Source organism: Pseudomonas sp. A-RE-19 (genome assembly GCF_019956555.1).
GTDB lineage: Bacteria > Pseudomonadota > Gammaproteobacteria > Pseudomonadales > Pseudomonadaceae > Aquipseudomonas.
The window spans coordinates 1-115,343 of the sequence record NZ_JAHBDQ010000015.1 but is presented as its reverse complement, the minus strand read 5'-3'; the positions used below and the strand labels follow the sequence as shown (position 1 = coordinate 115,343).

Annotated in this window: 84 protein-coding genes (1 of these 84 running past the window's edge); 48 read left to right on the top strand and 36 right to left on the bottom strand. The window is 59.9% G+C overall.

Features of this window, described 5'->3' with window-relative positions; all coding sequences use genetic code 11:
* Window positions 1-246, bottom strand: partial view of an Ldh family oxidoreductase gene (locus tag KGB14_RS12070; RefSeq protein ID WP_223486855.1) — the start only. The gene continues 795 nt to the left of window position 1, outside the view; 246 of the gene's 1,041 nt are visible here — the first part of the coding sequence; the start codon lies at window positions 244-246; its stop codon lies off the left edge, out of view.
* A gap of 228 nt (window positions 247-474) precedes the next feature.
* On the opposite strand from KGB14_RS12070, the gene KGB14_RS12065 reads away from it, so the two are divergent.
* On the top strand, window positions 475-5,325 hold the full coding sequence (locus KGB14_RS12065; RefSeq protein ID WP_223486853.1) for a dermonecrotic toxin domain-containing protein: 4,851 nt from the start codon (window positions 475-477) through the stop codon (window positions 5,323-5,325).
* 209 nt (window positions 5,326-5,534) lie between these two features.
* Entirely contained in the window at window positions 5,535-6,536 is a 1,002-nt protein-coding gene (locus KGB14_RS12060) for a FecR family protein (protein WP_223486851.1), read from the top strand.
* Between the two features lie 55 nt (window positions 6,537-6,591).
* Here KGB14_RS12060 and KGB14_RS12055 read toward each other — a convergent pair whose 3' ends face one another.
* Window positions 6,592-8,937 (bottom strand): acylase, encoded by a 2,346-nt coding sequence (locus KGB14_RS12055; protein ID WP_223486849.1) that lies wholly within the window; start codon window positions 8,935-8,937, stop codon window positions 6,592-6,594.
* Window positions 8,938-9,172: 235 nt separating this feature from the next.
* Between KGB14_RS12055 and KGB14_RS12050 the strand changes: the two genes are divergently transcribed.
* Entirely contained in the window at window positions 9,173-9,574 is a 402-nt protein-coding gene (locus tag KGB14_RS12050; protein ID WP_223486847.1) for a fe2+ zn2+ uptake regulation protein, read from the top strand.
* Here the strand turns inward: KGB14_RS12050 and KGB14_RS12045 are convergent.
* Together KGB14_RS12045 and KGB14_RS12040 are read right to left on the bottom strand one after the other, a co-directional pair.
* Window positions 9,564-9,752, bottom strand: a complete 189-nt coding sequence (locus KGB14_RS12045) for a hypothetical protein (protein WP_223486845.1) — start codon at window positions 9,750-9,752, stop codon at window positions 9,564-9,566. The genes KGB14_RS12050 and KGB14_RS12045 overlap by 11 nt on opposite strands.
* Window positions 9,753-9,845: 93 nt before the next feature.
* Window positions 9,846-9,995 carry a hypothetical protein gene (locus KGB14_RS12040; protein ID WP_223486857.1) on the bottom strand — a complete coding sequence of 50 codons (150 nt, stop codon included), beginning with the start codon at window positions 9,993-9,995 and terminating at the stop codon, window positions 9,846-9,848.
* 326 nt (window positions 9,996-10,321) lie between these two features.
* On the opposite strand from KGB14_RS12040, the gene KGB14_RS12035 reads away from it, so the two are divergent.
* From KGB14_RS12035 to KGB14_RS12015, 5 genes are all read left to right on the top strand, one after another.
* Window positions 10,322-11,563 (top strand): MFS transporter, encoded by a 1,242-nt coding sequence (locus KGB14_RS12035; protein WP_223486842.1) that lies wholly within the window; start codon window positions 10,322-10,324, stop codon window positions 11,561-11,563.
* Window positions 11,564-11,584: 21 nt separating this feature from the next.
* Window positions 11,585-12,715: an acyl-protein synthase gene (locus tag KGB14_RS12030; RefSeq protein ID WP_223486840.1), complete on the top strand. Its 1,131-nt coding sequence runs from the start codon at window positions 11,585-11,587 to the stop codon at window positions 12,713-12,715.
* Between the two features lies 1 nt (window position 12,716).
* Window positions 12,717-15,119, top strand: coding sequence for an acyl-CoA reductase (locus KGB14_RS12025; RefSeq protein WP_223486838.1), 2,403 nt, complete (start codon window positions 12,717-12,719; stop codon window positions 15,117-15,119).
* 64 nt (window positions 15,120-15,183) lie between these two features.
* Window positions 15,184-16,473 (top strand): AMP-binding protein, encoded by a 1,290-nt coding sequence (locus KGB14_RS12020; protein ID WP_223486836.1) that lies wholly within the window; start codon window positions 15,184-15,186, stop codon window positions 16,471-16,473.
* A complete protein-coding gene (locus KGB14_RS12015) occupies window positions 16,473-17,435 on the top strand; it encodes a GNAT family N-acetyltransferase (protein ID WP_223486834.1) in 963 nt (320 codons plus the stop codon). Before KGB14_RS12020 ends, KGB14_RS12015 begins: the two co-directional genes overlap by 1 nt.
* Here the strand turns inward: KGB14_RS12015 and KGB14_RS12010 are convergent.
* Window positions 17,424-18,350: a LysR family transcriptional regulator gene (locus KGB14_RS12010; protein ID WP_223486832.1), complete on the bottom strand. Its 927-nt coding sequence runs from the start codon at window positions 18,348-18,350 to the stop codon at window positions 17,424-17,426. The genes KGB14_RS12015 and KGB14_RS12010 overlap by 12 nt on opposite strands.
* Window positions 18,351-18,466: 116 nt before the next feature.
* Between KGB14_RS12010 and KGB14_RS12005 the strand changes: the two genes are divergently transcribed.
* Window positions 18,467-19,462, top strand: coding sequence for an aldo/keto reductase (locus KGB14_RS12005; RefSeq protein WP_223486830.1), 996 nt, complete (start codon window positions 18,467-18,469; stop codon window positions 19,460-19,462).
* Between the two features lie 48 nt (window positions 19,463-19,510).
* On the opposite strand, the gene KGB14_RS12000 is transcribed toward KGB14_RS12005, so the two are convergent.
* Window positions 19,511-20,038: a hypothetical protein gene (locus tag KGB14_RS12000; protein WP_223486828.1), complete on the bottom strand. Its 528-nt coding sequence runs from the start codon at window positions 20,036-20,038 to the stop codon at window positions 19,511-19,513.
* 500 nt (window positions 20,039-20,538) lie between these two features.
* On the opposite strand from KGB14_RS12000, the gene KGB14_RS11995 reads away from it, so the two are divergent.
* From KGB14_RS11995 to KGB14_RS11935, 13 genes are all read left to right on the top strand, one after another.
* Window positions 20,539-20,985, top strand: a complete 447-nt coding sequence (locus KGB14_RS11995; protein ID WP_223486826.1) for a DUF411 domain-containing protein — start codon at window positions 20,539-20,541, stop codon at window positions 20,983-20,985.
* The gene (locus KGB14_RS11990) at window positions 20,985-21,419 is read left to right on the top strand and encodes a YqaA family protein (RefSeq protein ID WP_223486824.1); all 435 of its coding nucleotides are present in this window, start codon (window positions 20,985-20,987) and stop codon (window positions 21,417-21,419) included. The genes KGB14_RS11995 and KGB14_RS11990 overlap by 1 nt, the downstream gene beginning before the upstream one ends.
* 119 nt (window positions 21,420-21,538) lie before the next feature.
* A complete protein-coding gene (locus KGB14_RS11985) occupies window positions 21,539-22,582 on the top strand; it encodes an alpha/beta fold hydrolase (protein WP_223486822.1) in 1,044 nt (347 codons plus the stop codon).
* A 13-nt stretch (window positions 22,583-22,595) separates the two neighbouring features.
* Window positions 22,596-23,549, top strand: a complete 954-nt coding sequence (locus KGB14_RS11980; protein ID WP_223486819.1) for a D-2-hydroxyacid dehydrogenase family protein — start codon at window positions 22,596-22,598, stop codon at window positions 23,547-23,549.
* Window positions 23,550-24,139: 590 nt separating this feature from the next.
* A complete protein-coding gene (gene glgA, locus KGB14_RS11975) occupies window positions 24,140-25,726 on the top strand; it encodes a glycogen synthase GlgA (RefSeq protein ID WP_223486817.1) in 1,587 nt (528 codons plus the stop codon).
* A 13-nt stretch (window positions 25,727-25,739) separates the two neighbouring features.
* Window positions 25,740-27,536: a malto-oligosyltrehalose trehalohydrolase gene (gene treZ, locus KGB14_RS11970; protein ID WP_223486815.1), complete on the top strand. Its 1,797-nt coding sequence runs from the start codon at window positions 25,740-25,742 to the stop codon at window positions 27,534-27,536.
* Window positions 27,533-29,611, top strand: a complete 2,079-nt coding sequence (gene malQ, locus KGB14_RS11965; protein WP_223486813.1) for a 4-alpha-glucanotransferase — start codon at window positions 27,533-27,535, stop codon at window positions 29,609-29,611. Before treZ ends, malQ begins: the two co-directional genes overlap by 4 nt.
* A complete protein-coding gene (locus KGB14_RS11960; protein WP_223486811.1) occupies window positions 29,608-32,397 on the top strand; it encodes a malto-oligosyltrehalose synthase in 2,790 nt (929 codons plus the stop codon). The genes malQ and KGB14_RS11960 overlap by 4 nt, the downstream gene beginning before the upstream one ends.
* Window positions 32,398-32,418: 21 nt before the next feature.
* Complete coding sequence (locus KGB14_RS11955; protein WP_223486809.1) at window positions 32,419-32,772, top strand: DUF2934 domain-containing protein; 354 nt, start codon at window positions 32,419-32,421, stop codon at window positions 32,770-32,772.
* A 100-nt stretch (window positions 32,773-32,872) separates the two neighbouring features.
* Window positions 32,873-35,032: a glycogen debranching protein GlgX gene (glgX, locus tag KGB14_RS11950; protein WP_223486806.1), complete on the top strand. Its 2,160-nt coding sequence runs from the start codon at window positions 32,873-32,875 to the stop codon at window positions 35,030-35,032.
* Between the two features lie 341 nt (window positions 35,033-35,373).
* Window positions 35,374-36,132, top strand: coding sequence for a PIG-L deacetylase family protein (locus tag KGB14_RS11945; protein WP_223486804.1), 759 nt, complete (start codon window positions 35,374-35,376; stop codon window positions 36,130-36,132).
* Window positions 36,133-36,349: 217 nt separating this feature from the next.
* Window positions 36,350-37,150 (top strand): endonuclease/exonuclease/phosphatase family protein, encoded by an 801-nt coding sequence (locus tag KGB14_RS11940; protein WP_223486801.1) that lies wholly within the window; start codon window positions 36,350-36,352, stop codon window positions 37,148-37,150.
* A gap of 428 nt (window positions 37,151-37,578) precedes the next feature.
* Window positions 37,579-38,646 carry an autotransporter outer membrane beta-barrel domain-containing protein gene (locus tag KGB14_RS11935; protein WP_223486799.1) on the top strand — a complete coding sequence of 356 codons (1,068 nt, stop codon included), beginning with the start codon at window positions 37,579-37,581 and terminating at the stop codon, window positions 38,644-38,646.
* Between the two features lie 133 nt (window positions 38,647-38,779).
* On the opposite strand, the gene glgB is transcribed toward KGB14_RS11935, so the two are convergent.
* The 3 genes from glgB to KGB14_RS11920 all read right to left on the bottom strand — a co-directional run bounded on the left by glgB (window position 38,780) and on the right by KGB14_RS11920 (window position 46,573).
* Window positions 38,780-41,011: a 1,4-alpha-glucan branching protein GlgB gene (gene glgB / locus KGB14_RS11930; protein WP_223486796.1), complete on the bottom strand. Its 2,232-nt coding sequence runs from the start codon at window positions 41,009-41,011 to the stop codon at window positions 38,780-38,782.
* 2 nt (window positions 41,012-41,013) lie between these two features.
* Window positions 41,014-44,355 (bottom strand): maltose alpha-D-glucosyltransferase, encoded by a 3,342-nt coding sequence (treS, locus tag KGB14_RS11925; protein WP_223486794.1) that lies wholly within the window; start codon window positions 44,353-44,355, stop codon window positions 41,014-41,016.
* Window positions 44,356-44,575: 220 nt separating this feature from the next.
* Window positions 44,576-46,573 carry an alpha-1,4-glucan--maltose-1-phosphate maltosyltransferase gene (locus tag KGB14_RS11920; protein ID WP_223486792.1) on the bottom strand — a complete coding sequence of 666 codons (1,998 nt, stop codon included), beginning with the start codon at window positions 46,571-46,573 and terminating at the stop codon, window positions 44,576-44,578.
* Window positions 46,574-46,803: 230 nt separating this feature from the next.
* On the opposite strand from KGB14_RS11920, the gene KGB14_RS11915 reads away from it, so the two are divergent.
* The 4 genes from KGB14_RS11915 (at window position 46,804) to mapR (ending at window position 50,490) form a co-directional block, all read left to right on the top strand.
* On the top strand, window positions 46,804-46,980 hold the full coding sequence (locus tag KGB14_RS11915) for a hypothetical protein (protein ID WP_223486790.1): 177 nt from the start codon (window positions 46,804-46,806) through the stop codon (window positions 46,978-46,980).
* A gap of 105 nt (window positions 46,981-47,085) precedes the next feature.
* Window positions 47,086-47,319: a DUF3203 family protein gene (locus KGB14_RS11910; RefSeq protein ID WP_223486788.1), complete on the top strand. Its 234-nt coding sequence runs from the start codon at window positions 47,086-47,088 to the stop codon at window positions 47,317-47,319.
* Window positions 47,320-47,514: 195 nt separating this feature from the next.
* Window positions 47,515-48,945 (top strand): cytochrome c oxidase accessory protein CcoG, encoded by a 1,431-nt coding sequence (gene ccoG / locus KGB14_RS11905; protein ID WP_223486786.1) that lies wholly within the window; start codon window positions 47,515-47,517, stop codon window positions 48,943-48,945.
* 135 nt (window positions 48,946-49,080) lie between these two features.
* Entirely contained in the window at window positions 49,081-50,490 is a 1,410-nt protein-coding gene (gene mapR, locus KGB14_RS11900; protein ID WP_223486784.1) for a GntR family transcriptional regulator MpaR, read from the top strand.
* Window positions 50,491-50,615: 125 nt separating this feature from the next.
* On the opposite strand, the gene KGB14_RS11895 is transcribed toward mapR, so the two are convergent.
* From KGB14_RS11895 to tpx, 7 genes are all read right to left on the bottom strand, one after another.
* On the bottom strand, window positions 50,616-51,362 hold the full coding sequence (locus tag KGB14_RS11895) for an SDR family oxidoreductase (RefSeq protein ID WP_223486782.1): 747 nt from the start codon (window positions 51,360-51,362) through the stop codon (window positions 50,616-50,618).
* Between the two features lie 114 nt (window positions 51,363-51,476).
* The gene (locus KGB14_RS11890; RefSeq protein ID WP_223486780.1) at window positions 51,477-53,558 is read right to left on the bottom strand and encodes a putative bifunctional diguanylate cyclase/phosphodiesterase; all 2,082 of its coding nucleotides are present in this window, start codon (window positions 53,556-53,558) and stop codon (window positions 51,477-51,479) included.
* 334 nt (window positions 53,559-53,892) lie between these two features.
* Window positions 53,893-55,374, bottom strand: a complete 1,482-nt coding sequence (locus KGB14_RS11885) for an efflux transporter outer membrane subunit (RefSeq protein WP_223486778.1) — start codon at window positions 55,372-55,374, stop codon at window positions 53,893-53,895.
* A complete protein-coding gene (locus KGB14_RS11880; RefSeq protein WP_223486776.1) occupies window positions 55,371-58,478 on the bottom strand; it encodes an efflux RND transporter permease subunit in 3,108 nt (1,035 codons plus the stop codon). The genes KGB14_RS11885 and KGB14_RS11880 overlap by 4 nt, the downstream gene beginning before the upstream one ends.
* Entirely contained in the window at window positions 58,475-61,579 is a 3,105-nt protein-coding gene (locus tag KGB14_RS11875) for an MdtB/MuxB family multidrug efflux RND transporter permease subunit (protein WP_223486774.1), read from the bottom strand. The genes KGB14_RS11880 and KGB14_RS11875 overlap by 4 nt, the downstream gene beginning before the upstream one ends.
* The gene (locus KGB14_RS11870; protein ID WP_223486772.1) at window positions 61,576-62,892 is read right to left on the bottom strand and encodes an MdtA/MuxA family multidrug efflux RND transporter periplasmic adaptor subunit; all 1,317 of its coding nucleotides are present in this window, start codon (window positions 62,890-62,892) and stop codon (window positions 61,576-61,578) included. Before KGB14_RS11870 ends, KGB14_RS11875 begins: the two co-directional genes overlap by 4 nt.
* 179 nt (window positions 62,893-63,071) lie before the next feature.
* Complete coding sequence (gene tpx / locus KGB14_RS11865; RefSeq protein ID WP_223486770.1) at window positions 63,072-63,572, bottom strand: thiol peroxidase; 501 nt, start codon at window positions 63,570-63,572, stop codon at window positions 63,072-63,074.
* 349 nt (window positions 63,573-63,921) lie between these two features.
* Between tpx and KGB14_RS11860 the strand changes: the two genes are divergently transcribed.
* On the top strand, window positions 63,922-64,347 hold the full coding sequence (locus KGB14_RS11860) for a YciI family protein (protein ID WP_223486768.1): 426 nt from the start codon (window positions 63,922-63,924) through the stop codon (window positions 64,345-64,347).
* A gap of 362 nt (window positions 64,348-64,709) precedes the next feature.
* Here KGB14_RS11860 and KGB14_RS11855 read toward each other — a convergent pair whose 3' ends face one another.
* The 3 genes from KGB14_RS11855 to KGB14_RS11845 all read right to left on the bottom strand — a co-directional run bounded on the left by KGB14_RS11855 (window position 64,710) and on the right by KGB14_RS11845 (window position 68,103).
* Entirely contained in the window at window positions 64,710-65,678 is a 969-nt protein-coding gene (locus KGB14_RS11855) for a hypothetical protein (protein WP_223486766.1), read from the bottom strand.
* Window positions 65,679-65,938: 260 nt separating this feature from the next.
* Window positions 65,939-66,433: a DUF934 domain-containing protein gene (locus tag KGB14_RS11850; protein WP_223486764.1), complete on the bottom strand. Its 495-nt coding sequence runs from the start codon at window positions 66,431-66,433 to the stop codon at window positions 65,939-65,941.
* On the bottom strand, window positions 66,430-68,103 hold the full coding sequence (locus KGB14_RS11845; RefSeq protein WP_223486762.1) for a nitrite/sulfite reductase: 1,674 nt from the start codon (window positions 68,101-68,103) through the stop codon (window positions 66,430-66,432). The genes KGB14_RS11850 and KGB14_RS11845 overlap by 4 nt, the downstream gene beginning before the upstream one ends.
* Before the next feature lie 429 nt (window positions 68,104-68,532).
* On the opposite strand from KGB14_RS11845, the gene ccoN reads away from it, so the two are divergent.
* Both ccoN and KGB14_RS11835 read left to right on the top strand, forming a co-directional pair.
* Window positions 68,533-69,960: a cytochrome-c oxidase, cbb3-type subunit I gene (gene ccoN / locus KGB14_RS11840; RefSeq protein WP_223486760.1), complete on the top strand. Its 1,428-nt coding sequence runs from the start codon at window positions 68,533-68,535 to the stop codon at window positions 69,958-69,960.
* A gap of 15 nt (window positions 69,961-69,975) precedes the next feature.
* A complete protein-coding gene (locus KGB14_RS11835) occupies window positions 69,976-70,197 on the top strand; it encodes a cbb3-type cytochrome c oxidase subunit 3 (protein WP_223486758.1) in 222 nt (73 codons plus the stop codon).
* A 177-nt stretch (window positions 70,198-70,374) separates the two neighbouring features.
* On the opposite strand, the gene KGB14_RS11830 is transcribed toward KGB14_RS11835, so the two are convergent.
* Together KGB14_RS11830 and KGB14_RS11825 are read right to left on the bottom strand one after the other, a co-directional pair.
* A complete protein-coding gene (locus KGB14_RS11830) occupies window positions 70,375-70,869 on the bottom strand; it encodes a hypothetical protein (protein ID WP_223486755.1) in 495 nt (164 codons plus the stop codon).
* Window positions 70,870-70,939: 70 nt separating this feature from the next.
* Complete coding sequence (locus tag KGB14_RS11825; RefSeq protein WP_223486753.1) at window positions 70,940-71,716, bottom strand: helix-turn-helix domain-containing protein; 777 nt, start codon at window positions 71,714-71,716, stop codon at window positions 70,940-70,942.
* 93 nt (window positions 71,717-71,809) lie between these two features.
* Here KGB14_RS11825 and KGB14_RS11820 point away from each other — a divergent pair, with 93 nt between their 5' ends.
* The gene (locus tag KGB14_RS11820) at window positions 71,810-72,502 is read left to right on the top strand and encodes an aspartate/glutamate racemase family protein (protein WP_223486751.1); all 693 of its coding nucleotides are present in this window, start codon (window positions 71,810-71,812) and stop codon (window positions 72,500-72,502) included.
* Between the two features lie 130 nt (window positions 72,503-72,632).
* Here the strand turns inward: KGB14_RS11820 and KGB14_RS11815 are convergent, their stop codons facing one another.
* Entirely contained in the window at window positions 72,633-73,157 is a 525-nt protein-coding gene (locus tag KGB14_RS11815; protein ID WP_223486749.1) for a GNAT family N-acetyltransferase, read from the bottom strand.
* Between the two features lie 279 nt (window positions 73,158-73,436).
* Here KGB14_RS11815 and KGB14_RS11810 point away from each other — a divergent pair, with 279 nt between their 5' ends.
* Window positions 73,437-73,586: a hypothetical protein gene (locus tag KGB14_RS11810; RefSeq protein WP_223486747.1), complete on the top strand. Its 150-nt coding sequence runs from the start codon at window positions 73,437-73,439 to the stop codon at window positions 73,584-73,586.
* Between the two features lie 126 nt (window positions 73,587-73,712).
* Here the strand turns inward: KGB14_RS11810 and KGB14_RS11805 are convergent, their stop codons facing one another.
* Complete coding sequence (locus tag KGB14_RS11805) at window positions 73,713-74,693, bottom strand: LysR family transcriptional regulator (protein ID WP_223486745.1); 981 nt, start codon at window positions 74,691-74,693, stop codon at window positions 73,713-73,715.
* 84 nt (window positions 74,694-74,777) lie between these two features.
* Window positions 74,778-75,218: a carboxymuconolactone decarboxylase family protein gene (locus tag KGB14_RS11800; RefSeq protein ID WP_223486743.1), complete on the bottom strand. Its 441-nt coding sequence runs from the start codon at window positions 75,216-75,218 to the stop codon at window positions 74,778-74,780.
* 205 nt (window positions 75,219-75,423) lie between these two features.
* Here KGB14_RS11800 and KGB14_RS11795 point away from each other — a divergent pair, with 205 nt between their 5' ends.
* The 3 genes from KGB14_RS11795 to KGB14_RS11785 all read left to right on the top strand — a co-directional run bounded on the left by KGB14_RS11795 (window position 75,424) and on the right by KGB14_RS11785 (window position 77,921).
* Complete coding sequence (locus tag KGB14_RS11795) at window positions 75,424-76,857, top strand: PLP-dependent aminotransferase family protein (protein WP_223486741.1); 1,434 nt, start codon at window positions 75,424-75,426, stop codon at window positions 76,855-76,857.
* A gap of 123 nt (window positions 76,858-76,980) precedes the next feature.
* Window positions 76,981-77,274: an antibiotic biosynthesis monooxygenase family protein gene (locus tag KGB14_RS11790; protein WP_223486739.1), complete on the top strand. Its 294-nt coding sequence runs from the start codon at window positions 76,981-76,983 to the stop codon at window positions 77,272-77,274.
* Between the two features lie 230 nt (window positions 77,275-77,504).
* Window positions 77,505-77,921 (top strand): cupin domain-containing protein, encoded by a 417-nt coding sequence (locus KGB14_RS11785; RefSeq protein WP_223486737.1) that lies wholly within the window; start codon window positions 77,505-77,507, stop codon window positions 77,919-77,921.
* 200 nt (window positions 77,922-78,121) lie between these two features.
* On the opposite strand, the gene KGB14_RS11780 is transcribed toward KGB14_RS11785, so the two are convergent.
* Window positions 78,122-83,029, bottom strand: a complete 4,908-nt coding sequence (locus tag KGB14_RS11780; RefSeq protein WP_223486735.1) for an NAD-glutamate dehydrogenase — start codon at window positions 83,027-83,029, stop codon at window positions 78,122-78,124.
* A gap of 504 nt (window positions 83,030-83,533) precedes the next feature.
* Between KGB14_RS11780 and KGB14_RS11775 the strand changes: the two genes are divergently transcribed.
* The 10 genes from KGB14_RS11775 (at window position 83,534) to KGB14_RS11730 (ending at window position 96,706) form a co-directional block, all read left to right on the top strand.
* A complete protein-coding gene (locus KGB14_RS11775) occupies window positions 83,534-83,887 on the top strand; it encodes a hypothetical protein (RefSeq protein ID WP_223486733.1) in 354 nt (117 codons plus the stop codon).
* A gap of 216 nt (window positions 83,888-84,103) precedes the next feature.
* Window positions 84,104-85,063, top strand: coding sequence for an AAA family ATPase (locus KGB14_RS11770; RefSeq protein WP_150640839.1), 960 nt, complete (start codon window positions 84,104-84,106; stop codon window positions 85,061-85,063).
* 5 nt (window positions 85,064-85,068) lie between these two features.
* Window positions 85,069-86,013, top strand: coding sequence for a DUF58 domain-containing protein (locus KGB14_RS11765; protein WP_223486731.1), 945 nt, complete (start codon window positions 85,069-85,071; stop codon window positions 86,011-86,013).
* Window positions 86,010-86,504, top strand: coding sequence for a DUF4381 domain-containing protein (locus KGB14_RS11760; protein ID WP_223486729.1), 495 nt, complete (start codon window positions 86,010-86,012; stop codon window positions 86,502-86,504). Before KGB14_RS11765 ends, KGB14_RS11760 begins: the two co-directional genes overlap by 4 nt.
* Window positions 86,497-87,576 carry a vWA domain-containing protein gene (locus KGB14_RS11755; RefSeq protein ID WP_223486726.1) on the top strand — a complete coding sequence of 360 codons (1,080 nt, stop codon included), beginning with the start codon at window positions 86,497-86,499 and terminating at the stop codon, window positions 87,574-87,576. The genes KGB14_RS11760 and KGB14_RS11755 overlap by 8 nt, the downstream gene beginning before the upstream one ends.
* The gene (locus KGB14_RS11750) at window positions 87,573-89,312 is read left to right on the top strand and encodes a tetratricopeptide repeat protein (protein ID WP_223486724.1); all 1,740 of its coding nucleotides are present in this window, start codon (window positions 87,573-87,575) and stop codon (window positions 89,310-89,312) included. Before KGB14_RS11755 ends, KGB14_RS11750 begins: the two co-directional genes overlap by 4 nt.
* On the top strand, window positions 89,309-90,961 hold the full coding sequence (locus tag KGB14_RS11745) for a BatD family protein (RefSeq protein WP_223486722.1): 1,653 nt from the start codon (window positions 89,309-89,311) through the stop codon (window positions 90,959-90,961). Before KGB14_RS11750 ends, KGB14_RS11745 begins: the two co-directional genes overlap by 4 nt.
* 269 nt (window positions 90,962-91,230) lie before the next feature.
* Window positions 91,231-92,475 carry an exonuclease SbcCD subunit D C-terminal domain-containing protein gene (locus tag KGB14_RS11740; RefSeq protein WP_223486719.1) on the top strand — a complete coding sequence of 415 codons (1,245 nt, stop codon included), beginning with the start codon at window positions 91,231-91,233 and terminating at the stop codon, window positions 92,473-92,475.
* Window positions 92,472-96,113: an AAA family ATPase gene (locus tag KGB14_RS11735; protein WP_223486717.1), complete on the top strand. Its 3,642-nt coding sequence runs from the start codon at window positions 92,472-92,474 to the stop codon at window positions 96,111-96,113. Before KGB14_RS11740 ends, KGB14_RS11735 begins: the two co-directional genes overlap by 4 nt.
* Entirely contained in the window at window positions 96,110-96,706 is a 597-nt protein-coding gene (locus KGB14_RS11730; protein ID WP_223486715.1) for a glutathione S-transferase, read from the top strand. The genes KGB14_RS11735 and KGB14_RS11730 overlap by 4 nt, the downstream gene beginning before the upstream one ends.
* Window positions 96,707-96,818: 112 nt before the next feature.
* Here the strand turns inward: KGB14_RS11730 and KGB14_RS11725 are convergent, their stop codons facing one another.
* From KGB14_RS11725 to KGB14_RS11690, 9 genes are all read right to left on the bottom strand, one after another.
* Window positions 96,819-97,076, bottom strand: coding sequence for a hypothetical protein (locus KGB14_RS11725; protein WP_223486713.1), 258 nt, complete (start codon window positions 97,074-97,076; stop codon window positions 96,819-96,821).
* Window positions 97,073-97,285, bottom strand: a complete 213-nt coding sequence (locus KGB14_RS11720; protein ID WP_223486712.1) for a hypothetical protein — start codon at window positions 97,283-97,285, stop codon at window positions 97,073-97,075. The genes KGB14_RS11725 and KGB14_RS11720 overlap by 4 nt, the downstream gene beginning before the upstream one ends.
* Window positions 97,286-97,400: 115 nt before the next feature.
* Window positions 97,401-97,526: a hypothetical protein gene (locus KGB14_RS28460; protein WP_263294585.1), complete on the bottom strand. Its 126-nt coding sequence runs from the start codon at window positions 97,524-97,526 to the stop codon at window positions 97,401-97,403.
* Window positions 97,527-97,732: 206 nt separating this feature from the next.
* Window positions 97,733-97,912: a hypothetical protein gene (locus tag KGB14_RS11715; RefSeq protein WP_007941320.1), complete on the bottom strand. Its 180-nt coding sequence runs from the start codon at window positions 97,910-97,912 to the stop codon at window positions 97,733-97,735.
* 155 nt (window positions 97,913-98,067) lie between these two features.
* Window positions 98,068-99,243, bottom strand: coding sequence for a lactonase family protein (locus KGB14_RS11710; RefSeq protein WP_223486709.1), 1,176 nt, complete (start codon window positions 99,241-99,243; stop codon window positions 98,068-98,070).
* Window positions 99,230-99,526, bottom strand: a complete 297-nt coding sequence (locus KGB14_RS11705) for a DUF5629 family protein (RefSeq protein WP_223486707.1) — start codon at window positions 99,524-99,526, stop codon at window positions 99,230-99,232. The genes KGB14_RS11710 and KGB14_RS11705 overlap by 14 nt, the downstream gene beginning before the upstream one ends.
* 176 nt (window positions 99,527-99,702) lie before the next feature.
* The gene (locus KGB14_RS11700; RefSeq protein WP_223486705.1) at window positions 99,703-101,283 is read right to left on the bottom strand and encodes an aldehyde dehydrogenase (NADP(+)); all 1,581 of its coding nucleotides are present in this window, start codon (window positions 101,281-101,283) and stop codon (window positions 99,703-99,705) included.
* Window positions 101,284-101,293: 10 nt separating this feature from the next.
* Window positions 101,294-102,286, bottom strand: coding sequence for an AraD1 family protein (araD1, locus tag KGB14_RS11695; protein ID WP_223486703.1), 993 nt, complete (start codon window positions 102,284-102,286; stop codon window positions 101,294-101,296).
* 152 nt (window positions 102,287-102,438) lie between these two features.
* The gene (locus tag KGB14_RS11690; RefSeq protein ID WP_223486701.1) at window positions 102,439-103,761 is read right to left on the bottom strand and encodes an MFS transporter; all 1,323 of its coding nucleotides are present in this window, start codon (window positions 103,759-103,761) and stop codon (window positions 102,439-102,441) included.
* A gap of 193 nt (window positions 103,762-103,954) precedes the next feature.
* Between KGB14_RS11690 and KGB14_RS11685 the strand changes: the two genes are divergently transcribed.
* From KGB14_RS11685 to KGB14_RS11670, 4 genes are all read left to right on the top strand, one after another.
* Window positions 103,955-105,691, top strand: coding sequence for an IlvD/Edd family dehydratase (locus KGB14_RS11685; RefSeq protein WP_223486699.1), 1,737 nt, complete (start codon window positions 103,955-103,957; stop codon window positions 105,689-105,691).
* A gap of 207 nt (window positions 105,692-105,898) precedes the next feature.
* Entirely contained in the window at window positions 105,899-106,615 is a 717-nt protein-coding gene (locus KGB14_RS11680; protein WP_223486697.1) for a FadR/GntR family transcriptional regulator, read from the top strand.
* A gap of 129 nt (window positions 106,616-106,744) precedes the next feature.
* The gene (locus KGB14_RS11675) at window positions 106,745-107,386 is read left to right on the top strand and encodes a hypothetical protein (RefSeq protein WP_223486695.1); all 642 of its coding nucleotides are present in this window, start codon (window positions 106,745-106,747) and stop codon (window positions 107,384-107,386) included.
* 33 nt (window positions 107,387-107,419) lie between these two features.
* The gene (locus tag KGB14_RS11670; protein ID WP_223486693.1) at window positions 107,420-111,562 is read left to right on the top strand and encodes a dermonecrotic toxin domain-containing protein; all 4,143 of its coding nucleotides are present in this window, start codon (window positions 107,420-107,422) and stop codon (window positions 111,560-111,562) included.
* A 59-nt stretch (window positions 111,563-111,621) separates the two neighbouring features.
* On the opposite strand, the gene KGB14_RS11665 is transcribed toward KGB14_RS11670, so the two are convergent.
* Window positions 111,622-114,006 carry an efflux RND transporter permease subunit gene (locus KGB14_RS11665; protein WP_223486691.1) on the bottom strand — a complete coding sequence of 795 codons (2,385 nt, stop codon included), beginning with the start codon at window positions 114,004-114,006 and terminating at the stop codon, window positions 111,622-111,624.
* A gap of 28 nt (window positions 114,007-114,034) precedes the next feature.
* Window positions 114,035-115,102: a WD40/YVTN/BNR-like repeat-containing protein gene (locus tag KGB14_RS11660; RefSeq protein WP_223486689.1), complete on the bottom strand. Its 1,068-nt coding sequence runs from the start codon at window positions 115,100-115,102 to the stop codon at window positions 114,035-114,037.
* Window positions 115,103-115,343 lie beyond the last annotated feature (241 nt).

Below are 115,343 nucleotides of genomic sequence, written 5' to 3'. Positions count from 1 at the left end.
GACCACCGGCACGGCCTGACCATTGACCCAACCGCTTTGCAGCGTCGACACATAACCGGGGATGCGAAATACACCGTGACTGTGAGCCCCGTCGCGCTCGGCACCGGCGCAGTTGAGGGCCAGGGTTCGGGCGACCTCGGCTGAGGTGCCGTGGCGCAGGAAGATCTGCTCGAGCAACGCCGTCAGCGCTTCGAAGGACAGGTTTTGCGAAACCGCAGTGGACACATGATCGTGTGGCGCAGACATCTGAAGCTCCAATTTTTTTATTAGATACGGGCAACAGGTCAAACAAAGTTGCAGGGCAACCGGAAAACACTCGTCGATTAAGCGCTGTTTTACCGGGCTCCTGTCAAGCCCTCGGCGCGGGGTCAGGGTCAAGCAATATGTACCGCACTCAGGCCTTCCATTGGCCCTAATGTTTTTCCTCGATCCAACGGCTGCAATTTCACGCCGCAGCCCATTAGAGGAAACGCCATGACATCTGCCACACAGCCCTATTTTTTCGACGAGGCGCATCGAGGGTCCCTTGCCAAGGAACTCGGTGTTCGCGAAAAAGCGCTGAACTTCACCCGCGATGACCTGAATTGGTTGAGCGGTGTGTATCTCCCCACCCACGCGGCTCGCATGGCTCAAAGCAGGCCCATGCAAGTCGACCGTCTGCTTCTGCGCCTGATCGGCGCAGCCGATATACCGTTGGCCGGGGCCTTTGCCATGAGCCTGCCCAACACTTCATCGGTGATGCTCTACACCCCGTGGAAGGGCCTGATCAAATTCGCCGACATGGCCAGCCTCATAAATGGACTCAAGCAATGGCTTGGACAGACCACCGGGCAACGAGAGTTGTTGCGTTACCTCTCCATCGGGCAGCGCGAGACCGTGTTGGCAACCACGGTGTCAGGCATTTCCACGAAAGAAATCGAAGGGGCAGTATTCCAGGATCAGGAACGGCTCATCCAACTCAATCAGGCACACAATCTCAAGGCGATGATCGATGAGCTGGTGAAGATACCGACACTCCAGTGGATGCTGGATGAAACGCTGAAAACGGCACTGGCCGGGCGCTTCCCCCGACTGGATCAGCGCCTGACTCGCCTGGAAAGCTTTACCCGCTCCAGCGTCGATAACATTGAACGCATCCATAAGCAGTCTTCGCTGTCATTGAGCGATGCCTTGCTGCACTACTATCAGACGAATCAGTGGCCACAGGGTGACTACAGGATTTTTTCCCATCCAGGTCATGGCATCAGCAGCGACGCGGACAACCAATTCTGGGAAAGAGCGATAACAGAGGGCGCAAAAAACCTTTCGCTTAGCCTTGGCAGCTTGCTCGAATCCTTCTGGAACACCCCCATCAGCAACGAACAAACACGCTCGGACTTTTTTTCCAGGTGCCTTTGCGACAGTTATCACACTGTACTTTTGCTCAAACGCCAGCGAGGTAATTTGTCGTCAAGCAAATACCTTGAGTTGATAACCGTCGGCCAGACCGGCATCAACGACTCATTGGCTTCGGACGGTGAACTGCGCATCGAAAAAGTTCGTGTCAGCGCACCTCATAAGCATTACGCGCAACTGGCCTGCTCCTTGATGATCACCAGCGCCGATACCCTGAGCTATTTGTATACCCCATCCAGAGGCATCGAAGGCACCTCTGACCGGGCAGAAATCAGGCGCATCGTGTTGGACATGCTGAAAAGCGAAGGTCGTGAAGACAATCTGCTTGATTTCATGTCCCTCGACGAACGTGACACATTCCTGTCATTGAATTCGAACGAGCGCACCATTGTCGGTGAGCCGATTGTCGGCGCGGTGTTCGAGCAACTGATGAAGGACATCCTCGGCAAGCAACTGACAAACCTGACTTATGCGCTGCGCCGCTACCAGGCAAGTGAAGGCATGCTCGACCCGCATGCCTTGCTGGACAAGGCGCTGGATATACGAGGATTGATCGATCATCGGCTGTTGGTCGCCGATGCCGGTGGACGATGGAGCACGCAGGTGGACCTGCGATGGAGTAAACAGTCGCAGCAACAACGGAACGCCCTGGCGGCCGCCGCGCATGCGGAGTCGGCCAGCGAACAACTGACGCTGTTCAGCGCCGCTGAACAGACACTCGAACGGCAACTTGCCAGTCACCCTGTCATCCCCACCACAACCCGCACGGTCGTTGAAGCACAAAATATCGTCGGCGGGTCTCTGGCGCAGTTGCAGTCCGGCTTCACTCGCACGCTGTCGGCGGCATTGCGCGGCGAGCTCCAACTACGGACATCCGCCGGCACACTGGGCGCTGTAGAACAGGCGATTATCAAAACAGTCCTCGACACTCCCGTAAGGCTCCAGCGCGTCGGACTGAACGGTTTTTTGCCCGATGTGTTTTCACTGGCTTTAAAGGCTGGCGACTCTGCGGACTTAATGAAACTGGCCAGCTGTTTTGTGCTGACTGAACGGGGCGGCCTGGACCCGACCCATTCGGGCAAGGCCATCTTATGGACGCCGACCCTGGGATTTGAAGCGCTCCCATCATTGACAGCCTTATTGAGCAGGCTCCAGAGACGCCTGCAAAACCACGACGAACGTTTCTCACTGTTGGAAAACCTGGGCCGTGGCGAACGAATGCTCAGCCATACATTTACCCTGGCGCCGCTGGAACCGATTCACGAAAACTTTCTCGACCACATTCAAAAAGAACAGGTACGACTGGATGCTGAATTCGTCGAAAAAGCACTTCACGACGCGCTTCCCGAAGCGACACGGTCCAGTCTTCTGAACCTCGTGTCGTTGCGCCAACCCATGACAGGGTTGCACCGGGCAATGGACATTGCCCGATCCCTGATCACTCGGCAAAAGCTTCCAGCATGGCTTGGCGAGGCGTCGATCGAAGATCAGGTACTGCACGCAGAACTGCTCCAGCAATACGTGCATAACGTCAACGACGACAAAGACTATCTGACTGGCATTCGCTCGCTGCAGCGCACGGCCCATCATGAACTCGAGAAGCAACTCAAGGCAGATACCTTCGATATTGACCCGGACAACGTCCAGGTACAGATCAGCCAGCCTTCGACGTCCATGACATCGACGCAAACCCTGACAGATTTCGCCCTGATTCACTTCCATGACCTGGAACAGGCCCGTTTCAAGCTGGTTTCACTGGATGCCACCACGATTCCCGAAGGAATGGACGAAAGCTATATCAAACGCCTGATCCGGAATTTGAACCTCGGCCAGCATCAGCAGACAGTATTGAAGGCCGCACTTGCCGACACCCACAGCTACGCCGCGACACGTAGAAAATCGTTCGCCGCACAGTTGCCATGGCAACTCATGCACTATGCCCACGCAGAAAAACTGCAGAAGCGCCTGAGCCAGAGCGGGTTCGATCTCATCCGACAGGTCATGGATATGCCCGACGCCATCGCCCGCGCCGCTGTGCGGGGGGCGGATGCGATTATCCGTCCCCTGCAACTCTTGGGTATCAAAAGCGGCGAAGCGATTCAGGTGCCGGGCACCTATCTGATCGGATCAAAACAGAACGTCACCGGCCCTCGGGTTCTGATCGCCCCCTACAGCCCCGAACATGGGGTAAAAGAATACGAAAATGAACAGCTGTTGCTGACTGAATTGAAGACGCCGGGGGCTTTACGCAACTGGGTTCTCGGCTGTCTGTCGCCATCCGATCGCACGCTCTGCGAAAGCAAATTGACCACCGCCAATGGCAAACCTGACGACGTGAGCCTGGGGCACACACCTGTCACGGGCAACCTGTTTACACAGTTGTTCAACGACAACGCCGCATTACTCGGCCGATTGCTGGGTTGTCAGTCTGATACCAACGCTCAGAGCGAATGGGCCGTCATCAAGCATGTATTGAGCGAGGATGTGCACCAGGCCTATACGTTCTTCATGGGCAAACTGGCGTACCCGATCACCGTATGGCGCAGTTACAAAGACATCAAACAATCCGCCGAAGACCTCCAGGTGCAACGATGGAAGCCGGCGATAAAGTCGTTCATCGGTGGCATAGCGCAACTTGCCATGCTGCGCCAAACGACAGAGGAGGAAGCGACCCCGTCTTCGGCCATCAACGCGTCAGCGCCGCAAGCAACTGACTTGCCACTTAAATGGCAAGACGTAGACATGACTGCTCCCGAACGCATTCGCTTGCGCCATCACGAGAGTACGGATGTAGACCTGAATTCAATGGCATTGAATCCGGCACTGGGCCTCTACACTCATCCGACGACAGAACAACACTTCGCCGCCGTTGGAGGCAACGTCTATCCCGTCAAACAACGTGGGGAGCGCTGGCGCATTGTCGGCGACAAGACCCAAGGCCCCTATCTGCGTCAGAACACGGCCAGGCAGTGGATTGCGGATACAGAAACGCAACGTCCTCGTTACGGAATGCTCAGGCGATTGCAGACGTTGATGACCGTAAGGCACGGCATGAACGTGGAAGCCGACGGCATGCCCGAAATCCGTCGGCTGTTCCCTGTAAAGGCCCGGTTGATTGATGAAGGTCTGGACATGGCAACCCACTATGCCTGGAACAGTATGCGCAACCTGCAATTACTCAAGGCTGCCGATGGCGTGGAGTCACCTGTCCACCGACTCATCAAGGAATTTATTGATGTGCCCGAGGTACTACCGGAGCATGTGTCGAGGCTTGAAAAAACGGTAGGTAAGATTTTTGTTGCCTTGCTGGACCCCACACTCAGGCAACCGAAATCCAGGCGTTTCGCCGTCGGAAGGCTGTTCGAAGGCAGGGACGGTACCTACGGCTTCGTTATTCCATCGGACGACAAACACAAAATCTACCTGGCCGAGAAGTACTTTCTTCCTCGTCTTGATCACTACCGCAATTATTTGTCTGACCCGTCTTTCCCGATCAGCGCTCACGCACGCGCAATTACGCTGCTCCATGAGCTATCGCACATCGTTTGCCGTACGGAAGATATTGCATACCTCGACTCCGTCAGGCCTTTTCCTGATCTGATCGAAACATCCAGCCCTCGTGCCAATGCGCTCAGAACCGCCCTTTCCACGGTTCAGAGCACAGCACTGTCGCGCCGATCAGACGAACTCTTCGCGGTCTTGAATGAAGAGACTGGCCTTTGGGAGGATTTTGGCCGAACGACCTATGAAAACACTGACAGCGCGCGCGCTCTGGTTTTGAAATTGACCGGTCAAACGACACTGCCCGATGCCCGCAGTCGCTTTATGAATGATTCGAAGATCAGATTGGCTGTGCAGTTAGGGAACGCTGACAGTGTTTCCTGGTTGATCAGTCATTTGGGGCGCCAACTGCATACAAGTACACCATGAACTCAGCGTTTTAAGCGGTGACAGGGCGCTGAAGCAGTACAGCGCCCCTTTGATCTTTTTTTCACTCCATCTATGGATACTGCCCGGCGACGCTCTGCTTTCAGGGCATTTGGGTGAAAAACAAGTTCACGGTTGATGGGCAATTGCCATGACGGTTGTTCTCGCCGACTTCCCCTCAAGGTTAGAATGCAGGAAATCAGGATGAGTCAATGACCGACCACTCTCTCTCGCAAGCCCAATACGACGCCATCACCGATGCCGCTGCGCACTGGTGCATGCGCTTGCACGCCGTTGACTGCACAGACGAAGAACGCCAGGCGTTCGAGCAATGGCGTGATGCTCATCCTCTGCACGCCTTCGAGTACGAAGCCATGCTGGAGATCTGGGACGTTGCGGGCGATTTGCCTCGCTCGGAATCCCCTGCGCCAGCTGTTCGGGTCAAACCGACAATGCCTTGGCGCACCGCCGGCATTGCTGCCACCGTCTGCGCCCTGGCGCTGCCCCTGGCGGCCTATACCGGATGGAACCTGGGCTGGCTGCCCAACGCCTACCAGCATTTCGAGGCAACCGACAATGTTCGTCAGGTCACGCTGAGCGACGGCAGCCAGGTGGAACTGAACCTGGGCAGTGAACTGACGTTCAGCAATTACAAGGATCAGCGGCGTGTCACGCTGAAAAAAGGCGAAGCCTTCTTCAACGTCAGTCACGACAGGCAGCACCCGTTTATCGTCAGGGCGGCCGATGGCAGGATTCGCGTCACCGGAACCCGCTTCAACGTCTGGATGTATGAAGACCAGGTACGCGTGAACCTGATCGAAGGCTCCGTGCTGGTGACCAGCAACGATGCCCTGCCCGGCGAGGGTTTACGTCTTGAACCTGCCATGCAGGCGCGTTACCGGCACGGCGACTTCACCCCGCAAATCAGCCAGACCTCTGTCAACGACCATTCGCTGGCCTGGCGCAGCGGCAAACTGGTGCTCGATGATCTGGCGCTGACCGACGCCCTGCCCCTGATCAACCGTTATTTGAATAAGCCTGTGATGGTCGCGGATCACAGCACCGGCTCGATTCGCCTCGGCGGTATCTACAACATCAAGGAACTCGACAACCTGGTGGCTTCACTGCCCAAGGTTCTACCGGTCTACCTGACCCGTAACAACGACGGTAATCCGGTCCTCAATTCGATTCCGCAACAAATCCCAAAAAGCTGAAAGCCGCCACCCTTGCGGGGTGCGGCCTTCATTTTTCACTCAAACGCTATAGCTGTTACTGCGCGGCGATTTTCCCCGTTTTTTCATCCTGCTCGCGAATCGTCTGAGCCTGGTACTGCGGATCGGACGTGATCTGCTGCTCGGTGAACGGCAACACTCTCAGCTGTTTCTTCGAAAAGGCTTGTGTCTGGTCTCGGGAGTACTTCGACGCAGGGTCACTGGACAACGAGAACGCCAGTAAGCCCTGGGCCTGCGGTCCCTTGTCATCGAAGGTCACCACCTGCAAATAACTGGTGCCACTGACGACTTCGCGCTTGCCATCGGTTCTCGGCACGCTTTGGATGGCGTTATACACACCCAGCGTACCCGGCCCTCCGTGGATCGGCGTTTGCTGCCCGCCACTGCTGACCACCTGGATATCGCCCCAACGGCTATCGGCCTTCAACCCAAGATTGTTTACCTGTTCGACCGAGGCCAGCATCGCCGCCCGAATCGCTTTGGCGACGTCTGGCCGCTCGATTGCCAGGCCACGCGGTGTGTGTTGCGGATCCTTCGGGTCGAACGCCACACGCCAGATGTCAGGGATTTGCTGTAACGCCACCATGACATTCTGAAAATGCACAAAGCCCAGTCCACTGTCCAGATTCACCCGGCGATCCCACGTCTTGAGGCTGGCACACAGTGGCATAAGCGTCGGTGCATCGGCGCCGAGGTCCGCAGCACAGTATTGCAGCAGGTCCGGCATCACCTGGGCGGCCTGATACACCTGATCGTCCATCACCATGTGTTGCAGGTCCGCCGCAGCGACAGGACCGGCCTTGCCCAAGGTGCCCAGACGCTCCAGCGCGAAGCGCGAACGCAACCCCAATGGCTGATTGTCCTGGCTGATCAACGGCGAGAAACCGGTGAGCGGTTGCGCCGGGTTGACCATCCACGCCGAATCGTTGGAATGCTGCACAAAGTCTTTGCGCAGCAATTGCGGCAATTTGTCTGCCGCAAAAATACCTTTTTGCGCCGCGCGCGGATCGATATCCCAGGCGCAAGCGCTGTTGGAGCCGTCAAGCAGGATCATCTGCAATCCAGCCCGCGGATCGCTGCACTTGGCCAGCTTGGCGGCACTGACGTTCGGCACCACCGACAGGTTCATGTAAAGCGTCTGCCCCTGATCGTCCACTGCCAGGGTATTGACCCACGGGATCCCCTGAATCTTGTGCACCGATGCCTGCAAATCCTTGAGGCTGGCGGCACGGTTCATCGCATACCACTGCTGCAAGACCCGGTCGTTATCCAGATTGGCATCGCGCAGGCTGTAGGCGAACTGGTTGTCCCAGTCCAGTTTTCCGGGCCATTGCACAATCGGGCCGAATTCCGAACTGTAGATCACATGGGAAATCTGCCGGGTCTGGCCATCGGGTTGCTTCACGTTAACCGCCAACGTCTGCTTTTTCATCGGCAAGGACTTGCCATCCAGCAGGTAACGGGTCGGATCCTTGGGATCAAGTTGCAGACGATACAGCGTGAAGTGCTTGGACGAATCCACCGTATGGGTCCATGCCAGGTGCTGGTTGAACCCAATATTGATCATGGGCAGACCGGGCAACGCGGCGCCCATGACATCCAGTTTGCCGGGAATGGTCAGGTGCATCTGATAGAAACGCATCCCGCCCACCCAGGGAAAGTGCGGATTGGCCAGCAACATCCCGCGGCCGTTGAACGAACGCTCGCTGCCGATCGCCACGGCGTTACTGCCGCGATCCAGAGCGAAGCGTTGCATGCGCGAAGCCGCAATCTGGAACGACGCCGGCTCGCCCGCCACATGGGCGACGGTTTTCGGCGGGGTAGCGCCGGCCACTGCCTCGGCAAACTGTCCCACCCCACCTTCGACCAGCAAGCGACGGGTCAACCTGACCAGGTCCTGCGCCGTAATTGCGCGCACCCATTCTCCCTGGCATTGCGGCGGCAAACCCTGCGCTCGACGTTCTGTCAGCGAACGGTTGTAACCCGCCACATAACCTTCGATGAGTTCACGGACTTCAGGCGTTTGCGCCTGCCAGAAAGCGGCAACCGCCTGGGGGGTATTCAGCCAGTTGAAAAACAGATCGCTGGCCAGATTGCCGCGCTCTTCGACCGTCAACAGGTCCGGACCAAAATACCGGGAGCGCTCGCCATTGACGGTGACAATCTCATTGGCCAGCAAACACAAATTGTCTTGGGCGTAGGCATAGCCAATACCGTAACCGAGCCCGCGCTCGTTTTCGGCACGGATATGCGGCACGCCAAAACTGGTACGACGAATCTCGGCCGTCGCCTGCTCTGGCTGGTTGCGCGCGTTTGCCGCAAGGCTTAGCCCCAGCAACACACCCGCAACGCTCAACCTGGTTAACTGCCTGGAAATATTCACGCTCGCTCCTGATCGAAAAGACGTATGACACGCAACGCGCCTCCCCTTGAAACGAAGCAAACCGCAAAAATTTAGGCCCTTTGGGGGCGTCCCCACGCCCGGCTCACGGGCCGATGACGTAACGGCGACAAATTTTCGACATGTGGGTCTTCATTATTTGCCCTGCTCGTTCGTCATTATTGAATGAGAGCACCCATCGCACTTTACTGATCAGGCTCTGAAAAGGAGTTTTTGCATGCACAACCCGCAACTGCCAACGGACGGTAGCCATGCGCCAAAGAGCACCATCATGGGCCCCGGCGCGTTCAATCAACAGGTCGAACGCCACGGCAACGAGCGGATCAGGTTTCTGCTCAAAAGCTTTGGCCTGCGAACCAGCCTGATTCGCCTGAAAGTCATCGACGCGTTGCTGACCGCGGCTAAAAGCGACCGCAGCCTGGGCGTGCGCGGCGTGCACAGCCACTTGCTGGACCTGGACATTCCCCTGTCCTTTCTCAGTGTCCGTGAAGTGTTGAAACGCTTGTGCAGTGAAGGCGTGATCACCCTCAATCCGGACAAAAGCTACAGCCTGCATCCACAAGCCGCCGCTGTCCTTTATAGCGAGCAATCCGGCCAGGAAGTGTCGCTCAAGGCTTGACCTTGCGACGCATCACGCCATTGATCACCACCACGACCACCGCCACGCCAATGGCGATGTACTGGAACAGTTTCTCTGTGATGATCCCTGCGTTCTGCAGCCAGGAAAGGCCGAACATGATCCCCAGTACCACCAGGGAGATCAGAATCGAGTATTTCAAACGTTGCGACTGGGTCATTGCGGGTTCCTGAACCAAAAAATGTATCCGGTTTGTATCCGATTGCATGCCAAGCCCCTACCGTTCTACCGGAATGAGAGGGCTCGAACGGGGTCACATGTTACAGCCGATGACGAGTTTTGACTTCATTGCGGCGATAACCATGAGGATTTTTAAATGTTTCGTCGAATCACACTGCTGATTCCCTTGCTTGCTCTCCTGACCCTGAGTGGCTGTATCGTTTTCCCCCATGATGGCTGGCATGGCGGCCACCATTACGACCGTGGCGGACCTGCGTATTATCAGCATCGATAACACTCGACTATTTTTTTGACGACTCAACAATCGACTATTCACTCAAAACCCAATAACTTTTCCTACAAGCCCAACACAAAATGCCTGCTCTATAGCGGGCATTTTTCGTATAGGACTGCCCTCTTCTTTTTCCCTGAATATCCAGCAATACACATAACGAAAAAAGTTGAAACATCCGGTTCCAACAACCCCGTAAAACAATCTCTGCATGACGGTTATTCTTGCTCCGCCCGCTACACATTCGCCGTTAAACTTTCGGCACCAACAGGAACGTCATGCGCAAACCTTTAATAGATATAAGTCCGCCTCGACTACTTGGATTTTGCCTTGCAATCACTCTTTTCGAACTTCTGACTTATATGGCCAGTGACATGATCATGCCGGCCATGTTGACCGTAACCCATCAACTGAATGCCCCTCCGAGCCATGTTCCTTACGCCTTCAATCTATATTTGGCAGGCGGCATTCTTTTGCAATGGCTTATCGGTCCGCTGTCCGATCACTTCGGTCGTCGCAAGATGCTGCTCATTGGTTGTGCAGTATTTGCCATTGCCTGTGCCGCAGCGTTCAACGTCCAGAGTATTTGGGCATTTAACGGCTTGCGGCTGATTCAAGGCATGGGGTTGGGATTTGTCATTGCAGTCAGCTATCCAGCCCTTCAAGAGGTTTTCTGCGAAGCCGACGCGGTAAAGATCATGGCATTGCTGGGGAACGTTGCACTGCTCTCCCCGCTGCTCGGTCCCTTGCTCGGCAGTCTGGTACTGGAATGGCTTTCCTGGCGGGAGCTGTTTTTACTCTTGGGTATCAGCGGCGTTATGGTCTGGCTCGGCCTTTATTGGTTCATGCCGGAAACCGTCGGCACCTTGCGTCAGGACGGTCAACGGCTGGCTGCAGTGCCCTTTGAATGGGGCGGCACGGTGCGCCGCTACGCCGCTTTGCTCACCAACACGCAATTCCTGCGCGCTACCGTCGCCTTGGGACTGATGAGCCTGCCGTTGATTGCCTGGATCGGGCTGGCGCCACTCTTGCTGATCCAGAACCAGGGGCTTTCCCCCTTGTACTACGGTCTGTGGCAAATCCCGGTATTTGCGGCAGTCATTCTCGGCAATCTGCTACTCAACCGATTGATTGCCAACACTGAATTGCCCCAACTGATCCGATACGCGCTCTGGCCGTTTTGCGGCGGCCTCCTTGCATTAATCCTCATCACTCTCACCGGTGCTTCGACGCTCCTGTTGGTCAGTTGCCTGTCGCTTTATGCCATTGGTCTGGGCATGAGCAACGCCGCGCTGTACCGGCTCGCACTGTTTTCCACCGACGACAGTAAAGGGCTGGTTTCAGCCGCGATCGGCATGATCTCCATCGCGGTCATGGGTGGTGGGGGTTCGATTATCGCTGCGCTGGGTGCCGGTGACAGCCTTGAAGCCTTCGCTCTGATGGCCGGTCTCATGGGACTGTTCTGCCTGGTGCCCTTGGGACTGTTTCTGCGCCGCTCTCACATCCAGCTTGCAGTCTGACACCCAACAGTAGGTCTTTTGATGATCCATCTACCCCATACCGATGCACTTTGTGCGTTAACGCAACCTTATTGCCTGGATTCCGTGCCGGAAGGCCTGTTCGATCAGGCCATGAGTGAAATCAGCTTGTTTCATTGCCACCACACACCGGGCTATGAACGCTGGCTGAACGCCAATGGTCTTGATGAAAAAGCCCTGGAGACGCTGGATGACTGGTCGAGGCTGCCGCCGATTTTCGCCAATTATTTCAAACGTCATTTGGTGTTCAGTCCCACAGGCGAAGGTGCGCTGGAGCTCACATCATCCGGTACCAGCGGCCAGAAGAGTCGCATGCGCTACGACCATCGCAGCATGACCGCGGCACAAGGCATGGTGAGCCACATTTTCCGGCACTACGGATGGGATACCCCGGACAGCCCCTGCAATTATCTGCTCCTGAGCTATGAACCCGAGGCGGCTATCACCTTGGGCACGGCCTACACCGATCAGTTTCTTTGCAGCTATGCCCCCGTCAACCGTGTCGTTTACGGCTTGCGCCTGACCGGAAAAGGCCACGAGTTCGACCTTTTGGGTGTGATTCGTGCCTTGCAGGAATTTGCCGACGAAGGATTGCCCGTTCGCATTCTCGGATTTCCAGCGTTCCTTTCCCATGCGCTTCAGTGCATGGAGGACACCCGGGTTGCCAATTTGCAGTTGCCTGCCCAGTCATTGGTGTTTTTGGGGGGAGGCTGGAAAACCCAGGCTGCACAGGAAATCCCCCTGAGTCAGTTATATGCCCGAATCAATCGGCAATTGGGCATCGACCTGTCCCGCTGTCGCGACGGTTATGGTGCCGTAGAGCATGCCGTGCCCTACATCCAGTGTGCCCACCATCATTTTCATGTACCGATCTACTCGAAGGTTTTCGTGCGCAACCCATCCGATTTCACTGTCCAGCCTTATGGCCAGCGTGGCTTGCTGGAATTCGTCTCGCCGTACATTTCGTCGAGCCCTGCCCATGCCGTGGTCATGGGCGATCTGGCAACATTGCACCCCGGCGCCAGTTGCGGATGCGGCCTGACGACCGATTGGTTCGAGCTCCATGGACGTGCCGGCACCTCCGCCAGTCGCAGCTGTGCCATGGCCGCTTCAGAACTGATCGGGAGGGCTTGATATGTACCTGATCAATGGCCAACTCCGCGACGACGTTTCCCTGGAAAGCGCCCTCGACCGCCTTCAAAAACAATTACCCCGGCTGCTGGCTGCGCCGATCGACAGTGCCATCGTCATCGAGTCCGCCGCACGGTTTTCAGCGCGGTTGCAGGCTCGCAGCCTGGATTTTCCTCTCGATGACGATCACTGTCAGGGGCTGATCGATTTTTGCCAGCGCAACAGCCTGGAGACAAAACTTGAGCGAGAGCTGGGTCTGCAACCGCGTTCACTACGGCGTATCGACTACCAACAGCCATGCTTCGAAAGCTGGCACCCGTTAGGGCTGGTGGTGCATATCACCCCGGGCAATGCGCCGTTGCTGGCGTTCTGCGCAATACTCGAAAGCCTGCTGGCCGGCAATATTAACTGGTTACGCCCCAGCTCCAGCGACGAGGGTTTGACTGCTCGGTTGTTGGCCGCCCTTGTGCAATGCGACAGCAGCGGCAGGCTGGCCGAATTCGTAGCGGTGCTGCCCGTTGGCACCTCACAGATAGCTCAACTTTGCGCCACGGCGGACGGAGTATCGGCCTGGGGTGGTGAAACAGCGCTCAAGGCGATCCGTCAGCAGATCCCTGCGGGATGCCGCTGGATCGATTGGGGGCACAAGATCAGCTTCGCTTATCTGTCACCTGAAGCGGCGAGCCCTTCGAGCCTCGATGCGTTGGCGGATGAAATCTGTCGACTGGATCAACAGGCGTGCTCCAGCCCTCAATGGGTGCTGGTAGACAGCAATGACCCGACAGTCCTGCGAGACCTGGGGGAGCGTCTCGCCGAAGCGTTCAAACGTCGCGCCTCCCACTGGCCAGCGCTGCTGCCGACAGATCAGGAAGCATCGGAAATCACTACGCGTACAGCCATGGCGCGATTGGATCAGTGTTTTACCGATCAGACCGGCCAGGTGTGGGATGGCGCCGGATGGCGTGTCATCTGGGAGCATCATCAGACGCTCGCGCCGTCGCCGCTGTTTCGGACAGTGCTGCTCAAGCCGGTCCCGCAGCACCTGATCGCCGAATCACTGTTGCCCTGGCGAACCGTCCTGCAAAGCTGCGCGCTGTTAGCCCCTCCGACAGAAACGCCCGCGCTCGTTCGTACATTGATCAACGCCGGTGTCAGCCGCATTGCACCTTGCGAGTCGATTCATGACGGCTATGCCGGTGAGCCCCACGATGGCGTCTACGCGCTGTCGCGCCTGAGTCGCCGCCTCTCGGTAAGTTTGCCCCCGGATGTCTTGACGGGCCGTGCAACGCTCGATCCGGTACCGCCTGCCCCCGACACAGCCCATGGCCCGATCATGGACAAAAACACCTTCATCACGCAACCGATCAGCCCCGCAGCACAACTGTACTTCCGCTCCGGCGGCAGCAGCGGGACCCCGGCCCTGGCCGGCTTCAGCTATCGCGACTTCCAGCGACAGATGCGCGCCGCGGCTGATGGCCTCTTCGCCGCCGGGCTCGATCCGTCACAGGACCGGGTGATGAACCTCTTTTACGGCGGCAACCTGTACGGTGGCTTTTTCAGTTTTTCGACCATTCTTGAACAGATGGACGTAGTGCATTTACCTATGGGTGCGCCCCAGGACGACGACTTCAGCGAAATCGCCCGACTGATCGTGGAGCAACGCGTCAACGTACTGATCGGCATGCCCAGCACACTGCATCGCCTGTTTCTCAATGAACAGGCCCGACTCCGCGCCTATGCCGGTATCGGCAAAGTGTTCCTTGGTGGCGAGCATCCGGGCGAGGCCAGTCGGCGCCTGATGGAAAGCTGCGGCGTGTCGACGATTCGCTCTGCCATCTACGGCTCTGTCGACGCTGGCCCTCTGGGACATGCCTGCCGAGCGACGGCGGACGGAGTGTTTCACTTGATGTGCGAAACGCAGCATCTGGAAATCGTCCATCTCGAACAGGATGTACCGGTGCAGGCCAATGAGATCGGTCGTCTGCTGTTTACGTCCCGCGCCCGACAAGGTCAGCACGTATACCGATATGACATCGGCGACACCGGTCGCTGGATACCCGGGGCCTGCGCCTGCGGACTGGAATCGCCGCGATTCGAACTGCTGCAGCGACATGGCAAATTAGTGCGGATTGCCACGGAGTTCATTTCGCCATCGGCGCTGGAACACATCGCGGGAGTCCCCATTCAAATTGTTCTGGACCACGCCACCACTGGGGTCGAACGAATGCACATTCGGGCGAACGCAGATACCGCCTGGGTACGCGAAAAACTACTGACCCATGAAGCATTGGCAAATGCGGTGGCCGCTGCACTTTTAATTGTGGAAGTTACAGCGTGCGCCGAACATGAGTTCATACGAAATAAACACAGCGGCAAAACCCCATTGATTATCGATCGAAGAATATAAAAACAAAACGTTTCAACGACCGTATTTTTTAAACCAAGACGCCTGATTTAAAAGAGGGGATTGCGTGAAATCTACTTATTCGCTCGAACAACTCGTGCCTTTTGTACGACAACATTCAAACTACTATAACGAGCACCTGAAACACCTGCCCACAACCAGTACTTCTTTAAAAGAGCTACCGCTAACCAACGTGTCCAACTATTGGGCCGGCAGCAACGATTTGAGTCACTGGCCGGTCCTCACCGGAAACGTCGATGATGCGCTGGTGTTTAAAACCGGAGGCTCAACCAGCCAGGGCAAACTTGCGGTGTACTCCTACGAGGAGTGGCACGCATTGGTCAGTACTTTCGGAGCCAGTATCTCATCTCAACTGAATAACGGAGACCGGGTCGCCAATCTGTTCTTTTCAGGGGATCTCTACGCCAGCTTTCTGTTTATCCACGACTCACTGGCCCATGTCGGGCGATCCATCAGCGAGTTTCCGTTTACCGGAAACGTCGAGCTGGACGTCCTGGCAGATGCCATTGCGCGATACCGGATCAACGTTCTGGCCGGAGTGCCGGCACAGCTACTGAAATTTGCGGCCTACCTGGCGCAGCATCAGCGTGTGTTGTGTGGCGTCGAGACACTACTGTATGGCGGCGAAAGCCTGTTTGCCCCACAGCTGGCCATTCTCGGCGAAGTGTTCCCGAACGCCCGTATCGCCTCTATTGGCTATGCCAGCGTAGACGCCGGACTCATAGGCGCCAGCGATCGCGACTGTGCATTGGGCGAGCATCGTATGTTCGAACAACAAACCCTGCTGGAAATCGTCGATGAATACACAGGTGAAGTCATTGAGGAATGCGATCGCATCGGAATGCTCGTGGTGACCAATCTGACACGTCGGCTCATGCCGCTGCTGCGTTACCCGGTAGGAGACCGTGCCTGTTGGTGTGAACCGGTCGGGACTCCAACGCGTAAATTCGCGCTCAAAGGCCGTAGCGCCCATAGCCAGCGGGTACGAGTAGGGGTGCTGTCGCTGTTTACCGAAGACGTACACGAGATCATTCGGCGTGTAGCTCACAGCGAGCAATGGCAATTGCTGATCGAACAGACCGGCCACAAGGATCTGTTGAGCGTGAAGTGGGTGCCCGACTCTCCATTACACACTGCGGAACCGATAGGCCAGGCACTGTTTGAAGCACTGGTTGCCCACTACCCTGTCATCGACGACCTGAGCCGCGAGGGTCTGCTGGAGTTGCGAGTCCTGCCGTGTGCAACGACTGATCTGAGACTTCACCCTCGCTCGGGCAAACAACTGAGGGTGCTGGACTTGCGCGTGTATGACGCTGCCGCGCTGGAGTCTGTGTGATGAGCCGATTGGTTTTTCGCCCTTACCGCCCCTCCGACGCAGGCGCCGTGAGCAGGTTGTTTCGCGAGGTCTATGGCGATCATTACGTTCAGCCGGATGTCTACCTGCCGAACATGATCAATCAGCACAATGCCGAGGGTTGCTGGCAATCGATGTTGGCGGTGGATGACGTGCGTGTTCTCGGGCACGCCGCACTGTGCCGCACTGTGCATTCGAATACTGCGGAGCTGGCGCTCAGCGTGGTGCATCCCGCTGCACAGGGGCAGAGCATCGCGACCCGTCTGGGCCGGGAGTTACTGATGCAATCAGGCTCACTGGGGCTGGAGAGCGTTTCGATCAAGCAAGTCACCCACCATCCCTACACGCAACGCATGGCCGAAAAAATCGGCTTCCACAGTACGGGCCTGCTACCCGATTATGTTCCTTCGCCATTCGCTGAGCCGCTACCGGAAACCATTGTGATGGGCTGTCACATGATCGACGGACACAGGCGTCCGCTCCCTGACATTCCCTGGCCCGACAGCTGCCGTGCGTTGATGCAGCATCTATGCTCGGTGTTCGGAACCCACCAGGACAATACGTCGCGCCCCGCGATAGCCTTGCAGATCAAGCAACACCAGCATCGGTTCGACATTGTCATTCAGCGTTTGAACAAGGATTTGCTTGAGCAACTCTGGCGACTGCCCAGGCACTGGCTGATCTCGGCACGACTCGAACTGTCCCGGCACTTCGTCCGCAACCTGCGCAACCTGTCAGCCCTGGGCTTCACCTTCACCGGACTGATGCCCACGGCCGGTGAAAATGGCTGGTACGCACTGTTTCATCGAGGCGTGCAAGTTCGATCCCTCAACCTGAACTGCGCACACATGCAACAGTTGCATGACAACTTGCAGCAGAGCGCCAACGCAACGAGAACACACCGCCGAGCCAATGACCCTATCGGCACCCGCTCAGCCGCGTGAGTCTTTTCTAAAAAAACCGTTAGTCGACTGCGCACAGAGATCCACCATCCAGTCGACGAACACCCGCACCCGCCGGGACAACTGGCGGTGAGGGGGATAGAGCGCCGTCAGCGGCATGCCCGGTGGTGGCACGTCCCTCAGGACCTCGACCAAACGCCCCTCCTTCAGCTGGCGGGCAACGTGATAATACGGGGTCTGGACCAAGCCATATCCCGCCTCGCACGCAGCCAGATAACCATCGGCGCTGTTGACCGAGACGTGCTTGGGCAGGTCGATCAACCGCAGCTGGTCATCGACGGCAAATTCCAGTCCGTAGCGTTTGCCAGTGCTATTGGAAAAATATTCCACCATCTGATGACCTTTCAGATCCTCCAGGCACAGCGGAGTCCCACGTCGCTGCAAGTATTCCGGGCTGGCACAGGTGACCTGGTCCAGCATGCCCAGCGGCCGCGCCACCAGTGAGTCGTCCAGGGTCGAGCCACCGCGCAACACGCAATCGACGCCTTCGCGAATCAGATCCACAGGCCGATCATTCAAACCGATCTCCAGTTCGATCAATGGATACCGGGTGGTGAACTGCGGCAATGCCGGGATCACGATCAAACGCCCCACTCCCGCGGGCATGTCCACTCGCAGCAGACCTTTGGGGTTGTGGCGAGCAGCGGAAAATACCGCTTCGGTTTCCTCCAGATCCGCCAGTAACTGCACGCAACGCGGGTAATAAGCCGCGCCATCGAGCGTCAGGCTGATATGCCGGGTGGTGCGTTGCAGCAGTTGCACACCCAGATGAGCCTCAAGTTGCTTGATCAGAATGGTCACCGAAGCCCGGGGCAATTGCAGGCTGTCCGCCGCTTTGGCAAAGCCGCCCAGTTCGACGATTCGGGTGAACACGCGCATGGCGTTAAAACGGTCCATTACTTTGGCTACCGGCTGATTATTTAGAAATTGCAAACAGTGATAGCAGTTTTAGCCGGTTTATCTTGTTTCTGTCGAGGTCAACAATGGGGCTCAATTCACAGGGAGCTGATTTCATGCAAACACGTCAACTAGGCAAGAACGGACCTCAGGTTTCAGCCATTGGTCTTGGCTGCATGGGCATGACCGATTTCTACACGACCGGCGTGGATACTCGCGAAGCCACCGCCACCCTGCACCGAGCGCTGGAACTGGGCATCAACCTGCTCGACACGGCAGACATGTACGGCCCACACACCAACGAAGAACTGATCGGCAAAGCCATTGCCGGCAAGCGTGACCAGGTGTTTGTGGCCAGCAAATTCGGCATTGTCCGCGACCCGTCCAACCCCGGCGCACGGGGCGTCAATGGTCGACCGGAATACATTCGCGACGCTATCGACGGCACCCTCAAGCGCCTTGGCGTGGAAACCCTGGATTTGTATTACCAGCACCGCATCGATCCACAGGTAGACATCGAGGAAACCGTCGGCGCCATGGCAGAACTGGTGAAGGCCGGCAAGGTGCGCTACCTGGGATTGAGTGAAGCATCGGTCGCCACACTGGAACGAGCGCACAAGGTTCATCCGATCAGCGCATTGCAAAGTGAGTATTCGTTGTGGAGCCGCGATCAGGAAGAAAATGGTTGCCTGGCCGCGTGCCGGCGCCTGGGAGTTGCCTTTGTCCCTTACAGCCCGTTGGGCCGGGGCTTTTTGACCGGGGCACTGAAAAGCCCGGACGACTTCGCGGCCGATGACTACCGTCGCTTCAGCCCGCGTTTTCAAGGGGAAAACTTCGCAAAAAACCTGTTACTGGTGCAGCAGGTGCAGGCCCTGGCGGCCGACAAGGGTGTGACAGCAGGCCAACTGGCGTTGGCGTGGGTCTTGGCCCAAGGGGATTATCTGATCCCGATTCCAGGCACCAAACAGCGTAAATACCTTGAAGAAAATGTGGCCGCACTGGACGTGAAACTGAGCCGCGAAGAGTTGCAGGCCCTGGAATCGATATTCCCGGCCAATGCCACAGCAGGCCTGCGTTATCCGGAGGAAGTCATGAAGTTGCTGGACCGATAGCAGGTGCATGGCCCGTTCGACGGTTGAGCGGGCCCGCGTCGCTGAACATCAGGCCTTGGCCTTGACGCCCTTGTCAGTGGGGGTCGTGCCATTGCCCTTACCGTAAGTTTGCAAGTTCTGCAGTACGTAGATCGCCGTCTTGTATTCCGGGATCAGGCCAGCGGCATACTTGTCACCCTTGATACTGTTGTTCTGGATAGTGTCCAGTTGCGTGGCGAAATACTCCAGCGCATTGAACTTCGCATCCGGGTCCTTCTGTACGCCAAACCGGTCAAACTTGTCACCGGCATTGAGTAAGGTCATCGACGTTATATCGGAGATCAAACCTTTGCCTCGCAAGAACGCACTGAGATTGCCCAGTTGCCTGGCAGAGACATTTTCCGGGTCGAAGCCCTTGATGTTCCTGTGCAGCTTCTGTTCATCCATTTTCGCGGTGTTCAGCGCATTGGGATTATTCCCCACCAGGGCCAGCATCTGCTTGACCCTGGCACTATGGCTGACAGGCTTGCCGCCGCCGGTATCCCTGACCAGTAAACCTGCCTTGCTTGTCCAGGCACCTGTGTAGCCGATAGTCATGACCGAGCTCCCGACTGCATGGCTGGATGCCGACCATCCAAAACAGGCAGACGTCCTTGTGAGGCGACCATAAAAGTTCCTTGTTTAACCGAGTTAAGTGCGGGCGAGTATCGATGCGCACACTAACGCCACCAACAAATATTTCCGTTTTTTACAATTCTTGTACATTTACGACACATACCACAAAGCGCCTTGTTTCATTGGCCTACATGAACTTTTCGATATTGGCGCAGCTAACTATTCAAGCTCTTATGTACGCCTTGGTTAGTTTGTTTGTATCAAGGGCGACACTTTCTGCTTCACGCCGCCCGTCGTTGCAGACGAATCTTGCACGATCCAAACCTGACAGCCTTGTAATCCCGCGCTCATTCGGCTGACAGCATTGATCTGCGATGATCGGGCTAACCGACCTTGTATAATTTCGAAACACTCGCGCAATGCCCAGTCGGAAAAAGAGGTCAAAATGCATCTTTTTTGCCGCAACCCGAGACGAGATTCCCATGCGAACCCACCTGCGTCTGGCCGCCCTGAGCGCCCTCTTTATCTCCTCCCTGACTCAGGCCGCCGACCTGATCCCCATCGAAGTTCACCGCGATGCCAATTGCGGTTGCTGCAAAAAATGGATCAGTCATCTGGAAGCCAACGGCTTCAAGGTTGAAGACCACGTCGAAGCCGACATGAGCGTATTCAAGCAGCAACACGGCGTGCCACCTCGCCTGGCGTCCTGCCACACGGCCGTGATCAACGGCAAATTCGTCGAAGGCCATGTGCCGGCCGATCAAGTACTGGCCTTGAGCAAGCGCGACGATCTGTTGGGGGTTGCCGCCCCTGGCATGCCCATGGGCTCGCCCGGCATGGAAATGGACGGCATGAGCGACGCCTATCAGGTGATCGGCCTGAAAAAGGATGGCACTGACGTCGTAGTGGCGGACTATCCCGGCCATTGATGTTCGGTGCCTTCATCGGGCTGTTTCTCGCGGCATTCGGTGCCGCGACGTTGCTGCCCTTGCAATCCGAAGCCGTGCTGGTGGGGCTGTTGCTCAGCGGACAGTACGGGCTCTGGTCATTGCTGGCGGTCGCAACGCTGGGCAACGTGTTGGGGTCGCTGCTGAACTGGTGGCTGGGACGCGGCATCGAACGGTTTCGTGAGCGACGCTGGTTTCCGGTCAGCCCACGCCATCTTCACCAGGCCCAAAAGCACTATCAGCGCTACGGTCATTGGTCCTTGCTACTGAGCTGGGTGCCCATCATCGGCGACCCAATGACGCTGGTGGCTGGCGTCATGCGCGAACCGCTGGGGCGTTTCCTGGTGATCGTGACGCTCGCCAAGGGCGCCCGCTATGGTGTGCTCGCCTTGGCTACGCTGGGCTGGATGGGCTGAACGATCATGCAGGGCCATTGCCCAGTGCCAGTCAGCTTGGCATTACGATCGTGGCCTATCTTTAATGTCACCCTAATCGTACCGGTCAAGCATCGGCAGATTTCCTGTGGAGTTCCCCCATGTCACCCACTTTTTCCCGCTGGTTACCGGGCCTGCTGCTGACGGCGGCACTACCGGTTCTCGCCCATGCCCAGGACCAGAACCCGGTCGAAACGCCGCAATACGGCGCGCAACTTCAGGGCTTTGAGTACCCCTATACGGTCAAGCATTTCGCTTTTGAGTCCCAGGGCAAATCCCTGCAAATGGGTTACATGGACGTCGCCGCTCATGGCAAGGCCAACGGGCGCAGCGTGGTGTTGATGCACGGCAAGAATTTCTGCGGCGCGACCTGGGACAGTACGATCAAAGCGCTGAGCGAGGCCGGTTACCGGGTCATCGCCCCGGACCAGATCGGCTTCTGCACCTCAAGCAAACCGGACCACTATCAATACAGTTTCCAGCAACTGGCGGCCAACACCCAGCAACTGCTCAAGGCCCTCGGCATCCAGAAAGCCTCCCTGCTCGGGCACTCCACCGGCGGCATGCTCGCCACCCGTTATGCCTTGCAATACCCCGATCAAGTCGAACAACTGGCGCTGGTCAATCCCATTGGCCTGGAAGACTGGAAAGCCCTCGGCGTACCGTATCTCACGGTTGATCAATGGTATGAGCGAGAGCTGAAAGTTACAGCCCAAGGTATCCGCGACTACCAACGCACCACCTATTACGATGGCCGCTGGAAGCCCGAGTATGACCGCTGGGTGAACATGTACGCAGGCCTGGCCAACGGACCGGGCAAAACAGCGGTGGCGTGGAACTCGGCGCTGATTTACGACATGATCTTCACCCAACCGGTGTACTACGAGTTCAAGGACCTGAAAGTGCCGACCCTGCTGCTGATCGGCACCTCCGACACCACGGCCATCAACAAGAACATCGCATCGCCCGAGGTCAAGGCGAAAATCGGCCATTACGACGTACTCGGCAAGCAAGTGGCGAAACTGATCCCACAGTCGACGCTCATCGAATTCCCGGGCCTTGGCCACGCGCCGCAGATGGAGGAACCGGCGAAATTCCATCAGGCATTACTCGGCTGGCTGAACAAAACCAATCCCCTTCGTTGATGAGGTAAAGCTGATGGCAGTGCAGATTGCGGTGATCGATGACTGGCAGGACGTGGCTCGCGACGTGGTGGACTGGTCGGTGCTGGACAGCATCGGCCAGGTGAGTTTTATCCATGACTACCCTGCCGACAACGAAACCCTGGCCGAACGTCTGGGCGCCTTCGAGGTGATCTGCGTGATGCGCGAGCGCACCCGGTTCGACGAAGACCTGCTGCGCCGCTTGCCCGCACTCAAATTGCTGGTCACCGGCGGCATGCGCAACGCCGCCCTGGACCTGAAAGCGGCCGCCGCCCTGGGCATTCAGGTGTGCGGCACCGACAGCTACAAACACGCCGCTCCCGAATTGACCTGGGCACTGATCATGGCCGCGACCCGCAACCTGGTGGCCGAAGCCAACGCCTTGCGCTCAGGTCTTTGGCAGCAAGGCCTGGGCGGCGACCTGCAGGGCAAGACCCTGGCGATTCTTGGTCTGGGCAGCATCGGTCAACGGGTCGCCCGGTTCGGTCAAGTGTTCGGCATGCGGGTGATTGCCTGGAGCGAAAACCTGACCGCCGAACGGGCCGCCGAAGTCGACGTCACCTATGTCAGCAAGCAGGAACTGTTCGAGCAGGCCGATGTGCTGTCGGTCCATCTGGTGCTTAGCGAACGCAGCCGAGCAATGGTGGATGCTCAGGCACTGGACTGGATGAAACCCACAGCATGGCTGGTCAATACCGCTCGCGGGCCGATTGTCGATGAGGCGGCGTTGATCAAGGCGTTGCAGAAAAAACGCCTGGCGGGCGCTGCGCTGGACGTGTTCGAGCACGAGCCGTTGCCCCGTCATCATCCCTTCAGAACATTGGACAATGTATTGGCCACGCCTCATGTCGGGTACGTCAGCCGGCAGAACTACCAATTGTTTTTTTCGCAGATGATCGAAGACATTCAAGCCTGGGCGGCCGGAGGCCCGATTCGGCTGCTGGGCTGAAACCGCGTTACCGTTCTTCGCGGGCAAGCCTCGCTCCTACAGGTTCGCATCGTTCGCACGATTCGCATGATTCCTGTAGGAGCGAGGCTTGCCCGCGAAGAGGCCCTCGAACCCACCACACCTCCCTAAACCTTACGCACCGCAATGGTGCAACTCACATCCCATCACGCCCGATATCGTGACTTCCCGGTCCCGATTTGACCCACTCCAAAAAAACAAACCTGCACTTCGTCGGTGCATCTCCCCCAAGGCCCCCCAGGTTTGTACCCTCTAGCAACCGATTGTCGAACAATTTCACCGGTTGGCCGACCCCGCTCTAAGTTCTGACCTAGACTGATTTTCGCGGAGTAAAACCGGCTGGTCATTCGGTGAAAAAAATCGAAACTTTTGGTCTTGGCCTCGGGTCAGCTTAAAAGTAGGGCCACAGCGACTGGTGCATTCCTTGCAACAGCCACTTCACCCATTCTGCTTCAGCGCATGGGCAGCACTTGCTCACCGATGCGTAGCGCGTTTGCGCCCGGCCACAGGATTTGGCCACGAACACCGTTTGTGCCAGGCCTAGAATTAGATCAACAACACGGGAGATTCATATGATCAGTGCGGCTTTAGATATTCAGGGAGAACGTGCTCATCAGCAGGTCGGGGAAACGAGCACCGTCGGTGTCCTCAGTGCCAAATCGGTCAACATGCCGATTCCCAAGACACTGGCACCGGTAGCCAGCCAGAATCCCAATAAAAAGAAAGTCCTGTTCGTGACCTCGGAGATTGCCGATCTGGTGAAGACCGGAGGTCTTGGCGACGTTTCCGCCGCGCTGCCGCGAGCCATGGCTCATCTGCACGATGTCCGGGTGCTCATCCCCGGTTATCCGCAAGTGTTGAACAGCGAAAACCCGATTCATATCATCGGTGAGCTGGGTGGGCACGCAGCGTTGCCGCCCTGCAAGATCGGGCGCATGGACATGCCCGACGGCCTGGTCATTTACGTGTTGATCTGCCCTGAACTGTACGAGCGCGAAGGTTCGCCTTACGGCGCCAACAACGGCCGCGACTGGCCGGACAACCATATTCGTTTCGCCCGGCTGGGCCTCGCAGCCGCCGATATCGCCGCCAACCTCGCCCAGATTCACTGGTGCCCGGACCTGGTGCACGCCCACGACTGGCCCGCCGGCCTGGCTCCTGCCTATATGCACTGGCGTGGCCAACGCACCCCGACCCTGTTCACCATCCACAACCTGGCATACCAGGGCGTCACCAGCCTCGGCTCGTGCCCGGAACTCGGCATTCCCATGCATGCCCTGCAACAGGAAGGCATGGAGTTTTACGGCAAGATGTCGTTCCTCAAGGCCGGCATGGCCTACTCGAGCCACATCACCACCGTCAGCGCCACCTATGCCCAGGAAATCACCACGCCGGCCTTCGGCTGTGGCCTCGATGGTTTTCTCGCCGCCAAGACCCAGCAAGGCCTGCTCAGCGGGATTCCCAATGGCATCGATGAAAGCTGGGACTCGGCCACCGATCCGCACCTGTTCCACCCGTTCGGTATCGGCGACTGGGACGGTAAAGCCGTCAACGCGGCGCACGTTCGCAAGCTGTTCGGTCTCGAAGACTCAGAAGGTCCGTTGTTCGCCGTGGTCTCGCGGCTGGTCTACCAGAAAGGCCTGGACCTGACCGAGGCGGTGGCCGAATACATTGTCGCCAACGGCGGCCAGATCGCGATCATCGGCCGTGGCGAGCCGGAAGAAGAACAAGCCATGCGTGAATTGGCATTGCGCTTTCCCGGACACGTCGGCGTGCGTATCGGCTTCAATGAAACCGATGCCCGCCGGATGTTCGCCGGCAGTGATTTCCTGCTGATGCCTTCGCGTTACGAACCCTGCGGCCTGAGCCAGATGTATGCCCAGCGTTTCGGTTCATTGCCGGTGGCGCGCAATACCGGCGGCCTGGCCGACACCATTGAAAATGGCGTGACCGGTTTCCTCTTTGACGAGTCCACGGTGGAAAGTTATCGCGAAGCCCTGAGCCGCGCGTTCAAGGTGTTCGCCTTCCCCGGCCTGCTCAACGCCATGCGTTGCCGGGCCATGGCAGCGCCCTTCAACTGGTGCAAGGCGGTCGAACCCTACGCCGAACTCTACGAACAACTGGTGGCTAAAGCGCTGGGAAAATCGAGCAGACAGTAAGAGGCTTTCAACGATGCCGTTACGGACCCTTGAGACCTGGCCCCACGGCGCAATCATGCTGGACGCAGAACACACGTGTTTTGCCTTGTGGGCGCCAGATGCGTTTTTCGTCAGTCTCGAACTGAAAGATGGGCAATCCCTGCCGCTGGTGCCTCAGGCCGATGGCTGGTTTGTGATCAAGACCCGCTGCCGCGCGGGGAGCTGTTACCGCTACAACATCGATGGCGAGATGGAGGTGCCGGACCCGGCCTCCCGCGCCCAGGCGGGCGATATCGACGGCTACAGCGTGGTGGTCGATCCCCTCGCCTATCAATGGCAACACAGCGCCTGGCAGGGTCGGCCATGGAATGAGGCGGTGATTTATGAGCTGCATGTCGGTGCACTCGGCGGTTTCAGTGAGGTCGAGCAGCATCTGGCGCGCCTGGTCGAACTGGGGATCACCGCCATCGAACTGATGCCGCTGGCGCAGTTCCCTGGCGAGCGCAACTGGGGCTATGACGGGGTTTTGCTTTACGCCCCTCAGGCCTCCTACGGCTCCCCCGAACAACTCAAACACCTGATCGACACCGCCCACGGTCATGGCCTGGCGGTCATTCTCGACGTGGTCTACAACCACTTCGGCCCGGACGGCAATTACCTGCATCGCTACGCCAAAGGCTTTTTCCGCGAAGACAAACACACCCCGTGGGGCGCGGCGATCGACTTCCGGCGGCGCGAGGTGCGCGACTTTTTTATCGACAATGCGCTGATGTGGCTGCAGGAGTATCACTTTGACGGCCTGCGCCTGGACGCGGTGCATGCCATCGAAGACCCGGATTTTCTTCAGGAGCTGGCGCAACGGGTTCGCCGGCAAATCGATCCGGCGCGGCACGTGTGGCTCATGGCGGAAAACGAGCACAACCAGGCCAGCCTGCTGGAGCAAGGTTACGACGCGCAGTGGAACGACGACGGCCATAACGCCCTGCACGTTCTACTGACCGGCGAAACCGACGCCTATTACGCCGACTATGCCAAGCAACCCACCGAACAGCTCGCCCGGTGCCTGAGCCAGGGTTTCGTGTTCCAGGGCCACATCACCCGCCACGGTACGCCCCGCGGTGAGTCCAGCGGTCACTTGCCGCCCACGGCCTTCGTGCTTTTCCTGCAGAACCACGACCAGATCGGCAACCGCGCCTTTGGCGAGCGCTTGCACCAACTGACCCCACCTGATGCCCTTTACGCCGCCACCGCGTTGCTGTTGTTGTCGCCGATGATCCCGCTGATGTTCATGGGCGACGAGTTCGCCGCCGAGCAACCGTTCCTGTTTTTCACCAGCCACCACGGTGAATTGGCGGAGTTGGTGCGCGAAGGTCGACGCAATGAGTTCGCCGCCTTCAGTGCCTTCGCCGACCCGCACAAACGCGAGCAGATTCCCGACCCGAACGCGACGCAGACCTTCGAGGCGTCGCGACCAAAACTGAGCTCCAGCCGGCAACCGCCGATTTACGACCTGTATCGCCGACTGCTGCAGATCCGCCATCAACACATCATCCCGCACCTGCCCGGCGCCCAGGCGCTGGGTGCGCAAGTACTGGCCGAAGGCGCGGTGACGGCGCGCTGGCGACTGGGCGATGGCAGTCAGTTGCGCATTGACCTGAACCTCAGCGACACGCCCGTGGTCCACACCCCACAGGCCGACGCGATGCTGCTGTTCGAACACCCGCCACAATCGGCCGGTCTGTTGGATCAGGGCACGCTTGCCCCGTATTGCGCGCTAGTCACCCTCACGGCCGCAGCCCCTTTGCTACCCCCGGACGGAGAGCGCCCATGAGTGATGCGCAACTGGAAATTCTGGCCAGCCGAGCAGGCCTGGCCGTCGACTGGATCGACGCCAATGGCCGTCCACAGAAAGTCACCCCGGCGGTGTTGCGCTCGGTGCTGGCCGGTCTTGGCCATCCCGCCAATACCGCCCAGGAGATCGACGCCAGCCTGCTGCAATTGCAGGAAGTGCAACAAACCCGGCACCTGCCACCGCTGCTGACCTGCGACGTGGGCGTCGGTCTGGATCTGGCCCACTACTTCGAACCGCATACCCCGTGTGAAATCCATCTCGAAGACGGCTCACGGCTCAACCTGAAGCTCGATGACGACGCCGTGTTGCCCGGGCTGGTGCCGGTGGGTTATCAGCACGTCAGCATCGACGATCAATCCTTCACCCTGGCGGTGGCACCCCAGCGGTGCTACAGCGTCGGCGATGCCGTTGACAGTCAAACCCCCCGGGCCTGGGGCCTGAGCGTGCAGTTGTATGCGCTGCGCCGCCCCGGCGATGGCGGTTTCGGCGATACCCAGGCCCTTGAAGACCTGGCCCGGGTGGCCGGCGAACGGGGCGCCGAAGCGTTGGCGATCAGCCCGCTGCATGCGATGTTCAGCGGCGATACCCAGCGTTACAGCCCTTACTCGCCATCCAGCCGTTTGTTCCTCAACAGCCTGTATGCGGCGCCCGGAGCGATTCTCGGTGAGCGTGCCCTGCGCACCGCGATTGACGCCACCGGCCTTGGTGCTGAGCTCAAGCACCTCGAAGCACTGCAACTGATCGACTGGCCCACCGCCGCCGACGCCAAACACCGCTTGCTCGAAGCCTTGTACGAAGGGTTCGTCCACGGCGAACATCCCTTGCATCCAGACTTCAGCAGCTTCCGTCACACCGGTGGCGAAGCGCTGGAAAATCATTGCCGCTTCGAAGCGATCCAGGAAGCCCGTGCGCAGCGCGGTGAAAGCCTCGACTGGCGCGAGTGGCCCGAAGAATGGCGTGACCCGCGCAGCACCGCTCTGGCGCATTTTGCCGAAGAAAATTCGACCCGCATCGGCTACTACGCGTTCTGCCAATGGCTGATTGCGCGCAGCCTGGAGCGCGCCCAGGCCGCCGCCCGTGGTGCCGGCATGGGCATCGGCCTGATCGCCGACCTGGCCGTGGGCGCCGACGGCGGCGGCAGCCAGGCCTGGAGTCGCCAGGACGAATTGCTCGCCTCACTGACCGTGGGTGCGCCACCCGACATCCTCAACCGCACCGGCCAGGGCTGGGGCATTTCCGCGTTCTCCCCCGAAGGCTTGGTGCGCAACGGCTTTCGCGCGTTCATCGAAATGCTGCGGGCCAACTTCGCCCACGCCGGCGGCCTGCGTATCGATCACGTCATGGGCTTGCAACGACTGTGGGTGATCCCCAATGACGCACCGCCCCGCGACGGTGCCTATCTCTATTACCCGGTAGACGATTTGCTGCGTTTGCTGACCCTCGAATCCCATCGGCATCAGGCCATCGTCCTCGGCGAAGACCTCGGCACCGTGCCCGAGGGCCTGCGGGAGAAACTCATCGCGCGCTCGATCCTCGGCATGCGCGTGCTGCTGTTCGAACAGGACAACGCTCACTTCAAGCCGATTCTCGACTGGCCGGACAATGCCCTGGCCACCACCAGCACCCATGACCTGCCGACGCTCAATGGCTGGTGGCATGGCCGCGATATCGATTGGAGCGCGCGCTTGAATCTGGTCGACGCCCCGGGTGAAATCGAATGGCGCCAACATCGCGAACGCGAGCGCGAAGGTTTGCGCCGGGTGCTGAGCCAGGACCCGCAGAATTTCCGCGAAGAGTCCCACGAAACCGATCAGGTGCTCGATGCCGCCATTCGCTTCCTCGGTCATACCCGCGCGCCGCTGGTATTGCTGCCAATGGAAGATGCCTTGGGTATCGAACAGCAGGCCAACCTGCCCGGCACCACCGACACCCACCCCAATTGGTCCCGCAGGCTACCCGGCGACAGCGAAGCCCTGCTCGATGACCCGGACGCTGCCCGGCGCCTGGAACTGCTCGCCTGTGCGCGACTTCAGGCGGCCGAGCGTGACCAATGAATCCACCGCTCATCCCACCGCTGCGGGCGACCCTGCGGCTGCAATTTCATAAAGACTTCACCCTGGATCAGGCGGTGCCGCTGGTGCCGTACTTCGCCAGCCTGGGCATCAGCCACATCTACGCCTCACCGCTGCTCGCCGCCCGCGCTGGCTCCATGCATGGCTACGACGTGGTTGACCCGACCACGGTCAACCCTGAGCTCGGCGGCGAAGCGGCATTGCGCCGTCTGGTCGATGCGTTGCGCAAACAGAACATGGGGCTGATCCTCGACGTCGTTTCCAACCATATGGCCGTCGGCGGTAGCGATAACCCCTGGTGGCTCGACTTGCTGGAGTGGGGGCGGCTGAGCCCTTACGGCGAGTTTTTCGACATTCAATGGCACTCACCCGACCCGCTGATGGAGGGCCAGTTGCTGCTGCCCTTTTTGGCCAGCGATTACGGCATCGCCTTGCAGGACGGCACCCTGCCCTTGCGTTTCGATGCCCGGCGCGGCGACTTTTATGTCGAGCACTATGAGCATCACTTCCCGATTTGCCCCACGAGCTACGGAGAACTGCTCAAGGCAGATGATCAACTGAATGCCGAGCAGGTCGAGCAGCTCAAATCCCTGGCAGACCGCTTCAGCACCTTGAGTTATCAGACTGACGCACACAGCCTGGCGATTCCGCTGAAAGCCGAGCTGCATGAACTGGCCAGCGATCCGGCGATTCTTCAGGCCATCGAGCACACGCTCGGCACCTACGACTCGCTCACCCCTGAGGGTTTTCAGTGCCTGCATAACCTGCTGGAACGCCAGAGTTATCGCCTGGCCAGCTGGCGTACCGCGGCGGACGACATCAACTGGCGGCGTTTTTTCGACATCAATGAACTGGGTGGCCTGCGCGTCGAACGCCCGGCGGTGTTCGAGGCGACCCATGCAAAAATCTTCGAGCTGGTGGCCGAAGGTCTGGTCGATGGACTGCGCATCGACCACATCGATGGCCTCGCCGATCCGCGCGGTTACTGCCGAAAATTGCGGCGCAGGGTCGATAGACTGGTACCGGATCGGCATTTGCCGATCTATGTCGAGAAGATCCTCGGCGAAGGCGAAACCCTGCGCCGCGACTGGTCCATCGATGGCAGCACCGGTTACGAATTCATGAACCAGTTGTCGTTGCTGCAACACGATCCCGAAGGCGCCCAGACCTTGGGTGAACTTTGGAGCCAGCACAGCGAACGACCCGCCGATTTCCGCCAGGAAGCACAACTGGCGCGCCAGCAGATTCTCAATGGCTCTTTGGCCGGGGATTTCGAAAGCGTCGCCCACGCCCTGTTGCAACTGGCCCGAGACGACTTGATGACCCGGGACCTGACCCTCGGCGCAATCCGTCGGGCCTTGCAGGAGTTGATCGTGCACTTCCCGGTGTACCGCACTTACATCAGCCCGTTGGGCCGCGCCGCCCAGGACGAAGTGTTTTTCCAGCAGGCCATGGACGGTGCAAGGCAAACCCTTGGCGAGGCCGACTGGCCGGTGCTCGACTGCCTGGCCGGCTGGCTCGGCGGCCAACCCTGGCGCAAGCACCCGGTGGGTCGCCCACGCAAACTGCTCAAGCATGCCTGCGTGCGCTTCCAGCAACTGACCTCACCGGCGGCGGCCAAGGCGGTGGAAGACACCGCGCTTTATCGCTCGGCGGTGCTGTTGTCGCGCAACGATGTCGGCTACAACACCGAGCAGTTCAGTGCGCCGGTTGCCGACTTCCATGCCGCCTGCGCCAATCGTCTCGCCGAGTTCCCCGACAACCTGCTGGCCACCGCGACCCACGACCACAAACGCGGCGAGGACACCCGCGCGCGTCTGGCGGTGTTGAGCGAGCGCAGCGCCTGGTACGCCGAACAGGTCGAACACTGGCGAACCCTGGCCGACGAATTGCGCACCGAACCCGGCGTGCCCTCGGCGGGCGACGAGCTGATTCTTTATCAAGCGATCCTCGGCAGCTGGCCGTTGCGCAATGACGATCAGGTGGCGCACGAGGACTACGCCAAACGCCTCTGGCAGTGGCAACAGAAAGCCCTGCGCGAAGCCAAGTTGCAAAGCAGCTGGAGCGCGCCAAACGAAGGGTATGAACAGGCAACCCATGGGTTTCTCGAACGCCTGCTCCTGAGCCCCGAAGGTCAGCCACTGCGCGCGGCCATCGGCGCAGCGGCCCAGCACATTGCCGCCCCGGGCGCACTCAACGGCCTGGCGCAAACCTTGCTGCGAATGACGGTGCCGGGGGTACCGGACCTCTATCAGGGCAACGACTTCTGGGACTTCACACTGGTCGATCCGGACAACCGCCGGCCGGTGGATTACGTCAGCCGTCAGCAGGCCATGCACAGGCCGTTGGACCTGCCCGAGCTGTTGGCGAACTGGCATGACGGGCGCATCAAGCAAACCCTGATCGCACGGGCGCTGAACTGGCGTGCCGAGCATGCCGGGCTGTTTCAAAAAGGGACTTATCAAGCCCTTGAAGTCGTCGGCAGCCAGGCTCACCGGGTGCTGGCGTTTGTCCGCGAATGGCAGGGAAAACGGGCTATCGTGATAGTGCCGATACGCTGTGCCGAACTGCTGGAAAACAGTGCCAAACCCCAGGTTCACGCCTCGCTGTGGGGCGATACGCGAGTCAAATTACCGTTTGCCGCCGCTGAAGAAAATCTGAAGGGACTTTTTTCAAGCGTCACAGTCACAAAACACAGGGAGCTGACGGTCAGCGCCGTGCTGGGGGATTTCCCGGTCAATCTCTTTATCCAAACGACCCAAGCTTGAGTTCAGTTCAGGAGTATTGCGATGAGTACCGACGATAAACGCATCCGCGAATTTGCCTATCAGATCTGGGAGTCCGAAGGAAAACCCGTGGGCCAGGAAACACGCCATTGGGAGATGGCCTGCAAACTGGCCGAAGCTGAAGCACTGGCGCCCGGCAAATCCCCGAAAGCCACCGGCAGCAAAACCGCTGCCAAATCCGCTGTCAAATCCGCCATCGGCAAGCCCGACGGCAAGGTTATCGATGGCAAAAGCACCGAGACCAAACCCAAAGCCAAATCCAAGGCCAAACCCGCTGCGGCTTCGACGGTGATTGCGCCTGGCGAAAAAAGCACCGCGAAAAAGCCTCGCGCTGCGCGTAAACCGCCTACGACCTGACGCTTTACAGCGTCGTCTCGTTTGACTTCGTGGCGAGCTTTTTCGCCACCGAGGGTGCGCTCGTCCTCGAAAAAAACCGAGCCCCAATGCAGGAGCATCTATGAGCAGTCCAAAGAAAGCCGCGCCCGAACCTCATGCCGAGGCCTCGCGAATCCGTGAAGGCCTGCCCTTCCCGCTCGGCGCGACCTGGGATGGCCTGGGGGTCAATTTCGCGCTGTTTTCAGCTCACGCGACCAAGGTCGAACTGTGCATCTTCGATGATGCCGGCGAGGTGGAACTCGAGCGTATCGAGTTGCCGGAATACACCGACGAGATCTTCCACGGCTACTTGCCCGACGCCCATCCAGGGTTGATCTACGGCTATCGCGTCTACGGTCCGTACGACCCGGCCAACGGTCATCGGTTTAACCCCAACAAACTGCTGATCGACCCCTATGCCAAACAACTGGTCGGCCGTTTGAAGTGGTCCGAAGCATTGTTCGGCTATACCATCGGCCACCCTGATGCCGACCTCAGTTTCGATAAACGCGACAGCGCCCCCTTCGTGCCCAAATGCAAAGTGATCGATCCGGCCCACACCTGGGGCCATGACCATCGGGTCAGCGTGCCGTGGGACAAAACGATCATTTATGAGACTCATGTACGCGGCTTCAGCATGCGTCACCCCTCCGTCCCCGAGAATCTGCGCGGCACCTTCGCCGGGTTGATGGTCGATGACGTGCTGGAACACATCCGCAAGCTCGGTGTGTCGACCGTGGAATTGCTGCCCATTCATGCCTTCGTCAATGACCAGCATTTGCTGCACAAAGGCATGACCAATTACTGGGGTTACAACAGCATCGCGTTCTTTGCCCCGGACCCGCGCTACCTGGCCAGCGGCAAGATTGCCGAGTTCAAGGAAATGGTCGCGCACCTGCACGATGCCAATCTGGAAGTGATCCTCGACGTGGTCTACAACCACACCGCCGAGGGCAACGAACAAGGGCCGACCCTGTCGATGCGCGGCATCGACAACGCCTCCTACTACCGCTTGATGCCCGATGACAAGCGCTACTACATCAACGACTCCGGGACCGGCAACACCCTGGACCTGAGTCACCCGTGCGTGCTGCAAATGGTCACCGACTCCCTGCGTTATTGGGCCACGGAAATGCACGTGGACGGTTTCCGCTTTGATTTGGCGACCATTCTCGGTCGCTACCACGACGGTTTCGACGAGCGTCACAGCTTTCTCGTGGCCTGCCGTCAGGACCCGGTGTTGCGCCAGGTGAAAATGATTTCCGAACCCTGGGACTGTGGCCCCGGCGGTTATCAAGTCGGGAATTTCCCACCGGGCTGGGTCGAATGGAACGACAAATTCCGCGATACCGTGCGCGCGTTCTGGAAAGGCGACGACGGCCAACTCGCCGACTTCGCCAGCCGCATGACCGCATCCGGTGAAATGTTCAACCAACGTGGACGGCGGCCCTATGCCTCGCTGAACTTCATCACCGCCCATGACGGCTTCACGCTCAACGACCTGGTGTCGTACAACGACAAGCACAACGAAGCCAACGACGAGAACAACCAGGACGGCAGCAACAACAACCTGTCCTGGAACCACGGTGTCGAAGGCCCCACCGACGATCCCGAGATCAATGCGCTGCGCCAGCGGCAAATGCGCAACTTCTTTGCCACGCTGCTGCTGTCCCAGGGCACGCCGATGCTGGTGGCCGGTGACGAATTCGCCCGCACCCAGGAAGGCAACAACAATGCCTACTGCCAGGACAGCGAGATTGGTTGGGTCAATTGGGACCTGAGCGACGACGGCAAGGCTTTGCTCAAGTTCGTCAAACGCCTGATCAAATTGCGCCTGGCCTATCCGATCCTGCGTCGCGGGCGCTTCCTGGTGGGCAATTACAACGAAGACATCGGCGTCAAGGACGTGACCTGGCTGGCCCCGGACGGCAGTGAAATGTCCACCGAACAATGGGAGGAAGGTCACGGTCGATGCCTGGGGATGCTGCTCGATGGTCGCGCCCAGGAAACCGGCATTCGCCGCAAGGGGGCCGACGCGACCTTGCTGCTGGTGGTCAACGCGCACCATGACATCGTCAATTTCCTGCTGCCGGAAGTCCCTGACGGCGGTTTCTGGACTTGCATGATCGACACCAACCAACCGTCGATTCGTGGCCAGGAACACTTCGAGTTCGGTCGCGAGTATTCGGTCACCGGCCGTTCGCTGTTGCTGTTCGAATTGCAACATGAGGAAGAAGAATGAAAGGAATGCCATCCATGTAGGAGCGAGGCTTGCCCGCGAAAGCGGTGTGTCAGTCGACATCATCATTGCTTGACACACCGCCTTCGCGGGCAAGCCTCGCTCCTACCGCCCGAGTCGACGGTTTTGCTGACCATTTGCGACACCCGACACAGCTCGGATCAAAAAAAACGCATCAGACCAAAGGCTGAGGCGACGAATAGCGTTCCATGAGCAATACTCTGCCGGCGGCAATCCAGGGTTCGGAGCGCTGCACAATGCTATCAATCCGCCTTCACGGGTCTGCCGGGCTTGCTTGTACAAGCATCGTGTACGACTGAGGGCAAGACAGAACAAGGACGCCCATGAGAACCGTTTCCATCAGCGAAAACAGCCTGCCCGCACAGATCTGGAACAGCGCCCCGCAACTGGACAACATCCCCGTCATCAACACCGAAACCCTGGTCCCGGCTGGTGCCCGCGCGGTGCTGATCGCGCCGCATCCCGGCGATGAAGTAGTGACTTGCGGCGGCCTGCTGCAACTGCTGTGTAGCCTCGGTCATCCTCTGCAATTGATCTCGATCACCGACGGCAGCGCCAGCCATCCGGGGTCGCGACAGTGGTCGGAGAAACGCCTGAGCGTGTTCCGCCCCCAGGAAAGCGTCGAAGCGTTGCGCCGGCTCGGGTTGCCGATGCACAGCCTGAAGTGGATTCGCGGCGGCTTCCCCGACAATGCCCTGGCCGAAAGCGAATCCGAACTGACCCAATTCATTGTCCGCTACCTGCGCCCCGGCGATGTGCTGTTCACCACCTGGCGCGAAGATGGCGACGTCGACCACGACGCGGTCGGTCGGGCCACTGCCAAGGCAGCCGCCCTGATCGGTGCAACGCTCAACGAGGTGCCGGTCTGGGCCTGGCATTGGCCGTTGCGCGATCAGGGGCTGATTCCCTGGCATCGCGCGCGCAAGGTTCGTCTCGACACCTGGACTGTTGCGCGCAAAAGCCACGCGACGTACGCCTATGCCAGCCAGCTCGACGGCGAACCCGCGATCGGCGTCGCCCCGTTGCTGCCTCGGGTGATTCTGGAGCGCATGCGGTTGCCGTATGAAATTGTGTTTGTCTGAGGCATTCGAGGAATGTCTTGGGCGAAGGCGCTTTTGTGGCGATGGAGCTTGCACCCGCCGGGGGCGCGAAGCAGCCCCCTATAGATCTACGACTGCTGCACAGCTGAACGGGAGCAAGCTCCCTCGCCACAAAAGCAACCTCGTCACACATCACGCTGAACTGCTTGCCCGTGTATCAGTCGCATAGAAACAGCAGCCCTGATTCAGAGGAGTGAACGTGACCAGAGATTCCGAACGGCAGCCCGTCGAATCAGCGCCATTGGACACGCCCTTGGCGATTCACCGACTGCGAGTGCTGACGGTCAACACCCATAAGGGCTTCACCGCCCTCAATCGACGTTTCATCCTCCCGGAACTGCGTGAAGCGGTACGCAGTACGTCGGCAGATCTGGTGTTTCTACAGGAAGTGGTCGGGGAGCACGACCGGCACTCCTCCCGTTACAACGAGTGGCCACAGACCTCGCAATACGAGTTTCTGGCCGACAGCATGTGGAGCGATTTCGCCTACGGGCGCAACGCGGTCTACCCTGATGGCCATCACGGCAATGCCCTGCTGTCGAAATACCCGATCCGCGAATTTCGCAACCTTGATGTCTCGATCACCGGCCCTGAGCGCCGCGGGCTGCTGCACTGTGTGCTGGATGTGCCGGGCCATCCCGAAGTTCATGCCATTTGCGTGCACTTGAGTCTTTTGGAAAGCCATCGACAACTTCAGCTCCAGCTGCTCTGCCTGTTGCTCGAATCGCTGCCCGACGATGCCCCGGTCATCATTGCCGGTGATTTCAACGACTGGCAGTTGCAAGGCAACGCCGCCCTCGCCCGGCGCCACTACCTGCATGAAGCCTTCGAACGTCACCATGGCCGACCGGCGAAAACTTACCCGGCGCGGTTTCCCCTGTTGCGTCTGGACCGAGTCTATCTGCGTAATGCCAGCAGTCATGAACCACGAATACTCGGCAACAAACCCTGGACGCATTTGTCGGACCATTTGCCCCTGTCGGTGGAAGTACGCCTGTAATACCGTCAATGGGCAGTCGCCAAGGACTGCCAACTCTGACAGAAAAAAATCACGGCAATGACCTGTCGCCCCTGCTCGCTGACGTTACACCGGCCATCCATCGAACAAGCCTGAGTCCTCTACCGAACAGGTCTGGGTCGCGCCTTTCATAATGATTTTTTGCACAAACAACGACTTATATACATGTCAAAAATCAGTCACTTACAAACACTAAAATAGCCATACCGCCTATCGGCCATTTTCTTGACGCAACGCCATCGGTCTTCTTAGCTAGTCCTTACTACCCCCGGAAATCCATCAGGGGCAAGCCTCCAGACACTCGTAAAATCGGGCGGGTCGGACCTTGCCTCAATCCATTCGGTCGCCCCTCATTCGGGGTAGGAGAGACGCCACAGCGAGAGACGCATGCGATTGCAAGGTAGACCCCCATGAACACATCTTTCACTTCACAAGAGATCAAAATCACTTTTTGCACTGTTACGAGTTCACTCCTGCTGTGCTCATCCATGGAGGTGCAGGCCTCGCCTGCCGAGGACGAAATGCCCCGCTGGTACCGCCAGGAACCGCTGACACTCACCTTGCCCACCGCCTCCACCACGTATTCCGGCCTTTTACGCGTCAACCCCGACTTACAAAGCTCACGCCTGACGATCGAAGCCGCCGCGCCTTCGGCCTGGGACCAAGTCTATGGGCGCACGTCGCGCCAGGCCCAAACCGACTATCTGGCCCAGGGCCTTTCTATCTCCGGTGCCAGCGAATTCAAAGGCCCGGCGCTCCTGACCGTACAAAGCGACAGCGGTCATACCCAACGGGTCGGGCTGATCGGTGGCACCGCTCAATTTCAGGGCAACGACAATGGCCTGCTGACCAGCCGCGCCCTCGCCGACCCCGGCAATGACACGCTCAACCTGCAAGGCCAGAGTCTTGGCGCTTACTGGAGCCTGACCGGGCCCCAAGGCTGGCACGTAGACTTGACGGCCAGCGGTGGCCGGGTCAACGGTTACAGTCGCAATGACCAGGGCGCGCGACAAACCGCCGAAGGCAGTGCGATGACGCTGTCGGTGGAAGGCGGTTTCCCGATTGGTCTGGGTAATAACTGGGTGGTCGAACCCCAAGCGCAGTTGATCAATCAACGCATCACGCTGGATACGCCCTATGCCGGCTCGGGTAACGCCTCCTCCAGTGATCTGACGTCCTGGAGTGGACGAGTCGGTGCACGCTTGAAGGGCAGTTACGATCTTAACGGCCTGCCGGTCGAACCCTATGTGCGGACCAACCTATGGCACACGGTGTACACCGGCAATACCGTGAGCCTGGATCAGGTCGACAAAATCAGCAGCAGCCGCAATTCATCGACGGTGGACGTGGGTCTGGGGCTGGTGGCCAGAGTGACGCCTTTGGTCAGCCTGTATGTCAGCGCCGATTACAGCAGTGTCGTGGATGACAATGATTTGAACGGGCTGATTGGTAGTCTTGGGGTGCGGATGCGGTGGTGAGTGCATGACTCAAGAAGCGCTTTGTTCGGTCTGGCTCCTTCGCGAGCAAGCCCGCTCCCACATTGGATTGTCGTCGTACACAAAACCAATGTGGGAGCGGGCTTGCTCGCGAATGAAGCGACGCGGTTTTCGATCAACCCTCCGGCCGCAGAATCAACACCGCCAACGGCGGCAGATTCAACACCAATGAAAGTGCCTGCCCATGGCTCGGTTCTTCTTCGGTGAACACCCCGCCGCCGTTGCCGTAATTGGACCCGGCATAGGTGTCGGCATCGCTGTTGATCAACTCGACCCAGCGCCCGGCAAACGGCACGCCGATGCGGTAGGACTCACGCGGCACCGGGGTAAAGTTGGCCACCACCAACACCGGCCGCCCGTCCTTGCTCCAGCGCAGCCAGGCGTAGACGCTGTTGACCGCATCGTCGCCGATCAACCACTGGAAGCCTTGCGGGGCATCGTCCTGATCGTGCAGCGCCGGCTCTTCGCGATACAACCGATTCAAGTCGCCGACCAGTCTGCGCACCCCTTGGTGTTCCGGGTATTGCAGTAAATACCAGTCCAGTTGCTGATCGTGATTCCACTCACGCCACTGGCCGAATTCGCAACCCATGAACAACAGTTTCTTGCCGGGATGCGTCCACATGAAACTCAGATACGCCCGCAGGTTGGCAAACTTCTGCCAGCGGTCGCCGGGCATCTTGTCGATCAGCGAGTGCTTGCCGTGGACCACTTCGTCGTGAGAAATCGGCAGGATGAAGCGCTCGGACCAGGCGTACACCAGGCCGAAACTCAACTCGTTGTGATGATGGGCGCGGTACACCGGGTCTTGCTGAATGTAATGCAGCGAATCGTGCATCCAGCCCATGTTCCACTTATAGGCAAAACCCAGGCCGCCCTGTTGCGTGCTCTGGCTGACACCCGGCCACGCGGTGGATTCTTCGGCAATCACCAGCGCACCCGGTGCCTCCAGGGCCACCACATCGTTGAGATGGCGGAGGAAATCGATAGCTTCCAGGTTCTCCCGACCGCCAAGACGGTTAGGCACCCATTCGCCGGCCTTGCGCGAGTAATCGCGATACAGCATCGACGCCACGGCGTCCACGCGCAGGCCATCAACGTGGAAATGCTTGAGCCAGTGCAGCGCCGACGCCAGCATGTAGCCGTGCACCTCGGTGCGGCCCAGGTTGTAGATCAGCGTGTCCCAGTCCTGATGAAAACCTTCCTGCGGGTTGCCGTATTCATACAACGCGGTGCCGTCGAACTGCGCCAGGCCGTGGGTATCGGTGGGGAAATGCGCCGGCACCCAATCGAGGATGACGCCGATCTCGGCCTGGTGACAGGCATTGACGAACGCGGCGAAGTCATCCGGCGTGCCGTAACGGGCGCTCGGGGCGAATTGCGACAGCAGTTGATAACCCCACGAGCCACCGAACGGATGCTCCATGATCGGCATCAGTTCGATGTGGGTGAAACCCAACTCCTTCACATAAGGAATCAGCCGCTCGGCCAACTCGGGCCAGCTGTACTGACGGGCGACCTCGCCCAGGTCATCCAGCTCGCATTGCCAGGAACCGGCGTGCAATTCGTAGATCGACAACGGTGCGCTGGTTCGCTGACGCTCGCCCCGCGACTGCATCCAGGCATGGTCCAGCCAGTCGACTTGCAACGGTGAGGCAACTTTCGACGCCGTGTCCGGTGGCATGGCGGTGGCGAGGGCCATCGGGTCGGCCTTGAGCGGCAAAATACCGTGGGCGCCGAGGATTTCGTATTTGTAGGCCTCCCCCGCTTGCAGGCGCGGAATGAACAGTTCCCAGACTCCCGTAGGATGGCGCAGGCGCATGGGATGCCGACGACCGTCCCAGACGTTGAAGTCGCCGACCACCGAGACCCTTCTCGCATTCGGCGCCCACACGGCAAAGCGCACGCCGTCGACGCCATCGACCGTCTTCAGTTGTGCGCCGAGACAACTGCTCAGATCCCGGTGATTACCTTCGGCGAACAGGTACAAGTCCATCTCGCCGAGTAACGGGCCAAAGCTGTAAGGATCCTCGGCGAGTTGCTCGCCGCCGGCCCAACGGGTTCGCAACAGATAGGGCCGGGCCCGCTCGAAGTGCCCGACGAACAGCCCCGGGGTTTGAGCAGCCTCAAGGCTGCCGAGTTCTTCCCCGGATTCCTTGTCTACCACCTGCACGCCCAAGGCGTCCGGCAGATAGGCCCGAATAAATTGCCCGCCAGCGCCATCGCCATGCGGGCCGAGAATTGCAAAGGGGTCTTGGTGCTCAGCGCGTACCAACGCTTCGATATCCCGCGCCTTGGGCAGCAGCGCCTGTTCAACGTGCCCCTGTTCCTTGTTCGAGAAACTCATGACTACTCTCCACCAAGATCGGAAAAGGGTTTAAGCCCACTCAATAATCCATATAAACCGTGCAACGGCACAGGCAACCAAGTGGGGCGATTTTCCGCCTCATAGGCCACCTCATAAGCCGCCTTCTCCAGCCCGAACAACGCCAGCGCGGCGTCATCGCCTTCAGGATCTTGCCATGCATGAGCAAGACTAGCTGCCGCCAGCCGATAAGCGTCGACAAATGATTGTCGCGCCTCTTTCAGGTAACGGTCAGTGACTCGTTGACGCGCCGCCCGGGCGTCAGCGGTGTTATCGACGTTCTGCACGTTGATGGCCATCGCCGCGGCATAATCGAACGAGCGCAACACGCCGCTGACATCTTTATAGGGACTGTGTTTGCCTCGACGCTCATACAGCGATCGCGCCGGTTCACCCTCGAAATCGATCAGATAGGCATCGCCCTTGATCACCAGCACCTGCCCCAGGTGCAAGTCACCATGGACGCGGATACGCAGGCCGCCAGCCGCCTTTTTACCCAGATCCTGGAGATGGCTGAGGATGGTTTTTTTGTTGTCCAGCAATCGATTGACCAAGGCCTGATCCGCAGCGTTCAGTTCAGTTTGATGCTGCTTGAGCAACGTCAGGGCATGTTCCAGTTGCGCCGCCACGTCCTTGGCCGAGGCCAGGGCATCTTTCTGGGTGGTGATCTGTGGGGCGAAGTCGGGGTTCGTGCTCGGTGCCGCCAGCACCTGATGCATTTCCCCCAGGCGCTGGCCGAGCATGCCGGCAAAATCCTTCAGCTCGCCGAGGGCGTTGTAGTGCTGCTCCTGTTCCGACACGGCATCAGCGAGTTCGTCGCGAAGCGCCCGTTCGAGGTTGTTCTGGGTCCACTCCCACGCGTCGCCCTGATTGCTCAGGTAGCCTTGGGCGATCATCAACAGCGTGTCCTCACCCGCCGCATCGCGACGAATCACCGAACCCAGCAACGGCGAAATGTGGCGGAAGCCGGCGTGGGTCAGGTATGCGCTCATTTCCAGTTCCGGATGCACGCCAGACGCGACCTTACGGATCAGTTTCAGCACCAGGCTGCTGCCGATCACCACCGAACTGTTGGATTGCTCGGCGGACAGATAACGCACTTCCGACTCGGCGGTGAGGCCGAGTCTGGCCAGTTCGTCGGTGGGCTCGAAGCGGATCTCGCCGCCGTCCGATGGCAACACCATGCCAGCCTGCATGCTCTGCAACACGGCATGAACAAAGCTATCCAGGCTGAAGGCATCGGTGATCAAACCGACCTGACGCCCGCGCCGGACCCTGGCCAGCGCCAATTGCTGCGGCAACGCCGCGCCGACCTGCTCCTCGGAGATGAAACCGAACGGCAACTGATAACGGCTGGTCTGGCCGCCGCTGGTGACGTCGATCTCACCCAGCAGCACCGGATGCTGCGGATCGCCAAAGCGCACGCCGTAAGCGAGATTGACGCTGTCGATGGTGCCGTCCTTGCCGGCGTACCAGCGGCGGTTCTGCAACCAGCTCGGCAGAATGCCTTGCTCCAGCGTGCCACGGGACGGCGCCTCAAGCAGTTCTTCCATGCGTTTCTTCAGCACCAGGGTGGTGAAGTCCGGCAGGCTTTGCGCCGGCTCCACGTGCCAGCTCGGCATTTGGTTTTCCGCCGCCAGCCCGAACCAATAGAAGCCGTAAGGCGCCAGCGTCAGCAGGAAATTCAACTGGCCGATGGGCGGGAACGCATTGCCGCCGAGCATCTCCACCGGAACCATGCCGACATAAGCCGACAAGTCCAGCTCCGCCGCTTGCGCGCTGCGGGACACGTTGGCCACGCACAGAATGATCTCGTGCTTGCCGTCCGGGCCGATGAATTCGCGGGTATAAGCCAGAATCCGTCGGTTGCTTGGCGAAAGCATCTTCAGCGTTCCGCGCCCGAAGGCCTTGGACTGCTTGCGCACCGCGAGCAGGCGCCGGTTCCAGTTCAACAACGAATGGGGGTCACCGGCCTGGGTTTCGACGTTAACCGACAGGTAGCCGTAGAGCGGGTCCATGATCGGCGGCAACACCAGGCTGGCCGGGTCGGCACGGGAGAACCCGCCATTGCGGTCGATGGACCATTGCATTGGCGTGCGCACACCGTCGCGGTCGCCGAGGTAGATGTTGTCGCCCATGCCGATTTCATCGCCGTAATACAGGGTCGGCGTGCCGGGCATCGACAGCAGCAGGCTGTTAAGCAACTCCACACGACGACGATCACGCTCCATCAACGGCGCCAGACGCCGGCGAATCCCCAGATTGATCCGCGCCCGACGGTCGGCGGCGTAGTAATTCCACAGGTAGTCACGCTCCCGGTCGGTGACCATTTCCAGGGTCAGCTCATCGTGGTTGCGCAGGAAAATCGCCCACTGGCAATTGGCAGGAATTTCCGGGGTCTGGCGCAGAATGTCGGTGATCGGGAAACGATCTTCCTGAGCCAGTGCCATGTACATGCGCGGCATCAACGGGAAGTGAAAAGCCATGTGGCATTCATCCCCGTTCAAGCCCTTGGCATCGGTTTCACCGAAGTACAGCTGCGTGTCTTCCGGCCATTGATTGGCTTCGGCCAGCAGCATGCGATCGGGGTAATTGGCGTCGATTTCGGCACGGATCTGCTTGAGGACGTCGTGGGTCTCGGGCAGGTTTTCGTTGTTGGTGCCGTCGCGCTCGATCAGGTACGGGATCGCGTCCAGCCGCAGACCGTCGATGCCCATGTCGAGCCAGTAACGCATCACCGACAGCACCGCTTTCATCACTTGCGGGTTGTCGAAATTCAGGTCCGGCTGGTGAGAATAGAAACGGTGCCAGAAGTACTGACCGGCCACCGGGTCCCAGGTCCAGTTGGATTTCTCGGTGTCGAGAAAAATGATGCGGGTACCGTCGTATTTCTGGTCGTCATCGGACCAGACATAGAAGTCGCGAGCCGCCGAACCGGGCTTGGCCTTGCGCGCGCGCTGGAACCACGCGTGCTGGTCCGAGGTGTGGTTGATGACCAGTTCGGTAATCACCCGCAGGCCGCGCTTATGGGCCTCGGCAATGAAACGCTTGGCATCGGCCATGGTGCCGTAGTCAGGGTGCACGCCACGGTATTCGGCGATGTCATAGCCATCGTCGCGTCGTGGCGAGGGGTAGAACGGCAACAGCCAGATGGTGTTGACGCCCAGATCGGCAATGTAATCGAGTTTGGCGATAAGGCCGGGAAAGTCGCCGATACCGTCATTGTTGGAGTCGAAAAAAGACTTAACGTGAACCTGGTAGATCACCGCATCCTTGTACCAGAGCGGGTCTTTGATAAAGGTGGCTGACCTGGGTTTCTTCGCCATTGGTAACTCCTGTTGAATTCAATAAAGCGCACCACCTATGCGGTATCTACACATATCTCAAACCTGGCGCCCCTCTGTAGGAGCTGCCGAAGGCTGCGATCTTTTGATCTTCTGCCATTTACGGTCCACCAAAAAATCAAAAGATCGCAGCCTTCGGCAGCTCCTACGGGATCATTTATCCGCCAGCAAAAGAGTGTCGTCACAGGAATGCGCGGCGCATTTAAGAAGTGCTGATCCTCCAAATCCCGAACGGCAGATGCCACGGCTCGATCCGCATGAACTGGTATTTGCCGTGCCAGGTCCAGCGGTGGCCGTTCATCAAGTCTTCGCCGTGGGTGATGGCATTGTCGGGCAGGCCCATTTCCCATAGCGGCAATTCGAAATTCGCTTCCTGGGCGTTATGCGGATCGAGGCTGACGGCCACCAAAATGAAATTGCTGCCATCGACGCTACGTTTACCGAAATACAGAATGTTGTCGTTCCAGGCGTTGTAGACCTTCAGCCCCAGATGCGTGTGCAACGCCGGGTTCTGCCGGCGGATGCGGTTGAGCTGGGCGATTTCGGCAATGATGTTGCCCGGCGCATTGAAGTCCCGTGGGCGGATTTCGTACTTCTCGGAATTGAGGTATTCCTCCCGGCCCGGCACCGGTGCCGCTTCACACAGTTCAAACCCCGAATACATGCCCCACAGGCCGGAGCCCATGGTCGCCAGCGCGGCACGGATCAGAAAACCCGGGCGCCCGGATTCATGCAGGAACGCCGGGTTGATGTCCGGCGTGTTGACGAAAAAATTCGGCCGGTAGCATTCACGCCACGGCGACTCGTTGAGTTCGGTGAAATAGGTCGCCAACTCGCTCTTGGTGTTGCGCCAGGTGAAATAGGTATAGCTCTGGGAATAACCGACCTTGCCCAGACGCGCCATCATCGCTGGCGTGGTAAAGGCTTCGGCCAGGAAGATCACCTCGGGGTATAGCGCCCGTACATCGGCGATCAGCCATTGCCAGAACGGCAATGGTTTGGTGTGAGGATTATCGACGCGAAACAGCTTCACGCCCTCTTTGACCCAGCCCACCACGATGTTCCGCAACTCGACCCACAAACCGGGAATCGCGTCCACGGCATAGAAATCGACGTTGACGATGTCCTGGTATTTCTTCGGTGGGTTCTCGGCGTATTTGATCGTGCCGTCCGGGCGCCAGTTGAACCAGCCCGGATGTTGCTTGAGCCACGGGTGGTCCTGGGAACACTGAATCGCAAAATCGAGGGCGATTTCCAGCCCATACTCGGCGGCGGCAGTGACCAACCGGCGAAAATCTTCTCGCGTGCCCAACTCCGAGTGAATCGCTTCATGCCCGCCCTCTTCACTGCCGATGGCGTAAGGGCTGCCCGGGTCGTCGGGGCCGGCAGTCAACGAATTGTTCGGGCCTTTGCGGTAGCTGCGGCCGATCGGGTGGATTGGCGTGAAGTACAAGACGTCGAAACCCATGTCCTGGATCATCGGCAGCCGCGAGTGCACATCGTTGAAGGTGCCGTGGCGGGCCGGGTCATCGGTGATCGAGCGCGGAAACAACTCATACCAACTGGCAAACTGCGCCAGCTCTCGCTCAACGTCCACCGGGTATTCCGGGCTCAGGCTCAGGTAAGGACGATGGTCGGCCTGGGCCATCAAGTCCGCGCTGCGTTGGTGCAGAAACAAGGCGACCTGCTCGGTTTCGAGCAGACTGGAGAGCTCATGATGCAACGCCGCCAGTTGCTCACTGAGGCGGCCTTCGGAGCGTTCAGCCGCCTGTTGGACGTGAGTGCGCCCTTCCTGCAATTCCAGGCTGACCGACATGCAGGCGCCGTGCTTTTTTTTCAGCTCATAACAAAAGCTTGCGTATTGATCGATCCACGCTTCGATACAGAACACATAGCGGCCCTGCTTCTTGACGCGGAACTGGCCCTGCCAGCCGTTATTACCCAGCTCGGCCATTACCTCGCTCTGCCAGGTTTCGTCGCCTTCGGCACGCCAACGTATGCGCACGGCCAGCTTGTCATGACCATCGGCAAACACTTTGCTGGTTACCACCACGTCCTGATCGAGCACGGCTTTAATGGCGAATTGCCCGCCATCGAGGATCGGCATGGTGTTTTCGATTACGATCCGCGGCAGCAGTAAGGCCTGCGACAGCGGTATATGAGGGTTGTAGCTCAGCTCTGTAGGTTTTTCAGCGGTCATCGAGCATCTCTCCTTAACGCCCCAAGGACGCTCTTGTGCCTGGTCGTCGTTCACGCGGAGCGGTCTGCCCCGACATGAACTCACCGACATGAACTCACTTAAGTTCCGAACAGCAGGCGCCGGTAAAAGTTCAGAGGGATTTGCCAAGCCTTTCCGGGAATCAAATTCCCCGTGTACGGGTCAACCAACTTAAGCACGACTCACGCCATCTGCCACTGGAGACTTTATCGATGAGCATTCCTGTCCCGGCCGAGACACCCGATCCGAACATCGACGAGCCGACGATTCCGCCAACACCACCGACCGAACCCGGCCCCGTCCCCGAGCAGGAGCCCCCAGGCACCACCCCGCCATCCCGGGAAGAACCGCCGAGCACCCAGCCGCCGGAGATCGCCAGCGCCAGTTAATGACTCGACAGAGGATGGACCGCATCCACCATTAATCGGTTACACAGAACGATGACCGGCGGATGTGTCCTAACACTTCAGAATCCGCAGAAAAAGGACACCTCCATGACTGTGCGCATCGAGAATCAGACCTGCATCTTCATCACCGAAAACGGCGAAGAAATCCGTCTTTGCCCCGACGTCACCATCATCACCGACGGGGAAAAATCCATGTCGGCGGTCGACCTTGACGGCCAGCGTATCTACATCACCGAAGCAGAAGCCGATGCATTGACCGTAGCAGGCGCAGTAGACGGTCGCCGGCATTTGAAGGCCACCAACAGTGATTCGGTGATTTGACTGACCCGCATCAACAAACACCGCAAGCGCCTGATGTAGGTGTTTGCGGCCAGCTGTCGCGAGTGCTTCAAGTTGTCGCAGGCGGACGCGACAGCCCCATCTGATCCGCTTTTTATTGCAATATCTGAGTCTGTTATGCAAACAGATCGCTGGTCATAGTGCTCCGGCCTGATGGAGGCTGATGAGCGAAAGACCATGAGCGATAGAATCCCCGTCCGAACCGTTGAAAACTCCTCATTTTTAAAAAGCAATGAGCCTTTGCGTCCAAAGATAAAGGCCAAGTCCAGCGACAACCTGATCCATACCCGCAGTTTCACGGGGGTGTTCCGCACCCTGCGCATGAGTGGCGCGGGGGTTCTGTTTCTGCTGTTCTTCGGCACGGTGTGGCTGAACTGGGGTGGCCGCCAGGCGGTGCTCTGGGACCTTTCCGAAAGCAAATTCCACATCTTCGGCGCGACCTTCTGGCCACAGGATTTCATCCTGCTCTCGGCGCTGCTGATCATCGCCGCGTTCGGCCTGTTTGCGATCACCGTGTTCGCCGGCAGAGTCTGGTGTGGTTATACCTGCCCGCAGAGTTCCTGGACCTGGATCTTCATGTGGTGCGAGAAGCTCACTGAAGGCGAGCGCAACCAGCGAATCAAGCTGCAGGCCGCGCCCTGGGGCCTGAACAAACTGATTCGCCGCTCGGCCAAACACACCCTGTGGCTGGCGATCAGCCTGCTCACCGGCCTGACCTTTGTCGGCTATTTCACGCCGATCCGGCCGCTGGCCGAAGAGCTGCTGACCTTGCAAATCGGCGGTGTCAGCCTGTTTTGGGTGCTGTTTTTCACCGGAGCCACTTACATCAATGCCGGTTGGCTGCGCGAAGCGGTGTGCATGCACATGTGCCCGTATGCACGGTTCCAGAGCGTAATGTTCGACAAGGACACCCTGACCATTTCCTACGACGTGGCCCGTGGCGAAAACCGTGGCCCGCGCAAACGTGACGTCAAACCCGCCGAAGCCGGTTTGGGCGATTGCATTGACTGCCAGTTGTGCGTGCAGGTCTGCCCGACCGGCATCGACATCCGTGACGGCTTGCAGATGGAATGCATCGGTTGTGCCGCGTGCATCGACGCCTGCGATTCGATCATGGACAAAATGGGCTATGCCCGTGGGCTGATCAGCTACACCTCGGAGCATGAATTGCAGGGCGGCAAGACCCACCTGCTACGCCCGCGCTTGATCGGTTACACCGCCGTGCTGCTGGTGATGGTCGGCGCCCTCGCCCTGGCGCTGGTGGAACGGCCAATGGTGTCGCTGGACGTGAGCAAGGACCGTGGCCTGTTCCGCGAAAACAGCGAAGGCCAGATCGAAAACATCTACAGCCTGAAGGTCATCAACAAGACCCAGCAACGTCAGGATTATCGATTGACGCTGGTCGATGGCGACGGCTTCCAGCTGCAGGGCAAGACCGAACTGAGCCTGGCCCCCGGAGAGATCGTCGACGTACCGGTATCGGTGGCGATGACCACGGAACGGCCGAGCAGCAGCTCGCAGACGATCAGTTTCAAGATTATCGACAGCGATGAACCGGCCATCTACAGCGTGGCCAAAAGCCGGTTTGTTGCGCCGATGAACCGTTGAGCCTTTAAGATGGCGAGCGCTTCGCGCTCATTCGCGGGCAAGCCACGCTCCTACAGTACGGTGGTGTGTAGGAGCGAGGCTTGCCCGCGAAGAAGCCACCCCGATTTTCCAGAATGCCCCCAACTCGAGCACTCGATGAAACGCTACGAAAAATTCGCCGAAGACATCGCTGAACTGATCCGCTCCGGCGTCCTCGGCCCCGGCCATCGGGTGCCGTCGGTGCGCTATGCCAGCCAGACTTACGGCGTGAGCCCGTCCACCGTGTTCCAGGCCTATTACCTGCTCGAACGTCGCGGTCTGATCCGCGCCCGGCCGCGCTCCGGCTACTTCGTCAACACGCACGCACCGAGCCCGTTCTCGGAGCCGGTGATCAGCAGCCAGGTCAACGAGTCCACCGAAGTCGATGTCAGCGAACTGGTGTTCTCGGTGCTGGATTCGATCAAAGACCCGACCACCGTGCCCTTCGGTTCGGCGTTCCCCAGCCCGACCCTGTTCCCGCTGCAACGGTTGTCCCGCTCACTGGCCAGTGCCGCCCGGGAGATGGACCCACGCATGGTCGTCACCGATATGTCACCGGGTAACCCGCAGCTGCGTCGGCAAATTGCCCTGCGCTACATGGTCGGCGGGCTGATGTTGCCCATGGAAGAATTGCTGATCACCAACGGCGCCCTCGAAGCCCTGAACCTGTGTTTGCAAGCGGTCACCGAGCCTGGCGATCTGGTGGCCATCGAAGCCCCGGCGTTCTACGCCAGCCTGCAAGTGCTGGAACGGCTGAAGCTCAAAGCGGTGGAAATTCCCGTCCACCCGCGAGACGGCATCGACCTCGGCGTACTCGCCCAAACCCTGGAACGGCATCCGATCAAGGCCTGTTGGTGCATGACCAGTTTCCAGAACCCCATGGGCGCGACCATGCCCGAGGCGAAGAAACAGGAACTGGTGGAGCTGTTGCGCAGCCACCAAGTGCCGCTGATCGAAGACGATGTCTACGCCGAGCTCTATTACGGGCAACAGGCGCCAAAACCGGCCAAGGCTTTCGACACCGAAGGACTGGTGATGCATTGCGGCTCGTTCGCCAAGAGCCTGGCCCCGGGCTACCGCATTGGCTGGGTTGCTGCCGGGCGTTATGCGCAGAAAATCGAACGCTTGAAGCTGATGACCTCACTCTGCGCCTCGATGCCCGCCCAGGCGGCGATTGCCGATTACCTGCAACACGGCGGCTACGACCGGCACCTGCGCAAACTGCGTTACGCCCTGGAAGAACAGCAAAGCGCCATGCTCGCCGCCATCGCCCGCTACTTTCCGGCGCAGACCCGCGTCAGCCAACCGGCCGGCGGTTACTTCCTGTGGCTGGAGCTACCACCGCAGATGGATTCGTTGAAGTTGTTTCAGATGGCGTTGGCGCAAGGGATCAGCATCGCGCCGGGGCCAATTTTTTCACCGACTCAGCGGTTCAGGAATTGTATTCGGCTGAATTATGGCAGCCCGTGGACTGAAGATTCGGAGAAGGCGATGGAGACGTTGGGGCGGATTGTCAGATCCTTTTAACAGCAAAAGATCGCAGCCTTCGGCAGCTCCTACATTGGAATCGTGTACACCCATGAATCATCGGGAGTACACAAATTCTGTAGGAGCTGCCGAAGGCTGCGATCTTTTGATCTTGCTTCTGATCTTTACCGCCCGCCGCCCAAATCAACAAAGGTCCCCGTCGCATAAGAAGCCTTGTCCGACAATAACCAGACAATCGCCTCCGCCACTTCATCCGGCCGCCCACCCCGAGCCATGGGAATCGCCGATTCCAGCTTGCTGACCCGGTCCGGATCGCCGCTCAATGCATGGAAATCGGTGTAGATGTAACCCGGTCGCACGGCGTTGACGCGAATACCCTCGCCCGCCACTTCCTTGGACAAACCGATGGTGAAGGTGTCCAGCGCACCTTTGGATGCGGCGTAGTCGACATATTCGCCGGGGGCGCCCAAGCGGGCAGCGACCGACGACACGTTGACGATACTGCCGCCCTGCCCGCCATGCTTGGGCGACATGCGCAAGATCGCATGTTTGGCGCAGAGGATCGGCGCCAGGACGTTGGTCTTGAGGATTTTCAGAATACGAAATTCAGACATTTCGTCGATCCGCGACTTTTGCCCGACAGTGCCGGCGTTGTTCACCAGCGCCGTGACCCGGCCCAACTCGGTGTCCACGCGATGGAACAGGCCGATCACTTCGTCTTCGATGCTGACGTCGGCGCGCACTGCAATGGCCTGAGCGCCGAGTGCGCGGACTTGCTCGAGCACACTGTGCGCCGCCCGTTCGTCGGACTGGTAGTTGATGCAGATCCGATAACCCTGCTCTGCGGCCAACAGAGCCGTGGCGGCACCGATTCCGCGGCTACCGCCGGTGATGACGATGACTTTGTCCATGCTGGCGTTCCCCCGTTTCAAGCGTAAGCAGTCGGGGCCAAGAATAACCGCCATTGCGCGGTTTTGCATGAACCTGCGTCAATTCCAATGACACAAACCTGTGGCGAGGGTCTATCAGCCCGCCGCCAGTCGCTCCCCACGATGAATGTCGACCATGAAGCGATCGGCCGGCAGTGGGTGCCCCAGCAGGTAACCCTGCAACGAGTCGCAACCGAGCTGGGTCAGGAAGTCTTGCTGGACATCGGTTTCCACCCCTTCGGCCACGATCCGCAAACCCAAGGCCTGGCCGAGGGCGACGATCGCCGAGACGATGGCCGCGTCATCGCTGTCGTGCTCCAGATCGCGGACGAACCCCCTGTCGATCTTCAATTCATTGGCCGGCAAACGCTTGAGGTACATCAAACTCGAGTAGCCGGTGCCGAAGTCATCGATGGAGAGGTCAACGCCCATTTCCGACAGTTCCTGCAGCACCGTCATGCTCGCATCAGCGTCGCTCATGGCAGTGGTTTCGGTGATCTCCAGGGTCAGGCTGTTGGCCGGCAAATGATGAGTGGCCAGGGCCTTGGCGACGCTTTGAACCAATCCCGCGTGGCAGAACTGCAAGGCCGAGAGGTTCACCGCGATGCGCCAGTTGGTGTAGCCGAGCACATACCACTCGCGCATCTGACGGCAGGCTTCGTTAAGCACCCACTCGCCAATCGGAATGATCAGCCCGGTCTTCTCCGCCAAGTCGATGAACGTGTCCGGCAGCAGCAGGCCCTGGGTCGGGTGCGCCCAGCGCAACAATGCCTCGGCCCCCACCGGTCGGCCATGGCTGGCGTCGAATTTGGGTTGGTAATAAAGACTGAACTGCTGTTGATCGAGGGCGGTGCGCAAGTCTTGCAGTAATTGCAGTTGTTTGCGCGCGTTGCTGTTCATCGACACGTCGAAGAAGCTGTAGCCGTTTTTCCCGGCGCCTTTGGCGTGGTACATCGCGGCATCAGCATTCATCAACAACTCTTCGGCGGTCTGCCCGTTGCCCGGATAGAGCGCGATGCCGACGCTGGCGGAGATCTGCAAGTCATGTTCCGCGACCCGGAACGAGCGCGCGATCAGCCCCACCTGACGCGCCGCCAGGTTCAGCGCGTCGTTCTGTTCGGTGAGCCGCACCAGCAGCACAAATTCATCGCCACCGATCCGCGCCAGGGTGTCCTGGCTGCGTAAATCCTCGCGCAGGCGAAGCGCGACTTCACGCAGCAACTGATCGCCCATGTGGTGACCGAAGGCATCGTTGACCGGTTTGAAGCCGTCCAGATCAATGAACATCAACGCGAAACAGCCACCCTGCTCCTGCACCTTCGACATCGCCTGATCGATACGGTCGGCCAGCAACACTCGGTTCGGCAAACCGGTCAGGGTGTCGTGCAACGCCAGTTGGGTGAGTTCGCGATTGGCCTCGGTCAGCGAGTGAGCCAGGTCCGCGGTGCGAGCCTCCAGGCGTGCATCGAGGATCGAGGTCAGCAAGGCAATGCTCAACACCGCCAGGGTGGTGATCAGCACCAGGTTGTCCAGGCCATCGCCACTCAGGCCGCTGCTGGCCGCACCGCAGAAACTGCCGTCGGCAAAGCGCGCCGCGGCCATGCCTGTGTAGTGCATGCCGACGATGGCGATGCCCATGATCACCGCCGCACCGCCGCGAATCAGGCGAACATATGGCGTGTGCTGGCGCAGGCGGAAAGAAATCCATAACGCCGCGCCCGAAGCGCCGACGGCGATCAGCAGCGACGCACCAAACAGGGTCGGGTCGTAATCAATGCCCGGTTGCATGCGCATGGCGGCCATGCCGGTGTAGTGCATGGCACTGATGCCAGCACCCATGACCAGCGCGCCAAACGCCAATTGCCAGACCGGCAGTTTCGGTTGGCTGACCAGCCACAACGCAAAACCGCAGGACAGAACCGCAATCAATAGGGACAGCGCCGTAAGACTCGCGTCGTAGCCCAGATTGATCGGCAATTTGAACGCGAGCATGCCGATGAAATGCATCGACCACACGCCAATCCCCATCGCAAAAGCGCCGCCCGCCGTCCATAAATGCACCGCCCGGCCCTTGGCCGTGGCAATGCGTCCGGTGAGGTCGAGCGCGGTATAAGAGGCCAGTATCGCCACACACAGCGATATGAAAACCAGCGTAAGGGAATAACTACCGATGAGCATGGGACTTCTCGCGACCGTCCCCGCCGTACTGTTTTCGTTCTCGGGGGACAAAGCCGGCGATTGTACTGATTCCGCGGACGAACGCACTCACAAAGTAATCAAAAGGCCATCAAGATGATGAAACATTTGAGTGATCGCTGCCCTGTGGCGAGGGGGCTTGCCCTGATGCCGGTAAGTCAAGGCGCATAACCTGTGGGAGCGTGGCTTGCCCGCGAAGAATTCACTGCGGTTTTTCAGGTATTACGCGTCATCGTTCTTCGCGGGCAAGCCACGCTCCCACAGGATTTTCGTCGCCTGGGCTTACCGGCATTAGCTCCCCTCATCAAAGGTTGCGTTATTGCTTGTCGCTCACCTGAAGCTGCCCGTCCCACCCGCCGCCCAGCGCGGCAATCAATTGCACGCTGGCGATCAAGCGGCTCTGCAACAAGCTCAGCACGTTGCGTTCATTGCTCAACGCCGTGGCCTGAACCACTACCACCCCCAGATAGGCAATCACTCCGGCCTTGTACTGATTCTGGGTCAAACGCAGGGATTCGCGCGCGGCATCCAGTGCTTCCTGGCGCACCTTGGCTTCGTCTTCCAGCACCTTGAGCTGCACCAAATAGTTTTCCACTTCACGCAAGCCATCGAGCACGGTCTGGCGGTACTTGGCGACGGTCTCATCATAGGCCGCTTCACTGCGATCGACTTCCGCCGAGCGCTGCCCGCCGTCGAACAGGGTCATGGCCAGTTGCGGCCCCATCGACCAGAAGCGGTTCGGCACGCTGATCCAGTTGGCATAGGTGCTGCTGCTATAGCCGCCGTTCATGCTCAGGGTCAGGTCCGGGTAGTAGGCAGCCTTGGCCACGCCGATGTTGGCGTTGGCGGCCATCACCGAGCGTTCGGCGGAGGCGATGTCCGGGCGGCGTTCCAGCAACTGCGAAGGCAGGCTCAGCGGAATCTGCGGCAATGCCGGGATGTCTTGGGTTTCAGCCAGGCTGAACTCGGCCGGTGGCAGACCAATCAGCACGGCGATGGCGTTCTCGAACTGCGCGCGCTGCCAGATCAGGTCGACCATTTCCGCCTGGGTGGTTTTGAGCTGAGTGGTGGCCTGGGCCACCGCGTCCTTGCCGGAGACTCCGGCGCGGTACTGGTTTTCGGTCATGGTCAGTGAGCGTTGATAGGCCTCGACCGTCGCTTCCAGCAGGCGCTTCTGTTCGTCGATCACCCGCAGTTGCAGATAGTTCTGCACCAGTTCCGATTGCTGGCTCAGGCGCATCGCCGCCAGGTCGGCAAAGCTCGCCTGTGCGTTGGCGGTGTCGGCTTCCAGACCCCGGCGCAATTTGCCCCAGATGTCCGCTTCCCAGCTGACCCCGGCCTGCGCCGTGTAGGTATCGCGAATACCGCTGGAGGAACTGCTCAGGCTCGAACTGCTGCTACCGGTGCCCTGGCTGGAGCGGTTCTTCCCGACGGTCAGGTCCACCGTCGGGAAAAACGCTCCCCGGGCACTGCGCACCAAGGCTTGAGCCTGACGGTACTGGGCTTCGGACTGGGCGACGGTCTGGTTGGCGCTGTTGAGTTTTTCGATCAGGCCATTGAGCTGCCGGTCGCCATACAGTTCCCACCAGGCACCGCGCGCCAGAGCGTCGCTGGGGTTGGCCTGGCGCCAGCCGGCTGCCTCTTTGTACTGCACCGGCGCGGCGGTTGGCGGGCGCTGGTAATCCGGGCCGATGGCGCAGGCACTGAGCATCGCCACGCACAGCGACAGGCTCAGCAAACGCGAGCCTCGGGCCGTGATCAGCGGTGCAGTCAGGTGGATAAGCGAACGGTCAGTCATAGCGGAGTTTCCAGAGCAGCATCGGTACGCACCCCACGCCAGTGGTTGAAGCGATGGCGCAGTTTGTCGAGATAGAGGTAAACCACCGGGGTGGTGTAAAGAGTCAGCACCTGGCTGAAGACCAGCCCGCCGATGATGGTCAGGCCCAGCGGCTGGCGCATTTCCGCCCCTTCGGCCCGGCTCAGCAACAACGGCAAGGCGCCGAGGATTGCCGCCAGGGTAGTCATCAGAATCGGTCGCAGCCGTTGCAGACAGGCGCTACGGATCGACTCCAGTGGCTCCAGGCCCTGGTTTCGTTCCAGTTGCAGCGCCAGATCGATCATCAGAATGGCGTTTTTCTTCACCACACCGATCAGCAGGAACAGCCCGAGCAAGGAGATCAGGCTGAATTCACCGCCCAGCACATAGATCGACAGCAACGCCCCTACGCCGGCCGATGGCAAGGTCGAGAGAATGGTCAGCGGGTGGATGTAGCTTTCATACAGCACGCCCAGCACCAGATACACCGCCACCAGCGCGCCGAGAATCATCCACGGCTGGCTTTTTTGAGTGGCGGCAAACGCATCAGCGGTACCGGCCATTTTCGCGATCACGTCTTCCGGCAGGCCGACTTTGGCAATCGCCCGCTCGATGGCGGCGGAGCCCTGCTCCACCGTCACGCCCTCGGCCATGTCGAAAGCGATGCTTTCCGAAGCGAACTGGCCTTCGTGGCTGACCCGGTCGCCTTCCAGGCTGTTTTCATAGTGAGCGATGGTCGACAGCGGAATCCGCGCGCCGTCGGCGGTGATCACCTGCACCTGCTTGAGCGTGCTTGGATCCTGAGCGTATTTCGGGTTGACCTCCATCACCACCTGATACTGGTTGAGGCTGTCGTAGATCGTTGAAATCTGTCGCTGGCTGTAAGCGTTGTTCAGCACCGCCGTGACCATGTTCATGTCCACGCCCAGTCGCTTGGCCTGATCGCGATCGACGATCAGGGTCACTTGCCGGGCGCCACGGCCTTCGCGTGCGTCAATTGCCGTCAGTTCCGGCAATGCCTTGAGAGCGGCAACGACTTTCGGATACCACTCGCGTAACGCACCGAGATCGCCGCTTTGCAGGATGTAGGAATACTGCGAGGTGGTCTGCTCGCGACCGCCGCCAAATTGCAGGTCTTGATCCGCCATCAGCATCAGCTGCGCACCGGGCACTTTGGGCATTTCCTTGCGCAGGCGTTCGATGACTTTCTGCGCGGACAGGTTGCGTTCCTTGATGGGCTTGAGCCGCACCAGCATGAAGGCGTTGTTGGTGCCGTTGTTGCCGCCGATGAACCCGGCGACGCTTTGCACCGCCTCGTCCTTCAATACCGCACGGCGGAAGATTTCCATCTTCGGCTGCATCACGCTGAACGACAGCCCGTCGTCGCCGCGCACGAAACCGATCAACTGGCCGGTGTCTTGCTGCGGCATGAAGGTTTTCGGCACCACCACGTACAGCGCGACGTTGACGCCGATGGTCACGATCAGGCTGAGCAAGGTCAGCCGACGGTGGCGCAGCACCCAGTCGAGGCTGGTGGCGTATTTGCCGACCATCCACTCGTTGGTCCGCTGGCTCCAGCGTTGCAGGCGGTTTTCCTGCCCCGGCGTATGCGGCTTGAGCCAACGGGCACAGAGCATCGGCGTCAACGTCAGCGACACCAGCAACGACACCACGATGGCGGCCGCCAGGGTGATGGAAAACTCGCGGAACAGGCTTTCGATGATCCCGCCCATGAACAGGATCGACAGGAACACCGCCACCAGCGAGACGTTCATCGACAGCAGCGTGAAGCCGACTTCCTGCGCCCCGAGGTACGCGGCCTTCATCGGCGGCACGCCCTTGTCGATGTGCCGGGAAATGTTCTCCAGCACCACGATGGCGTCGTCCACCACCAGCCCGGTGGCCAGGATCAGCGCCATCAGCGACAGGTTGTTCAGGGAAAAACCGTACACATACATCACCGCAAACGTGCCCACCAGCGACACCGGCACCGCCAGGGTCGGAATCAGCGAGGCGCGGAAGTTACCGAGGAACAGGAACACCACCAGAATCACCAGCGCCACGGCAATCAGCAGGGTCATTTCCGCTTCGTGCAGGGTGGCCTTGATCACTGGCGAACGGTCCATGGCCAGGTTGAGCTTGACGCTGGCTGGCAGCACAGCCTGCAATGCCGGGAGCTGAGCCTTGATCTCGTTGACCGTCTCGATGATGTTGGCGCCGGCCTGCCGGTTGATCACCAGCAACACCGCTGCGTCGTTATTGAAAAAGCCGCTGTTGTAGCGGTCCTCGACGCCATCGCTGACCTTGGCCACATCCTTCAGACGCAGGGCTGCGCCGTCCGTGTAGTGAATGATCAGCGACTCGTAATCCTTGGCTTTTTCCAGTTGATCGTTGGCCTGAACCTGCCACAGCCGCTGGTCATCTTCGACCGACCCCTTGGGCCGGCGCACGTTGGCGTTGGCGATGATGTTGCGCACATCGTCCAGGGCCACGCCGTACTGGTTCAGCGCCTGAGGCTCGAGCTCGATGCGCACCGCCGGCAACGAACTGCCGCCGATCTGCACTTCACCCACGCCCTGCACCTGCGACAGGCTCTGGGACAGAATGGTCGAGGCCAAATCATAGAGCTGGCCTTTTTCCAGCACATCCGAGGTCAGTGACAGCACCATGATCGGCGCCTGGGACGGGTTGACCTTCTTGTAGGTCGGCATGCTGCGCATCCCGCTGGGCAGCAAGTTGCGCGAGGCGTTGATCGCCGCCTGCACTTCTCGCGCCGCGCCGTTGATGTCGCGGTCCAGATCGAACTGCAGAATCACTCGCGTCGAACCCTGGCTGGAACGGCTGCTCATGGTGTTGACCCCGGCGATGGCACCGAAGGAACGCTCAAGCGGCGTGGCCACGGTCGAGGCCATGACCTCCGGGCTCGCACCGGGCAGGCTCGCCTGAACCACGATCACCGGGAAATCCATCTGCGGCAGCGGCGATACCGGCAACAGGCCGAAGCTCACGCCGCCCAGCAGCATGATCGCCAGGCTCAGCAACATCGTCGCGACCGGGCGTTTGATGAAGGGTCTGGACAGGTTCATGGCTGTTCTACCGGTTCCACGGATTTGGACTTACCGCTCCAGCGCCGTCCGAGGCGATCGAAGTACAAGTAGATGACGGGCGTGGTGAACAGCGTCAGCACCTGACTCACCAGCAAGCCACCGACCATTACCAGACCCAGAGGCTGGCGCAATTCCGCCCCGGAACCGGTGGCCAGCATCAACGGCACCGCGCCGAACAACGCGGCCAGGGTGGTCATCAGAATCGGCCGGAAGCGCAGCAGCGCTGCCTGATAGATCGCGGTTTGCGGGTCCATGCCCTGGTTACGTTCAGCCTCGAGGGCGAAGTCGATCATCATGATCGCGTTCTTTTTCACGATACCGATCAGCAGGATGATGCCGATGATCGCGATCATGCCCAGGTCATTGCCGCTCAACAGCAACGCCAGCAAGGCGCCGACCGCCGCCGAGGGCAAGGTCGAGAGAATGGTGATCGGGTGAATGTAGCTCTCGTAGAGCACGCCGAGCACGATGTACATGGTCACCACCGCCGCCAGAATCAACAGCAAGGTGCTCGACAGTGACGCCTGGAACGCTTCGGCCGCGCCCTGGAACTGGGTTTGCACGCCGATCGGCATGCCGATGTCTTTCTGCACCTGATCGATGATCTGCACCGCATGCCCCAGTGCCACGCCGGGCGCGAGGTTGAACGACATCATCACCGCCGGGAACTGGCCGATGTGGGTGATCGCCAGTTGCGCCTGACGCTCCTCGACATGCGCCAGGCTGGACAGGCGCACCTGACCGCCATCGGTGGTCTTGACGTGAATCTGGTTCAGCGCTTCCGGGCCGATCTTCTCGCCGGCCTGCGATTGCAACACCACGCGGTATTGGCTGGCCTGAGTGTAAATGGTGGAAATCTGCCGCTGACCGAAGGCGTCGTACAGCGCGTCGGTGATGTTTGACACCGATACGCCGACCCGCGACGCCGCATCGCGGTCGATCACCAGATACACCTGCAAACCCTTGTCCTGCAAGTCGCTGGCGACATCGGTCAGCTCCGGCCGTTGGGCCAGGGCTTCCACCAGACGCCCGCTCCACAGGCTGAGCAACTCGGAATCCGGCGAGGACATGCTGAACTGGTACTGCGTACGGCTGACCCGATCCTCGATGGTCAGGTCCTGCACCGGCTGCATGAACAGACGAATGCCCACCAATTTGTCGAGTTCCGGTTGCAGACGCGCGATCACTTCGGTGGCGCTCAGGTCGCGATGGCTGTGGGATTTGAGGTTGATCAGCAGGCGGCCGCTGTTCAGTGTCGAGTTGTCGCCGTCGACCCCGATGTAGGACGACAGGCTCTCGACCGCCGGATCGGCGAGGATCACCTTGGCCAGTTCCTGCTGGCGCTCGCTCATCGCCGCGAAGGAAATCGACTGTGGCGCCTCGGAAATCCCCTGGATCACCCCGGTGTCCTGCACCGGAAAGAAGCCCTTGGGCACCACCATGTACAGGAACACGGTCAGCGCCAATGTGCCGATGGCCACCATCAGGGTCAGCGGTTGGTGCTTGAGAACCCACTTTAACTTGCGCCCGTAAGCCGCGATCATCCAATCAATTGTTGCCCCACTGGAACGGTAGAACCGCCCTTGCTCTGCTTCCTTGGGTTCACGCTTGAGCAGACGCGCGCACATCATCGGCGTCAGGGTCAGGGAGACGACAAGGGAAATCAGGATCGCCACCGCCAGGGTGATCGCGAACTCGCGGAACAGGCGCCCCACCACGTCCGCCATGAACAGCAGCGGAATCAATACGGCGATCAGCGACAGCGTCAGGGAAATCAGGGTGAAACCAATCTGCTTGGCGCCCTTGAGCGCCGCTTGCAACGGGCTGTCACCCTCTTCGATGAAGCGGGAAATGTTCTCCAGCATGACGATCGCATCGTCCACCACAAAACCGGTGGCGATGGTCAGCGCCATCAGGGTCAGGTTGTTGACCGAGAACCCTGCGAGGTACATCACGCCGAAGGTGCCGATCAACGACAGCGGCACGGCCACCGACGGAATGATCGTGGCGCTGGCTCGCCGCAGGAACAGGAACGTGACCATCACCACCAGGGCGATGGCGATCAGCAGTTCGTGTTGCACGTCGGTGACCGAGGCGCGGATGGTCTGGGTGCGGTCGGTGAGCACCGTGACATCGAGCCCGGCCGGCAGGTTGTCGGTGATGCTCGGCAGCAAGGCCTTGATCCGGTCGACCACTTCGATGACGTTGGCGCCGGGTTGGCGCTGGATGTTCAGCAGCACGGCCTGGTTTTCATTGGCCCACGCCGCCAGGCGTTCGTTCTCGGCGCCGTCGACGATCTCTGCCACGTCCTTGAGCCGCAACGGCGCGCCGTTTTTGTAAGCGAGGATCAGGTTGGCGTAGTCCTTGGGGGAAGTCAGCTGGTCGTTGGCGTCGAGCATCGACACCCGGGTCGGGCCGTCGAAGTTGCCCTTGGGCTGATTGACGTTGGAGGCGCCGATCAAGGTGCGCACGTCAGACAGGTTCAGGCCGTTGGCCGCCAGGGCCTCGGGGTTGACCTTGATGCGCACCGCCTGACGCTGGCCGCCGGCAATGCTGACCATGCCAACGCCGCTGATCTGGGCGATTTTCTGCGCCATGCGGGTGTCGACCAAATCATTGAGTTTGGGCAACAGCATGGTTTTGGAGGTAATGGCCAGGGTCAGCACCGGGGTGTCCGCCGGGTTGACCTTGTTGTACACCGGCGGTGCCGGCAGGTCCTTGGGCAGCAAATTGGTCGCGGCGTTGATCGCGGCTTGCACCTGCTGCTCGGCGACATCCATGTTGATGTCGAGGCTGAACCGCAGGGTCAGCACCGAGGCGCCGCCGGAACTGGTGGACGCCATCTGGGTCAGGCTGGGCATCTGCCCGAACTGACGCTCCAGCGGCGCGGTCACGGCGCTGGTCATGACATCCGGGCTGGCGCCGGGATAAAGCGTCATGACGCGAATGGTCGGGTAGTCGACCTGGGGCAACGCCGACACCGGCAGCAGCCGATAGGCGATCACGCCGGCCAGAATAATGGCCAGCATGCTCAGGGTCGTGGCGACCGGGCGAAGGATGAACAGCCGCGAAATGTTCATGCGCCGCCCTTTTTCGCCTTGTCGGTGGCCGCCGGCTCAGTCGGGGTCGCCGCCGACTTGCCTTGCAGGTGTTCGGTCGGGGTGGTCGGTACATCCTTGCTGTCGTTGACGACTTCCACTTCGCTGCCTTCTTTCAGGCGGTCAGTGCCTTCCAGGACCACCCGATCACCGACGGCCAGGCCTTCGGTGATCACGGTGTTTTCACCGTCACTGGCGCCGACTTTCAACTGACGGATCGTGACCTTCTTGTCGCCGTCCAGGGCATAGGCGAACGTGCCATTGGTGCCGAACTGGATCGCTGCCGAAGGCGCAAGCACCACGTCTTTGAGGGTATCGGCCAGCAGGTGGACGTTGACGAACTGATTCGGGAACAGCGCTTGATCACGGTTCTCGTAGCGGGCCTTGAATTTCAGGGTGCCGGTGGTGACATCGATCTGGTTGTCCAGGCTCTGCAACACGCCAGTGGCCTGCAATTTGGTGTCGCCACGATCCCAGGCTTCGGCGGGCAGTTTGGCGCCGGTACGATAACGGGCCAGCACGGTTTCCAGGCTGTTTTCCGGCAAGGTGAACGCCACGCTGATCGGTTGGGTCTGGGTGATGATGACCAGCGCGGTGGTGTCGTTGGCCGCGACAAGGTTGCCAACGTCCAGCTGGCGCAGGCCCACGCGCCCGGCGATCGGCGCGCGGATTTTGGTGAATTCCAGATTGAGCTTGGCGTCGTTGACCGCCGCCTGATTGGTCTTGACCGTGCCCTGATACTGGTCGACCAGCGCTTCGGCGGTGTCCAGGGTTTGCTTGGCGATACTGTCTTCGCGGTACAGGCCGCGATAGCGCTCGACATCGACCTGGGCGTTTTTCAGCAGTGCCTGATTCTGCAGCAAGGTGCCTTCGGCCTGGAGCAAGGCGTTCTGGTAAGGACGCGGGTCGATCTCGGCCAGCAGGTCGCCCGCCTTGACCATTTGCCCTTCTTCGAAATAAACCTTGACCAGTTCGCCACCGACGCGGCTGCGCACATTGATGGTGTTCAGCGCCGTGACCGTGCCCAGCGCCTTGTAATACAGCGGGAAATCGCCTTTGACCGCAGGCGCCACGCGCACCGGAACCGGCCCGGTCGCCCCGCCGAACCCCGGACGCATCCCCCCCGACCGCCCGGTGTGCCCGGCCACGGCTTTCGGCCCTGCGCCCTCCTTCGGGCCGCTGCCTGCAGGCCAGAATTTCCAGCACAGGCCAGCGATGGCCAACAGGACCAGCAGGCCGAACAGCCAGCGACGAGGATTGCGGGAAGCGGAGGATTGCATGGAATGATCAACCATTGGGCGCGTGAGCTTCTTTCTACGGGAGGCTGAACGATAAGCACTGGCGGGTATTAAGCAAAGCGCCTTTACCGGCAATTTACCTTTGGCTTACGTAACAGGAGATTTATCTAAGACACTGAAGCACAAATGAAAACGGCCTGGACAGGGCCAGGCCGTTAACAATTGTAAAACTTCGCTTATTTCAGTACGGCGAGCGCTGCGTCGTAGTTCGGCTCTTCAGCGATTTCCTTGACCAGTTCGCTATGCAGAACCTTGTCGTTTTCGTCCAGAACCACGACGGCACGGGCGGTCAGGCCTTTGAGTGGGCCATCGGCAATCGCCACGCCGTAGTTCTCGATGAACTCGGCACCGCGCAGGGTCGACAGGTTCTGCACGTTTTCCAGGCCTTCAGCGCCGCAGAAACGAGCCTGGGCGAACGGCAGGTCAGCGGAGATGCACAGCACGACGGTGTTGGCGACATCATTGGCCTGGGCGTTGAACTTGCGCACGGAGGTGGCGCAGGTCGGGGTGTCGATGCTTGGGAAGATGTTCAGCACTTTGCGCTTGCCGGCGAAGCTCGCCAGGGTCACGTCGGACAGATTGCCGGCAACCAGGGAAAAGGCTGGCGCCTGGGAACCGGCTTGTGGCAGTTGGCCGTTGACTTGAACCGGGTTGCCTTTAAGAGTGACTTGAGCCATGAACGGAGTCCTTCTGAACGTTGATGTAGAGATTTTGACGAGGCCAAAGTTAACCACGAAATGGTCTGGCGACCTATGCCCAGATACAAATTGTGATAGGTCGTCGCACAAAACTGGATACAAACGCTTCAACAAAACTTGCTAACACTGCATAAGCCCGTGGGAGCGGGCTTGCTCGCGAAGGGAGCTTCGCCACAAAAGCAAGATCAAAAGATCACAGCCTTCGGCAGCGCCTGCAGGGATACGGGGCACCAGAAGGTTCTTGGCGATTGCGTTTAGTCGTGTTGTCGATTTAGCCCATGGCCATTCGACTAGACAGTGAGTCATTCAAATCCAGTGGAGAACTGCCATGCGATTCATGATCATTGTGAAAGCCAGCCCGGATTCCGAGGCCGGTGTGATGCCCAGCGAAGAACTGATGACCGCGATGGGCAATTTCAACGAGGAACTGGCCAAGGCCGGCATCCTTATCGATTGCGACGGCCTGCAGCCCAGCAGCAAAGGCGCCCGCGTGCGTTTCTCGGGAGACCAGCGCACGGTGATCGACGGCCCGTTTATTGAAACCAAGGAACTGATCGCCGGCTATTGGCTGTGGCAGGTGAAGTCGAAAGAGGAAGCGATCGAGTGGGTCAAGCGCTGCCCCAACCCGATGCCGGGTACAGAGGCCGAGATCGAGATTCGCCAGGTGTTCGAGGCCGAAGACTTCGGTGCCGAGTTCACACCGCAGTTGCGCGAGCAGGAAGAGCGAGTGCGTGCGCAGGCGAAGAAGCACTGAAGCACTGAAGCACACCTGATGCACCTGATGCACCTGATGTATCGTAGGAGCTGCCGAAGGCTGCGATCTTTTGATCTTGCTCTTTCCGAGCCCGCCAAAAGCAAGATCAAAAGATCGCAGCCTTCGGCAGCTCCTACACGGGGTACCGGGATTGCGGAGGATTTAGTGGTATCGGGAGGCCGCTTTCGCGAGCAGGCTCGCTCCCACATTTGATCTCTGGCGTACACAAAATCTGTGATCGAAACAGAATCAATGTGGGAGCGAGCCTGCTCGCGAAGAAGCCCTCAGCCGCGCCGCATTACTTTGCCCGCGAAGACATCAGCTCAAACAACACAAAACCTCATCTGGATAACCCTGGTCAATCACCAGGAAGATCCGCTTTTCGCCGCCAACTCCCGCCGACTATTGGCCCGCATCGCCTTGATCAACGACACCGTGCCCACGAGGATGATCACGGCGGCGAACAGGAAGTCGATGGTGTACAGCTGGAAGTCATTCAACGGCCCCACCAGAAACACCCGGATCGCACCAATACTCACCAGCGTCGCGAGAAAATCGATGCCCGGCTCATCGCGATAGAACACGTGCATCAGCGGCAGACACATCACCAGCAACAACAGCAGCACAATCACCTTGAACGAGCCCTTGCGCTCGACGCTGAACGCGCACTCGTTGGCGCCGTAAGGCTTGTAGTCTTCCTCGCTGATCAACGAATTTTTCTCGTTGATGTACTCGACACGGTTGTACTTCTGGGTCGGCGTAAAGGTGTTCGACATCTCCATGCCGGTGGTAATGTGCCTGAACTTCAGGTCAATGCGCTCATTGCCTTTGAGGATGTACAGCACCGGCTTGTAGCCGTAGCGATAGGAGTCGAAGGGAAAGTCCGTCGCCCGCCCCTGGACATCGATGGGTCTGGACTCAAGTTCCGCGTAGGCACTTTTGTTGGTCGAAGACAGGTTACGGCTCAGGGGTTTGATCTTGACCTGTTCCATGAGAATCGGCGCAATGCCGTAGGACCACTGCATGGGCTCCATGCGCAGCCGCAGCTCGTTGCGGCCCAGGTCATAACGATCAAAGGTTCGTTCGGAGACGATGACCGCGCCCGAGAGCATGAACTCGCCGTGAACGTTGTTGGTGATGCGCAGCGACAGTCGATCCTTGCCCAACCCACCGGTATCGCTGGCCGGCGGCGTGCCACACCAGGCGTAGCTGCTGAACGTCTCCCCGAGCTGGCCGTTACGGTTCTCTTTGAACACGTAAAAATAACTGCCCCACAGGGCCGCCATCAGCAGCAACGCAAAAAGCCCTAAAATTTTCTTGCCCGCGCTCAAACCAGACTCCTTTCTTTGCTGACTCCTTATGAGGCGCGGACTCTACCAAAATGCCATCATTGGCCCAAGCAAAAGATCGCAGCCTTTGTAGGAGCTGCCGAAGGCTGCGATCTTTTGATCTTGTCGTTGCAACTGACGCCGAAGATCAAAAGATCGCAGGCTTCGCCAGCTCCTACGCCGACCGTGTACACCCGTGATTCTGCGGCGTACGCAACCTCCGTAGGAGCTGCCGAAGGCTGCGATCTTTGATCTTGATGTTCCTACCGCCGCCGAAACAACGGCCGCGGCTCGATCACCGAGCGGCCATACAACACGCTCATCCCGGCCAGTCCCTTGAGCGCATCTTCAGCAGATTTGTCTTCGCGCACGGCAAAACTGTCGAAACCGCATTGGCGCATGTGGCTGAGTTGATCGCGCAGCACATCGCCAATCGCGCGTAATTCGCCTTGCCAACCGAAACGCGTACGCAACAGATAGGCCTGGCTGTAGGCACGTCCGTCGCGAAAACTCGGGAAATCCAGGGCAATCAGCGGCAGGTCGGGAAACCATGGGGCCAGGTTTGTCACTTCGTCGTTGGGAGCCAGCCAGACGCCTTCGAGCGCTGATGTCCTGTCGGCATTCAACGCCAGCCACTGGGGTAACGGCAGTATCAGCGGTCCGGCCGGCAACTGCTCCGTTGTTTCACGAATCAGCTGCCACGGGTCGTCGCGCACCCACTCGGCGCCGCCGTCTTGCAAACGCAGCAGATTGTTCATGCCGACACCTCCAGCATTTTCGGGTAAACCCGCTCCTTGAAGGGCTCCAGACCGATGCGTGCCAAGGTATCGACGAACAGTTCCTCACTCTCCCGGTAGCGAACGAATGTGCCAATGATCTGTTCAATGACATCAGGCACTTCGGCGGCGCTGAAGGACGGGCCGATGACTTTGCCCAACGCGCTGTTCTTGCCCTGGGCGCCGCCGAGGGTGATCTGGTACCACTCACTGCCGTTTTTATCGACGCCAAGAATGCCGATGTTGCCGATGTGGTGATGGCCGCAGGCGTTCATGCAGCCAGAGATGTTCAGGCTGATATCGCCCAGGTCATGCAGGTAATCCAGATTCTCGAAGCGCACCTGAATCGCTTGCGCGATGGGGATTGATTTGGCGTTGGCCAGCGCGCAGAAATCACCGCCCGGGCAAGCGATGATGTCGGTCAGCAAGCCGATATTGGCGCACCCCAGGCCTTGCTCGCAGGCCAGGCACCACAGGGGATAAAGGTCCGTCTTGGGCACGTCCGGCAAGACGATGTTCTGTTCATGGGCAATGCGGATTTCGCCGAAACCAAACTGCTCGGACCACTGGGCCACCGCTTCCATTTGCTCGGCCGTGACATCCCCCGGTGGCGCGGCGATGCCCGGTTTGGTCGACAGCACCACGCTGGCGTAACCCTGCACCTTGTGCGGTTGAACGTTGCGCGCCACCCAACGGGCGAACGCCGGATTCTCGGCCAGGCGTGTGCCGAAGCCCAGATCGGTGCCCGCCAGTGAACGGTAATCGGGTGGCACAAAGGCACTGGCGACACGCTCATACTCAACGTCGGTCAACTGCGCCGGGCCGTCCTTGAGGTGCTGCCACTCCTCCTCCACTTCCTTGGCGAACGCTTCGATACCCAAGGCCTTGACCAGAATCTTGATCCGCGCCTTGTACTTGTTATCGCGCCGTCCGTGACGGTTATAGACCCGCAACACCGCTTCGACGTAGGACAGCAGGTGCTGCCACGGCAAGCCTTCGCGGATCTGCAAACCGAGGATCGGTGTGCGCCCCAAGCCGCCGCCAACGATCACCCGCAAGAGCATTTGTCCGCTGTCATCGCGATAAAGATAAAGGCCGATGTCATGCATCATGATGGCCGCGCGGTCCTGTTTCGCCGAGCAGATGGCGATCTTGAATTTGCGCGGCAGGAACAGGAACTCCGGGTTGATGGTCGACCATTGCCGCAGGATCTCCGCCAGCGGGCGCGGGTCCATCAGTTCGTCCGCAGCGACCCCGGCAAAGGCTTCGGTGGTGATGTTGCGCACGCAATTGCCGGAAGTCTGGATGGCGTGCATTTCCACCTGGGCCAGGCGTTCGAGGATGTCCGGCACCTGGGCCAGTTCGATCCAGTTGAACTGCATGTTCTGCCGGGTGGTGAAGTGGCCGTAACCCCGATCGTAGTCCCGCGCAATGCTCGCCAGAATGCGCATTTGTTTCGCGCTCAGCGTGCCGTAGGGAATTGCCACGCGCAGCATGTAGGCATGCTTTTGCATGTACAGGCCGTTCTGCAAACGCAGGGGCAGGAACTCTTCTTCGCTCAATTCCCCGGCCATGAAACGTTCGACCTGATCGTGAAACTGCGCAACACGCTCGAACACCAGGGCCCGGTCATAGTCGTCGTACTGATACATGTAGCTGCCTCATCAGGATTATCGGGCTCTGCGGCTAATGCCAGTCAGTCAAGGATTTGAATACCGCAATCCATGTGGGAGCGAGCCTGCTCGCGATGGCGGTTACGCATTCAACACATGTGCTGCTTGTCAGTCCGCTATCGCGAGCAGGCTCGCTCCCACAAGGTCTGCGCCTAAACTGATCGGCATCAGGCTCTGCGGCTCGCTCTTGGGGTGCAACTATGCGGCAGCAGCGCAGCACGTTACAGATTCAGCTAAACACTAAAAAACCGTATCAGCACGCAGCGTATGGCCGCAGGCCCGCATCGCAGCTGATCCGCATAAACTCGGTTTTTCTGAGTCTGTTTTGTTTGCGGCAGGGTTTCTACAGTTCATGGCATGCCAGACCGGGTGGCCTGGCAAGACTTTGCAACCGTGGAAGAACTGACCATGAGCACAGCAACAATCGGACAGGCCTATAACTACAAGGTCGTTCGCCAATTCGTCGTGGCAACCATTGTCTGGGGTGTCGTCGGGATGGCGATGGGGGTATGGATCGCCTCGCAGCTGGTATGGCCCGAGATGAACCTCAACCTGCCGTGGACCACCTTCGGCCGCTTGCGCCCGCTGCACACCAGCCTGGTGATTTTCGGCTTTGCCGGCAGCGCGCAATTCGCCGCCAGTTACTACGCAGTGCAACGCACCTGCCAGGTGCGGTTGTACTCTGACAAGCTCGCCGCGTTCACCTTCTGGGGCTGGCAATCGGTGATCGTGGTGATGCTGATTACTCTGCCGCTGGGCTACACCACCACCAAGGAATACGCCGAGATCGAATTCTCCGGCGCGGTGTGGATGACGGTGGTCTGGGTCGCTTACGCCATCGTGTTTTTCACCACCGTGGTGCAACGCAAAACCAGGCACATCTACGTCGGCAACTGGTTTTTCGGTGCGTTCATCGTGGTGATCGCCATGCTGCACGTGGTCAATCACCTGTCGATTCCGGTGGACTGGTTCAAGTCGTATCCGGTGTACTCCGGGGCCACCGACGCCATGGTGCAATGGTGGTACGGGCATAACGCCGTAGGCTTCTTCCTGACCACCGGCTTCCTCGGGATGATGTATTACTTCGTGCCGAAACAGGTCGGGCGGCCGGTGTATTCCTATCGCTTGTCGATCGTGCACTTCTGGGCGCTGATCACCCTGTACATCTGGGCCGGCCCGCACCACTTGCACTACACCGCGCTGCCGGACTGGGCGCAGTCGCTGGGCATGGCGATGTCGCTGATTTTGCTGGCGCCGAGCTGGGGCGGGATGATCAACGGCATGATGACGTTGTCGGGCGCCTGGCATAAGTTGCGCACCGACCCGATCCTGCGTTTTCTGGTGCTGTCACTGGCGTTCTACGGCATGTCGACTTTCGAAGGGCCGATGATGGCGATCAAAACGGTGAACGCCCTCTCCCACTACACCGACTGGACCATCGGCCACGTTCATGCCGGGGCGCTTGGTTGGGTGGCGATGATCACGTTTGGCGCCATCTACCACATGGTCCCGAAAGTCTTCGGCCGCGAGCAGATGTACAGCACGCCGCTGATCAACCTGCACTTCTGGCTTGCGACCATCGGCACCGTGCTGTACATCGCCTCGATGTGGGTCAACGGCATCACCCAGGGTTTGATGTGGCGCGCGATCAACGATGACGGCACGCTGACCTACTCGTTCGTCGAAGCCTTGCAGGCCAGTCATCCGGGGTTTGTGGTGCGTTTCGCCGGTGGGGTTTTCTTCCTCAGCGGCATGTTGCTGATGGCCTACAACACCTGGCGCACGGTGCGGGTTTCGAGCGTCGAGATGGCCGAACTTGAAGCGCAGATTGCCTGAGGCAAGGAGCCTGACATGATTGAGATGGCGTTGAATCTATTAGGTGTTTTGGGGCTTTGGCTGGCGGTTGAATACTGCCTGAAACACCAGACCGCCGAGAGCCTGGATGATGCCAGTCTGATTCCGTTCGCCGATGACCCCGAAGTGGCGCGGCGGGTGGAATTGGCCACGGGCAAAACCGTGAAAGCGGTGGCACCGGAAGAGGTGAAGCCGGGTTGGGGCAACCTCGAAATCTGAGGCACACCCAAACCACTGTGGGAGCTGCAGTGAATACATCATTTGCGAACGCCGCAAATCAATGTGGGAGCGAGCCTGCTCGCGAAAGCGGAGGATCAGTGAACATAAATGCTGATTGCTAAACCGCCATCGCGAGCAGGCTCGCTCCCACAGGGGAATGTGCAATATTCAGAGCATTCAGCCGCGCTCGCGGGGAATCAAACTCTGCAGTTGCTGCGCCAGGAAGTTCGCATCGAAGGCAAAGGTATCCGGGTCTTTCAAACCATTGGTCTTGCGCCACTGCCAATTGCTGGAGGGCGGCAGGCATACCAGCGAAATGCTGCCATAACGCGCGGCGGTCAAGCCCATCACCACCAGGGAAATCTGCCCGCCCGCGCCCATCACGTCCGGCACGAACTCCACCGGTTTCCCGGCGATGACGATACTCAGTTTTTCGGTCTTGAAGGTCGACGTCTCGAGCGGCACGTTTGGCCCGGATGCGACATACGCCTCGCGACTCACCTCCAGCAGGTTCGGCGCCTGAACCGGTTCCAGCCACTGCTGGATCTGATCGAACAACTCACCAATACGCGTCGCCCACACGACCGATTGCGACTCAAACAGTTGCTTCTTGTGCGCTTCGCTTTCTGCGTAGTGGCGAAGCATCTCACCCAGTTGCTGTACGTCGTCCATTGCGGTGTTCCTTTGGTTGAAGCGGTGCTGCGGACTTTGAGCATGGCAGATGCGCGCCACAGGCGTACGACTAAAAGCGTGAACGGTATTGGCAAGGAGTCATGCCCAGGTGTTTGCGAAAGACACTGCCCATGTGGGACTGATGGGCGAAACCGGCATCGAATGCGATACCGGCCAAGGGCAGATCAGTACATTCGATCATCCATCGTGCGGCCTGAAGCCGAACTTCAACCAGGTAAGCGTGCGGTGTCATGCCGATGGCCCGGGTAAAATCGCGCAGAAAGCGCAGCTCGTTTTGCCCATAGGAGGCGGCCAATTGTTCCAGCGTCAGCGGTTGCTGGAACTGCTCGGTGATCTGCTCCATGACGCGGGCGAAAGCCTTGGGCGTGGCACGCTGCCCTGTATCGGTTTGCGAATTCGCGACCCCAACCAGAGCCACCGCACATTGCTCAAGCGCCAGCACATCGGGTTGCGTGACGAACAACTGACGCCGTACCTCTCGCGCCAGGGTCAGCGCCCGTCGATTGCCGCAAGACTGCACGCGGTGGGCAACGGAGGGTAACTGTTCGCTGGCGAACTGCTCGTCCAGGCGCATCAGCAGATACTCACCACCAGTGGCTGATTCGGAAAACACTTCCACGCCGATCGGCGTGTAAGCCATCACACCCGCAAAGGTATCAAAATCTGTCCGTCGGTCAGAATCGATCGCATGCACGCCTCGCTGACGTTCCAGCGTCACCCCAAGGGTTTGCGACTGTGCCGGATCGCGCGCGCTGTACGCCGCACGGGGCAAGAGTTGCAGACAGATTTTGCCGCCCGCAAGGCGCTGGCTCAGCACACTGGGCATGTGAAATTTCCTGATAGATCGCCATGAAGACTCACGGGATACTCTCGAATAAAGACCGCTCTCGCAAGGGCTTGCCATTTACAGGAGTACGACATGCGCACCATCGGCCTTATCGGCGGCATGAGCTGGGAGTCCAGCGCCGAGTATTACCGCCTCATCAACCAGCAGGTACGCGATCGCCTCGGGCCGTTGCGTTCGGCGAAATTGCTGATGTACAGCGTCGACTTCGGCCCTGTCGAACAGGCCCAGCATGCCGGGCGCTGGGACGATGCGGCGGCGATTCTGGTGGATGCGGCCCAGCGTCTGGAAGCTGGCGGCGCCGAGTGCGTGGTGCTGTGTACCAACACCATGCACAAGGTGGCCGGGCAGATTCAGGCCGCGATCGATATTCCGTTCCTGCACATTGCCGACCCGACCGCTCAGGCGGCATTGGACGCCGGTGCGCTGCGGGTGGGTTTGCTGGGCACCGCGTTCACCATGGAGCAGGATTTTCTCAAGGAGCGTCTGACGGCCAAGGGCCTGACGGTGCTGGTGCCGGAGGTCGAGGACCGTCAGGCTGTGCACCGGATCATCTATGACGAGTTGTGCGTCGGGGTGATCAGCGAGGCGTCACGCCAGGTCTATCAACGGGTGATCGAATCGCTGACCGAACGCGGCGCCCAGGCGATCATCCTCGGCTGTACCGAAATCGGCTTGCTGATCAAACCCGAGCACAGCGCCCTGCCCTTGCTCGACACCACCGAACTGCATGCGCAGGCGGCAGTGGCGTTCGCGTTGGGCGACTGACTCGCGCAGAACCTGTAGGAGCGAGGCTTGCCCGCGAAGAACGATGACGCGTAATACCTGAAAAACCGCGTTGCGTTCTTCGCGGGCAAGCCTCGCTCCCACAGGATATTCGTCGCTCAAATTTCTTCACTTACCGGCATTGGGCCTCGAGCGTACGACGCAGGCGCGCCATGCTCAGGGTATCGACCAGTCGACCGTCACGCACCGCGTAATCGCGAAACAGGCCTTCGGTCTCGAAGCCGAATTTCTGGTACAGACCAATGGCCGCTTCGTTGTCGGCGTACACCGAAAGTTCGACCCGTTGCAGGTTCATCCAGTTGTCGGCGACGTCGAGCACCGCCGCCAGTAGTTTCGAACCGACGCCCTTGCCCTGCCATGCAACAGCGACACCCATGCCAAGGCTGCCGGCATGGCTGCGGCGGATTCGCGAGAACTGCTCAAGGCCAATGTTGCCAATGACCGATCCCTGATGCAGCGCCACCAGTTTCACAGCCCGCTCGTTGTCCGCCATCAGGCGTTGGCGCCAGACCTCGGTGGACTGAAACGGCATTTGCAGCACCTGGCGGGCCACGGCCGGGTCGTTGTAGAGCGCGGTGACGCCCTCGATGTGGGATTCGTTGAAGCGTTCGAGTGTAATGACGGAGTCGGCGGGCATGAATGTTTCGTCCTTGATGCGTGCATGGCTGCTTACTCTATAACGGTGCAATCCCATGTGGCGAGGAGGCTTGTCCCTCCTCCAGGGAAAATCAAAAGATCGCAGCCTCTGCAGGCGCTGCCGAAGGCTGCGAAGCGCAGCGCCAACCACCTGCTAGAGTGAAAAGCATACCAATCGACCATCCAGCACCGAGTCGTGCACCGCCACCTGGACTTTCGACTTGAGAAGCGACGTTATTGGCTGGACTGAATGTCACCTTCGGAAAATGAGGAAATTTCTATGAAAGGTTTGCTTCGCGCCGCAGCATTCAGCCTGATGGCGCTTTTCGCCAGTTGTGGTGTCGGTGCCCAGACGCTGCACAGTCATGCAGCGCCGCCTGCCTCCACCGCCGCACCGGCCGATATCCAAGGGCATAGCCAAAGAGATTGATCGTGCCCATGCTCTACGCAGAGCGTGCGAACAGGCTTGCTCGTGAAGGCGACCTGTACAGTCGACATCGATGTCGAATGTGATGGCCCCATCGCGAACAGGCTCGCTTCCACGTTTGAGCAGTGGTTACCCTTCAAACCACTCCCGCCGCTCATTGAAGGTGTTGTGGATCAACTCGACGATCCCCTGCACCTCGGCCTCATTCCGGGAGTCGGCATTGACCGCCATCCACACCTGGCGTTGCATCGGTTGCTTGAAGAGCCCGGGCAATGCCACCAATCCCCGGTCGAACTGGCTCATGTAGTGCGGCAGCAAACCGATGCAGGCGCTGCAACGGATCATCTCCAGCATCAGCTCATAGGAATGCAACTGCACCACCCCTGCCAGGCGCTGCTCGACCAGACTGTTCCACGGCCCAAGGGAGGCGACATGGCGGTCGTGCTGCCATTGCACCAGCATGAAATCAGCCAGGTCTCCCACGCTGTCCGGCCGCGCCGCGACCCGTGAATACCGTTTGGCGATGTGCGGCAGATAGTCCAGCCGTGCCAGACGCTGGGGCTCACTGATGGCGAAACTGGGGCCTGGCAATGGCGAATCGGTGCCGGCCAGCCACACCACCACATCGGCGCTGATTGCTCGCAGCGCCAGTTCGCTGTCCAGGGAAATGATGTCCAGGCGCACACTGGCATTGCGTCGCAGCAGCGAAACCAGATCGCGGCCGAGGATATCGTGCAGGATCGATTCGGCCACGGCCAGGCGAATCAGGGGCTGTTCGATCACGGGCAAGTCGCGTTCACGGGCCAGGGCCATCAGCTGCGCCTGAAGCTGCAAGCCGTCACGACTGAGGGCGAAGCCATTGCCCGAATGGCTGAACAGCGAACACTGCAATTGCGCTTCAAGTTGCGCCAATTGTTTACGCAACTGGGTCGACTTGATATTAAGGCTGCGGGCCGCTTGCATGAAACAACCGCAACGGGCACTGACGCTGAAAGACTGCACCAGCACCGGATCGATGCCGGCTACCCGCGAGTGCAGGGATTCGCGTTGTTCTACGGGCCAGCGGTACTTGGCCATCCCCTGGCGCGAGGTAGATTCCATGAATGACATTGATGACTCCCTGTCGATCTGTCCTTGAGCGTTTATCCTGCTGGCTGTTCATGAACCTGATGTGACAATCGGGCAAAAATTGAATCAACCGCTGGGCGTTTGCCGAAAGCTCACCGCCAGGCGATTCCAGCTGTTGATGGTGCTGACGGCCATTGTCAGGTCGACCAGTTCACCTTCGCTGAACTGCTCCCGGGCCAGGACATAAACGTCGTCTGGCACGTGGCTTTCCGAGAGCAGGGTTACCGCTTCGGTCCAGGCCAGGGCGGCCCGCTCCCGAGGGTTGAAGCAGCTGCTGTCGCGCCAGACCACGATTGCGTACAGCCGGCGATCGGTCTCACCGAAGCGGCGCGCGTCCACCGAGTGCATATCAGTGCAGAAGGCGCAGCCATTGAGCTGCGAGGCGCGGATTCTGATCAGGTTCAGCAAGGCCGGTTCGATGCTCAGGTCGCGGGTCAAGGCCTCCATGGCGATCATGGCTTTCATCGCTTTGGGTGATGCGCTGTAGTAATCCAGGCGGGAGTTCATGGGGCGACCTCATGGAGCGGATAGGTGACTCCAAGGTAGAGGCTGGCCCATGGGCATCACAGGTCCAATTCATCGAAAAAACCATGGACCGCCCGGCAGAAGGCCAATTGATGGCTTTTCATCCACGCAACTTCTACGCAGCGGTTCATGCGGGTAATCTGGCGCGACGCACAGTCGCCTCAACCGCCCCAGGAGCCCCGCCGGTATGGAACTTCATGTTGTCATCAACGGCCGCAAGGACCTGGCAGGCCAGTTGTACCGGCAACTGCGCGACGCCATTGAGTCCGGCCGTCTGGCTGCCGGAGCGCAGTTGCCGCCGAGCCGCTTGCTGGCCGAGCAACTGGGGATTTCGCGCAAGACCATTTCCGACACGTATGCGCAACTGACCTACGAGAACTTCCTCACCGGGGTGATCGGCAAAGGCACTTACGTCAATGCCCGGGCAGCGAAAATCGTCCGCAAGCAAAGCCATTCGGAGCTGGCCAGCTTTGAAGTCATCGAACGCTGGCGCAACCTGCCAACATTCTTGCGCCACCCGACGCTGGAAGGCTCGTTGCGTTACGATTTCATCGGTGGCGCCACCAGCAAAGGCCAGTTTCCACAGGACGATTGGCGCCGCTGCACCTCCCATGCCTTGCGTCAAATTGCCGGTTCCAAAGGTTTCTATAGCCTGCCCGAAGGCCTGCCGGCGCTGCGCAATGCAATCGCACAGCACATCGCGTTTTCGCGCGGGGTCAATTGTCAGGACGAAGACGTGGTGGTGTGCAACGGCGCGCAGCAGGCGCTGGACCTGATTTCCCGGGTGCTGACCCAACCGGGCAGCCTCGTCGCCATGGAAGACCCCGGTTACCCGCCGGCACGCCTGCTGTTCGGGACTCACGGCGCGACAGTGGTCGGCGTGCCGGTGGACGCGCAAGGCATTCAAGTGGAGCTCATTCCCGATGGCACCCGGCTGATTTACGTCACCCCGTCCCACCAGTTCCCGCTGGGCATGCCAATGAGCCAGCCCCGCCGGGAAGCCCTGCTCGCCAGGGCATATGAGCTGGGGGCGATCATCATCGAGGACGACTACGACAGCGAATTCCGCTACGAAGGCCGGCCCACCGACTCGCTGCAAAGCCTGGATGAGCGCGGCATCGTCGCCTACGTCGGCACCTTCTCGAAGACCCTGTTGCCGGAACTGCGGCTGGGGTATGCGATTTTGCCGCCGGCCATTCTCGAAGCAGTGATCCGCGCCAAGCAGCTCACCGACCTGCATACCTCCACCCTGCCCCAATGGGCGCTGGCCAAGTTCATCGCCGAGGGCTGCCTGCTCAAGCACATCCGGCGCTGCCATACGATTTACGCCGGGCGCCGTGAGCGGATCCTGGCGCGCATGGCGGGTGACCTTTCGCCGTGGTTTGAAGCAGTCCCGACCACGGCCGGGTTCCACATGGCGGTGCTGTGTAAGGTGCCGGTCGATATTCCATTGGTGATCGAACTGGCCAAAAAAGTCGAAGTGGGGCTCTATGCCCTGGACAGCTTTTTTTACCAGCAAGCGCCGCGGGCCGGGCTTTTCCTGGGATTCGGCGCGATCGAAACCCTGGACATCGACATCGCCCTGGACCGTTTGCGGGACATTTTGCAGCAGGTCAGCTGACGGATTGGTCTGTGGCTTTATCCGGCGATTGGCTATTGGCGGCCTGGGGGGGCAGGCCTATCCTGAATGGGCGTTATCCCTCAATGAGCAGGATTCGTCCGGCCTGATTCAGGAGTGTGAGCAATGTCCAACGAAGTGATCAACACCGTAAAGGTGCAGGCCGCCGCCGGCCGCTCGGATGAACTGGGTAAGCAACTGCAAAAGATTGTCGAAACCCTGCGTGAACTGCCAGGCTGTGATTCCTATATGGTCGACCGTTGCCCCGAGGACGACACCCGCTGGACGGTCAGCGCCCGCTGGCAATCGGAAGCGGCCATGCAATCGCACTTCAACTGCCCCGAAGTACAAGGCTTTATCGGCCTGATCGACAGCCGACTGGCCAATGCCGTCGATTTCAATAGTTTTCCAATCGTTTAAAAACAAGATCAAAAGATCGCAGCCTTCGGCAGCTCCTACAGAATTTGTGTCCGCCCGATGTTTCACCGGTGTACGCAATTCCCCCGTAGGAGCTGCGGAACGCTGCGATCTTTTGATTTTGACCTGCTTGATTGGTCCCCTCACCTTCCCGAAAATTGGCCGTTTGATTGCCCGATAGCGCGGCTTACTGTGGCCCCTGACAACTCACCACCTCAGGTAATCAACCATGAATGCGCTTCGTTTTTTTTGCTGCCCCTCTCATCGCCCTGACGCTTGGCATTTCAACCTCGGCATTCGCCAACGACACCGCAGCCCCTTCAGAAAAAGTCACCGTTTTGCAGGACCAGATGCTGAAAAACGCACCCGGCAAAAAAGCGTTGATGATCGAAGTCGATTACCAACCGGGCCAATCGTCCATCGCCCATAAACATCAAGGCACGGCCATGGCTTACGTGCTTTCGGGGGAGATTGTTTCTCAAGTCAAAGGTGAAAAAGCGGTCACCTACAAGGCCGGCGAGTTCTGGTACGAACCGGCCGGATCGGAACATCTGGTCTCGAAAAACGCCAGCGCCACCCAACCCGCCAAGCTGCTGGTGTTCATGGTGTTGGCCCCGGATGAGAAAGTGCTGATTCCTTTGGAGAACTGATCGCTGTCAAAAAGTCTCGGTGCGGCTGATGGCCTCTTCGCGGGCAAGCCTCGCTCCTACAGGGTTAGCGGCAAGTGAACGACACCTGCCATGTAGGAGCGAGGCTTGCCCGCGAAGAGGCCCGAGCAGACACCACAAAACCTTCAGACAAAAAAAAGCCCCATCTCTTTCGAGACGGGGCTTTTTCATTCAACGCCTGATCAGGCAGCCGGCTCCAGTTCGGCGCTGGCAGTGACAGTCGCAGCGGCAGGCACCACCGCTTGACCGCTCAACGCCAGGTCCAGCAGTTCGCGGTTGGCGACCGCATACATGGCGTAGTCAGTGCCGCTGGCGGCACGGATTTCCACCAGCATGGCGCGCCAGCGTTCGATCATGCCTTCGTGCTCTTCCATCCACAGCGCCAGGCGTGTTTCCACGTCCTGGGTGCCGTCGCCCTGTTGCAGGACCGAGATGGTGATCGCACGTTGTTGCCAGTCGACGTCATCACGGAACGCTTCACGGGCCAGGGCCTGCCAGTTGTTTTCAACCGGTAGAGCGCTGATCTGTTGCAGGTACCAGGTGATGTCCAGCGCGCTGCCCACGGCGAAGTAGGCCTTGGCCACGTCCGCTGCGTTCTGGCCGGTCACATCCGAAGCTTCGATGATCGGCAGCAAGGTGTACAGGTGAGTGGTGCCTGCAACCATACGCGCCAGCAACTCAGGTACGCCAGCAGCGACGTAAGCCTGATAGCGGGTCTGCCAGCCTTCGCGAGTCGGGCCTTCCAGCAGTTCGTCGAGCTTGAGGCCCAACGCCGCCAGGTGCGGACCGAAGTGCGCGACGTCACGGGCAGCGTTCTGCTCGTTGCGACGGCTGCGCAGGAACCAGCGCGTGGCACGGCGGCCCAGACGCATCAGCTCATCCATCAGCTCCAGTTGTACGTCGGCCGACACCTGGTAATCCAGGGCTTCGATCTGACGGAACCAGTGCGGGAGGTGGAAGATGTCACGCACGATCACATAAGCACCGGCCACGTTCGCCGGGCTCATGCCGGTCGACTCTTTGAGTCGTTGAACGAAGGTGATGCCCATGTGGTTCACCAGATCGTTGGCGATCTGGGTGCTGACGATTTCACGCTTCAGACGGTGACGGCGCATGGCGGCGGAGAACTTGCTGACCAGCGTCGGCGGGAAAGCAGTTTCCATGTCGCGGGTCAGGTAGTCGTCGTCCGGCACCAGGGAGTTGAGCAGCGCTTCCTTGAGGTCGATCTTGCTGTAGGAGATCAGCACCGACAGCTCGGCACGGGTCAGGCCATGGCCCGCCGCGACGCGCTCGTTGATCGCCTCTTCAGCCGGCAGGAACTCGATGGCGCGGTCCAGCTTGCCACGGCCTTCCAGATCGTTCATCAGACGCTTGTATTCAGCGATCCGCGGCAAAGCACGGCGAGCCGCCAGGGACAGAGCCTGAGTCTGCTTGTAGTTGTTGCCGAGCACCAGGTTACCGACTTCGTCGGTCATGCTCGCCAGCAACTGGTTACGTTGCTTGTCGGTCATGTCACCGGCGTGCACGACTTCGTTCAGCAGGATCTTGATGTTCACTTCGTGGTCGGAGCAATCCACACCACCGGCGTTGTCGATGAAGTCGGTGTTGGAACCGCCGCCATTGAGGCCGAATTCGACACGACCCAGCTGAGTCATACCGAGGTTACCGCCCTCGCCCACCACTTTGCAGCGTAGTTCGTTGCCGTTCACGCGCAGTGCATCGTTGGCCTTGTCGCCGACATCGGCGTGGCTTTCGGTGCTGGCTTTCACGTAGGTACCGATACCGCCGTTCCACAGCAGATCCACCGGTGCCTTGAGCAAGGCATTCAGCAGTTCGGTCGGGGTCAGTTTGTCAGTCTGAATGTCGAAGCGCTCTTTCATCTGCGGGGAAATCGCGATGCTTTTTGCGCTGCGCGAAAAGATCCCGCCGCCTTCGGACATGATGCTGGTGTCGTAATCCGACCAGGCCGAACGTGGCAAGTCGAACAGACGCTGACGCTCGGCGAAGCTGTTGGCAGGCTCCGGATTCGGGTCGATGAAGATGTGCAGGTGGTTGAACGCTGCGACCAGTTGCAGCTTGTCGGACATCAGCAAGCCGTTACCGAACACGTCACCGGCCATGTCGCCGACGCCCACCACGGTGATGCTGTCTTCCTGAACATTGATGCCGCGTTCACGGAAGTGACGTTGTACGCCGACCCACGCGCCCTTGGCGGTGATGCCCATTTTCTTGTGGTCGTAACCGGCCGAGCCGCCGGACGCAAAGGCGTCGCCGAGCCAGAAGCCGTAATCGATGGCGATGCCGTTGGCGATGTCGGAGAAGGTCGCAGTGCCCTTGTCCGCCGCCACTACCAGGTACGGGTCATCGTCGTCATGACGCACGACGTTGGCCGGCGGTACCAGCGCGCCGTCTTTCAGGTTGTCGGTGATGTCCAACAGGCCCGAGATGAAGATGCGGTAGCAGGCGATGCCCTCGGCCGCGATCTCGTCACGGCTGCCGCCCAGTGGCAGGCGACGCGGCAGGAAGCCGCCCTTCGCACCCACCGGTACGATGACCGAGTTCTTCACTTGCTGGGCTTTTACCAGGCCCAGGACTTCAGTACGGAAGTCTTCTTCACGGTCGGACCAGCGCAGACCACCACGCGCCACGTTGCCGAAGCGCAGGTGCACGCCTTCAACGCGTGGCGAGTAAACGAAGATTTCGAACTTCGGAACCGGCTTCGGCAGCTCTGGAATCTGGTGCGGGTTGAACTTGAAGCTGAAGTAGGACTTGTTCTGACCGTTGGCGTCGGTCTGATAGAAGTTGGTCCGCAGGGTTGCTTTGATCAGGTCCAGGTAACGACGCAGGATGCGGTCTTCGTTCAGCACCTGAACATCGTCCAGTGCCGCCAGAATCGCGTGTTCCAGGCGTTGCTGCTTGTCTTCCAGATCGTCAGTACCAAGCTTGCGCGCCAGGTAGAAACGGGTCTTGAACAACCGGGTCAACTCGCGAGCGATGTCGGTGTGGTTGTTCAGGGTGCTGGCGATGTAACCCAGGTCGAAGCCCAGACGGATCTGCTTCATGTAACGAGCGTAGGCACGCAGCAGCGCCACGTCGCGCCATGGCAGGCCGGCGGTCAGCACCAGACGGTTGAACGCATCGTTCTCGGCATCGCCACGCACGATGTGGACGAAAGCGTCCTGCAAGGTGTCGTTGAGCTGCTGGATGTCGAGTTCCAGGCCTTCGGCGGCGGTGAATGCGAAGTCGTGAATCCAGAATTCGCGGCCATTGTTGTGACGCAGGCGATACGGGAACTCACCCAGCACGCGCAGGCCAAGGTTTTCCAGGATCGGCAAGACATCGGACAACGCCAGCGGGGTGTCGGCGTGATACAGCTTGCAGTGCAGCATGCGCTGACCGGACACCTGGGCCAGCGGCTGATAGAAGCTCATGACCAGCGGATTTTTTTCGCTCAGGCTCAACAGGTGCTGCATGTCGACCACAGCCGAGTGGGCTGCGAAACGCTCGCGGTAACCGGCCGGGAAGCCTTTCGGGAAGTCGGCCAGCACGTTGGTGCCCTGGGCTTCGCCGAAGCTCTCGACCACCAGGCTCGCGTAGTCGTCCTGCCAGCTGCGGCAGGCCTGCACCACTTCTTTTTCCAGCAGAACCGGGTCGATGTCCAGACGGTTCTTCGGATCGACCCGCAGAATCAGTTGCACACGGGCCAGCACGGACTCGGAGAAGAAGGTCCAGAACTCGCAGTCCGAGGCTTTCAGGCGATCCATCAGCACTTGCTGGATCTTCTGGCGCACTTCGGTGGAATAGATATCGCGCGGCACGTAAGCCAGGCAGTAGCAGAAACGGCCGTACGGGTCTTTGCGCAGGAACACGCGGATCTTGTTGCGTTCCTGGATCTGCACGATCGACATCACGGTGGTGAACAGCTCGTCCACCGGAGTCTGGAACAAGTCGTCGCGAGGCAACACTTCAAGGACCTGAGCCAGTTCCTTGCCCAAGTGAGCCTTGGCCTGGAAGCCCGAACGCTGTTCGATGATCTCGACCTTGCGACGGATGTAAGGAATGACCCGCACGCTTTCGCCATACACCGACGAGGTGTACAGGCCCATGAAGCGGCATTCCTTGATGACCTTGCCATTGGCATCGATCTGGCGGATCGACACGTAATCCGGGTACGCCGGACGATGAACACGGCTTGGGTGCGCAGCCTTGGCAAACGACAGCGGCGTCGGTTCGCGCAGGTAGTTGACGGCGTAATCTTCGATGCGCAGGTCATCGACGGTCAGGCCGGCGCGCAGCAGTTTGGTCAGGCCGAGGAACGAGCTCTGGTCATATTCGATGTGACCGCCGTTCTGATCCTCGCCCACCACGAACTCTTCGTAGCCCAGGAAGGTGAAGTGGTTGCCCACCAGCCATTCCAGGAAGCTCTTGATTTCGTATTTTTCGTTGGTGTCGATGACGAACTTGCTGTTGTCGATGCCTTCGATCAGTTCCTGGACCTTGGCTTTCATCGGTTCAAAATCGGCGACCGCGACGCGGACTTCACCGAGAACCTGCTCCAGCTCTTTCATCAGGACATTGAGTTCGGCCGTGTTGGCGCAACGGTCGATTTCCAGGTACATCAGCGACTCTTGCAGAATGTCGTCGCCCTGGGTGCCTTTAGGCAGGATTTCCAGCAGCTCGCCCTTGCTGCCGCGACGCACGCTCAGCACAGTGGTTTGCAAGGTATGGATGCTATAGCCGCGACGGTTCAGCTCGGTGCGCACCGAGTCCACCAGAAACGGCAGATCGTGGTGCAGCACTTCGACCGCGGTGTGGGTCGACTGCCAACCGTGGCGTTCGTAGTCAGGGTTATAGACGCGCACTTGCGGATGCGCGTGATCGAAGCGCTCAAGCAGGCGCCACGCAGAAAGGGTGCAGCCGGCGAGGTCGGACAGCCGACGCTGGGTCAGCTCGTCCAGGGAAATAATGCCGAAGAATTGTTCAGAGAACAGCGCCACTTGTGGCAGTGCCTGTTCACTGATGTGCTGCGCCAGTGCCGCTTGCAGTTGATGCTGGAAGTCGGCTTTGCTGGCTGCGGTGAAGAACGCCATCTGTGGTACTCCGCTTGGGCTTGTTATTGATGGAAGCGTCGCGTGCAAACCCCTTTCGGGGCAATCCCGTCATCCTGTTCCTGATTCTCGGGCAGAGGAAACAGAATGACAGGTGGGTGAAGCTGGACGAGACACTCAGGTCACATTCACCTTCCATTGAATGGGCATCTGCAAAAACGACTGCCGGGGCAACAGGCAATGCCTTTACGGGTGCTCATCCGTTGCGCAGCTTAACGAGTGCGGCAAGGGCCGTGCTTGCAGCGCTGCGACATATTCGGTCATAGGCACGTAACTCGCGGCATATACCTTGAACAACACTAGCAGCCGTGTAGCAAAACGGGCGCTTTAAGCCCGGCTTTACGGTACATGCGTGCCAAAAATGACTGAGGATGCTTCGGCTGTTCACAATACATCCTCAGACACTCAGGCGAGCAGAAATTCCCCGGGGCTGGCAGAATTGCCCTTTGTTCGTCTTCACAATGCTCGTCGAGCCAGGAATACCCCATGCAAATGACCACAGCCCTCTTGATCGTCAACCCGTGCGATGACGAAGAAGACAACATGGCCATGCTCGCCTGCCATAGCGAGCAGGGCGAGATGTTCCTGATGACCCGCTACCCGGACGAGGACGCGCTGGACATTACCCTGGACGGCGAACCATCGACCCTGGACGGAGTGAAAATCACCCTAAGCCCTACCCGTCTATTGATCGAAATTGCTGCCGGTGACGCTGATGCACTTAATGGCGATGATTCTTTGGAAATCATTCACAGTACCGATGCCAGCGACCTGGCTGAGGTGGAAGAAACTTTGCAGAACATCCTTAAAGGTACCGGCACCTATATAAGCCAGCTCTAAGCCTCGGAATCTCGGGTGCCTGAGCCTGCTCGCGATGAGGCCAGCCAGATCACCACCCTGTCCCTCGCCTACAAACTTCCAACAATTTTGCCCATCATTTCCCGCACTTTGCACAAAATGCCGTTAGTCGCCGCCCCCTGCGATGGATTAAAGTAACGCCCCCAGCCCTGGCGTTATTTGAACGTCTTCGGTCACCCTTTCCAGGAACAGTCATCGATGGAACATCGTGAAGCGCTGCTCGCGCTGCGAACCTTTCTTTCAACGCAGATTCTCGGCCAGGAAAAACTCATCGAGCGCTTGCTCATTGCCTTGCTCGCCGACGGCCACATGCTGGTCGAGGGCGCCCCGGGGCTGGCCAAGACCAAGGCCATCAAAGAGCTCGCCGAAGGCATCGAAGCACAGTTCCACCGCATCCAGTTCACCCCCGACCTGCTGCCGGCCGACATCACCGGCACGGAAATCTATCGGCCGGAAACCGGCAGCTTCGTGTTCCAGCAAGGCCCGATCTTCCACAACCTGGTGCTGGCGGATGAAATCAACCGTGCGCCGGCCAAGGTTCAGTCGGCCCTGCTCGAAGCCATGGGCGAACGCCAGGTCAGCGTCGGGCGCAGCACTTACGAGCTGTCGCCGCTGTTTCTGGTCATGGCCACGCAAAACCCCATCGAGCAGGAAGGCACCTACCCGCTGCCCGAAGCCCAGCTCGACCGTTTTCTGATGCATGTAAAAATCGGCTTCCCCGACGCCGCCGTCGAACGCCGGATTCTGCAACAGGCCCGTGGCGAAGCGCTGCACGGTGAAACCAAACCCGAACGCCGGGTCAGCCAGCAGGCGATCTTCGCCGCGCGCAAGGAAATTCTCGGCTTGTACATGGCCGATGCCGTGGAGGAATACCTGGTGCAACTGGTCATGGCCACGCGCACGCCGGCCAAATTCGACCCGGAGATGGCCGAATGGATTGCCTATGGCGCCAGCCCGCGCGGTTCCATCGCCCTGGACCGTTGTGCCCGGGCCCACGCCTGGCTAGCCGGTCGCGACTTCGTCAGCCCGGAAGACATTCAGGCAGTGCTGTTCGATGTGTTGCGCCACCGCATCATTCTTTCCTTTGAAGCCGAAGCCGCTGGCATCGACCAGGACCGGGTGGTCCAGCGGATTCTCGACGTCGTAGCCGTCGCTTGACCCCGATGAACGCCCTCCTGCCGCCCGAGCCGGGCATCCGCATCAGCCTCGCCGAGCTGATCGAGATGCGCCATCGCGTGCGCGAAGTGCAGCTGTTTTCCACGCCGAGCCAGCGTAGCCCGCTGATCGGCCTGCACCACTCCAAACTGCGCGGACGCGGGGTGGACTTCGATCAGGTGCGGGTCTATCAGGCCGGCGATGACGTGCGAAGCATTGACTGGCGCGTCACCGCCCGGACCCAGGAGCCGCACACCAAGCTGTTTCATGAAGAACGCGAACGTCCGATTTTCATCATGGTCGAACAGAGCCGTCGGCTGTATTTCGGCTCGGGGCTGATGTTCAAGTCGGTGCTTGCTGCCCAGGCGGCGAGCCTGATTGGCTGGGCGGCGCTGGGTCATAACGACCGGGTCGGCGGGTTGGTGTTCGGTGACAACGAGCACTACGAGATCAAGCCGCGACGCAGTAAACAGAGCCTGCTGCAATTGCTCAACCGGCTGGTGCGGGTCAATCAGTCGCTGCACACCGAAAGCGAGCCGGACCGTGACGCGTTCGGTATTGCCCTGCGCCGCGCCCGGGAAGTGCTGCGCCCCGGCAGCCTGGTGATTGTGATCTGCGACGAACGCGCCTTGTCCGACGGTGCCGAGCAGCAGTTGAGCCTGTTGTCGCGCCATTGCGACCTGTTGCTGCTGCCCGTATCCGATCCGCTGGACCACGCCCTGCCCGCCGCCGGCCTGCTTCGTTTTGCCGAACGAGGGGCGCAACTGGAAATCGACACGTTGAATTTCGACTTGCGCCAGGCCTATCGCGCACAAGCGGAAGCACGGATCGCCCGCTGGGAGCTGCTGGCGCAGAAGCTGCGGGTGTTGCTGATGCCGTTGAGCACCCAAAGCGAAATGGTCGAGCAATTGCGCGAATACTTGAACCCACAGCGTCCGGGGAAAGGTCGATGAGCAGCCTCGATCAACTGCAACCGCTGATTTCCCCGCCACCGATCGGCTTCTGGCCGCCGGCTCCGGGCTGGTGGCTGCTGCTATTGTTGCTGCCATTGATTGGTTTCGGCCTGTGGCAGTTGCGCCGTTTCATTCCGAACAAGCAGCCCGTCGTCCGCGCCGAACAACCGCTGGACCCGGTGCGTCTCGCGGCCCTGGCCGAACTCGCCCTGATGCCCAAACCCTACGACGGCGCCCCGGCCGGTGCCTGGTTGCAGCAACTCAACGGTTTGCTCAAACGCCTGTGCCGCAACCATTACCCTTACAGCCAGAGCCATACCCTGAACGGGCGCAAATGGCTGGCATTCCTCGATAACCGCTGCCCGGCCGCCGGCCTTACGCGCTGGATGGTGCTGGTGGAAGGCGCCTACAAACCCGAATGCAAACTCGACGACAAGGCCATCGCCGGCCTGACCCAGGCCGTCGACACCTGGATTCGCAAACATGTTTGAGTTCGCCTGGCCGTGGATCTTCGCCCTGCTGCCCCTGCCCTGGCTGATGCGGGTGCTGCTACCAGTGGCCGACAGCGGCGAACCGGCGCTCAAAGTCAGCTTCCTCAGCGACCTCGAAGGCCTCGCTCGCCGTCGCGCCCGAGCGAATCTGCCGGCCTGGCGCCAGCAAGCTCCGTTCATCCTGCTGTGGCTGTTGCTGCTGATCGCCGCGGCGCGCCCGCAATGGCTAGGCGAGCCCCTGCCAGTGGCCGCCAGTGGCCGCGATCTGCTGGTGGCGGTGGACGTGTCCGGCTCAATGGATTTTCCCGACATGCAGTGGCAGGACGAAGACGTCAGCCGACTGTCGCTGGTACAGCATCTGCTCGGTGATTTTCTTGAAAGTCGCGACGGCGACCGGGTCGGGTTGATCCTGTTCGGCAGCCAGGCCTATTTGCAAGCGCCACTGACTTTCGACCGGCACACCGTACGGGTGTGGCTCGACGAAGCGCGGATCGGCATCGCCGGCAAGAACACCGCCATCGGCGACGCCATCGGCCTGGCCCTCAAGCGCCTGCGTCAACGCCCGGCACAAAGCCGCGTGCTGATTCTGGTCACCGATGGCGCCAACAACGGCGGCGAAATCGACCCATTGACCGCCGCACGACTGGCGGCCAACGAAGGCGTGAAAATTTACCCGGTCGGTATCGGTGCCAACCCGGAAGAAAGCAGCACGCTCGGTTTTCTCGGGATCAACCCAAGCCTGGACCTCGACGAACCTGCCTTGAAGGCCATCGCCCAAGCGACCGGCGGCCAGTACTTCCGCGCCCACGATGGCCAGGAACTACAGGCGATCAAGGAAACCCTCGACAAACTGGAGCCGGTCACCCAACAACCCACCCAGGCCCGCCCGGCCCAGGCGTTGTATCACTGGCCGTTGGCAATGGCGCTGCTGTTGAGCATGTTGCTGGTGATCCGTGAACGCTGGCCGCATAACCCGCTGCAAAGACTGTTTACCAAGGAGCTGTTTCTGCAAACGCAACTGCCCGATTGGCGTCAGCGACTCAAACGCCTGCGCCTGCGGAGGCGTCGATGATCGCGCTCTGGCCGCACTGGTTCCGCCCTTGGTGGCTGCTGTTGTTGCCGTTGCTGGGCTGGTTGCTCTGGCAACTCTGGCACCGGCAGAAGCGCGCTGGCCGCTGGCAAATGATTCTGCCGCCAGCCTTCCATGCCGCATTGCTCAGTGGTGGCAGCGGCCAAGAGAGCAAACTGCCGTGGGTTGCCCTGGGCCTGGCCTGGGTACTGACCGTGCTGGCCCTGCTGGGGCCAGGTTGGCAACGAGTCGAACAAACCAGTCAGAAACCCGCCGACCCGCTGGTGGTATTGCTTGAGCTGACCCCGGAAATGCTCGCCACCGACGTTACGCCGAACAGGCTGGAACAGGCCCGGCGCAAACTGCTCGACCTGCTGCAAAGCCGCAGCGACGCCCAGACTGCAATCGTCGTCTACGCCGGCAGCGCTCACACCTTGGTGCCGCTGTCGGATGACCTGTCGACCAGCCGCAACCTGCTGGATGCACTCAAGCCATCGCTGATGCCCCAAGAGGGTCATCGTGCCGATCTGGCGGTGACCAAGGCACTGGCATTGCTGGATCAGGGCGCCCTCGGCCAGGGTCGGATCCTGCTGATCGGTTCGTCGCTGACGGAACAGGAGCGCCAAGGGATTCGTCGAGCGCTGGACGACAAGTCCACAGCATTTCTGATGCTCGGTATCGGCAGCGCCGAAGGTGCGCCGGTCGCGCAGGACGATGGCAGTTTCCTCAAGGACGATCAGGGTGCAATTCTGGTACCGCGTCTGGACGGCCCCAGCCTGAAGGCCTTTGCCAACGGTCTGGGTGGACGTTACCGCCAGGCACGCCTGGACGATGCCGACCTGCGCGGCCTTGGCCTGCTCGACGGTCCACGGGATCTGCGCAACGATGGCCAGACGTTGCGCCTCGACACTTGGGCCGATCAGGGTTACTGGCTGCTGCTGCCCCTGTTATTGCTGGCCGCCTGTGCCGGGCGCCGCGGCTGGCTGTTCTGCCTGCCGCTGCTGTTCCTGCTGCCGCAACCGAGTTACGCCTTCGAATTCGAAGACCTGTGGCTGCGCCCCGATCAGCAGGGCCTGCACTTGCTCAAACAAAAGCGCCCGGCCGAGGCGGCGCAGCATTTTGAAGATGCTCAATGGCAAGGCGTGGCACTTTATGAAGCCGGCGACTACAGTGGCGCCGCTCAGCGGTTTGCCGAAAGCAATGACGCCTACGCCCACTACAATCGTGGCAACGCCCTGGCCAAAAGCGGTGAGCTGGAAGCGGCGCTGGATGCTTACGAACAAGCGCTGGAACGTCAACCGGACCTGCGCCCGGCCCTGACCAACAAGGCACTGGTGGAAAGTCTGCTGAAACAGAAGGCCTCGGCGCCGCCCGTCGAGCCAGACAAAAACGCAGGTGATGAAGCCGAAACCACCACGCAAGAACCGCCGCCGGGCAGTGCCACCCAGCCGTCGAGCAACGGTGAACCGAAAACCGACGCCCAACAGACCACCCCGGACACCGAACAGCCGCCCACAACGCCACCGCAACCGGGCGCCAATGAAGTCCCGGGCAGCGAGTTGGGGGATGAACAAAGCACCACGCCACCGCAGCGCCCGGCCAGCGACATGATCGAAGGCGAACAGCGCCAGGCGCTGGAGCAATGGCTGCGCAAGATCCCGGATGACCCCGGCGAACTGCTCAGACGCAAATTCTGGTACGAACAGCAACAACATCAGGATCAGGAAAAAACTCGATGACCCGCTTCACCGCCTTCTTGCTCGCACTGCTGCCCGCCCTGTTGCTCTGCACCGTTCAGGCCCAGGCCGCGGAGCTGGTCGCCAGTGTCGATCGCAGCCGCCTGAATTCCGGCGAGACGGTCGAACTGATCCTGGAATCCAGTGACGTGACCCAGTTCGGCAAACCCGACCTGACCCCGCTCGAGCCGCTGTTCGAAGTGCGCGGCACCCGCCAGGTCAACCAACTGAACACCCTCAATGGCGACACTCAAGCGACCACCCGCTGGATCATCACCCTGCTGCCCCGGCAAAACGGCAGCGTGGTGATTCCGTCGCTGCAACTGGGCGATGCCCAGAGCCAACCGATTACCGTGCAGGTGATCGAAAGCGAAACCCAAGACCGCAGCAACACACTGGCACCGGTGTTCATCGAAGCCAGCCTCGACCAGAACAGCGTCTATGTGCAGGCTCAGGCGATCCTGACCCTGCGCATTTACCATTCGGTGTCGCTGTACGACGACAGCAGCCTGACCCCGTTACAGATTCCCGATGCGCGCATCGAACAGCTGGGCGAGTCGCGTACCTACGAAAAGGTCATCAACGGTTTACGCCATGGCGTGATCGAAATGCGCTACGCGATCTACCCGCAGCACAGCGGCGAATTGACCATTCCAGCGCAGATGTTCAGCGCCACGCTGGTCGATACCCAGCCGTCCCAGGACGCAACACCCCAAGGGCAAAAAGCGGGCAAGCTGATGCGCGTCAGCTCCGCCGAGATCCCGCTGACGGTCAAGGCCAAACCCGCCACTTATCCCGTCGATGCTCCCTGGCTGCCGGCCCGCAGCCTGAGCCTGAGCGAAAGCTGGAGCCCGGAACCGGATCACGTGGAGGTCGGCGACTCGCTGACCCGCAGCCTGACCTTGAACGCCGAAGGCCTCGCCAGCTCCCAGCTGCCCCCATTGCCCGCCACCGAGATCAACGGCCTGCGGCGCTACCCGGACCAACCGGTGCTGGGCAACCAGAACAGCGAACGCGGCTTGATCGGCAGTCGCGAGGACCGTGAAGCCCTGGTGCCGACCCGCACTGGCGCCATTGACTTGCCGAGCGTTGAAGTGGTCTGGTGGAACACCTTCGAGGATCACCTGGAACACAGCAGCCTGCCGGCCCGCACGCTGCAAGTGGCAAGCAATCCGAGCCTGATCGTCGACACCCCGGCGGGCAGCCCGCAAGTCATGTCCGGCACCAACAGCGAAGCCCTCCGGTGGTGGAAACTCAGCACCGTGATCCTGGCCTGCACCACCCTGCTGGGCTTTGGTCTCTGGTGGCGCGCCCGTTCGCAACCGGCAATCCTGCGTGCCGCGCAAACCGGCCCGAGCCCACGCACCCTGCTCGACGACCTCAAACGTGCCTGTCAGGCCAACGACCCTCAGGCGACCCGCCAGGCCCTGGACGCCTGGGCCCGGCAACAGCCCGAAACCCTGGCCGACATGGCCGCGCGTTTTGTGCCGCTCTCCGATGCACTGGACGGCCTGAACGGCGCGCTTTACAGCGAAACCGGCCAATACTGGCAGGGCGAAGAACTCTGGCGCGCGATTCGCGCGATCCCGACGGCCGAAGGGGTTCAAGACCTGGTCGGTGATACTGGGTTGCCGCCGCTTTATCCCAAATAGAATCAAAAGATCGTCCGAACGCGGCCCGAGCCTTCGGCAGCTCCTACAGGTGCGTGTTCTCCGCAAAAATCGTGGCGAATATCAATGTAGGAGCTGCCGAAGGCTGCGATCTTTTGATCTTCCGGCGCCTTCAAGGGCGCCAAAAGATCGCAGCCTGCGGCAGCTCCTACACGGACCGTGTTCCTCTGCACATTTGCCAGTAAACTCCCCCCTCTTTAGCCGCCAACATTTTCCTCGCGGCCATCACCTTATTTCCTACGGAGTACGCCTTGCGTCTGTTTCACACCTCCGACTGGCACCTTGGGCAGAACCTGCATGGCCAGGACCGCGATTTCGAGCACGGCTGCTTCCTCGACTGGCTGCTGCGCCAGCTGAAGCTGGACCAGCCCGATGTGCTGCTGATCGCCGGCGATATCTTTGACACGGTCAACCCGCCGGTCAAAGCCCAGGAACGCCTCTACGATTTCATCGTCAGCGCCCACGAACAGCAGCCGCTGCTGACCATCGTGATGATCGCCGGCAACCACGACTCCGGCTCGCGGATCGAACTGCCCGCGCCGTTGATGCGGCGCTTGCGCACTCACGCCCTCGGTCGTGTGCTGTGGCTCGATGACGGCCAACTGGATGCCGAACGGCTGTTGCTGCCGTTGCCTGATGCCAGCGGCGAAATTGCCGCCTGGTGCCTGGCGCTGCCATTCCTGCGCCCGGCCGAAGTGACCGGCGCGCATTTGGGCGATAACTACTTGCGCGGCATCGGTCAGGTTCACGAATGGCTGATTGAAGCGGCCAACGCCAAGCGCAAGCCAGGCCAGGCACTGATCGCCATCAGCCATGCGCACATGGCTGGCGGTTCGGTTTCGGAAGATTCCGAGCGCAGCCTGATCATCGGCAACGCCGAAGCCCTGCCCGCCAGCCTGTTCGGGCCGAGCATCAGTTACGTCGCCCTCGGGCATTTGCACAAACCGCAGAAGGTCAACGGTGAAGAGCGCATCCGCTATTGCGGCTCGCCGATTCCGTTGTCGTTCTCCGAGATCAATTACCAACATCAGATCCTCGACATTCAGCTTGATGGCGAAACATTGGTCAGCGTCGAACCGCGCCTGATTCCGCGCGCCGTCCATTTGCAACGCCTCGGTTCGGCACCGCTGGCGGAGATCCTGCTGCAACTGGCCGACCTGCCCAACATCGACCTGCTGGCCGATATCCAGCGTCAGCCATGGCTGGAAGTGCGGGTCCGTCTCGACGAACCGCAACCGGACCTGCGCCATCAAGTGGAAACCGCCCTGCAAGGCAAGGCCGTGCGGCTGGTACGGATAGCGGCTGAATATGCCGGCAACGGCGGCCGCGAGGGTGTCGATGACGGCGCTGCCTTGATCGAACTGGATCAACTCACACCGCAGGAACTGTTCAGCCGCGCCTGGCAGGACAACTACGGCAGCGAGGTAGACGAGCAAACGCTCAAGGACTTCGCCGAGCTGTTGCAAGACGTGCAGATGGAGAGCGAACAGCCGTGAAAATTCTCGCGATCCGCCTGAAAAACCTCGCCTCCCTGGCCGGTCCGTTCGAAATCGACTTCACCGCTGAGCCCTTGGCGAGTGCCGGCTTGTTCGCGATTACCGGGCCGACCGGTGCCGGCAAAAGCACGCTGCTCGACGCCCTGTGCCTGGCGCTGTTTGGCGCCGTGCCGCGCCTGAACAACACCGGACGCGATGCCAAGGTCCCGGACGCCGATGGCGAAATCGGCACCGGCGACCCGCGCACCCTGCTGCGCCGTGGTACCGGCGAAGGTTATGCCGAAGTGGATTTCGTCGGTATCGACGGTCGCCGCTATCGCGCTCGCTGGGAAGCCAACCGTGCCAGGGAAAAGGCCGGCGGCAAGCTGCAAGCCAGTCGCCAGAGCCTGCGCGACATCGATCAGGATCAACTGCTGGCCAGCCAGAAAGGCGAATACAAAGCACAGCTCGAAGCCGCGCTGGGCCTGAACTTCGAACAGTTCACCCGCGCCGTCATGCTGGCTCAGAGCGAGTTCAGCGCCTTCCTCAAGGCAGACGATAACGACCGCAGCGAACTGCTGGAAAAGCTCACCGACACCGCGCTCTACACCCGTCTCGGTCGTCGCGCTTTCGACAAGACCAAAGAAGCTCGCGAAGCCCACAAACTGTTGCAGGATCAGGCCACCGGGGTCACGCCGCTGTCGCCGGAAGCCCGGGCCGAACTGAATGAGCGCTTCAACGACGCTCAACAGCAACTCAAGACCCAGCAAGCGCAGCTCAAACAGCTGGAGTTGCAACACACCTGGCTCAAGGAACTGCGCCAGGTGCAGGACGCGCAACAGAGCGCCACCGAGCAACTGCACTCCGCCCAGCAACACTGGAACAGCCTGGCCGGCGAGCGCTTGAAGCTGACCCGTCTGGAACAACTGGCTCCGCAACGGCATCAGTTCGCACGCAAGACCGAACTCACTGCCCAGCTCACGCCGCTGGCGGCGCAGATTCAGCAGCACACGCAACAACAAAGCGAGCTGGCTGATCGACAGACTCAACTCGAACAAAGCCTGAGCTCCGCCCAAACGGCGCTGACCCAAGCGCAAAGCCAACACACCGCCAGCGCTCCACTGCTGCGCCAGGCCTTCGAAGAGCAAAGCACCCTCGCCCGCCTGGTCAAGGATGCCAGCCTCAGTGCCGACCTCAAGCAGCAGGCGGAACAGGCCTGCACTCAGGGTCAGGGCACGATTCAGGGTTTGCTCGACCAGCAGAAGCAGGTCGCCGAACGGTTGCAGCGGATTGCCGGAGAGCTTGAACAAAGCACCCATCTGGCGCCGTTGAGCGATGCCTGGAACGCCTACCGCGATCGCCTGCAACAACTGATGCTGATCGGTAATCGCCTGAACAAGGGCCAGGCCGAACTGGCCGCCCTGGAGCAAAGCGCCGCCCGCGCCGCCGAGGAACTGGCCACCCAGCGCCAAAGCCTTGAGGTGCTGTACAAAGAGGCCGGTGCCGAGCCTGAAGCGGTGGCCGAGCAGATTCAGATCCTCGGCAGCCTGCTACAGGACAACCGCAAGCAATTGCGAGCCTTTGAAGAGTTGACGCGACTGTGGGCCAGCCAGAAGGAACTGGACAAGCGCGGTGCCGAGCTGCAGCAGCGGCAACTCGCCGCTCAGCAAGACCGCGATCGTCTGACCCAGGACGGCGTGAAGACCAAGGCCGAGCTGACCGTCGCCGAACAGACCCTGACCGTCACCCGCGAACTGCTGGAGCGTCAACGTCTGGCGCGCAGTGCCAGCGTCGAAGAACTGCGTGCGCAGTTGCAGGACGATCAGCCATGCCCGGTTTGTGGCAGCCCGGACCATCCTTATCATCAGCCCGAAGCCTTGCTGCAAAGCCTTGGCCGGCATGATGAAAGCGAACAGGCCAACGCTCAGAAAGCCGTCGACCTGCTCAAGGACAAACTCACCGATCTGCGCGCTGAAGTCGGTGGTTTGATTGCCCAGCAAAAGGAATTGCTGCAACAGCAGGAACAACTCGCGACCCAGCAACAAGGCCTCACGCCGAGCCTGGAAGCGCACCCACTGTCCGCTCAACTGCTGGCCCAGGACGCAAGCAAACGCGATACCTGGCTGACGCAACAAAGCAGTCAGTTGAACCAGAGCATCACCCAGGACGAACAACGGCAAACCGCCCTGCTCACCCTGCAACAGGATGCCGCGCGCCTGGCGCAACAACTGCGCAGCGCCGAAGCGGCGAATCAACAGGCAACACAACACCTGCTCAACCAGCAACGCGAGTTGAGCAGCGATCGCCAGCGCCTGGACGAAGAACTGACGGCGTTCAGCACCCTGCTACCCGCCGAGACGCTGGAGGCCTTGCGCAACGAACCTGCTGCAACCTTCATGCAGCTCGACCGGCAGATCGCCCAGCGTCTGGAACAACTCGACCAGCAGCGCGATGAACTCGGCGAACAGCAACAACGCCAGCAGACGCTGGACAAAGAACAGTACCAACAGCAGACCCGCATACAGCAACTGGACGCCGCGCAGCAGCAGTTCGCGGCGCTGGCCGGTCAGCAACAGGCTTGCCAGGAAAAACTGACTCAACTGCTGGGCGAACATGCCAGCGCCGAACAGTGGCAGCAGCAACTGGATCACGCCGTCGAGCAGGCGCGCACTGCCGAAGCGACCGCCAATCAGGAACTGCAAAGCGTGCGCACGGGGTTGGTGCAACTGGCCGCCGAACTCAAGGCTCAACAGGAACGTGCACAAGCCCTGGAAAGCGAAGACCGCGAGTTGAGCAACAAGATCGCCGACTGGCGCGCACAACATCCAGAGCTGGACGACGGTGGACTGGAAGATCTGTTGAGCGTCGACGACCAACAGGTCAGTGAACTGCGTCAACGATTGCAGCAGAGCGAAAAAGCCATCGAGCAAGCCAAGGTGCTGTTGCAGGAGCGCGATCAGCGCTTGCTCGATCATCAGGCGCAGCACAACGGCAATCTCGATGCAGAACAACTGGCCATGACGCTGGCCGAACTGCAAACCCTGTTCGCCGTCAGCGAACACCGCTGCGCCGAATTGCGCGCCGAACAGGCTGAGGATCAACGTCGGCAGAATGCCAATCAGGCGCTGGCTCAGCAGATCGCCGACGCCTACACCGAATACCAGCGCTGGGCGCGCCTGAATGCGCTGATCGGTTCGGCCACCGGCGACACCTTCCGCAAAATCGCCCAGGCCTACAACCTCGACCTGCTGGTGCATCACGCCAACGTCCAGTTGCGACAACTGGTGCGACGCTATCGCCTGAAACGGGGCGGCAGCATGCTCGGATTATTGGTGATGGACACCGAGATGGGCGACGAACTGCGCTCGGTGCATTCGCTGTCCGGCGGCGAGACATTCCTGGTGTCGTTGGCGTTGGCGCTCGGTTTGGCGTCGATGGCTTCGAGCACGCTGAAAATCGAATCGCTGTTCATCGACGAAGGCTTCGGCAGCCTCGACCCGGAATCCCTGCAACTGGCCATGGACGCCCTCGACGGTTTGCAAGCGCAGGGCCGCAAAGTTGCGGTGATTTCCCATGTGCAGGAAATGCATGAACGGATTCCGGTGCAGATTCAGGTCCGCCGCCAAGGCAACGGCCTGAGTACCCTGGAGGTGAAATGAATACGCTGTATTCGTTCCGTCGCTGCCCCTATGCCATGCGCGCACGCATGGCCCTGCGGTATTCAGGGGTGGAGGTGAATATCGTCGAGGTCAGCCTCAAGGCCAAACCTGCCGAAATGCTCGCACTGTCGAGCAAAGGCACGGTGCCAGTGCTGAGTGTGGACGGCCGGGTGATCGATGAAAGCCTGGACATCATGCGCTGGGCACTGGCGCAGAACGACCCGCAGGACTGGTTGTTCAAGGATGACCCGCAAGGACAGCAACGCAGCACCGCATTGATCGAAGAGAACGATCAAGTGTTCAAGGTGCACCTGAATCGCTACAAGTACGCCGAGCGTTATCCCGAGCAGCCGATGACGTTTTACCGATCAGAGGGCGAGGTGTTCTTGCGCAAGCTCGATGAATTACTGAAGGGCCGCGACTACTTGCTGGCCGGGCATCCGAGCCTGGCAGATATCGCCGTGATGCCGTTCGTACGACAATTCGCCCACGTGGATCGCGAGTGGTTCGAGCAGACGCCTTATGTGCGATTGCAGGCGTGGTTGCAGCGCTTCATCGAGTCAGATCTGTTCACATCAATAATGAAGAAATAACCGAGCCCCTGTAGGAGCGAGGCTTGCCCGCGAAGAATCCACCGCGGTGTTCAAATAAACCGCGTCATCGTTCTTCGCGGGCAAGCCTCGCTCCTACAAGGGGGGTGGGGATTCAGGTCAATACCGAGCACATTCCCAACGCCGAGCAATCCACCTGGAACGGCCCGAAGAATTCGCCATTGGACTTGATCGGCGGATTACCCACCAGCAACCCCAAGGCCTTGGCAGTCTGAATGTTGTGGGCGATGTTATGGTTGCATTCGATGGCCCGTGCCACCGACCCCGCCGAGCCCTGCCCTATCCCAAGCAAGGAAGCGCCATTGGTCATGAATGCCAGAAAGGCGATGACCCAGAGTCTGTGTCCTTTCATGCCCCCACCACTCCCGCCACGTCGGCGTGATCGACCACTACGTTCTGGGCGTGGTGCTCGAATTGAATGGCGGGATAAGCGACCTGGATCGGTGCTTGAAGGCTGTGTTGCGATTGAGCCGAAAGGCTGACGACCAACACCATGGCCATGTAAAGGCCGATGGCCAGGTAGGCGCCGTGTTTGGCAGAAGTAATGATTGCGCTGGCCATGGTGTTCTCCGTGGGCATGTTTCAGTGCCCACAGAATCGATCAAAAAACCGAAGATAACTAGCGACCTTTATGCATAGTAGCTATCAGTTTTATTGATCATGAACCCAGCGTGTTTCAGCCTTCGATAAAACTCATCAAGCGTTCGCGGGCCGCCTCGGGCTCGCTGGGAACGGGCTGGGCAGCCGACAGAATCGGGGTTGAATAGAGAAACAGGAGAACCACTGCCAGACGCATCGCCATGCTGTCGATCCTTTTAGGGAAGGAGTCAAAAAATCAGCGTCAAATTTAGACGCATGGCCATGTGATATCAAGCAATACATTGATAGCAATATGATGCTGTCGTAAACGCGTTATGCAGGAGCGACATCACTTCGGGGCTTCTCGACGCCTTACAGCTCGATCGGCAAGTGACTTCGCTCCTGCATAAAAGGTGCAGGGTTCAGATTTCAGTGTTGAGCTTTGTGATCCAGCGCGGCGTAGAAGTTAGCGCTCTGTTGCAGGTATTTCTGGGTGTAGCTTTGGGTGTGGGATTTTTTGTCGCTGATTTCAACGTTGGCGCTGGCTGGCAGTGCAACAGTGGCAGAGATAGCAGAAGCGGCGATGACGGAGAAGAGATTGAAGTTCATGGCGGTGTTCCTCGATTCAGTTGGCTTGCTTGCCCGGTTGGGCCGTGAAGCAAACTTAACTCCCGAGGGTCGACGCCTTGAAATGCTTTGTAGCATTAGCCGATATCAGTCTCATTAATAGAAGGTTGCAGGCCCCATCAACCGGGGCCTGCGGCCTATTGACGCACCAGAAACTTGAGATCGCTGGGGGCATCCATCGGCAGTTTTTGCACGGTTTTTCCCAACAGACCGGTCTTGGCATCGCGCTCGACGACGACAATCTGGTTGCTCTTCTGGTTGGCAATCAGCACGAATTTGCCACTGGGGTCGAGGCTGAACTCGCGCGGGTGATCACCGTCCACGGAGCGGCGTTGAAGCTCCCTCAGGTGACCGGTGGCCGGGTCGATGGCGAACACCAGCAGCTGATTGGCGGTGCCACGGTTGCTGACGTACAGGAACTTGCCATCGGCCGAAGCATGAAGCCCAGCCGCAGCCTTGCCCGATGTGGGCAGACCCGCCGCCAGATCGACCAACTGGGTTTGCTCAAGCTTGCCGTCCCGGTAATCGAACACCGCGACCTGCGCGCTCATTTCCATGGTCAGCCAGGCGTGCTTGCCATCGGCGCTGAACAGCAAGTGTCGCGGCCCGCTGCCCGGTGGCAACTGGACGGATGCGGGGTTGGCAGCGGTCAACGGCAGTTCCGGGTTGGCCTTGGGATCGAAGCGGTAGACAAAGATCTTGTCCGCCCCCAGATCGTTGGAAAACACGTATCGGCCATCCGGCGATGAAACCACCGAATGCACGTGCGCCGACTTCTGCCGCTCGGGGTTGACCCGGCTGGACGGATGACTGCTCATCTGCACGACAGGTTTTAGCTTGCCATCGGTGCCCACCGGTAACACCGCCAAGGTGCCGCCCGGGTCTTCAGCCACCGAGTAGTTGCTGACAAACAAATGGCTGGCATCACCGCTGAGGCTCGAATGCGTCGGTTCGTTGCCCAGGGTTTGAACCTGATTGATCAGACTCAGTTCATGGGTCTTGGGGTCGATCGCATAACTGCTGACACGCCCTACCGGATCGGCCTGGCCCGGGCCGTTTTCGTTGACCGCAAACAGACGATGTTGATCCTTGGACACGGTCAGCCAGGACGGGTTAGCGCTCTTCAGCACTTGCAGAGGTTTGGCGTCGATCTGCCCGGTGCGGCTGTCGAAATTCAGGCGATAAATCCCCTGGCTCTGGCCGGCGGTGTATGACCCTACCAGCAACTCGTAATTGTCGGCCGGGGCCGCTTGCACGCCCATCGCGCCTACGCTGCCGGCCATCAACAGCGGCCAGAAGTTACGCATCCTCATTCGTTTCGTCCTCGTCGTCACCACCGCCAAACGCAGTCGTGCACACCAACCGGTGCTCGCCGGAATCTCCGGTGATCAGCCAGCTTTGCAGAGTGGCGTCGAAGGTCGCGGCCTGGGTCTGTGCCGGGGTGAACTCCCAGTGCTTGGCCGCACGGCCGTCCATGCATTCGATGTGCAGGTTATCGTCTTCATCGAGGGAAAATTCGAAGGCGTGCAGCCCGTCGATTTCCAGCATGTAGCAGTGTTCAAGGGCTTCGATCAAGGTGTTGGTTACGGCAGTCATGGCAGTCAATCTTTGAATGGGAAAGAGGCAATGATAGCTCATGCACTAAAGGATCGTTCCACTCGCCCCCTGTGGGAGCGAGCCTGCTCGCGATGATGGCAGCACATCCAACATCAAGGTGACTGCCAGACCGCTATCGCGAGCAGGCTCGCTCCCACAGGGAACGCGTTCAATCGTTAGAGAGCATCGCGCGACGGCTTGCCATCGACCAGGCGCTGAATGCGCAGCGGATTGCCATTCTTCAGCGCTTCCGGCAGCAGGCTGTCGGGGTAGTTCTGGAAGCACACCGGGCGCAGGAAACGGTCGATGGCCAGGGTGCCCACCGAGGTGCCGCGCGCATCGGAAGTTGCCGGGTACGGCCCGCCATGGACCATCGCATCGCAGACTTCCACGCCGGTCGGATAGCCGTTGAGCAGGATCCGTCCGACCTTCTGCTCCAGCAATGCCGTCAGCTCGCCGAACTGTTCGAAGTCCGTTGGCTCACCGATGATCGTTGCCGTCAGCTGCCCATGCAGGCCGTTCAACGCGGCACTGAGTTGCGCCTGACCCGCCACTTCGACGAACACCGTGGTCGGGCCGAACACTTCTTCTTGCAGCACTTCATCGCCATCGAGCAACAGGCTCACATCGGCCTTGAACAGTTGTGGCTGCGCCTGATTACCTTGTTGCGAACTGCCCGCCAGATGCTCGATTTTCGGATGAGCAAGCAGCTTCTGCAGGCCTTTGCCATAGCTGCTCAAGGTGCCGGCGTTGAGCATGGTTTGCGCCGGCTGATCGCCGATCAGCCCGGCCACCTGCTGCACGAATGCGCTGAACTGCGGCGAACGAATGCCGATCACCAATCCCGGATTGGTACAGAACTGACCACAACCCTGAACCACCGAAGCCGTGAGGTCACGGGCGACACTTTCAGCACGCGCTTGCAGCGCGTGAGGCAACACGATCACCGGGTTAATGCTCGACATCTCGGCAAACACCGGAATCGGCTGCGCCCGTGCCGCGGCCATGTCACACAGCGCCCGACCACCCTTCAGTGAACCGGTAAAACCGACCGCCTGAATCGCCGGGTGCCTGACCAGCGCTTCACCCACCCCGCCGCCGTAGATCATGTTGAACACACCGGCGGGCATGGCGGTTTTCTCGGCGGCGCGGATCACGGCGTCGGCCACCCATTCAGCGGTGGCCATGTGACCGCTGTGGGCCTTGAACACCACCGGGCAGCCGGCGGCCAAGGCGGACGCGGTGTCGCCGCCCGCCGTGGAAAACGCCAACGGAAAGTTGCTCGCGCCAAACACCGCAACCGGCCCGACACCGATGCGGTACTGACGCAGATCCGGACGCGGCAATGGCGTACGTTCAGGCAGCGCGCGATCAATCCGTGCCCCATAGAAATCACCGCGCCGCAGCACCTTGGCGAACAGACGCATCTGGCCGCTGGTGCGACCACGCTCGCCTTGAATCCGCGCCGCTGGCAATGCGGTTTCGCGGCAGACCACGGCGACAAAGTCGTCGCCCAATGCGTCCAGCTCATCGGCAATCGCATCGAGAAATTGCGCACGTCGTTCGGCGCTCAGGCTGCGATAGGCCGGGTAAGCAGCGGCGGCGGTCTTCGCGACGGCGTCGACTTCTTCAGAAGTGGCTTGATAGAAATCGTGGGGCAAGGCCTCGCCAGTGCTGGCGTCGACGCTCTGGAGTTTGACGTTGCCGGTAGCGCTACGCTGACCGCCAATGTAGTTGTGACCAAGAATCCGGGTCATGGGTGTCTCCTTAAAGTGTGCCGACGGTGCCGGGTTCGAACGCCGCTTCAACGGGCTCAATGCCATTGATCAATGGCGCGCCGAACTCGGCCTGACTGATCTCGAACACATCACCCGGTCGGGTGCGGATGCCGTCAGCGAAAGACAGGGTCGCGGTGCCGAAGAAGTGAATGTGCACGTCGCCGGGGCGCAGGAACTGGCTGTACTTGAAATGGTGATACTCGAGGTTTTCCAGGCTGTGGCACATGTTCGCTTCGCCACTGAGGAACTCGTTCTGCCACAGCACTTCACCGTCACGCAGGATGCGGCTGGTGCCGGCCAGATGCCGGGGCAATTCGCCGACCCGAAGCTCCGGGCCATAGCTGCAACTGCGCAATTTCGAATGGGCCAGATAGAGGTAATTCTTGCGCTCCATCACGTGATCGGAGAACTCGTTGCCCACGGCGAAACCAAGGCGATACGGTTTGCCGTCGTGGCCGATCACATAGAGGCCGCTGAGTTCGGGTTCTTCCCCGGCATCGTCGGCAAACGGCGGCAGCGGGAACGGCTTGCCCGGACGCACGACAATGCTGCCATCGCCCTTGTAGAACCATTCTGGTTGCACGCCGGCCTGGCCGGTCGCGGGCTTACCGCCCTCCACGCCCCACTTGAAGATGCGCATGGTGTCGGTCATGGCGGTTTCGTCGCCGACCTGCTGATGCATTTTGTCCCGGGCCGAGGCACTGCCCAAGTGCGTCAGGCCGGTGCCGCTGACCAGCATGTGCGCCGGGTCCGGGTGATCCAGCGGCGGCAGGATTTGCAGATTGGCCAGCAGCGCTGAATAGTCGTGGCTGGTGCCCAGGCCCAAGGTTTTGACCTGCTGCTCAAGATTGACCCCCGCTTCGATCGCCGCCAGCGCCAGATCCCGCACTGAGCGCGCATCCTGCACTTCGCGCACCAGACCGTCCTTGACCACGCCGACGCGGCGCTCGCCGTTACTCAATTCGAACTGAACTAAACGCATGATTTTCTCCTGTTAACGCAGAACTTCAAAACAACGCAGGCCCAATGTGGGAGCGGGCTTGCTCGCGAAGAGGCCGTCACATTCAGCATCACCGGTGACTGACACGACGCCTTCGCGAGCAGGCTCGCTCCCACATTTGAATCGTGTTGACCTCAGGTGCGGGTAGCCCCACGCGCACTGGCCGCAAATTCATCGGCCGGCAGCACGTGCTTACGCTCCAGCAGCCGATAAACCACACCCGTCAGGACCAGGCCGAACACCATCACGCACGACAGGAAATACAGCCCCGAGGCCAGATTGCCGGTGTATTCCTTCAACGCACCGATCACGAACGGACCGATGTAGCCGCCGAGGTTGCCCACCGAATTGATCAACGCGATCCCCGCCGCCGCACTGGCACCGGCAAAGAAGCGACCCGGCAAGGTCCAGAACACCGCCGTGCAGGAAAACAGCGCGAACGCCACCAGGCACAGCGCCGCCAATTGCAGCACCGGCACCGACAGCCAGGCGCTGAGGAACAGACCGATGGCGCCCAACACATACAGCACCGCCAGATGGCCATAGCGATCATTCAAACGGTCGGAACTGCGCGGAATGATCAGCAAACCGATGATCCCGAAGATGTACGGTACCGACGACACGAACCCGGTCACCAGGTCAGTGCCACCGAACTGCTTGATCAATGTCGGCAACCACAAACCGAGACCGTAGATGCTCAGCGTCACCGGCAGATAGAACAACGCCAGCAGCAACACGCGTTTGTCTTTCAGCGCATGCAGCGGATTGCCATGGCGGGTCTGGCCGTATTGTTCCAGGTCCTTTTTCAGTTCACCGGTCAGCCAGTCTTTCTCGGCCTGGTCCATCCATTTCACCTGTTGCGGGCCGTCCGGCAGGTAACGCAGCACCGGCCAGGTCAGCAGGATCGCTGGCGTACCGATGACGATGAACAGCCACTGCCAACCGTGCAGCCCAAGCATGCCGTCCATGCCCAGCAAGCCGCCGGACACCGGGCCGGTGATCATCATCGCGATCGGTTGGGAAAGGATGAACAGCCCGAGAATCTTGCCGCGATGGCGAATCGGGAACCATTGGGTGATGTAGTACAGAACGCCCGGGAAGAACCCGGCTTCGGCCGCGCCGAGCAGAAAGCGCATCACATAGAAGCTGTGCGGCCCCTGGACGAACGCCATGCCAATGGTGATGGCGCCCCAGGTGACCATGATCCGCGCGAACCAGCGCCGGGCGCCGAAGCGGTCGAGCATCAGGTTGCTCGGGATTTCCAGCAGGAAGTAGCCAATGAAGAACAGCCCGGCACCCAGCCCGTAGGCCGCGTCACCGATTCCGATGTCGGCGCCCATGTGCAGTTTGGCGAACCCCACGGCGGAGCGATCCACATAGGCGATCAGGTACAGAAGGATCAGGAAGGGAATCAGTTTCAGCGTGATGCGACGAATAAGCCGCAGTTCCTGGCTCATGAGTTCGGTCTCCGATTGTTGTTGTTATAGAACCTCGGGGGACGCCTCTCACGGAAAACCGTCAGGGCCATCCCTCCGTTGAAATCGACTATATAGTAATACTATTTAATCAACAACACTTCCAAACAGCCGAAATTGCGCCTATGTTACGCCGTAGCTCGAACAATATAGTCATACAATAAGAGAACCGATCATGTCTGATAAGAAACCCACCCTGCGCTCCGCCCAATGGTTTGGCACCGCCGACAAGAACGGCTTCATGTACCGCAGCTGGATGAAGAATCAGGGCATCGCCGACCACCAGTTCCATGGCAAGCCGATCATCGGCATCTGCAACACCTGGTCGGAACTGACCCCGTGCAACGCGCATTTCCGGCAGATTGCCGAGCACGTCAAACGCGGGGTGATCGAAGCGGGCGGCTTCCCGGTGGAATTCCCGGTGTTCTCCAATGGCGAATCGAACCTGCGCCCCACCGCCATGCTCACCCGCAACCTGGCGAGCATGGACGTCGAAGAAGCCATTCGCGGTAACCCGATCGATGGCGTGGTGCTGCTCACCGGTTGCGACAAAACCACTCCAGCATTGCTGATGGGCGCGGCCAGTTGCGACGTGCCGGCAATCGTCGTCACCGGCGGGCCGATGCTTAATGGCAAGCACAAAGGTCAGGACATCGGCTCGGGCACGGTGGTCTGGCAGCTCAGTGAACAGGTCAAGGCGGGCACCATCACCCTCGATGATTTCCTCGCGGCCGAGGGCGGCATGTCACGCTCGGCCGGCACCTGCAACACCATGGGCACGGCCTCGACCATGGCCTGCATGGCCGAAGCACTCGGCACTTCCCTGCCCCACAACGCGGCGATTCCAGCGGTCGATGCTCGCCGTTATGTGCTCGCTCACATGTCCGGCATGCGCGCAGTGGAGATGGTGCGCGAAGATTTGAAACTGTCGAAAATCCTCACCAAGGAAGCCTTCGAAAACGCCATCCGGGTGAACGCCGCCATCGGCGGTTCGACCAACGCGGTGATCCACCTGAAGGCCATCGCCGGGCGCATCGGTGTCGAGCTGGACCTGGATGACTGGACCCGCATCGGTCGCGGCATGCCGACCATCGTCGATCTGCAACCGTCCGGGCGCTTCCTGATGGAAGAGTTCTACTACGCCGGCGGCTTGCCCGCGGTGCTGCGTCGTCTTGGCGAAGCCAACCTGATTCCGAACCCGAATGCCCTCACCGTCAACGGCAAAACCCTCGGTGAGAACACCAAGGACGCGCCGATCTACGGCCAGGACGAAGTGATCCGCACCCTCGACAATCCGATCCGCGCCGACGGCGGCATCTGTGTGTTGCGCGGCAATCTGGCGCCACTGGGCGCGGTACTCAAACCTTCCGCCGCGAGTGCCGAATTGATGCAACACCGTGGCCGTGCGGTGGTATTCGAAAACTTCGACATGTACAAGGCGCGGATCAATGACCCGGAACTGGACGTGGATGCCAACTCGATTCTGGTGATGAAAAACTGCGGTCCGAAGGGTTACCCGGGCATGGCCGAAGTCGGCAACATGGGGTTGCCAGCCAAGCTGCTAGCCCAGGGCGTGACCGACATGGTGCGGATTTCCGATGCACGCATGAGCGGCACCGCTTACGGCACTGTTGTTCTGCATGTTGCGCCGGAAGCTGCGGCCGGCGGACCGTTGGCGACAGTGAAGGAAGGCGACTGGATCGAGCTTGATTGCGCCAGCGGGCGATTGCACCTGGACATTCCGGATGCGGAACTGGCAGCGCGCATGGCGGATCTGCAGCCACCACAGCAATTGATCGTGGGCGGTTATCGTCAGTTGTACATCGATCATGTGCTGCAGGCGGATCAGGGTTGCGACTTCGACTTCCTCGTCGGTTGCCGAGGGGCCGAGGTGCCGCGTCATTCTCACTGACACCATCAAACTAATATGGGAGCGGGCTTGTTCGCGAAGAGGCCATCACATTCAACATTGATGTTGACTGATAGTCCGCCTTCGCGAGCAAGCCCGCTCCCACATTTAATCCCCGTATGCCTCAGGACTGTGCTTGCTCTGGCGACCGTCCTCGCCGCGCCTGCTATCATGCTCGGCACCCCATCGCACAGGATCGCGCCGTTCCCCATGGATTACCGCAAACCCTCCGACCGCAAAAGCATGCACTCGCGCATCGTCCAGGAACTGGGCATGCAGATTGTCTCGGGACGTTTCAAACCAGACGACAAACTGCCCGCCGAAGCCCTGTTGTGCGAGGAATACGCGGTCAGCCGGCCGGTGCTGCGCGAAGCCACTCGCGTATTGGTAGCCAAGGGCCTGGTGTATTCCCGTCCGCGGGTCGGCACGGTGGTCAAGCAGCGCAAGGAATGGCACATGCTTGACCCGGACGTGCTGCACTGGCTGATGCAAAGCAGCCCGCAAAACGAATTCTTTGATCTGCTGACCAGCGTGCGCAGCATCATCGAGCCGGCCGCCGCCGCCCTGGCGGCGCAGTTCGCCACCGATGCCGACATCGCCTCCATCAATGAAGCCTACCAGCGCATGGAAGCCGCACCGACCCCCGAGGCCTTGTTGCAGCCGGACCTGGACTTCCACAGCCGCATCGCCGACGCCACCCATAACGACCTGCTCGCCAACCTGTGCAACATGCTGTCGGTGGCCATCGCCGAAGCCCTCAAGCATTCCAACCAGCGGCCCAACCTGCACGAACTGGCCTTGCCCCGACACAAGGCAATCCTCACGGCCATCGAAAACCGTGACGCCCTCGGTGCCCGCCACGCGACGCTGGTGCAGCTCGACGATGCCCGCAGTGCCTTGAGCAGCGTCCTGGGTCAAACCTTGTAACCACATGCCATCACCGGCTGGCACGTCGGCGGTGACAGAATGCGATTTCCTGACGGGGCCTGAAGGATTCCGGCCTCCAGGACCAAGCGCCATGACGGCGCCGGTCCCTAACACGATAAGGATTTCGTCATGCCCGACCCCAATACCCCCGTATCCCATGCCTTCAGCGAACTGCCCGCCCGAGCGGTGCAAAAGCGATTTGCCCAGCGTCCAACATTATCGTTCGTGCTCGCCAGTGCCTTGCGCGAAAGGTTGGCCGAGCACTACCCCGGCCTGGATGTCGATCCGATCCGGATCAAACTGGCTTCCCCCGAATCGTCGGGTGGCTGGACATTCGAGCTGCTGATCCATGTGTTCATCAAACAATTGTTGACCCCCTCCCCACCCGACTTTACCCTCCGCGATTCCCGGCCCTTCTTTCTGACTCAGGCACTGCCCTCGCGCCTCGACACCCCCGTTGCGCCCCATGTAGATATGCAGGTCGTCGCCCGGATCATTGCCGAGCTGCCCCTGACGCTATACATCGATTTCCAGCAAGCCTTGGCCGACTTCTGGAACCAGGCCGACGAAAGCGGCATCAACCACTGGCAGTGGCTCGCGGGCGTCCTCAACAACCAGCTCAAGGTGGCCTCACTGCTACCCTCCAGCCTGAGGGAAGAACAGCGCCAAATATTGTCACAGGTCGCTGCATGGCCGGATCGGGTCGAGCGCATGGCCCAGACAGGCGTCGTCTACGCCTGGTTCCTGGAAACCACGCTCGGCCAGGACTAGCGTGAAATACGCCGGCTGGGGCCGGAAATACTGTTGGCACAGGGCAAAAACGTCTTGCTGTGCCACGTGGATGGGCGTGTTGAAGCGTTCGACTCTCTGGACGACTTCAGCCTCGACTGGGGCCGGAAGATGCGACAGCAGTTTCTTGTAGAGCGCATCAATTGGAAACGCTATGAACCTGACGGCAATCTCTTCGAGCTACAGGCCGGCCTGATTTTCAACAGCCAGCTCGATGACCTGGAAGCGTTCAAGGCCGACACCGCCCATGACCTTGAGGACCTGGAGCGACACCTGGATGTCCTCACCGATCCATCGATCCTGTTTGCGCAAGCCCCCCAGAGTCACGATGCGCCGCTCAAGCAGTTGCATTCACAATTGCCGGACTGGCTGCAACACGCCTCGGCCACCGATCGTTTTGCCTACCGTCAGCATCTGCTGGACCTGGCCGAAGTCGTCGCACAAAGCCAGGATCGCACGTTCAACGAAGGGCTGGACGATATCCGGACCTTCAGCCGCCACGCTTTGCGGGCACGGATGCAGGCCGATCATGGCGAGGCGGCCGACTACGATCCTGACGATCTCGAGCTGGATTTTGCCGTCGCCGCCGGTTATCCGGGCGGCGCCGGTTTCATTGAGCATGTGCGCATGTCACTGACCGACCTGGCCCTGAAGAACCTGGTCGGCAAACCCAATGGCCGGATGAGCGTTTCCCATAAACGTGGCCTGGCATTGCCGGCCTGGCTTGACGAAGACTATCTGCTAGGCAGCAAGGGGCTGATACAACGGGTCGATATCGGCAAGGTCTACCCCGAAAAAATCAAGGACCTGCTGCTCTCCGGCTCCCCGGACGCCCAACGTCGGGCCCTGTTGTATACCCGCCAGCTTCGAGTGCAACTGCCCATGCGGGCACTGGAATGCAAGATTCGCAAGCAATCCGGCATTACGGCCAAGGGTTACCGCTACGTGGCCGCCCTGATGGGTGAAACCCCGGCCGACCGAAAAGTCGACGAGCAAGACATCGTCCTTCGCCCCCTGGCATTCCACCGCAAGCCCGGTGCGGAGCCGGACGTGGTCGACGACATGTTTGTGATCGAGCCGAAAAACCTGTTGGCCGGGCCACACGTTCTCTATCGTCCTCAGTACAGCGAGTCCTTGATCGAATTCCCCTCTCGCAGTGCCCTGCTCGACGCCATCGCACAGGCCGGCGACCTGCAGGACAGCGTCCTGACCTGGTTGCCGGAACGTGCGCGCAGTGTTTATGCCAACAATGGATTCAACGAACCCCACATTCTTCATTTCCACCTGGGAGATGAATTCGACCGATTGCCCAAACCGGCGCCAGCGACCCTGGCCGGCGACGAGGGTGCCGACGTGTTGTTTCAATCGCTGCGTGAAGGAAAGATTCTCTCTGCGTTGTTCGGCAGCAATGCCAATGCCCTTGTAGACCTGGCCAACCGCGAGTCGATATCCAACGTGGAAAGCCGCTGGGAGATCCTGCTCAAGGGCGCCGGGCTGCTATTCAATGTCGTACTGTTACCACTGGTTCGCGGGCCGTTAATGCTTGCCGGCTGGATGCTGGTGTTGATCGACGGCCTCGAAAAGGATCTCAGCGGGCTAACCAGCCCCGATCCCGAAACCCGTGAACTGGCCCTGATCGATTTGCTCCTCAATACCGCGATGGTACTGCTGCATGTGACACCGGCTGCCGGCACCCCAGAGCATCCTCTGCCCCGACCGACCCCCGACGAAACCGCGCTCTCGCTGGTGCCTTGGCGCCTGGCGCCACATCGGCCGGAACCTGCCACCCTGCAGATCAGACTCGGGACGGTGTCCCTGCCAGGCGAACCGGTGGGTGGCGGCCATACGCCGCTGGATTTCATCAGTTCCATCGCCAGCCCCAAAGCCACCGACAAGCTGCTTGACGCATTGCTCAATGTTCATGTGCCATGGCCCGAGAAGCTGCCGCCAGCGGTCACAAGCGGTCCGTTCAAAGGCCTGTACAACATCGACGGTGCCTGGCATGCGAGCACCGGGGGCTTGCTATTCCAGGTCAGTATCGTGCCCGGGTTCGGCGAGGTGTATTTGATCGATCCTTCGCACCCCGATCATCCCGGCTTCAAGCTCACCAGCGATGGTCAGGGCCACTGGCGACTGGATCGCGGGTTGAAGCTGGAGGGCGGAGGTCCGAAAAACCGGCGCCAAGCCAAACTGGAGGAGATTCAACGCCAGCTGGACGAAATCAAGCGCAACAAACCGGCGCTGGAGCAGCAACTGGAGCGTCAAATGGAACAATCGGCGCGGGCACGGGCGGGGTTGGACGAGACCGTCAGCCAGTTCGAGAGCACCTCGCTGGAACTGGAAGCCGCATGGGAAGCTCTGGATGAAGCCCAAGAGCAGGAATATCAAGCCGCAGCGGTACGACACCAACAGGCGGTCAAGGCATTCGCCGACACCAATCGAGCAGGCAACATCCAGTGCGAACTGCTCATTCGGATCACCGAGCGCGTTGAACAGACCACCCACGAGCTGATGGACATCAGCCGTAAAAGCCAACCACTGGAGCTCGCTGTCGACCACCTCAGACGACAGGTTGACCTGTTATGCGGTGTCGCCGCCAGTTACATCTATGGGCTGCGTTTCGGACTGGAAGTGGAAAAGCCGACCGTGACACCTCAAGGCGAGCCGATCAAAGTACTGTTCGCCCGCGAGGCGTCCGAACTCGAAGAAGGTATCCCCACGGGTTATCAGGAAGCGGTCGAGCTGTTCAAGTCCCGACTGGAGAACAAGGAACGCAGCATCGATCTGGTCGGGAGACTGGACCGGCTATACAGCGAACTGGATCAGTTTCCAGCGGGTCGCGCCGAACACGAACGGTTGGCACAACTGACAGATAGGCCCCAGGTAAGCGACAGGATGAATGCCGTCATCAGCAGCCTGGAAATGCTCCGCGGGCTGACCCTCGATCGCGGCAAACCCATGAGCGCCCAAGAGCAATACCTGTCTGACCTGCAACTGTCCGACTTGAAAAACGAAGTCACCATTTCCTATATGAACCTGCGTAACACCGAAGGCTTCACCCTGGCCGAGCGTCAGCAGGTACTGTCGACCGTTATAGACCGCTACAAACTGTCACTCGGTGCCTGCCAGGACTTACTGGACACGGGGTCAAGCCCCGACCGGATCGACTACCAGCGTCGTTTTGTCGCGCGCATCAACGAAGTGATCGCCAATGCAGAAGCCGAAATGGCCGAGCTGATCCGCTCCGAGGCAGAGGTTCCTGCGGTGCAGGAGGTCGCAAAACCTCAACGAAAGCGTTCGCCGACCAAACGGGTATTCAAGACTCGTAACAAAGGCACGCTGGTGGGCGATCAGGTCCCTGCCCCAGAGGGGGAAACAGGCGACTTCATTGAAATCCGCAACCCGAGCAATGATCAGGTAGTGGCTACGTTCCACAAACATCCTGGAGAAGACGTCTTCGTAGAGTGCGTGACTTTGCCGCCCACGAAACCGAAACCTGTCGCATCGGCCCCATCGCGCTCGCTGGCCACGCTCAGGAAAGACAGCCAGGCATTGATCGCCAGGCGGGTAGATATCGAGGGTTCAATCCGCTTCCAACAGAGAAAACTCAACGACCCGACACAGCTTGAAAACCTTGAGCCACGGGACTGGGACAACATGTTGACGGGCCACGGTGAAAAACTCACGGCCCTGGCCCGGGAAGCCGAAGAACTCAATAACCCTGATGCCGCGGCGCTGGGCAAGACCCTGCGTGATGAGGCTGCGCAGACTGTCGCGCTGGCACGTCGATACTGCGCCGAAGGCTACAAGAAGCAACGGCCCCAGGCTCAGAAAATTGATTATCTGTGGCGTCATGGCTTCGTTGATATCAACCTCGTGACCCGGCTGAAGAAACTCGCCACCGGTGACTACCTGACCGAATACTCGATACGGGAAAAGAACAGCCCGAATGTCTTGTGGTATGCACATTTTCACTACCCGACCCTTGATACGCCTCGGGCTGCCTATAGCTTTGCCCATATCAAGATCCCGACGCAGCGCTTCCTGACCTACAAGGATCTGCTCAAACAAGCCGGGACTGACAACCCCACCGTGATCAATCTGAAAAAATCCGTCATCGAACCGCCGCTGGATGAAAAGCTGTTTCTAAAACTTTGACCTGACGCACATAAAAGAGCCGCAGCTCAGGCTGCGGCTCTTTTGGCTCAAGCGATGAATCAGTGAGCAAACAACGAGTTGCCCTTCTGCCCCGCCAACTTCTCTGGTTTGATCAGGAAGCGTGCCAGCGCTGGCAGCAGCCACAACGCGCCGAACATGTTCCAGAGCAGCATGAAGGTCAGCATCAGGCCCATGTCGGCCTGAAACTTGATCGCCGAGAAGATCCAGGTGCACACACCGATCGCCAGGCACAAACCGGTGAACAGCACGGCTTTGCCTGTGGATTTCAGCGTCTGATAGTACGCCTCTTGCAGCGGCAGACCGGCACGCAGGAAGCTTTCCAGACGGCTGTAGATGTAGATTCCGTAGTCCACGCCAATCCCCACCCCGAGCGCCACCACCGGCAAGGTCGCCACTTTCACGCCGATGCCCATGAACGCCATCAACGCATTGCCCAGTACCGAGGTCAGTACCAGCGGCAGCACGATGCACAAGGTCGCCGCCCAGGAACGGAAGGTGATCATGCACATGGTTGCGACACAGATGTACACCAAGACCAGAATCGTCAGTTCGGAGCGCTTGATCACCTCGTTGGTGGCCGCCTCGATCCCGGCGTTACCGGCGGCCAAAATGAATTCCAGCCCTTCCTTGTTGTTCTCTTTGGCGAAGTCCTGCACCGCATGCACAGCACGATCCAGGGTTTCGGCCTTGTGGTCGTTGAGGAACACCAGCACCGGTGCCAGAGAGCAATTGTTGTTGTACAGGCCGTCGGCACGGGCGATGGAGTTGTTCAGCACGTCCGGGTTGCGCGACAGGGTTTCCCATTTCAGGTTGCCCTCGTTCATGCCCTTGATCATCTGCTTGGACACGGTCACCAGCGAGATCGCCGACTGCACGCCTTCGGTGTTCTGCATCTTCCACATGAGTTCGTCGATCGGCGCCATGGCTTCGTAGCGCGAGCAACCTTCGGACTTGGTCTTGACCATCACCACCAACACGTCGGAACTGGTGGAGTAGTTATTGATGATGAAGCTGTTGTCCTTGTTGTAGCGCGAGTCTGGACGCAGTTCAGGCGCGCCCTGGTCGAGGTCGCCGATTTTCAGGTTCTGGCTGTACCAGAGGCCACCACCGAAGGCGATCAGCGCCAGGGTAATGGAGATCGGGGCGACTTTCGGGCTGGCGAAATTCGCCAGCAGGCGCCAGAACGGGTGTTCGCGGTGTGCGTCTTTCTTGCTGCGTTCTACCGCGCGCTTGCTGATACCGACGTAGGAAATCGCCACCGGCAGCAGGATCAGGTTGGTGAACACGATCACCGCCACACCGATGGACGCGCCGATGGCCAGCTCACGAATCACCCCGATGTCGATGATCAGCAGCGTGATGAAGCCCACCGCATCGGCGAGAATCGCGATCATCCCCGGCAGGAACAGCTGACGGAAAGTGCGCCGCGCCGCAGTCAGCGCGTTGTCCGCCTCGCTGGACTGCAAGGCGATACCGTTGATTTTCTGCACACCGTGGGAAATCCCGATGGCGAAGATCAGAAACGGCACCAGCATCGAGTACGGGTCAAGCCCGAAGCCGAAGAAGTGCATCAGGCCCAACTGCCAGACCACCGCCACCAGCGTGGTGCTCAACACCGCCACGGTACTGCGCATGCAGTTAGTGAACCAGTACAGCAGGATCAGGGTAATGACGAAGGCGACGCCGAAGAACATCACCACCATGACCAACCCATCGATCAGGTCGCCGACTTTCTTGGCGAACCCGACAATGTGGATTTTCACGTTGGGGTTCTGGGCTTCGAACTTGTTGCGGATCTTGTCTTCGAGTTCATGGGAGAACTGGCGGTAGTCCAGCGCCAGCAACTTGCCCTGGTCCTGCGGGTCCGGGTAGGACTCCAGCAGCGGGATGTCGACGATGCTCGACTTGAAGTCGTTGGCCACCAGCCGCCCGACTTGCCCGGACTTGAGCACGTTGTTGCGCAGCAGGTCGAGGCTTTGCTGGGAACCGTTATAGCTCTGGGGAATCACTTCACCACCGGCGAAGCCCTCTTCCGTCACCTCGGTCCAGCGCACGCTCGGGCTCCACAACGACTTGAGGCCGGAACGGTCGACGCCGGAAATGTAGAACACCTCGTCGTTGATCTGACGCAGGGTCTCCATGTATTCCTTGGAGAAGATGTCGCCATCGGTGGCTTCCACGGAAATCCGCACCGTGTTGCCCAGGTTCGCCAGATCGTTGCGGTGCTCCATCATTTTTTCAATGAACGGATGCTCGAGCGGGATCATTTTTTCGAAACTGGTGGACGGCCGGATCAGCGTCGCCTGCCAGAACAGGAAAATACTGACCAGCAGGCAGATGACGATGACTGCCGGGCGGTTGTTGAAAATCAGGCGTTCAAGAAACGTCGCCTTGTCTTGGTGATGACTGCTCAAGGATGTCATAGACCCGCCTTCTTATTATTTGCCCGGCTCATTTGGACGACCCGTTTTTTCCAGTTTCTGCGCCGTCTGGCGAGGTGACGCGAACGCCGCCCTGTCCTGCCAGAATCAGATTGCCGTTGCCTGCCGCAGTCACCGCCGAAACGGAAATGCGATCCGGGCGGTTGAACACGCTGAAGGTTTCGCCATCGTCGGTGCTGCGAATCACGCTGCCGCCATTGCCGACGATCACGATGGAACCGTCGTCGAGCAGCGTCGCGCCGGACAGGCCGAACTCCAGGGCACCGCGTGCAGCCTTGAGCTCGACCTGCTCCCAGGTGCTGCCAAAATCCGTGGAGCGGTAGAGATTGCCCCGCAACCCGTAGGCCAGCAACGTGGCCGGTTGAGCAGTGCCGATCACGCCGAACAGCGAGCCTTCGTAGGGGCCTTCAAGCTTCTCCCAGGTCTGACCATCATCGGCGGAGCGGAACATGCTGCCCTGCTCGCCGACGATGAAAATGCCGGAGTCCTTGACGGCTGCAATGGCGTTGAGGTGGTACTGGTCTTCGTTATCGAGGCGGTCGCTGACGTCTTCCCAGTTTTTACCGCCGTCGGTGGTTTCCAGCAACGCACCGTAAGCGCCCACGGCAAAGCCGCTGTTGACGTCCTTGAACCAGACGTCGAGCAGCGGCGATTCGCGTTTCAGATCTTCGAATTGTTTGCTCCAGGTGATGCCGCCGTCTTCGCTGGCGAGGATCTGCGCGTCATGGCCGACGGCCCAGCCGTGTCTGTCATCGACAAAAAACACCGCCGTCAGCAGTTGCCGGGTTGGCACCCTGGCCTGGGTCCAGGTTGCGCCCTGGTCATCGGAATACAGAATGTGCCCGCGATCGCCGACCGCCACCAGGCGCTTGCCTGCGTGCACGACATCAAGCATCAGGCCTTTGCTGGCCTTGGCGGACTCAACGGAATAAACCACGTCGGAGGCTGGCGCGGCAGCGGCCAGCACAGGCGCCGACAGTACGGCACAGCTCAACAGCGAGAGCGCTGTAGCCAGCAACGCGAACCTGCGTAACGCCGGCGGGCGGCAAATACTCACACCCATGACAGGCTCACTCATAGACCTTCCCCCATTATTATTGTTAGGTCGCTCAACCTTTCAGGGCGCCGTCAGGGGTACTCATCGGGATTGACCTGTTCAGCAGCATAGTCCTGAAACCCGCAATCCAGAGCCCCTTCGGAAGCTGGCTTATCCTATCGGGGTTTGGAAAGGTCTGACAATCGAAGCCACGTTATGTTTTGTTAACTGCGGGGTTATGGGTTGTGGGTGAATGAGGAGGTATTCGGAGGGGTGATTGGGG

Coding starts and splice junctions, on each gene's coding strand:
- KGB14_RS12005 (WP_223486830.1), top strand. CDS start 18,467: ATGCAAACACGTCAACTAGGCAAGAACGGACCTCAGGTTTCAGCCATT.
- ccoG (WP_223486786.1), top strand. CDS start 47,515: ATGAGCGATAGAATCCCCGTCCGAACCGTTGAAAACTCCTCATTTTTA.
- KGB14_RS11785 (WP_223486737.1), top strand. CDS start 77,505: ATGCGCTTCGTTTTTTTTGCTGCCCCTCTCATCGCCCTGACGCTTGGC.
- KGB14_RS11890 (WP_223486780.1), bottom strand. CDS start 53,558: ATGCTCATCGGTAGTTATTCCCTTACGCTGGTTTTCATATCGCTGTGT.
- glgA (WP_223486817.1), top strand. CDS start 24,140: ATGATCAGTGCGGCTTTAGATATTCAGGGAGAACGTGCTCATCAGCAG.
- KGB14_RS11790 (WP_223486739.1), top strand. CDS start 76,981: ATGTCCAACGAAGTGATCAACACCGTAAAGGTGCAGGCCGCCGCCGGC.
- KGB14_RS11775 (WP_223486733.1), top strand. CDS start 83,534: ATGCAAATGACCACAGCCCTCTTGATCGTCAACCCGTGCGATGACGAA.
- KGB14_RS11820 (WP_223486751.1), top strand. CDS start 71,810: ATGCGCACCATCGGCCTTATCGGCGGCATGAGCTGGGAGTCCAGCGCC.
- KGB14_RS11745 (WP_223486722.1), top strand. CDS start 89,309: ATGACCCGCTTCACCGCCTTCTTGCTCGCACTGCTGCCCGCCCTGTTG.
- KGB14_RS12000 (WP_223486828.1), bottom strand. CDS start 20,038: ATGACTATCGGCTACACAGGTGCCTGGACAAGCAAGGCAGGTTTACTG.
- tpx (WP_223486770.1), bottom strand. CDS start 63,572: ATGGCTCAAGTCACTCTTAAAGGCAACCCGGTTCAAGTCAACGGCCAA.
- KGB14_RS11880 (WP_223486776.1), bottom strand. CDS start 58,478: ATGAACCTGTCCAGACCCTTCATCAAACGCCCGGTCGCGACGATGTTG.
- KGB14_RS11920 (WP_223486792.1), bottom strand. CDS start 46,573: ATGACCGCTGAAAAACCTACAGAGCTGAGCTACAACCCTCATATACCG.
- KGB14_RS11860 (WP_223486768.1), top strand. CDS start 63,922: ATGCGATTCATGATCATTGTGAAAGCCAGCCCGGATTCCGAGGCCGGT.
- KGB14_RS11995 (WP_223486826.1), top strand. CDS start 20,539: ATGCGAACCCACCTGCGTCTGGCCGCCCTGAGCGCCCTCTTTATCTCC.
- mapR (WP_223486784.1), top strand. CDS start 49,081: ATGAAACGCTACGAAAAATTCGCCGAAGACATCGCTGAACTGATCCGC.
- KGB14_RS11910 (WP_223486788.1), top strand. CDS start 47,086: ATGACTGTGCGCATCGAGAATCAGACCTGCATCTTCATCACCGAAAAC.
- KGB14_RS11710 (WP_223486709.1), bottom strand. CDS start 99,243: ATGAGGATGCGTAACTTCTGGCCGCTGTTGATGGCCGGCAGCGTAGGC.
- KGB14_RS11935 (WP_223486799.1), top strand. CDS start 37,579: ATGAACACATCTTTCACTTCACAAGAGATCAAAATCACTTTTTGCACT.
- KGB14_RS11870 (WP_223486772.1), bottom strand. CDS start 62,892: ATGGTTGATCATTCCATGCAATCCTCCGCTTCCCGCAATCCTCGTCGC.
- treZ (WP_223486815.1), top strand. CDS start 25,740: ATGCCGTTACGGACCCTTGAGACCTGGCCCCACGGCGCAATCATGCTG.
- KGB14_RS11675 (WP_223486695.1), top strand. CDS start 106,745: ATGCCCGACCCCAATACCCCCGTATCCCATGCCTTCAGCGAACTGCCC.
- KGB14_RS11945 (WP_223486804.1), top strand. CDS start 35,374: ATGAGAACCGTTTCCATCAGCGAAAACAGCCTGCCCGCACAGATCTGG.
- KGB14_RS11805 (WP_223486745.1), bottom strand. CDS start 74,693: ATGTCATTCATGGAATCTACCTCGCGCCAGGGGATGGCCAAGTACCGC.
- KGB14_RS11885 (WP_223486778.1), bottom strand. CDS start 55,374: ATGACTGACCGTTCGCTTATCCACCTGACTGCACCGCTGATCACGGCC.
- KGB14_RS12040 (WP_223486857.1), bottom strand. CDS start 9,995: ATGCCAGCCATCATGGGGGAAAACGATACAGCCACTCAGGGTCAGGAG.
- treS (WP_223486794.1), bottom strand. CDS start 44,355: ATGGCGAAGAAACCCAGGTCAGCCACCTTTATCAAAGACCCGCTCTGG.
- glgX (WP_223486806.1), top strand. CDS start 32,873: ATGAGCAGTCCAAAGAAAGCCGCGCCCGAACCTCATGCCGAGGCCTCG.
- KGB14_RS11850 (WP_223486764.1), bottom strand. CDS start 66,433: ATGAACAATCTGCTGCGTTTGCAAGACGGCGGCGCCGAGTGGGTGCGC.
- KGB14_RS11960 (WP_223486811.1), top strand. CDS start 29,608: ATGAATCCACCGCTCATCCCACCGCTGCGGGCGACCCTGCGGCTGCAA.
- KGB14_RS11780 (WP_223486735.1), bottom strand. CDS start 83,029: ATGGCGTTCTTCACCGCAGCCAGCAAAGCCGACTTCCAGCATCAACTG.
- KGB14_RS11660 (WP_223486689.1), bottom strand. CDS start 115,102: ATGAGTGAGCCTGTCATGGGTGTGAGTATTTGCCGCCCGCCGGCGTTA.
- KGB14_RS11795 (WP_223486741.1), top strand. CDS start 75,424: ATGGAACTTCATGTTGTCATCAACGGCCGCAAGGACCTGGCAGGCCAG.
- KGB14_RS11760 (WP_223486729.1), top strand. CDS start 86,010: ATGAGCAGCCTCGATCAACTGCAACCGCTGATTTCCCCGCCACCGATC.
- KGB14_RS11755 (WP_223486726.1), top strand. CDS start 86,497: ATGTTTGAGTTCGCCTGGCCGTGGATCTTCGCCCTGCTGCCCCTGCCC.
- KGB14_RS11915 (WP_223486790.1), top strand. CDS start 46,804: ATGAGCATTCCTGTCCCGGCCGAGACACCCGATCCGAACATCGACGAG.
- KGB14_RS11985 (WP_223486822.1), top strand. CDS start 21,539: ATGTCACCCACTTTTTCCCGCTGGTTACCGGGCCTGCTGCTGACGGCG.
- KGB14_RS11725 (WP_223486713.1), bottom strand. CDS start 97,076: ATGAAAGGACACAGACTCTGGGTCATCGCCTTTCTGGCATTCATGACC.
- KGB14_RS11990 (WP_223486824.1), top strand. CDS start 20,985: ATGTTCGGTGCCTTCATCGGGCTGTTTCTCGCGGCATTCGGTGCCGCG.
- KGB14_RS11715 (WP_007941320.1), bottom strand. CDS start 97,912: ATGAACTTCAATCTCTTCTCCGTCATCGCCGCTTCTGCTATCTCTGCC.
- KGB14_RS11895 (WP_223486782.1), bottom strand. CDS start 51,362: ATGGACAAAGTCATCGTCATCACCGGCGGTAGCCGCGGAATCGGTGCC.
- KGB14_RS11955 (WP_223486809.1), top strand. CDS start 32,419: ATGAGTACCGACGATAAACGCATCCGCGAATTTGCCTATCAGATCTGG.
- glgB (WP_223486796.1), bottom strand. CDS start 41,011: ATGAGTTTCTCGAACAAGGAACAGGGGCACGTTGAACAGGCGCTGCTG.
- KGB14_RS11685 (WP_223486699.1), top strand. CDS start 103,955: ATGTCTGATAAGAAACCCACCCTGCGCTCCGCCCAATGGTTTGGCACC.
- KGB14_RS12010 (WP_223486832.1), bottom strand. CDS start 18,350: ATGGACCGTTTTAACGCCATGCGCGTGTTCACCCGAATCGTCGAACTG.
- KGB14_RS11720 (WP_223486712.1), bottom strand. CDS start 97,285: ATGGCCAGCGCAATCATTACTTCTGCCAAACACGGCGCCTACCTGGCC.
- KGB14_RS11810 (WP_223486747.1), top strand. CDS start 73,437: ATGAAAGGTTTGCTTCGCGCCGCAGCATTCAGCCTGATGGCGCTTTTC.
- KGB14_RS12015 (WP_223486834.1), top strand. CDS start 16,473: ATGAGCCGATTGGTTTTTCGCCCTTACCGCCCCTCCGACGCAGGCGCC.
- KGB14_RS11830 (WP_223486755.1), bottom strand. CDS start 70,869: ATGGACGACGTACAGCAACTGGGTGAGATGCTTCGCCACTACGCAGAA.
- KGB14_RS11825 (WP_223486753.1), bottom strand. CDS start 71,716: ATGCCCAGTGTGCTGAGCCAGCGCCTTGCGGGCGGCAAAATCTGTCTG.
- KGB14_RS11750 (WP_223486724.1), top strand. CDS start 87,573: ATGATCGCGCTCTGGCCGCACTGGTTCCGCCCTTGGTGGCTGCTGTTG.
- KGB14_RS28460 (WP_263294585.1), bottom strand. CDS start 97,526: ATGGCGATGCGTCTGGCAGTGGTTCTCCTGTTTCTCTATTCAACCCCG.
- KGB14_RS11665 (WP_223486691.1), bottom strand. CDS start 114,006: ATGACATCCTTGAGCAGTCATCACCAAGACAAGGCGACGTTTCTTGAA.
- KGB14_RS11770 (WP_150640839.1), top strand. CDS start 84,104: ATGGAACATCGTGAAGCGCTGCTCGCGCTGCGAACCTTTCTTTCAACG.
- KGB14_RS11980 (WP_223486819.1), top strand. CDS start 22,596: ATGGCAGTGCAGATTGCGGTGATCGATGACTGGCAGGACGTGGCTCGC.
- ccoN (WP_223486760.1), top strand. CDS start 68,533: ATGAGCACAGCAACAATCGGACAGGCCTATAACTACAAGGTCGTTCGC.
- KGB14_RS11690 (WP_223486701.1), bottom strand. CDS start 103,761: ATGAGCCAGGAACTGCGGCTTATTCGTCGCATCACGCTGAAACTGATT.
- KGB14_RS11875 (WP_223486774.1), bottom strand. CDS start 61,579: ATGAACATTTCGCGGCTGTTCATCCTTCGCCCGGTCGCCACGACCCTG.
- malQ (WP_223486813.1), top strand. CDS start 27,533: ATGAGTGATGCGCAACTGGAAATTCTGGCCAGCCGAGCAGGCCTGGCC.
- KGB14_RS11800 (WP_223486743.1), bottom strand. CDS start 75,218: ATGAACTCCCGCCTGGATTACTACAGCGCATCACCCAAAGCGATGAAA.
- KGB14_RS12025 (WP_223486838.1), top strand. CDS start 12,717: ATGTACCTGATCAATGGCCAACTCCGCGACGACGTTTCCCTGGAAAGC.
- KGB14_RS12035 (WP_223486842.1), top strand. CDS start 10,322: ATGCGCAAACCTTTAATAGATATAAGTCCGCCTCGACTACTTGGATTT.
- KGB14_RS12045 (WP_223486845.1), bottom strand. CDS start 9,752: ATGACCCAGTCGCAACGTTTGAAATACTCGATTCTGATCTCCCTGGTG.
- KGB14_RS11815 (WP_223486749.1), bottom strand. CDS start 73,157: ATGCCCGCCGACTCCGTCATTACACTCGAACGCTTCAACGAATCCCAC.
- KGB14_RS11845 (WP_223486762.1), bottom strand. CDS start 68,103: ATGTATCAGTACGACGACTATGACCGGGCCCTGGTGTTCGAGCGTGTT.
- KGB14_RS12060 (WP_223486851.1), top strand. CDS start 5,535: ATGACCGACCACTCTCTCTCGCAAGCCCAATACGACGCCATCACCGAT.
- KGB14_RS12030 (WP_223486840.1), top strand. CDS start 11,585: ATGATCCATCTACCCCATACCGATGCACTTTGTGCGTTAACGCAACCT.
- KGB14_RS11680 (WP_223486697.1), top strand. CDS start 105,899: ATGGATTACCGCAAACCCTCCGACCGCAAAAGCATGCACTCGCGCATC.
- araD1 (WP_223486703.1), bottom strand. CDS start 102,286: ATGCGTTTAGTTCAGTTCGAATTGAGTAACGGCGAGCGCCGCGTCGGC.
- KGB14_RS11835 (WP_223486758.1), top strand. CDS start 69,976: ATGATTGAGATGGCGTTGAATCTATTAGGTGTTTTGGGGCTTTGGCTG.
- KGB14_RS11705 (WP_223486707.1), bottom strand. CDS start 99,526: ATGACTGCCGTAACCAACACCTTGATCGAAGCCCTTGAACACTGCTAC.
- KGB14_RS11700 (WP_223486705.1), bottom strand. CDS start 101,283: ATGACCCGGATTCTTGGTCACAACTACATTGGCGGTCAGCGTAGCGCT.
- KGB14_RS11765 (WP_223486731.1), top strand. CDS start 85,069: ATGAACGCCCTCCTGCCGCCCGAGCCGGGCATCCGCATCAGCCTCGCC.
- KGB14_RS12065 (WP_223486853.1), top strand. CDS start 475: ATGACATCTGCCACACAGCCCTATTTTTTCGACGAGGCGCATCGAGGG.
- KGB14_RS12050 (WP_223486847.1), top strand. CDS start 9,173: ATGCACAACCCGCAACTGCCAACGGACGGTAGCCATGCGCCAAAGAGC.
- KGB14_RS11730 (WP_223486715.1), top strand. CDS start 96,110: ATGAATACGCTGTATTCGTTCCGTCGCTGCCCCTATGCCATGCGCGCA.